Origin of the sequence: Streptomyces sp. NPDC002730 (genome assembly GCF_042888805.1) — a bacterium.
Lineage (GTDB): Bacteria > Actinomycetota > Actinomycetes > Streptomycetales > Streptomycetaceae > Streptomyces.
This window is the reverse complement of sequence record NZ_JBIAQG010000005.1, coordinates 1-111,420: the sequence shown is the minus strand read 5'-3', so window position 1 is coordinate 111,420 and position 111,420 is coordinate 1. Positions and strand designations below refer to the sequence as shown.

The window sequence follows — 111,420 nt, the reverse complement described above, 5'->3', positions numbered from 1 at the left end:
ACGTCATGGGTGAAGGCGAGCCGCTGCTCTGCCTGCCGGGTGGACCGATGCGCGCGTCCGCTTACTTCGGAGAACTCGGTGGACTGTCGAGGCGGCGGCAGCTGGTCATGCTCGACCTGCGTGGCACCGGCGACTCTGGCATCCCCGGGGATCCGGCCACATACCGCTGTGACCGGCAGGTCGACGACGTCGAGGCCCTTCGAGATCACTTTGGGTGGGACAGTGTCGATGTTCTCGCGCACTCGGCGAGCGGCGATCTAGCCATCCTCTACGCGGCCCGATACCCGCAGCGCATCCGTACCCTCAGCTTGATCACAGCCCGCGCTCGCGCCCTCGGTGTCGACTTCACCGAAGAGCACCGGCGGGAGGTAGTCGCGTTGCGCGCGGGCGAGTCGTGGTTCGAGGCGGCCCGCGATGCCTATGAAGCCGTCTGGTTCGGATCCCCTACCGACGCCGACTTTGACGCTGCCGCCCCGTTCTTCTACGGCCGTTGGGACGCCGCGGCCCAGGCGCATGCCGCTGCCGACGTCGAGCAGACCAACGAGCTGGCAGCGGACGTCTACGCATCGTCCGGCGCCTTCGACCCCGCCGTAGCCCTCGCTGCCATCGCCTGCTTGGACGCGCCGGTGCTGGTACTCGCAGGTGAACTGGACAGCGGCCCGCGCCCCCGTGTCGCCGCTGACATCGCGAAGTTGTTTCCCCATGCTGAACTGGCCGTCCAGCCGGGTGCCGGCCACTTCCCATGGCTTGACGACCCAGTCTGCTTCACCCAGACCGTCGCGACCTTCCTCACCTGAGCCGCCGTCCGACAAGTCCGTGCCCGCCGCGGTGTACGCGGACGGTACGTGGCTGCCCAAGGACGGCGACCGGATCGGCCCGCGCGCCCGCATCAGTGCACACGACCGAGCCTTTCTGCGCCGAACTGCGCGAACTCGTGCGCGTCGTGCGACGAGAAGATCCGGATCAGTCTCGGGTCCGCACGCCGCAGCTCCCGCAGCCGCTCCAGTTGCGTCAGCCGCTCGGCGTGGTTCTCCGCGACCAGCCGCTGATGCAGCGCCGTCGCGCGCGGGCAGCGAGGCCGGCGCTGGTCGATCTCGCCGTGGAAGAAGTACGCGTCGCCCGCGTGCAGCAGCCACCGCGCCGGCTCCTGCACGGCCACCGCGCAGTGCCCCCGGGTGTGCCCCGGCAGCGGCACCATCAGGATGTCCGGCGAGCGCAGCACCCGTGCCGCGGCGAAGCCGTGCCAGTTGGAGTCCGCCGTGTCGTGGACGACCCACTGCGGACCGTGCGCCCACTGGGCCGGGACATAGCGACTGGAGTCGAGACGTGTCTCGCGGCGCATCGCCGCCCGGTACTCGTCGGCCATCACATGGACCCGCGCGTCGGGGAAGTCCGCGAGACCTCCGGCGTGGTCCTGGTCGAGATGGGTGATGACGATGTCCTGTACGTCGTACGGGTCGTAGCCCAGCGCCCGGATCTGGTGGACCGCCGTACGCGACAGATCAAGCGTCGGCCGCATGGTCCGCCGGAAGAACGGCCCGAGCCGCCGCGGGTCCGAGACATCCGCGGCGCCCAGACCCGTGTCGACCAGCACGAGGCCGCTGCCCGTCACCACCAGCAGGCAGTGGGCGACCAGTGGGGCGCCGCCGACCGGGTGCATCGGGGCGCAGTCGAGGTGGTGGACGATGGGCTGAGACATGCGAGGCTCCGGCTACGCGGGGAGGGGAAGGGTCGTCGCGAGGCCGAGCTGGGTGAGGATCGTCGCGGTGTCGAAGCAGACGCGCTCGCAGACCAGTTGCTCGTCCTCGAAGAGGGACATCGCCGGTATCCGTCAGCGTAAGGCGCGTCCGGCGGGCGGGAAGCCGTACAGCTCGCCGTTGTGCCCGTCGAAGAACTGGCCGGTGGCGAGGATCGCGTACCGCGGATGACTGAAGGTCCTCAGCGTGTCGCCGAACTCGTGCCGGTTCTCGCTCTCCCTGTGCTCGAGGACGAGAGCCTCACGCGCTTCCTTCGTCATCTTGCGGGCGCCCCCCAGGCCGGATATCCCGTACTTACGCCGTAAGTACGGGACCGAGCGAAGCACTTACGCTGTAAGTCGTCAAGGAGTACGGCAAGAGTCCGCGAAACCCACTCAGGAGCCCCCCGATGTCTGACGGAAGAACCCGTCAACAACCCACGGAGCGCGGCACATCGGCCCACCGGCCGTCATCCCGCGAGCCGTTGTCCCGCGAACGGATCGTCAGCGCCGCGCTCCGGATCATCGACAACGAGGGTGTGGACGCGCTCTCCATGCGCCGGATCGCCGCCACCCTCGGCGTCCAGGCGATGTCGCTCTACAACCATGTGGGCGGCAAGGCGGACGTACTCGACGGGGTCACGGAGTTCATCACCACGGACATGCAGCTGTCCCGGCGGTCCCCCGGCGGCTGGGAGGAAGGCATCCGCTCGGTCGCGTACGCCTTCCGTCGCTCGTCACTGCGTCACCCGCGCGCCTGCGAGCTGGTTCTCACCCGCCAGCTCTCCTCCCCCGGAGCGCTCCCGACGATCAACTGCGCGCTCTCCGTCCTGCTCGACCACGGCTTCGACGAGGCAGCCGCCGTGCATGCCCTGCGGCTGCTCATCGCCTTCCAGGTCGGCTCGCTGCTGCGGGAGTTCCATTCGCCCGGCTTCAAGGGGGAGGAGGAGTCGGACGTACGGGAGCGCGCGGCGTATCTCGAGGGCTCGGGCTTCGCGGCGGTGGCGAAGCTCGCGCCGAAGCTGGCGGTGATCGACCACGAGGCGGAGTTCACCTTCGGGCTCGAGCTGCTGATCAACGCGCTGCGCCAGTACGCCCCCGAGCAGCCCAGGAAGCTCGAGCAGCCCAGGAAGCTCGAGCAGTCCAGGAAGTCCGAGCAGTCCAGGAAGTCGGAGCGACCCGAGGTCCCCAGGTGACTTGCGGCGAATCGCCGCGACAGCCGCAACAAAGTCGCCGAGACTGACGTCCTTGATGAGTGGAGTGACTCGACCGTCGGAACATCCCGCGCCCGGAGGCCGGTTTGGACAGCGCCATCTCGACGGCGGCTCCGGCCGCCGAGCCGGACGCCCCCTTCCGCCCCTCCGGCGCACGGCGCGCCGCCGCGTGGCTGGCGGCCCTGCTGCTGATCGTTCCGAGCGCGGTGGCCGGCTGCCGCGTCGCGGACACCGACGGCATCACCCCGGTGCCGCAGCTGCTCGCCTTCCTGCCCTGGCTGCTGCTGCCGGCCGGGGCCGCCCTGCTGCTGGCCCTCCTCGCGCGGTGGCGCACCGGCATGGTCTGGGCGGCCGCGGTGCTCGCCGTCACCGGCTGGTTCGTCAGGCCGTACGACACCGGGCTGACCGACGATCCGCCGGGGCCCGTCGTCGCCCGCCTCGAAGTGCTCACGTCCAACGTCGAGTTCGGCAACGCCACCGAGGGACTGCTGGCCGCCGTCCGCCGCGAGCGGCCCGACCTGGTGTTCGTCCAGGAATGCGATCCCAGCTGCACGGACGCGCTCGCGGCGAGGGTCTCCCGCGGCGACTATCCGTACCGCAAGGTCGTCGAGGGCTACGCGGCCAGTGGCTCGGCCATCCTCAGCAAGCTCCCGCTGCGCGCCGCTCCGGGCGTCGACGGCACGCTCGCCATGCCCGGTGCGGTCGCCGTCGTCGGCGACCGCACCGTGAACCTCCAGCTCGCCCACCCGCTGCCGCCCATCCCCAGCGGCGTCGCCGACTGGCAGCGGGAGCTCGGCCTGCTGCGTACGTACGCCGCCGGGGTGAAGGGACGGCCGGCCCTCGTCGCCGGTGACTTCAACGCCACCCAGGACCACGCCACCTTCCGCCGGATCCTCGACGCCGGAGATCTGCGCGACAGCGCCACCCTCGTGGGCGCGGCCCGCACCCCGTCCTGGCCGTCCGCCGTCCGCCGGCCGCTGGGCGCCCAGATCGACCATGTGCTGATCAGCGAGGACTTCTCGGTGGGCAAGGCCCGCTTCCTGGACCTGGCCGACACCGACCACCGGTCGCTGCTCGTCCAGCTCGAACTGCACGACGTGCGCTGATCGGCCGCCCGGGTGAGAGTGGGGACGTGGTGATACCGGGGGGCCGTCCATCAGGAGGCGTTCCCGATGCGCGCTGTCGCCGTCAAGGCGTTCAAGGCCGAGCCCGAACTGATCCAGATTCCCAAGCCGGAGCCCGGCGTGGGCGAGGTGCTGGTGAAGGTCGAGTACGCGGCGCTCAACCCGTACGACTGGCAGGCCGCCGACGGAATGCTTCAGGGCCGGGCACAGCATGTGTTCCCGCTGGTCATGGGCGTGGACTTCGCGGGCAAGGTGGATGTCGTGGGCCCCGGCGACAGTCGTTTCCGGGTGGGCGACGCCGTCTTCGGGCAGGCCGCGCGCCCGCCCGTCGGGACCGGGACGTACGCGGAGTACGTGACCATGCCGCAGGACGCCCCCATCGCCTTCGTACCGGACGGACTGCCGATGAAGACCGCGGCGCTGCTGCCCACCTCCGGGATGACCGCCGCGCAGATCCTTGAGGCGGTGGGCGTAGGGGTCGGGCAGAGCCTCCTGGTCGTCGGCGCGGCGGGCGGCGTCGGCAGCTATCTGACGCAATTGGCCGCGGCGTGTGGCGTACGGGTGCTGGCGGCTGTGCGCGGCGACGAACAGCGGCGGATGAGCGCGCTCGGTGCCACCGTCACCGTCGACACCACCGCGCACGATCTGGCGGCCGCGGTACGGGACGCGTGCCCGGACGGCGTCGACGCCCTGGTCGACCTGGGCTCCGGCGACCCGGCCTCCTTCGCCGCGAACGCCGCCTTCGTACGTCCCGGAGGCCGGGCCCTCACCACTCGTTTCGCCGCCGGACCCGCGCGGCTCCCGGCCGGTGTCGAGGGCGCCGACTTCCGGCTGAACGCCTCGGCGGCGCTGCTCGACATCCTCGCCGCGGCAGTCGCCGACGGTTCACTGAAGGCGCCGGTCGACGCCGAATTCCCGCTCGAGAAGGCTCCGGAAGCGCTCGCGCAGAGTCGGGCGGGCGGCGCGCGCGGCAAGACCGTCTTCGTCCTCTGAGACTCGTCCTCCGAGAGCAGGTGTCATGGACAACGACCAGATACTCGGCAGCATCGCCGCACTCGTCGCGGAGGAACGCTCCCTGCGCGAGCGCTCCGGCCGGCAGCTCGGTCTCGACGCCGACGAACAGGCCAGGCTGCACGCCATCGAGGTCAAGCTCGACCAGTGCTGGGACCTGTTGCGCCGGCGCCGCGCCAAATCGGAGTTCGGCGACGACCCGGACACGGCCAGGGTCCGGCCCGCCGACGAGGTGGAGGACTACCGCGGCTGACCGCCCGGCCCGGCCGCCGTGCAGAGGCCCGGCCATCGTGCGGAAGAGTTGCGCCGGACGGCCTCTTCGGGGTCTTTTGATGACCATGGGCGAAGACAAGGGCGGGCCAGGGACGCGGGCGGGTCGGCTGACGCCGCCCGACTGGCTGCTGAAGGGCCTGCTGCCGCAGACCGCGCCCATACCCTGGGCCGCCGTCGCCCGCGCCGCCGTCGCGCTGTCCGCGCCGCTCGCGGTCGGGCTCGCCGCCGGGCAGCCCATGTACGGCGCGCTGGTGTCGATGGGCGCACTCTCGGGCGTCATCGGCGACACCGCCGACTCCTACCGGATGCGCATCTTCAACATCGCCGTCCCGCAGCTCTTCGGCGCGGTCGGCGTCACCCTCGGCACCCTCGTGTACGGAGAGGGCTGGCTCGCGGTTGTCGCGCTGACCTTCGTCGCGCTGGTCTCCGGGATGATCTCGTCGATCGGCGCGGTGGCGTCCGTGTCCGGGCTGCTGCTTCTGCTCAACGCGGTGGTGGGCGCCGGGCTGCCGATGCCGGAGCCGTGGTGGAAGCCCCCGCTGCTGCTGAGCCTCGGCGGGCTCTTCGTCCTTGTACTGACGCTGCTGGCCTGGCCGTTGCGCGGCCGGGAGCCGGAACGGGCCGCGGTCGCCGCGGCCTACGAAAGCGTCGCCGAACTCTTCGCGACGGCGGGCACCGCGGCGTACGACGAAAAGCGCCAGGCCGTCACCCAGTCACTCAACGCCTCCTACGACCTGATCCTTGCCCGCCGGGCCCGGGACCACGGGCGCAGCAGCCCGATGGTTCGGCTGCTCGCCCAGCTCAATGCGCTCATCCCGCTGGTCGAGGGCGGCGCGGCGGCGCATCGGTACGGCCGGGCCTCCCGGCGGCCCGAAATCGCCGCCGCCGTAAGGGATTTGGCGGACGCGGTCGCCGAGGGCCGCAGCGAGGCCCCGGAGCTGGTGCTGCCCGAGCCGGAGGGCCCGGCCGACCGCGCTGTCGACGCCGCGCTGCGGTACGCGGCCGCCGTCGTGCACAAGACCGACGCCGACCCGTACAACGTGGACGACCGGCTGGGCCGGCCCGCGGCGCTGCGCGTCCGGGCCCGGCGTGCGGCCCGCAATGTGCTGCTCTCCGAGCCGTCCTGGCGGTACGGGCTGCGGCTCGCGCTCTGCATCGGGCTGGCCCAGTCCCTGGTGTCCCTGGTGCCCGTGTCCCGCTCGTACTGGGTCGGGCTCACCGTCACCTTCGTCCTCAAGCCGGACTTCGGCTCGGTCTTCTCCCGCGCGGTGCTGCGCGCGCTCGGCACGGCGGCGGGCCTGGTCACCGCGGCGGCGGTGCTCTCACAGGTGCCGCGCGGCTGGTGGGACGTACCGGTGATGATGGTGCTCGCGGCGCTCATCCCCGCGTTCTCCGCGAAGGGGTACGCCTTCCAGACGGCAGCCATCACACCCGTGATCCTGCTGCTCTCCGACGTCCTCAACCACCAGGGCTTCAACCTCGTCGTGCCGCGCCTGGTGGACAGCCTCATCGGCTGCGCGATCGCGCTGGTGGCGGGCTATCTCCTCTGGCCGGAGAGCTGGCACACCCGGATCGGCGACCGGCTGGCGACGGCGGTGGAGGACACCGCGCGCTATGTGGGGCGCGCGTTCGGGGCGGACGAGGATCAGGGGGAGAGGGTGCGCAGGCGCCGCCGGATCTATCGCGATCTGTCGTCCGTACGGTCGGAGTTCCAGCGGGCCCTGACCGAACCGCCGCCGGTGGGGGCGCGGGCGGCGGCGTGGTGGCCGCTGGTCGTCGCGGTCGAACGGATCGTGGACGCGACGACGGCGGCGCGGGTCCGGGTCGACCACGGGGCGGAGCCGCCGACGCCGGTCGAGGTGGCGGCCATCGAGCATCAGCTGCAGGAGCTGTCGGAGGGGCTGCGGTCGAACGTGGTCCTGGTGGAGGTGCGGGCGGAACTGGAGGGCGACGAGCAGGGGGTGCTGGCGCCGCTGCGTCAGGAGGTGAAGGCGGCGAGGGCGATCGCCTCACCCGAGCGGCCCGCCTGACCCGAGGCCAAGGCCTGGGGCCGGCACCTTGAGCGTCGCCGACACCCTCTTGCCGGGTCCGGTCCGTGCGGCGGACCCAGCCGTCTGCCAACGCGGCGATCGGAGCCGGCCCATGCCCGGTCTCCTCGTGGAGCGCGGCGGCCCAACACGACGACGGCATTCCCGCTGCGGACGACATCATCCTGCTCGGCAGTCCCGGCACCGGCGCCGACAAGCCCGGCGCCGACAAGCCCGGCGCCGGGCGCGCGATCAGAGGGCTGCCAGCACCTCGTCGGCCGCCCGCTCGCCCGAGCGCACGGCCCCCTCCATCAGCCCGTGCATCAGCGTTGCCGTCTCCGTGCTCGCCCAGTGGATCCGGCCCACCGGCCGGCGCAGTGCCGGGCCGTAGTTGGTCAGTACGCCCGTGGGGAAGTAGCCCACCATCCCGCCCAGCGACCACGGCTCGGCGGACCAGTCGGTTTCCAAGTAGCCACTGGGGGTGTGAGCCTGCGGGCCGAACCGCTCGGCGAGCGCGTTCAGCCACACGTCCCGCCGCTCCTTGGGCTCCAGGCGGCCCAACTGCACGGCGCCGGGTCCGAACGCGTAGCTGCTGAGCACCCCCGGCCGGCCCGAGCGCGGCGTCTGGTCGATGGTGACCGCGACCGGTGACTGGGGTGCCAGCGTCTGTCCCGACAGGTGCTGCTCCCGCCAGAACGGCTCCGGGTATGTGGTGAGCACCCGGATGATCGCGCCGGGCGCCAGCCGCTGCCGCAGATGGCTGTGGTCGGGGGGCAGCGGCGGGTCGAAGGCGATCCGGCCGGCCAGCACGGGCGGGGTCGCCACGATCACCCGCCGCGCCCGCACGGTGAGCGCGTCGGAGTGGACCTGCACATCGGTGCCGTTGTACGTGATCTGCCGCACCGGGGACGACAGGTGCACCGCCTCACCCAGCCGCTCGGCGATCCGCCGGGCCAGCTCCGGCGCCCCGCCGTCCACCAGGTGGGTCTCGGTCTTCCGGCTGTCGGTGTAGTAGTTGAAGCTGCCGCCGCCACGGGCCAGGACCAGCGCCCCCAGCAGCGAAACTTCCGCCGGATCGGCGCAGAACAGCAGGTTCATCGATGACGTGAGAAGGATGCGGGCCTTGTCCGACGGCACGTTGTGCGGCTGGGAGATCCACTCCCCGAGCGTGCGGGCGTCCAGCCTGCGGGCGCCCCGGGCCTGCCAGGGCGCGTCGGCCGGAAGCCGCCGCGCCATCTGGTTCAGGCGCATGAACGCGAGGCCCAAGGAGGCGACCGCCACCGGTCCGATCTTGGGGATCAACCCCCGGTAGCGGTGGTTGACGCCGTTCAGGCGCAGGACCTGATCCCCCTGCTCGTACTGGGGGTACACCTCCATGCCCAGCTCCCGGCAGAGCTGGAACATCCGGTCCTGGCCCTTGCCCAGCCAGGTGCCGCCCGCCGAGACGACCGTGCCGTCCGGCATCTCCCGGTTCCACACTCGCCCACCGACCCGGTCCCGGGCCTCGAGCACCACCACGTCGCGGCCGGCGTGTGCCAGTTCCCGCGCGGCGGCCAGACCCGCGAAACCCGCACCTACCACGCACACGTCCGCTTCCAGGCGTTCCATGGCTCACCTCCAGCCTGCAGTTTTCCCGCCCGCGGCTTGTCGCGCCCGGCGTGGACACCCATCCGAGGACCCTGGCGGGCCCGATGGGCTCAGGCCGCTCGTGCCACTCGTGCCGCCCGTGCCGCTCGGGCGGGGCGGCGGCGGTCCGCCAGCCAGGCCGCCAGCGCCAGCGCGAGCCCGGCCGCCAGGACCCACCACGCCGCCGTGCGCAGCGTCGCCGTCAGCGCGTCGTACACCGCGGCCGCCGCCGGGCGGTCCACATCCGGCGGCAGATCGTCGAGGGCGAGCCCGCGCCAGACCGAGACCGCGATGCGCAGCAGCACCGCGCCCGCCGCGAGCGCGAGGCCGAGTCCGACGAGGGCGCGCATTCTGCGTACGGCGAGAAGCACCCCGCCCGCTGCGATCAGCACCGTCGCCAACGGCAGCCACAGCCCGGCGATCCGCAGCCCGTGGAAGACGTCGCGCACCGTGCCGAGTTTGCCCGACTCCAGGATCGTGATCCGGGTGTGCTCGACGGGGATCTGGTCCACGAACGGCACGTTCTCGTCGGCGAGCTGTTGCTTCACCCGCTCGGTGACGGGCGCCAGATCGATGCTGACCGCACTGTCGCCGCCCTCGGCCAGAGCGTCTTCGACGGCGGTGTGGGCGGCGCGGTTGACGGTGTTCCAGACGGTCTTGAAGGCGGCGGTGCCGGCGAAGGAGAGCACGGCGTCCCGCACCAGGCTCTCGACGCTCTCCTGGAACGGGTAGGCGTCGATCCTCTTCTTGACCTCGTCGGTGATCCGGACGGCGACGGCGTTCTGCACACGGGAGTCCGAGGCGAGAGGCTCCATCGTGGCGACGTAGCTGTCGGTGTCGCCGATCTCCCGGTCGACCCAGACGGCGAGCGCGCTCAGCGGAGTCAGGACGGCGACGAGGACGATCAGCAGCGCTGACGCCGTTGAGAGGAAGCTCCGCACTCCTCAAGGGAACGCGGGCGGCGGCGCGGGCGCGAGCGGTGCGCCGCCGACCGGGGGCCGGAGGTTCAGCGCCTTCCGGCCCGGTCCGCCGAATGGGCCCGCCGACCCGGTCCGCCGAATCCGGGGCGGTCTTCCGACTTGCCAGGCGGCAGGTGCGGGTGTGCTCTGAGAGGAGGACGCGGGGGACGAGAGGGAAGGAGCTCTCATGGCCGCACATGCAGCGGTGCCCGCACGGCACCACGGTTCTCTCGGCTGGGCGATGCCCGCCACCCTGGGCGTGGTCTACGGCTTCTACGCGGCGTTCGTCCAGCGCAACGGCGGGGCCATCACGGGCGGTGACGTCGTACTCGGCGTGGTCGCCGGCGTGGCCTTCGCGGCGCTCGCGTACACGCTGGGCAGGTTCCAGCAGTCGCTCCCGCGCGAACTGCGCGCAGCCGCGTACGGGGCGCTGTGCGCCGTATCCATGGGCTACCTGATCAGCCTCGCCGGGGGGAGTGTGCTCAGGTCGTCGGCCATCGCGCTGGCGATCGGCGCGGGGGTGGCCATCACCGCCTTCTACATCTTCTACGAGCGGGAGTAGGACCGGCAGAACCCCAGTCCTCTTACCTCCTATCCCGTCCTTGCTGCGCGCCGCGCGGCCGTCGGCTCAGATCCGGCGGCCGCGCGGCGCGTGTGTGCTGTCTACCGTGAGCCTCTGCCTTGACCTTCTCCCTCGGGGAAGCCCCAGCATCGGTGGGGCCGGGCGAAGTGCCTGGTACGAGGAGGAAAGCATGGGATTGCTGACGATCGGGGCGTTCGCCCGCGCTTCCCGGCTGTCCGCGAAGGCGCTGCGCCGTTATGACGAGCTGGGGCTGCTGCCGCCGGCCCGCGTCGACTCGTTCACCGGATACCGGTACTACGACGAGACGCAGCTGGAGCGGGCCCGGCTGGTGGCGTGGCTGCGGCGGATCGGGATGCCGCTGGCCCGAGTCCGGGACGTCTGCGACCTGTGCGCGTCGGACACGGCCGCGGCCGCCCGGGACATCCGGGCGTACTGGGCACAGGTGGAGGCGGAGACCTCCGCGCGGCGTGATCTGGCGGCCTTCCTCGTCGACCAGCTGTCAGGGAAGGACACCGACACGATGTCTCAGCTCAGCACGCCTCTGGGGATCCGCTACGCCGCACGGTCGGACCGCGGCCTCGTCCGGGAGACCAACCAGGATGCCGCGTACGCCGGTTCCCGGGTGTTTGCCGTCGCCGACGGCTTCGGGGACGAGGGCGCGCCCGCCAGTGCGGCGGCGATCGATGCGCTCAAGCCCCTGGAGTCCGGGGGGCCGGAGGCCGGGGGGCCCGCGTCCTCCCGGGTCGGAGATCTGCTCAACGCCCTTGAGGACGCCGTCCATCGGGCCAACGCCGCCGTGAACGGCTTCGCCGACTCCGGTACGACGCTGACCGCGATGGTGTGGACCGGCTCGCAGCTGGCGCTCGTCCATATCGGCGACACTCGCGCCTATCTGCTGCGCGACGGTGAGTTCTTCCAGATCACGCACGACCACACCGTCGTGCAGTCGATGGTCGATGAGGGCGGCCTCAGCCCCGAGGAGGCGGCATCCCACCCTCAGCGGGCGATGCTGCTGCGGGCGCTGGACGGGAGTGAAGGGCTCGCCCGTCCCGATCTGAAGCTGCACGAGGCGCGCGCCGGCGATCGTTATCTCCTCTGCTCCGACGGCCTGTTCACGGCGGTGCGGGACGAGGATGTGCGGCGGACCGTCGGCGTGATCGCCGACCCGGACGAGGCCGTCCGCGAACTGGTGGCGCTCGCCCACGGCGCGGGCGGCCCCGACAACGTCGCCTGTGTCGTCGCCGATGTGGTGGCGCTGTGACGGCGGTCGCCGCCGCCCTCCATCTCACTCTGAACCAGCTGCGGGCCCGGCGGTTCGAGGGTGAGGCGGCGGCGCACTGTCTCGCCCGTGCGGCTCGCGGTCCTCGTCGGAGCGGTCGTCGAAGCCGCCGGTCGACCGGACGAGAGGGGCGGTAGCGCGAGGCCCGGACTCCGGCCCGTGCCGCGGCTCCCCGGCCTCAGTCCGTCCCGGAGTCCGGCTCGCCCCGCACCACGACCACCGAGCACGGCGCGTGCTGGGTGACGTGCAGGCCGACCGAGCCGAGCAGCGTCGCCTTGAAGCCGCTGTAGCCGCGGTGGCCGACCACCAGCAGCGAGGCGCCGTCGGCCTGTTCGATCAGGGCCTGTGCGGCGTTCCCGATCATGACCTTCTGGGTGATGGCGGCGGCCCTCTCCGCGCCGAGGGTCTCCTTCAGCGAGTCGGCGAGGATCTGGGTCGCCAGTGCCTCCGGGTCGAAATCCGGGGACACGCCGGGCACCATCGACGCCCAGCCCGCCGCCGGGTACTCCCAGCTGATCACGGCCTCGACCGGGTCGCCGGTCAGCTCGGACTGCCGTACGGCCCAGCGCAGCGCCCTGATCGACGGCGCGGAGCCGTCCACGCCCACGACGATCCTGCCCGCGTCTGCCATACCTGCCACCTCCGGTACGTAGCCCTGTGTAAAGCCTACGCAAAATCAGACAAACTGTGTCAGCGATGAGGGGCCGTTCGGCGCACGGGCGGGCACTCCGACAGCTGCGCCGGCAGGCGCACCCGCGGTCATCAGTCCGGCGAGCTCGCGCCCCCCGCCCTCTATTCCGGGTGCTCGTACCCTGGTACGGGGACCACTCGAGGTACCGACCGGCTGGAGGACTGCGGTGAGCGAGAGCGAGAGCGAAAGCTGGAAGGAGCGGGGCGTCGCTCTGCGTGTCTTCGTCTATGTCTTCGCCACTCACCTCTTCGCCGGCTTCGTGTGGATCCTCTTCTACGTGGGGGAGCACGCGCAGAAGTGAGCCGGGGTGACGGCGAGCAGCACCCCGTGCCTGGGCTTTCTGTTCGTGGTCGGCACCGTGCGGCTGCCGGGCAGTCCGGCTCGGCTCGGCTCAGCTCCGCCCCGTCGCGCTCGTGAACAGCTGCTGGAAGGCGTCCGCCGAGTCCTGGCCCGACCGCCCGAACGGAGCGTCGAAGTCCCAGACCAGGAAGAGGAGAAACGCGATCAGGGCGCTGAACAGCCCGGCGAGCAGCAGTTCCCGCGGTGTGCCGCCGATCTGCAGCGCGAAGATCAGGCCGACCGTGACCAGCGCCCCCGTGATCAGGCCGAACCACACGACGCCCGGCAGTGTCTCCCCGGCGTTCTGCGCGCGGGCGTTGCGCGCGTCGTCGGCAATGGCGATCTGATCGATGAGCGGCTGGTACGCCTGCGCCTCCAGCTCATTGGCCGGCTTCCGCTCGGCGATGTCCGCGCGTACGACGCCGAGCAGCTCCGCGCCCCGGCCGGAGAGCTCGTTGTTGTCGATCATCCGCGGCCATTCCTGGTCGACGACATGGGAGACGTAACGGTCGATGTCGCTGCGGAGCTTGTCCTGCACGCCGGCCGGATAGACCTGCGCCCGCTGAGTGATCTCGTGCAGCGCCTGTGCCTCGCGGCGTACGTCGTCCTGCGCGGCGCCGCGCGCCTCCCAGACGCCCGCGATGGCCAGACCGAGCACGATCGCGTACACGACGCCGACCATCATCGTCATGTACTCGAGGACGTCGGGGGTTTCGGCGGGATCGTTCTCCTCCGTGTCCTCGGCCTTGCTGAGCCTGCGCTGCCTGAGCACCGTGATGACAAGGACGACGGCGCAGGCGGCGGCCATCGCGCCGGTCAGGACCAGCCATTCCGACATGAGGGTTCTCCGATCGGGTGGGGGGCGAGGGCGAAGGCGGTGCGTGGTCAGGCGCGGCCGCTCCGGGACGCGGCGGACCGTGAGCGGGGCCGTAGCACCGCTGCCGCGAGCACGGCCGGAGTGGTGATCACCAGAATCAGGATCACCAGCGGCGTCTTGGTGGCGGCCCGTTTTCCGGCCGCCCGGCGGTGGTTGCGTACGGCGAGGGCGCGCGGCCGCTCGGGCCCCCTACCGGCGACGGGAGCGCGCGGGGGTGCGGAAGACGTCTTGGGTGCGGGCTCCGGGGGCTGCGGCGCCGGAGGCAGTGCCGCGGTCGGCGCCGGAGGGGGCGGTGGCGTCGAGGGCGGCGGGGGCACGACCGGACGCGTCACGGTCGGGCCGGGCGCGGGCGGCTCCGGTTCGGGCGGCGGCGGTGTACTGGTCGGTGGAGTGCCGGGCGGTGAGGGTGCCGGCGGCACGGGCGGTGAGGGTGCCGGCGGCACGGGTGGTGGGGGTGTCGGCGGAACGGTCGGAGTCGGTGTCGGGGCCGGCGTGCAGTCGTCGAAGTAGATCGACACCGATACGGACACCGATATCGATACGGACACCGACACATCGGTCACACCCGGCACCTGGTCGGCGATCCCGGCCCCGACCCCGACCCCGATCCCCTGCGAGCCGAGAATCGCTGCGATCCCCAGTGCGCTCAACTGTCCATATCCCGCCACAGGGGCACGTTATGTCCGCGAAGCCCGGACCGGCGCCCAGTTTCACCCGTACGACTGATCAGCACATTTGTCGGACCGTCAGGACAAAGGACGACCCGCCGGTCGGGCCGGTCCGCTGGGCGGCAGCCTGTGCAACACCGGCAGAAACCCTTTTGCACTTTGTTGCATAATCGCTCGCGGCCCGCTAGAACTGGGCTGACGAACCCTGCGCGAGGAGGCGCCCCGATGAGCCCGACCCCGAGCCCGCTGAGCCCGTACCCCCATCTGCTGAGCCCGCTCGACCTCGGGTTCACGACGCTGCCCAACCGGGTCCTCATGGGCTCGATGCATGTCGGCCTCGAGGAGGCCGAGCGCGGCTTCGAGCGGATGGCCGCCTTCTACGCCGCCCGTGCCCGCGGCGGCGTCGGCCTCATCGTCACGGGCGGCATCGCCCCGAACGACCGGGGCCGTCCGTACGAGGGCGGCGCCAAGCTCACCAACGAGGCCGAGGCGGAGCAGCACCGGGCCGTCACCGCCGCCGTGCACGCGGAGGGCGGCAGGATCGCGATGCAGATCCTGCACTTCGGCCGGTACGCGTACCACGCGGACCTGGTCGCGCCGAGCGCCATCCAGGCCCCCATCAGCCCGTTCGTCCCGCACGCCCTGACCGACGCCGAGGTCGAGGAGACCATCGAGGACTTCGTACGGACGGCAGAGCTGGCGAAGTCCGCCGGGTACGACGGCGTCGAGATCATGGGCTCCGAGGGCTACTTCATCAACGAGTTCATCGCGAGCGCCACCAACCACCGCACCGACCGCTGGGGCGGCTCGTACGAGAACCGGATACGGCTCCCGCTGGAGATCGTCCGCCGCACCCGTGAGCGCGTCGGCCCGGACTTCATCCTGATCTACCGGCTCTCCATGCTGGACCTGGTGCCCGGCGGCTCCTCGCTGCAGGAGGTGATCACGCTCGCCAAGGAGATCGAGGCGGCCGGTGTGACGATCATCAACACCGGGATCGGCTGGCACGAGGCCCGTATCCCGACCATCGCGACCTCGGTGCCGCGCGGCGCCTATACCTGGGTGACCAAGAAGCTGATGGGGTCCGTCTCCGTCCCGCTGATCACCAGCAACCGCATCAACACCCCGGAGGTCGCGGAGCAGTTGCTCGCCGAGGGGCGCGCGGACATGGTGTCGCTGGCCCGGCCGTTCCTCGCCGACCCCGAATTCGTCGCCAAGGCGAAGGCGGACCGCGCGGAGGCCATCAACACCTGCATCGGCTGCAACCAGGCCTGCCTGGACCACACCTTCAGCGGGAAGATCACCTCCTGCCTGGTCAACCCGCGCGCCTGCCACGAGACCGAACTCGTCCTCTCGCCGACCCGGCTGCGCAAGCGCGTCGCCGTGATCGGCGCCGGCCCCGCCGGGCTCGCCTGCGCCGTCTCGACGGCCGAGCGCGGACACGAGGTGACCCTCTTCGACGCGGCGGACGAGATCGGCGGCCAGCTGAACATCGCCAAGCGGATCCCGGGCAAGGAAGAGTTCAACGAGACGCTGCGGTACTTCCGTACGCAGCTCGAACTGCACGGCGTGGAGATCCGGTTGGGCACCCGCGTCACCGCGGACGACCTCGCGTCGGCCGCGTACGACGAGATCGTCGTCGCCACCGGAGTCACGCCCAGGACCCCCGAGATCCCGGGCGTCGACCACCCGAGCGTCCTCAGCTACCTCGACGTCCTGCGCGACGGCGCGCCCGTCGGCGAGCGCGTCGCGGTCATCGGTGCGGGCGGTATCGGCTTCGACGTGGCGGAGTTCCTCACCGACGGTGGGGAGGGCGCGAGCCTGGACGCCGGTACGTACTTCCGCCAGTGGGGCGTGGACACCGACTACAGCGCGCCGGGCGGCCTGACCGCCCCCGAGCGGCCCGCGCCGCCGCGCTCCGTCCACCTCCTCCAGCGCAAGGCCAGCAAGGTCGGCGCGGGTCTCGGCAAGACGACGGGCTGGATCCACCGCACGGAGCTCAAGCACCGCGGGGTCCAGATGACCGCCGGGGCGACGTACGAGCGGATCGACGACGAGGGCCTGCATGTGAGCGTCGACGGCGCGGCCAGGGTCCTCCCCGTGGACACGGTTGTGCTGTGCACGGGACAGGAGCCGCAGCGCGCGCTGTACGAGGAGCTGAGCGCCGCGGGCCACTCCGTGCACCTCATCGGCGGGGCGGATGTGGCGGCCGAGCTCGACGCGAAGCGCGCCATCGACCAGGGCACACGGCTCGCGGCCACGCTCTGAGGCGCCGGCGCCGCGTACCTAGGATCGAGCCATGTCCCTCCCGCACGCGATCCTCACGGCCCTGCTCGAAAAGCCCTCGTCGGGGCTGGAGCTGACCCGCCGCTTCGACAAGTCGATCGGCTACTTCTGGTCGGCCACGCACCAGCAGATCTACCGCGAGCTGGGAAAACTGGAGCAGGCGGGCCATATCCGCGCACTGCCGTCGGCGCAGCCGACCCGCGGGCAGAAGAAGGAGTACGAGGTCCTGCCCGCGGGCCGCGAGGAATTGACGGCGTGGGTCGCCAGGTCCGAGGACCCGAAGCCCGCCCGCGACCCGCTGCTGCTCCGGCTGCGTGCGGCGGGCGTGGTCGGCAGCGAGGGGCTCGAGGCGGAGCTGGAACGTCATCTCGCCATGCACCGGCGGCAGTTGGAGGAGTACTCGGCGATCGAGGAGCGCGACTTTCCGCCGGAGCGGCAGTCGAGTGAGCAGGACAGGCTGCGGCATGTGGTGCTGCGCGGGGGCATCGAGCTGGAGACGTTCTGGACGAAGTGGCTCACCGATGCGCTGAAGGAGTTCGGGCAGCGGCCGTGACGGTCGCTGACGAGCGCCGTGCCGGAGGCCGTTACGTTCGCTGTGACGGTCGCCGTGGCGGCCGCTGTGACGTTCGCCGTGACGTTCGCCGTGACGAGCGCCGCCTCACCGGACCGGCCGATCGCCGAAATGCGACATCTGACGACCCGTGAGATTGTCGCAAGATGATCGACTCCTTGATCGCCGCCTTCTGTGCGGCCGCGCTCGCCCTGCTCGTGACCTCTGTCCTCGGCCTCTCCCGAGCCGGCGGCGGCGACCCGTCGGCCGAGGCGCGCTCCGTGACGCTCGCGCTGTACGGCGCCGTCGTCGCCTTGGTGACACTCGGCCTGTTCATCGCCCTGACGTGAGGTGACGGCAGACGTCCGAAGCGAGCGGCCGTTGTCAGTCGCTGATGAGAAGCTCGGTGTCATGACCGACCCCACTGCTGCGATCACCGACTACTGGGACGCCGCCGCGCCTGGCTTCGACGACGAACCGGACCACGGACTCCGCGCCGGACTGACGCGTGCCGCATGGGACCGGCTGCTGCGCTCCTGGCTGCCGTCAGACCCGGTGGACGTTCTCGATGCCGGCTGCGGCACCGGCTCCCTGTCCCTGCTGCTCGCCGAGGCCGGACACCGGGTGACCGGCGTCGACCTGGCGCCACGCATGGTCGACCAGGCGCGTGCGAAGCTCGCGGCCGCCGGCCTTACGGCCCGTTTCCTGGTCGGGGACGCGGCGATACCGCCGACGGGCGACCGGCGCTTCGACGTCCTCCTCTCCCGGCACCTGGTGTGGACGCTGCCCGACCCCGAGGCCGCGTTGCGCGAGTGGGTCAGCCGCTTGCGACCCGGCGGCCGGCTGGTGCTGGTCGAGGGCCGGTGGCGGGAGGCCGGGCAGAAGGGAGTGCCCTACGTACCGGAAGCCGCGTCGCTGCCGTGGAACGGTGGAATCGGTGCGGCGGAACTGGCCGCCGCCGTACGCCCACTCGTGACGGAGGTGCGCGTCGAACCGCTCAGCGGTGACCCGCAGTTGTGGGGCGGCCCGGTGACCGACGAACGGTACGCGCTGATCGCCGAGGTCTGACGGGCACGTACCGCGGTTCGTCAGTCGTGGCGGTCGCCGCGGTCGTCCTGGTCGGTGAGGCCGCTGAGGTCGGTGAGGTCGCTGAGGTCGAGCCGGCGGAGGCGCTCGGGGTCGGCGAGGATGTCGATTTCCACGATCTTCCCGTGCGTGAGCGTGAAGCCCATGACCGAGAACAGCTGTCCCTCGGGAGCCGCGACGATACCCGCGGCTCCGTTGACCAGAGCCGGCTGTGCGTACTGGGCGAACCGCGAGAACGTGATCGCCTGCTCGACCACGGCCAGCGCACCGCGAACCACCTTCGACACGCCCACAGCCGCCGCACCACTGTCGGCCCGGAGCACCACATCCGGGTCCAGCAGCGTGAGGAGCGCCTCGAAGTCACCGCCGCGCGAGGCGGCGAGGAAGGCGTCGACCACCTCTCGCTGACGGGCGAGATCGGTGTCGGCAACCGGCGCCGCGCCCTGCACCCGGCGGCGGGCGCGGCTGGCGAGCTGCCTCGTCGCGGCCGGAGTGCGTTCCACGATGGAGGCGATCTCGTCGAAGGAAACGGCGAACATGTCGTGCAGGACGAAGGCGAGCCGCTCGGCCGGGGCCAGCGTGTCGAGGACCACGAGCAGGGCGAGACCGACCGAGTCGGCCTGCAGCGCCTCGTGTTCGGGGTCGACCGTGTCCGCGCGGCCGACGACCGGGTCGGGCACATACACGTCCAGCGGGTCCTCGCGCCGTGATGTGCGCATACGCAGCATGTCAAGGCACACCCGTCCCACGACCGTTGTCAGCCATCCGGAGAGGTTGCCGATGTCGCCGGTGTCGGAGCGGCTGAGCCGTAACCAGGCTTCCTGGACCGCGTCTTCCGCCTCGCTGAGCGATCCGAGCATCCGGTAGGCAACCGCCCGCAGACGGGGCCGCTCGGCTTCGAATCTCTCCGCCAGAAAATCTTTCTCGTCCATCGGTCACATTCTTCCGTCGAGATCCGTCAGAGGAGTGAAGAACGAAACCAGGCGGATACGAGGAGAGCAATCATGGAAGCACGTATGAGCAACCCCGCGGTGGTCATTCCCGAGGCCATGCCGGCCATCCTGAACGTGCTCAAGGCCACGAGGAAGGGCGGCGTGCCGGAGACGACGCTCGAGCTGGTGCACCTGCGCGCCAGCCAGATAAACGGCTGCGGCGTCTGCGTCGACGGGGGCGTGCGCAGCGCCAGGAAGGCGGGCGAAACGGACGAGCGGCTGTTCGCGGTGGCGGCCTGGCGCGAGACGCCGTACTTCACCGACGCCGAACGCGCCGCTCTCGCGCTCACCGAGGCCGCCACCCGGCTCAGCGACCGCTCCGACCCGGTACCGGACGCCATCTGGGACGACGCCGCCGACCACTACGACGAGCAGCAGCTCGCCGCGCTGATCCTGATGATCGGCGTCACCAATCTCTTCAACCGCCTCAACGCGACCACCAAGCAGGTCGCGGGCGCATCCTGGTAGCAGAGCCGCACGCCGTCACGCCGGGGGCATGCTCCGTCAGCAGGAGTATTGCCCCCTATGACGGTCGGTCAGAGCCTGTCGAGTGCCTGACGAACCAGGAGCGGGCGAGGTCCGCGACCTGGTCCAGGGCCCCGGGTTCCTCGAAGAGATGCGTGGCGCCGGGGACGATCTCGAGCCGGTTCTCGCAGCGCAGCTCCGCCTGCGCGTGCCGGTTGAGATCGAGCACCAATGTGTCGTGGCCGCCCACGATGAGCAGGGTGGGCGCCCGTACGTCCGCGAGGTGCGGTCCGGCGAGGTCGGGCCGGCCGCCGCGGGAGACCACGGCACCGATGTCCGAGTCGGCCGAAGCGGCGGCCCGCAGTGCCGCCGCGGCTCCGGTGCTCGCCCCGAAGTAGCCGATCGGGAGAGACTCGCGGCTCCGCAGCCAGTGGGTCGCGTCCGCCAGCCGCTGGGCGAGGGTTTCGATGTCGAAGACGTTTGCCCGGTCGGCTTCTTCCGCCGGTGTGAGCAGGTCGAAGAGCAAGGTGCCCAGACCCGCCCGGTTCAGGGCCGTCGCCACATGCCGGTTGCGCGGGCTGTGGCGGCTGCTGCCCGAGCCGTGGGCGAACATCACCACCGTTTGTGCACCGTCCGGAAGGGTGAGGTCCCCGGCCAGCCGGACCCCGCCGGCGTCCACTTCGACCCCGGTGACCTCGGCTTCCGTGGTCCCGACGTCCGCGGCCTGCGCGAGCAGCGAGACGACTTCTTCGTCGGGGGTCTGGGAGAAGTCCTGGTACCACTCGCCGACGGCGGAGAACATGGCCGGCGTGGAGAGGCACACCACTTCGTCCGCCTTGGTGCGCAGCCAGGCGGCGGCGTCCGGTGGCGCCACCGGAACGGCCAGCACCACACGGCCCGCGCCCTGCGCCCGCACGACCTCGCAGGCGGCCGCCGCCGTGGCACCGGTCGCGATCCCGTCGTCCACGATGATCGCCGTCCGGCCGTCGAGTGCCACGCGCGGCCGGTCCTCGCGGAACCGCCGCGCCTGCCGCACGAGTTCCGCCTCCTCGGCGTGCTCGACCGATGCGAGCTCCTCGCGCCGGAGCCTGCCGCGGCGGACGATGTCGTCGCTGATGACCCGCACTCCGCCTTCGCCGATGGCGCCGAACGCCAGCTCCCGGTGGTACGGGACGCCGAGCTTGCGGACCACGATCACATCGAGCGGGGCGCCGAGCGCCCGCGCCACTTGGAAGGCCACCGGGACTCCGCCCCGGGGCAGTCCCAGGACGACGGGTTTCTCCTCCTGAAGGTGACGTAGCGCTTCGGCCAGGCGCCGTCCCGCGTCCGTGCGATCGGTGAACAGCACAGTGGTTCACCCCCAACCCAGGGGAGACAGGAACCACTCCCGCACCTCTTTCAAAATAACCCCATTTGCCACTGTTGAGGAGGTTGGCGTGGTCCGGGGGCTACGGTCGTCCGTATGGAACGAATCGGCGCGGCCCTGATCGATATCGACGGCGTGCTCACCGTGTCCTGGAAGCCGCTGCCCGGCGCCGTAGCGGCCATGAAACGCCTCCGAGCCGCGGGACTCCCCCTGGCGCTGGTCACCAACAACACCTCACGGACCCGCGCCGCGATCGCCGCGAAGCTGTCCGGTGCGGGCTTTCCGGTCGGTGTCGACGACATCCTCACAGCACCCGCCGTCACCGCCGCGTACCTGCGCGAGCACTATCCGGAAGCCCGCTGCCTGTTGATCAACACCGGTGACGTACGGGACGATCTCGCGGGCGTGACGCTCGTCGAGGAAGGTGATGGCGCAGCCCCTGACGTGGTGGTCTTCGGCGGTGCGGGCGACGAATTCACCTATCCGGTCCTCAACCGTGCCTTCCGTGAGCTGCAGCGCGGTGCGCCGCTCGTCGCGATGCACCGGAATCTGTACTGGCGTACGTCGGGCGGGCTCGAGCTCGACACCGGGGCGTTCCTCCTGGGGCTGGAACGGGCCGCCCGCGTCGAGGCGGAGATCACCGGCAAGCCGGCCGAGGCGTTCTTCGCCACCGCCCTGGCCCACCTCGGCGCCGACGCGTCGGAGACGGTGATGGTGGGCGACGACATCGAATCCGATGTACTGGCGGCCCAGCGCTGCGCAATCACCGGCGTGCTGGTGAAGACCGGCAAGTACCTGCCCGAGACGCACGCGGCGGCCGACGGCACACCGCACCACGTTCTCGACTCCTTCGCCGACCTGCCTGACCTGCTGAAACTCTGAAACGCCCGGCCTGCGCTCACGCCGAACCGCGCCCGCTCCTGTTCCCGCGCCCGCTCCTGTTCTCGTTCCCGCTGCCGTCGGAGACCAGTGCCGCGATCTCCGCGGCCGTCCACTGTCCCTCGGCCCCCGGGCAGCCCGCCAGATACTCGGCAGCCCGCAGCGCACTCCATCCGTGTGCCGCGACGACCCCCGCCACGAGATGCCGCAGATAGGCCGCAGCGGGTGGTTTCACCGCGACGTCTCCGACGCCCCACGGGGCCGTGAACGTCAGCACCGGACAACCGTCCAGCAGACCGGCGCACACCAGCGTCTCGTACCGCCCGGGGCCCGTCTCCGCGCGCCCCCGGCCGAGAACCTCCGTCAGATCGAGGTCCGGTCCCGGCTCCCGGTACATCTCCTGCGCTGCGATGTCGGAGAACTGTGCGGCTGTCAGCAAGTAGGCACGGGCGGGAAGTTCGCCGCCGCCTTCGGGGTCGTAGAACGCTCTGCCGCCGGTCCACACCAGCGACTCGGTGGCGAAGTACAGCAGCCCCGGCAGCATGACCGCCACCGAACGCGCGGGCGGGCGGGAGTCCCGGCAACCGGCGAGGTAGTCGTTCAGCCGGTCAAGATCCATGTTGGAGCCGTATGCCGCGTACCAGACGCGAAGGACGTTCTCGCCGTACCCGTCGAGGGTTTCGGGCCGCCGGGCTCTGATCACGTGCTCACTCCGCAGGGACGTTGTATGCCGTGGTCTTCCACTATCCGCTCGGCCGTCGCCGGGGCGGGCCGCTGCTCGCGTACGACCCTGGTACGGCCGCGTTGGTCGGGCCGCCGCTGTTCGTACGTACGGAACGCGGCCCAGCACACCAGCAGCGCCGCCGCGAACACCGGCAGCCAGGCGATCCTGGCGAGCACCCGGCCGGGGCCGTCGGGCACGGTGTGCAGGCCGGGCAGCGCCGTGCCCGCGAGCAGGCCGGTCGCGGTGACCGCCATCATCGCGGTCTGGTGCCACAGGAAGACCGTCATCGCGGAGAGGTGCCTCATCAAGGAGTTCGCGGCCCTTCCCGTATCCGCCCCGCCACGACGGGAAGTCGACGGCATAACCGCGCGGGAACACGAGGTGCTGACCCTCGTCGGAAGCGGCATGTCCAACGCCGAGATCGCCGACCGGCTCTGCATAAGCATCGCCACTGCCAAGACATATGTGACGCGGCTGCTCTCCAAGCTCGACGCCCGCGACCGGGTCCAGCTCGTGATCATCGCCTACGAGACGGGCCTGGTGGCACCGCCCCGATGAGCGGCCAGGGCCGCCCATGCCCGTTGCCCGGACGTAGCACCGACGTTGCCCGGACGTGCGCGAGCTCTCGCGGCGCCGGTCCGCCGGCGCCGGGCTGTGCGACGAGCCCGGCGCCACCACGTCGGAGGAGGGCGGCGGATGCCGCGCCGCTCCGACCCCTCAGGTGCAGGTGAGCCTGGGTGCCGTCCAGTCGGCGTGGTCGTAGTTGATGCCGTCGCCGCTGTCGGCGACCACCAGCCTGAGTTCCAGGCCGCCGGTGAGAGACGTGGTGAGGTCTCTGGACGCGTCGGCGCCGGTGAGCCTGCCGCTGTCGGCGACCTTTGTGCCGTCCCGGTAGATCTGGAAGACCACCGACCCGTTCGCGCCCCCCGACTCGTCGTCGACGCCGACGCCGGTGGTCAGCGTCGTACAGCTGCCGCCGAGGTAGTACGTGATCGTGGAGCCCGCGTGGGTGCCGAGGCCCTTGGCGTAGGTGGTGCCGTTGACGGTGAGGGTTCTGCCGTCGCCTGCGGCCTGTTCGCCGTTGCTGCGGTCGCGTTCGACCGGGCCCCAGCCGTTGACCGCCGATGTCCACGACAGGTCGCTGAGTGCGTGCGTACCGGCCGCGGGGCCGTTGCCGCAGGTCAGCTTGGCGTCGGCCCAGTCGGCGTGGTCGTAGTTGATGCCGTCGCCGCCGTCGGTGACGACCAGCCTCAGTTGCGTACCGCCTGCGAGGTCGGCACTCAGTCGGCGGGGCGGGTCGGCGGCTGTGCGCGGCCCGCTGTCGGCGATCAGCGCGGTGTCGCGATAGATCCTGAACACCGCCGAACCGCCCGCTGTCGACTCGTCGTCCACGCCGACATCGACGCTCAACGACCGGCAGCTGCCGCCCAGGTGGTACGTGATGTCGCTCGCCGCGTGGGTGCCGAGGCCCTTGGCGTAGGTGGTGCCGTTGACGGTGAGGGTTCTGCCGTCGCCTGCGGCCTGTTCGCCGTTGCTGCGGTCGCGTTCGACCGGGCCCCAGCCGTTGACCGCCGATGTCCACGGCAGGTCGCTGAGCTGGTTGACCCCGGCCGGCGGCGGCACCGGAGCGCCCGGCGTCACGCGGTACATCACCGTGCCGTGGGCGGGCACCGAAGCGCTGATGGTGCCCGTGGTGGTGCTGGTCTGCTGGGACCAGAGATCCTTGAGGGTGTACGAGGACGCGCCGCCGATCCCGATCGCCTCGACGGTCGTCGAGATCGTCCTCGTGGAGGTGGTCTCATTCGTGAGAGTCACCGAACGGCCGCCGTCCGCCAGGGGTTTGGACATCACCACCAGACCGCCGGAGCTTGCCACCACCGTGCCCTGCTTGCCCAGGCTGTCCTGGTCGACCGCGATGACGTCGGTGTTCTTCAGGATCGCGAGGGTCGCGGGGGAGGCGCTGCGCAGATCACTGCCGATCAGCAGCGGGGCGGCCATCTGCGCCCAGAGGCTGAAGTGGGTGCGGTACTCGGTGTCGGTCATCCCGCCGTTGCCGACCTCGAGCATGTCCGGGTCGTTCCAGGCGCCGGGCTTCGCGTACGGCGCCAGCCCCTGGTTCTGGTGCGCGATGCCGATCATGCTGGACCAGGAATCGCTGATGTCCCCGGTGGTGCGCCAGGAGTTGCCGAGGTCCGGCGCCCAGTTCCAGGGCTGGTTCTCGCCCCACTCGCAGATGCTGTAGAGGATCGGCCGGCCGGTCGCCTTCAGTGCGTTGGCCATCGCCGTGTAGCGCTGCTTGGCGTCGGCGCCGGTGTTGTTGCAGTTGTCGTACTTGAGGTAGTCCACGCCCCAGGACGCCCACAGGTTGGCATCCTGCTGCTCGTGGCCGAGACCGCCGGGAAACCCCTGTACGTCACAGGTCTTGGTGCCGGCACTGGAGTAGATCCCGAACTTCAGTCCCTTGGAGTGCACATAGTCGGCGACTGCCTTGATGCCGCCCGGGAAGCGCACCGGGTCGGGGACCAGATTTCCCGCGGTGTCGCGCGAGGGGAGTGCCCAGCAGTCGTCGATATTGACGTAGGTGTACCCGGCATTCTTGAGGCCCTGCGAGACGAAGGTGTCGGCGATGCCTTTGACCATCGCCTCGTTGAACTCGGCCCGGCAGTGGGTGGAGTTCCAGTTGTTGAAGCCCATCTGGGGCGTACGCGCCAGGCCGTTGTCGGCGGCCGGCGCCGTGACAGCCGTGACAGCTCTCGCGTCCGTGGCGGCCGCGGCCGCGGCAGCCGGGACGGCGATGAGCGCCCCGCCGCCGGTGAGCAGCGTGAGCGCGGCGGCTACGACGGCCAGGCGCTCTCTGATGGTGTGTCGTTCGGTGTGCATGTTCGGCTCCGGAGGGGGGTGAATGGCGCACAAACAAACGGGGGCGAACGAAAGCGACCACATCTCAGCGCCGAGTCAGGCACATGTCAATAGAACGGGCGTCAACTGCCCGTCCGGGAACCGAGGGAAGCCGGGGGAGCCGGGGGAGCCGGGGGAAGCCGGGGGAGTCAGAGCCAGCCGTTGCGGCGGAAGCTGCGGTGGACGACGAAGCAGGCGACGGCCATGACGCCGAGGACGAGCGGGTAGCCGTAGGTCCAGCGCAACTCCGGCATGTGGTCGAAGTTCATGCCGTACACCCCGCAGACCATGGTCGGCACCGCGATGATCGCCGCCCATGCGGTGATCTTGCGCATGTCCTCGTTCTGGGCGACGGTCACCTGCGCGAGGTGGGCCTGGAGGATCGAGTCGAGCAGTCCGTCGAACGACGAGATCTGCTCGGTGACGCGCGACAGATGGTCGGCGACATCACGGAAGTACGGCTGGATGTCCGGGCCGACCAGCGGCAGCGGCTGGGTGGCCAGGGCGTGCACCGGCCGGTCCAGCGGCGCCACCGCGCGCTTGAGCTCCAGCAGCTCGCGCTTCAGCTGGTAGATCCGGCCCGCGTCGCCATGGCCTGCCTGCTCGCTGAAGACGGCGGTCTCGACGGCGTCGATGTCGTTCTGCACGGCGTCCGCGACGGCGAGATAGTCGTCGACCACCTGGTCGGCTATGGCGTGCAGTACGGCGGCGGGCCCCTTGGCCAGCTGCTCCGGCGTGGCTTCCAGGGCCTCCCGGAGCGGGCCGAGCGAACCATGCCTGCCGTGCCGGACGGTGATCACGAAGTCGGTACCGGTGAAGATCATGAGCTCCCCGGTGTCCACCACCTCGCTGGTGGCGGTGAGTTCCTCGTGCTCGACGTAGCGGCAGGTCTTGAAGACGGCGAACAGTGACTCCTCGTACCGCTCCACCTTGGGCCGCTGATGCGCGTCCACCGCGTCCTCGACGGCCAGCGGATGCAGTCCGAACAGCTCGGCGACACCGGCGAACTCCGCATCGGAGGGCTCGTGCAGCCCGATCCACACAAAGCCGCGGCCGGTCTTGCGCACCCGCCGTACGGCCTCGTCGACCGGGTAGTTCTCGGGCTGCCGTACGCCGTCCTCGTAGATCACGCAGTTGACGACCGTGCTGCCGAGCGGGGAGCGGGCCGGATGGCTCAGGTCCACGGTCTTGCGGGTGGCGCGGCGCACCGCACGGCGGAGATTGCGGATCATCGGCACGGCGAACTCCTTCGGGCAACAACCGCCAGTGTGCCACCGGCCGCCGCCGGTCCGGCTGCGGCCCTCGCCCAGGCCAGTACCGGTCCTTGCTCAGGCCGGCTGCGGCCCTGCTCAGGCCGGTATCGGCTCCGCTCCGTAGAGGGTCACGTTGACCCTGATCGTCAGCGGGTCGCAGACTGTTCGAACGATGGCAACCGATCAGATCGTGACCCTGCGGGGCGAGCAGGAACTGGTGCGCCGGGCAGGGCACCTGTTCACCGGAGCGCGGCAGGAGTTCCTGTGCGCGGCCGCGGACCTGCTGACCTGGTCGTCCGGAGTGAACGCCGCCTTCGCCGGGGGCAAGCGGCCGCCTCTGACACCGGGCGGTCTGTCGATGCGCAAGCTGTACACCACGCAGGCGCTGGCTGATGCCGAATCCGAGCGTCGTCTGGTGAGGATCGCCGAGTCGGGCGCTCAGATACGGATCTGCGCGGGGCCGCTCGCCCGCGAGGCGATTGTCATCGACCGGCAGGTCGCGATCCTCGCCGGAACACCGGTCCGCGGGGTACGGACCTACACGGTGGTCCGGTCACCGGACGTCGTCGACGGTGTCAGATCGCTGATCCACGCGAACTGGGAGACCGCCGCCGACCTGGCCGACGTCCGGCGCACTCGACCTCCCGTACTCAACGATCAGGCTCGCGAGATCCTGCGGATGCTCAGCGCCGGACACACCGACGAGACGGCATCACGCCACCTCGGCATGTCGCTGCGCACCTACCGCAGACGCGTCGCCGAGCTCATGACGACGCTGGGCGCCACGTCGCGTTTCCAAGCCGGCATCCGCGCCAGGGAATTCGGCGTCGGGGTCTGACTCCGCGGGCCGGCCGATCCGCAGGCCGGCTTCGGGCGAGACGGTGTCAGCCGTCGGGCCCTGCGGGGCGGAGCGCTGTCAGTGGGTGGTGGTATCCATGGGCCGCATGGACATCGATCACTCCCGCGCGGAAGACCTTGAGGTACTGCGCGCAGCATTCGATCCGGAGCTGTGTGAGCCGCCGTTGGGCTGGGACGCGCTCCGTGCCTTCGAGGCGGAACACGGAATCGTCCTGCCGGAGCCGTACCGGACGTTCGTGGCCGAGATCGGCGACGGATGCACCGACGCGCCGACGGAGTACGGGCTGATACCCCTGGCCGACATGCCTTCGGACTGGGGAGACGACCGCCCGCGGCGCGACCTCGCGAAGCCGTTTCCGCTGACAGAACAGTGGCTGTGGGAGGAGGACCCGCGGCCGGAGGAGGAGATCGACGCACTCCTCGACCCGGTCTTCGACCACGGCTCGATCGTGCTCGGCACCGACGGCTGCGGCATGTACTGGCACCTGATCGTCACCGGAGAACACCGTGGACACATCTACCTGATCACCGGCGAGGGCGCCGGCCCATTCGGGGCACCGTTCGGGTTCACCACGGCCGAACCCGGGTTCGCCGGATGGGTCAAGCACTGGGCTTCCGGCAAGTCCTGGTTCGACGCCGATTGAGCGCACGTCGAACGCGCCGCGGCGCACGTTCTGGCTGCGGGCATCCGACCGGCACCGACCGGCACCGACCGGCACCGACCGGTACCGACAGGTACCGGTCAGCGGCTTGTCGCGGCTTTTCGATCAGCCGTAGCCGGATTCCTGTCACATCTGCTCGGGTTTCGTGGGTCACTCATACGACACGTGGCGACGAAGGAATGTGACCGATGGACGAGAACGAGGTTCTGGCGGAGCGCTTCGAGGAGCACCGGGCCCACCTGCGGGCGGTGGCCTACCGGATGCTCGGCTCGTCGGCCGAGGCGGACGATGCCGTCCAGGAAGCCTGGCTACGGCTCAGCCGTTCCGACACCGGCGACGTCGAGAACCTGGGCGGATGGCTGACGACGGTCGTCGCGCGGGTCTCGCTCAACATGCTGCGCTCACGCAAGACCCGGCGCGAGGACCCCTGGGACGCACACCTGCCCGAACCCGCCGTGGGCCACGAGGACACCGCCGACCCCGAGCACCAGGCGCTGCTCGCCGACTCGGTCGGCCTGGCGCTGCTCGTCGTACTCGACACGCTGGCGCCCGCCGAGCGGCTCGCATTCGTCCTGCACGACATGTTCGCGGTGCCCTTCGACGAGATCGCCCCGATCGTGGAGCGCACTCCGGCCGCGACCCGGCAGCTCGCCAGCCGCGCCCGCCGACGGGTGCAAGGAACGCCCGGGGTTCCCGAAACCGATGTCACCCGCCAGCGAGAAGTCGTCGACGCCTTCCTCGCCGCCTCACGCGGCGGCGACTTCGACGCGCTGCTCGCACTGCTCGACCCGGACGTCGTACTCCGTACGGACACCGCGGCCGCACTGTCGGGTGCGGGCGCGGCGCGCGGTGCGGCTGCCGTGGCCGACACCTTCGCGGGCCGCGCCAAGGCCGCACAGCCGGCGCTCATCAACGGCTCCGCAGGACTCGTCTGGGCCCCGGGCGGACGGCCGCGCGTCGTCTTCGGCTTCACGATCACGCACGGAAGGATCACCGCGATCGACATCCTCGCCGACGCCGAACGGCTCAGCGGGCTCGACCTGGAGGTCCTGGGCGACTGAGAAGCCGGCGCCTGCGGCTCCCCGGCCCGCCGCCCCCGTGGCCGACCGGTCAAGGCAGGTCAGGCCGCCTGGATGAGTCCGATGGCGTTGCCGTCGGAGTCCTTCACGATGGCGGTCAGCTTGCCGCCACCGACATCCTGAATGTCCTGCACCGCTTCCGCACCCGCACCGAGGAGGGCGCTGACAGCACTCCGGATGTCGTCGACGTGCCAGAAGCCGACCGGGCCGGTCATTCCCTTGCCGTGGCCATGGGGGTCCAGACCGATGTCCTGGCCGCCGGCCCTGAAGCCGACGTAGTAGGCCTCGTCCATGACGGGCTCCACACCCAGCAGCTCGCTGTACAGGGTCTTGGCCCGGGCGAGGTCCTTGACGGGGTAGATGATCGTCTTCATGCCTTCAGTCATGGCGTACTCCTCATGTCGCGGGTCTCATCAGCTTTGACGGAGTCCGGTCCGTCACTGGGCTGACCCGCCGCGCCGGAGGAATGTGACCGCTGGGAGGCACAAGAATTTCCGTCCGCCCGGCGCAGCGCGACCGGGACCCGCGACACGGCTCAGCGGCGATGCTTTTCTAGTCTTCCCGGTGAAACATGCGGGCGACATGCCCGCGATACGCGACCGAACGAGCCTCAGCGGAACGGCCCTTGCCCAGCTCAACAAGGGAGAGCGCCCCCTCGCCGTGTCAGGCCTACTGCGGCGGGTCGTACACGAAGTGCGGGATCACCAGTACGCGCTGGGTCAAAGTCACCCGGCCCTATTCGCCGATACGCACCACCGCGAACGTGATGTTGTCAGGCCCGCCCGCCTCGATGGCGGCCTTCCACAACTCGTAGGCGGCCCTGCCGTCGTCGTGCACCCGCAGCAGGCTCTCGATCGCATCGTCCGGCACCGGGTCGGTCAGCCCGTCGGTGCAGATCAAGTAGCGATCGCCCGTGGACACCGGGGCGGCAGTTATGTGCGCCGTGATGGCGCTGAACGCGGGGCTGCCACCGAGCGTCTGTGTGACGGCTGACGTGGTGCGCCGCCCAGGTGCCGGCGGCGGGCTGTCGTCCACGCTCACCTGGCGAAGTCCGTCCTCAGTAGTCACGTGGAACACTTTGCTGTCGCCGACATTGAACGTCAGCAGCGAATCCGCCAGCACGACGACGCCCGCGACCGTGGTTCCCATGGTGACCCGCTCAGGAACCCCGTCGGCCGCCGCATACACCGAGCGATTGCAGAGGTCCAGAACGTCACGGACTGCTTGCTCGCCGTCCAAGGTAGGACCGAGCGAGGCGAGTTGGCGGACGACCAGTGAACTCGCCACTTCGCCGGCCGGCTGCCCGCCGAGCCCGTCGGCGACCGCGACGACGAGCGGTGTGCCTGCGGGGAACAGCAGCGTCTGGGGACTCTCGGTCACGGTGCCGCACAGCGTCCACGGTCCGACGACGAGGCTGTCCTCGTTGTGATCCCGGATCAGCCCGTCATGGCTCAAAGCGGTCACAGCTATGTACGGCACCGGCATTTCCCGCCCTTCCGCAACGGCAGGTGTGTCCCTCACCACCATTGTGACGCCGCGAGAGTGCCGTCCGCAGTGCCCGGGCCCCGCGGAAGCGGTTCAGGGCGCCGTGAAGAGTGTCGGGAAGCGGGGAGCGAGCCAGGGCTTGCGGCCCCAGGTGAGGACGCGGCCCCGGGCGATTGCGCCCCACGGCCCGCAGCGGCCGAGCGCCATGAGCAGGAAGGTGACCGGCTCGGTGAGGATGGTGCAGTCCGGCCGGCTCGGCGGCTGCGCGCTCACGGCCACGGCGCCGTTGGTGATGGTGACGCCGAAGCGGGCGCCGCCCCAGAGGCGGATCGTGTAGCGGGCGGTCAGCCCGGCGGTGGTGGCGGTGTCGACCACTCGTGGCATGGCCGTGATCAGGAAGGGCAGGGTCAGCTCGACCCGGGCGCGGTCGATCATGTGCGGGCGGCCCAGCGCGCGGGCGAGGTCGTAGCCGTGCCCGAGCATGTGCGCCAGCAGGTACGAGCCCAGTTCGGCATGGCTCATCGGGCCCAGCGGGGTGAACACAGTCCCCTCCACCGTGCGCCGGTCCACCGCCTCGATGAACGCGGCAGCATGCTCCACGATCATCCCGGCCAGCGGATCGGCCGCGCGCTCGTCGAACTCGGCGAGCGCGCGCTCGTTGGCCTCGGCCAGGCTCTGCGCGGTGCCGTCCCCGTAGCTGCGCTCGTGCCCTGCCGCGATATCGGCCATCAGCTCATTGGCCTGGGCCAGATGCGCTGCGGCCGCCCCGACGCTCCACTCCGACCCGGGCACCGGAACACCTGTGTCGGCAACCCCGCGCAGCAGCGCGGCGATCTCCTCGGCGGTGTCGCGTATCGCGTCACCGAGTCCCTCAGGCAGAGTGCCCCGTACTTCCTGCCCAGCCACTGGCGCCACGACTCTCCCATCGTCACCCTCGTACCCACAGCGGATACGCAGCCCGTCGGCGAACTGTTCGAGATCGCCCGCGGTAGACAACCAGGCAAAGAGAGCTGCGACAAGAGCTTGGGCACCAGACCGGACGGATCCGGTCCGGGGCCATGCCGGCGGCCCCGGCCGAGGCGCCTTGCTAACGCGAAGCGCCGGGCGCAATCTGGGGGTATGGGTGCTCAAGAGGGCCCAACGCTCATCACTTCCGTGCAGCGAGCCTTCCGCTTGATGGAAGCCGTGGGGGAACACGAGGGCGGCGTACCGGCGAAACAGCTGGCGCGTGAGGTAGGGCTGCCCCTGGCCACCACGTACCACCTGCTCCGGACGATGGTCAACGACGGGTATCTACGGAAGCTGGACGACGGCGGGTTCGTCATCGGGGACAAGCTGCACATGCTGCATTCCGGAAGCCGTGGGCAGTCGCTGCTCACGCGCATCCGTCCCACGCTCGCCGCTCTGCGGGACGAGATTTCGGCAGCCGCCTATCTGACCTTCTACGAGGACGGCGAGATCCGGGTCGCCGAGATCGTCGACAGCCCCCGGGCACCACGGGCCGACCTCTGGGTGGGATTCGAGGACGCCGGGCACGCCACGGCGCTGGGCAAGTGCGTTCTGCGTGAGCTGGACGACGACTCCCGCGGCGACTACCTCTCCCGGCACCCTCTCGCCGATCTCACGCCACGGACGATCACCCACCGTTCCGAACTGCTCCGACGACTCGATTCTTCACCCGCCACCCCGGCCGTCCTGGACCTTGAGGAGTACTCCCTCGGTACGGTCTGCGTCGCCGTGCCCGTATACAGCGGGCAGACACTCGGCTCGCTCGGTGTCTCCGTCCGGGCGGACCGGCTCTCCCGAATCGATCAAGTCCTCGCGCAGCTGATCCCGGCAGCGAATCGCGTGACCAGGGGCCTTTCGCTCACTATCTGAAATCCTGCCCTTGTGACTCACCCGCTCATACCTGTTTCCTGGACAAACCGGGCGATTCAGGCCTTACCAACGAATCAGGGAGTTGCGGACGCGAACATGAGTCAGACCCGAGACGATCAGCGCGACCGCCCACGGATCTGGAAGCTCACAAAGCGGACGGCCGGCACCGTTGCGCCGGCCAAGCCGGACGACAGCCCGGGGGAAATCCTGGCCTCGGGGGCAACGAAGCTGGACCAGCCGCGCACCGCCGCCCTCCTCGCCGGCGCGCCCGCGCTGATCGTCTTTGCGGTTGCGCTCCTCGCCCTCATCAGCGGAGCCGGGGCGACCTGGTTGCCGCTGCTCGCCGTCGGACCCACGCTGGCCGCCGCCACCAGCAGGCCGTCGGGAGTCCTCCGTATCGGCTTCATCGCCGTGGCACTGGGCGCGGTGTTCGGCGTACGCGGCGGTGCGCCGGGCCGTGAGCAGGCAATCGTCCTGTCCGCACTGGTCGCCGTAACCCTCGCGGGCAGCCTGGCCAGCGCGCTGCGCGGGCGTCGCGAACGGGTGCTGGAAGCCGTCCGCTCAGTCGCCGAGGCTGCCCAGCACGCCCTCCTCAAGCCCGTGCCTGCCACGGTCGGGCAGTTCCAGGTGGCTGTCCGCTACAGCGCCGCCGCGGCGGAGGCCAGAATCGGTGGGGACCTCTACGCGCTCGTGCCCACCCCTCACGGGATCAGGCTGATCGTCGGTGATGTGCGCGGCAAAGGGCTGCCCGCGGTGAGCACCGCTGCGCTGGTGCTCGGTGTCTTCCGCGAGGCCGCCTATGACGAGCCGGATCTCCTGGATGTCGTCGGCAGGATCGAGCGGAGCCTGGCGCGCAACCTTGGTCCCGACGACTTCGTCACCGCCGTTGTCGCCGGGTACGCCGGGGCCGGGCGCATGGAGATAGTCAACTGCGGACACGCCCCTCCGCTGCTGGTTCGCGGATCCGACGTCAGGGCTGTCGAACCGACCCATCCGGCTCCGCCTCTCGGGCTGAACGCCCTCACCGGTGAGACCCCCAGCCTTCAGGTGCTGACTTTCACCGACGGAGACCAGTTGCTTCTCTACACCGATGGGGTGACCGAGGCCCGCAACCACAGTCGTGAGTTCTACCCGCTCATCGACCGGGTGGCACGGCATGTGTCGGACGAGCCGTCCCGTACCGTCGCCGCGCTGCACAACGAGCTGCTGGCGCACGTGGGCGGCCGCCTCCACGACGACGCGGCACTGCTTCTGCTCCGTAAACCGGCTGTTGACCGAATTCCGGTCGGCTCGTGTGCGGCGGTTCAGGGCGCGTCCACAGAAGCGATGACGCGTCAGGCGCCGGGTGCGCGGTAGTCCACCTTCTGGCGGACCGCCTCGTCGATCTCCTCGGGCGTCAGCAGCACGACCATGCTGGTGCGCACGCCGCCGGCCGCCGACACAACGAGACCCAAGGCCGCGGCGGAGGCGTTGTTCGGCAGGTCCACCGTGACATAGATGTCCTCCTCGCCGAATGCCCAGTACATCGATTCGAGCTGACCCCCCAGGCTCTGGACCATGCGTTCGACGACCTCACGGCGCGCCGTACCGCCTTCCTTGAGCAGGCCCTTCAGCCCATCCACGGTCAACCTGGCTCTGACAAGGTATTTCGACATCGGCCTCCGCCTTTCACAGGGTGCGTCCATCGTCGCCCTGCCTCAGCGCGGCTGCATCCCGACAGGCCGCCGGGGTGGCCGTCCCCGCGCGTCCTCCGCCCGATCAGCCCCGCCCGTCCTCCGCCGCCGCGGATTCCGCTGCGGCAGCGGCCGACTCGGCGGCATCCACGAGTGCCTTCATGTCGGTGACCTCTGCGGGGCTTGTGGTCACGGGGCCGTCGGGCGTTCCGCCGACTTTGTCGTCGCTGTTCTGCCCGCAGCCGGTGAGGGCCGTGAGGAACAGGAGGGTGGCCGCGACGGCGGTGGCGGTGCGTCGGCGGGACATCACTTCTCGCTCCCGTTGTTGTTCGCCTCGCACCAGGTCTTGACGGCGGTCAGGTCCTTCCTGCGCTTCTCGAGGGTGGGAACGAGGGAGCGGCGGAAGGTGAGCTTGTCGTTGAGGTAGGTCTCGATCTCGGTGTGACCGGCTGCCTTGGCGTTCTCGACCCGCTTCGCCAGCCGCGCGATGGAGCCGCGCTGCGTCGCGTTCCCGTCGAGGCGGGCCAGGGCTCGATCGAGACGCTTCTCGATCTTCGGGACCCGCTTGCAGAGAGCCTGGGCGCCGTCGCCGGTGGGTGCGGCGTCCGGCGACGGTGTCCCTCCGCCGGCGGAGGCCGTGCCTGCCGCGGCGAGCAGCGCGGCGACGGTGGTGAGAGCCAGGGCAGCGGTCTTGACGGTCCTCATGGCGGTTACTCCTCCGGAACAGGGCGAGGCCCATCTGCCTGCGCCTGCCGAGAAGTTAGGAGCCGTCCTTGTGGAAACCCTGTGGGTGCTCGGCAGTTCCGGTCAGCCAGTCCCGCTCGGCCGGCAGGAGGATCTCGGTCTGCCTGCTCTCCCGCACCGGGAGCCGCACCTCGATCCGCGTGCCACCGACGCCAGGGCGGTCCTGGACCTGGACGCGGCCGCCGTGCAGGGCGGTCTGCTGCGCGACCAGGGTCAGGCCGAGCCCGGAGCCGGGGCTGTCCGGTCTGCGCTCGAAGCGATGGAACACCGCATCGCGGCGTGGCGGTGGGATGCCGGGCCCGTGGTCGTCCACCGTCAGTACGGCGACCGAGCCCGTGGGGTGTCCGCCCGCTCGAAGGCCCAGCTCGATCCGGGCCCGTCCGTCGCTGCCCCGACCGTGAGTCAGGGCGTTGGCCAGGAGGTTGTCGACGATTGTCCGTACTCCGGGTTCCCATGCGTGCACGCTGAGGCGCGGCATCACCGGCACGGTGATCTCCGCTGTGGGATGCCTGCGCCTGGCGTCGGCGACGGAGGCGTCGATCACTTCGGTGAGGTCCACCGGACCGAAGGCATCGGCCTCGACCAGGTCGCCCCGTCCGAGTTCCCTGAGCATCACCAGCAGGCTCAGCAGCCGGGCGTGCTCGGCCCGGAGATCCCTCAGGACCTCGTCCCGGTCAGCCGATGCGAGGTCGGGATGCTCGGCGAGGATCTCCAGGTTCGTCTGCATGCTCATCAGCGGGGTGCGCAGTTCATGCGCCGCGGCGGAAGCGAACGACCGGGCTGTGGTCAGGGCACCCGTGGTCCGCGCGGCCTGTTCGTCATAGCGGGCCAGTACGGTCTGCAGCGTACGGGCGAGGTCGTCGACCTCGGTGACCCCGGTCCGCCTGTGGTCGAGCCTTGCCGCATCCACCCTCGGGTCGAGGCCGCTGGTGCGCTGTTGCAGCCGTCGCAGCGGGCGGCCGGCCCGCGAGGCGACAGCCAGAGCCAGCAGCCCGGACAACGGCGCGGCCAGCAGCGCCACGGTCACCACGCGTCGACGTACGAGAGCCAGTTGGTCCTCGCTCGCGGTATCGGGGGAGAACAGCCACAGCGTGCCGTCGACACCGGGGCGCGAGCCCTGCACACGCACTGACAGCACCCGCCAGCTCCTGGACCCTTCCTCGATGGTGACCGGCGTCCGAGCGCTCTGCGGAAGTGGTACGGAAGCATCGGGCTGCGGGCCGCCCGAGACGGTGCCCCGCGGCCCGGTCAGCCGGATACCGACATCCAGGCCGGAGGCGTACAACTGCCGCTCACGGGCCTGCTCGACCGCCGCGGGACGGTCGGCGGCGGTGGCCCGCAACAATCGGCGGGCGTCCCCCGCGGCCACTGCCGCACGCTCCCGCAGATGCGCGTCCTGCTCCGCATGCAGATCACGGGCGACCAGCCGGAGCAGCAACCATCCCGCCGCCAGCACCAGAACCGGCACGGTGACGCCGATGGCGAGTGCGATACGCGTCGACAGCTTCACGCGCTCCGGCCCCCGTCGTCCGGGCGCAGGACGAAACCGACGCCCCGTACGGTATGGATGATCCGTGCCCGGCCGCCGCTCTCCAGCTTGCGCCGCAGATAGCTGACGAAGGTGTCGACGGCATCCGTGCGCACCTCGAAGTCGTACCCCCAGACCCGCTCCAGCAACTGGTCCCTGGTGAGCACGATCCCCGCGTTGCGCGCCAGGACCTCCAACAGCTCGAACTCCCGCCGGGTCAGCACCAGCAACTCGCCGTCCAGCCTCGCCTCGCGGGCCGCCGGATCCAGCACCAGAAGGCCGATGCGGACCATGTCCGTGTCCCTCGGCGGCCGTCGGCGCAGCAGCGCCTCCAGCCGCAGCACCAGCTCCTGCAACGCGAACGGCTTGACCAGGTAGTCGTCGCCACCCGCCTGCAGCCCCGCGATGCGGTCCGCCGTCTCGTCCAGCGCGGACAGCATCAGTACGGGCAGGTCGTTGCCGTCGTCGCGCAGCGCCCGGCACACCTGGATTCCGTCGAGATCAGGCATCGAAATATCGAGCACGACCACATCGGTCGGCTCCCGGCGCACATGGACCAGGGCGGGCCGCCCTCCCTCGGCCAGCGACACCGCGAAACCGGCCAACCGCAGTCCCCGCTCCAGCGAACGCCGGATCGCCGGATCGTCGTCCACCACCAGCACCCGTCCCCGACCGACGTCACCACCCATCCGCGCCTCCCGCCCTCTCAGCTCCCTGTGCACCAGCCGGCGCCCACCCCATCGTGTACCAGCAAACAGCCGGATCTGCGCCCGCCAGGAACCGGTCGGCTGCGGATGTGGGAGGCCAAAGGCCGTGGGGTCGGCCGCTGCGTTACGAAATGGTGGCGTACGGTGCCCGCCGCGGCCCGGGCTCCTGTGAACCGGTAGCAACCAGACCCTTACTCCCGGGAAACCACGCCGGGCACCCCGGTTCGTAACGTCGTCGGATGTGATGCGCATCCAACGACGCCTGTTACAGCAACCGCCCACTCTGCCCGGCTGGGGCACGATCCGCGGCCGTGTGGCCATCGTGCTCGCCGTCCCCACCTGTCTGCTGCTGGTCGTGACCGGCCTCGGCGTCGCCGACCGGGCTGCCGACTTCTCCGCGGCGCGCGAGACCTCCGGCCGAGTCGAGCTCCTCCTCAAGGCCCAGGACCTCGTGCGTGAGCTGCAGCGCGAACGTGGCCTCACCAATGGCCTGCTGGGCGGCGCCGCGAAGTACCGCGACGACGTCGATGTCCAGCGCGCACGCACCGAAACCGCCCGTGCCGGATTCGACGCCCTGCTCGGGGCGGGGGCCGCGGGAGCGGACACCGCCGACGCCCTACGGGAGGCGCTCACCCCGGTCGCGGCACTGGCCACCGTACGCCGCCAGGTTGACGGCGGCACTGGTCAGCGCGCCCCAACCCTGGCCGCGTACACCAAGGCGATCGATGGACTGATCGGCGCCGCAGCCGCGGAACCGGCTCGCGGTGACCGCGGCCTCGCCGAGGCGATGGGCGCCTGGCAGGCTCTCGTCCGAGCCACCGAGGCCGTCGCTCTTGAGCGCGGTTCCCTCAACGGGGTCTTCGCGGCAGGGCGTTTCAAGCGGAGCGAGTTCCTCGACTTCACCGAGGTGCGGGCGGCCCGGCTGGCCTTCCTGGCCCAGTACGCCGAACTCGCCACCCCCGCCCAGCAGTCCGCGCTCGACGCCGCTTTCGCCACCGGGGGCGCCCGGCGGGCCATCGGCTACGAGAAGCGGGCCGAGGGCGGAGCCGATGGCAGCCGGCTCGCCGTGGACCCCGGCACATGGTGGTCGTCGATGACCGCACTCGTCGACCAACTCCATGGCGTTCAGCGGCAGATCGGCGCCGAGGTCCGGGTTCGCGCGGACCGGATCGGGGACGACGCCACCGGCCAGCTGGGCGGCTTCATCGGCCTCGGTGTGCTGATCCTCGCGGTCGCGGCCGCACTCGCCGTGCTCTCCGCCCGCTCGATCACCCGGCCGCTCGTCGCACTCGCCGATGAGGCCGACTCGGTCGCCCGTACCGGGCTGCCCGCCGCCGTTGCCCGGATCCAGGAGGCCGAGGCGGACGACGAACTCGTCTCCGGACCGTCCCGCAGGGTGCCTGACAGCGCCCGCGAGATCACCCGGCTCGCCACCGCCCTGCACAATGTCGAGCACACTGCGATAGGTCTTGCGACCGAGCAGGCCGTGCTGCGCCGCAACAGCTCCGAGTCGCTCGCCTCCCTCGGCCGCCGCAATCAGGCACTGCTCTCCCGCCAGCTCGGCCTGATCACCGCGCTGGAGAGTCAGGAGATCGACCCGGACGCACTCGGCGAGCTCTTCGAACTCGACCACCTGGCCACTCGCATGCGCCGCAATGCCGAGTCGCTGCTCGTGCTCGCGGGGGAGGAGCTGCCGCCGCGCACCTGGTCGGGACTGGTGTCGGCGGCCGAGGTGGTGCAGTCGGCGATCGCCGAGGTGGAGCAGTACCAGCGCGTCGCCGTGGTCGACGTACAGGAGGGCCGGATCCGCGGCCGGGCCGTCGCCGAGCTCTCCCATCTGCTCGCCGAACTCATCGAGAACGCCCTGCTCTTCTCACCGCCTACGCGTCCGGTCGAGATCTACGGCTGGCGCGACGGCGGCGAGTACTGCCTCGCGGTCGTCGACCGCGGCTCCGGGATGACCGCCGAGGAACTGACCCGCTCCAACGCCCGGCTCGCGGGCCGGGAGTCCTTCCTGGTCGCCCCCACCCGCTACCTCGGCCACTTCGTCGTCGGGACCCTCGCAGCCCGGCTCGGCGCCCAGGTCGAACTGCGCCCCACCCAGGGGCAGGAGGGAGTCTGCGGAGTCACGGCGTACCTTGCCCTGCCGACCGCTCTCGTCGATGTGCCGCAGACGCAGCCGGCGACGGCCGGCTGATCGTGTCTGCCTTGCCACGGTCGGTCCGGGGCCATGTCTTCAGTGGCCCCGGAGGCAGGGGGGAGTGCGGCGGCGGTGGGCGCCGCGGCGGTCTCAGGCGGAACCGACGCCGAGCTCGCGGCCGCGGTAGAAGCCTTCGCGCTCCTCTACGACGTACGGGGCCATGGCCGCACGCCGCTGTGTCTCCGCCTCGGAGGCCCGCCAGGAGTCGCACGCCTCTCTGGTGTCCCAGAACGACACCCCGGTGATCTCCTGTCCGTCCTCGGACCAGTACGCATAGGCGCGGCGCAGGCCTTGCGGGTGCGGAGCAGGGCGCCAGACCCTCTCGAACTCCTCCAACGCGCCCGGCTTGATGCGGCGCGTCGTCACCCAGACGAAATGCTCCTCCATCGCAGCCTCCTCTGGAACGCCGGTTCGACTCGACGGTCATCTCATCGTAGGTCCGTGGCGCCGCTTCCGCCCGCCGCCAGGGCCGACGGCGTACGGCTCACTGTCCGGCCCAACGCGGCCGCTGCCCGGCCGAATTTCGCGGCGTCCACGACCGCCGCACCGCCCAGGTCGTTGTTGAAGTACACATACACATCGTCCTCGTCCGGCCAGGCGTCGGAGAGGCGTCGGGCCCAGGACTTCAGCGCTTGGCGGCCGTAGCGCGGCGGGGGCTCGGCGATGCCGCCGTGCAACCGCACGTACCCCCACGAGGCTGTACGCCACAGCGGTGTCACCGGGCGGGACCCCCGATCCGCCCAGCACAGCGCGCTGCTGTGCCGTTCCAGCACCGGCCGAAGCTCCCGCTCGGCCTCCCACCAGGAGGTGTGGCGGAATTCGACGGCCACCCGGACCGTGCCGGGAAAGCAGCTCAGACAGGCGTCCAGAGCCCCGACGTCCTCCCGGAAGTTGGGCGGCAGTTGCAGCAGTACGGGCCCCAGCCGGTCGCCCAGGCCCTCGGTCCGGTCCATCAGCCGGTGCACCGGCTCCTCCGGGTCGTGCAGCCGTTTCACATGGGTCAGATAGCGACTGGCCTTGACCGCCATGACGAAGCCCTCCGGCGTCCGCTCCCGCCAGGAGGCGAAGATCTCCGTGGTGGGAAGCCGGTAGAAGGCGTTGTTGTTCTCCACAGTGGCGAAATGCCGGGCGTACTCCTCCAGCCACAGCCGCTGCGGTTGCTCGGGCGGATAGAGAACGCCGCGCCAGTCCTTGTACTGCCACCCTGAGGTTCCGACGAGCATGGGCATGGTCAGATCCCTGCCCATGAGGCAGCGGAATGTCGCCGATCAGCACTGCAACGGCCCTGCATGGTGAGTCACCTGGGAACGAAGGCGACCCGGAACATCTTGGGCCACCATTTGCCGGTGAGCAGGAACTGATGGGTCCCGGGAATGGCCGCGATACCGTTCAGGACGTTCGCGTGCCGCCTCTCGGCTGCGCCGAGCAGTGCCGGAACATCAATGTCGCCGGTCACCGTGCCGGTGTTGGCGTCGATACGCACAATCCGATCGGCCGACCAGACGTTTGCGTACACGATGTCACCGACGCATTCCAGCTCATTCAGCAGGCTCACGGGCCGCCCATGAGCGGTGACGGCAACCTCCCCTGTCTTCACGAGTGTTCCGGGGTCCCGGAAAGTGAGCCGGGAGGAGCCGTTGCTCGTCACCAGCCGGTCGCGGTGCCGCTGGTGACACACTCCCCAGCCTTCGTCCCGGTAGGGGACCCGGCGCAACTCGGCCAGCGTCCTCGCGTCCCGTTCGACCGCGACACCGTCCTGCCAGGTGAGCTGCCACAGAGTCGGCCCCACAACGGTGATTCCCTCGCCGAACAGCGGCAGGGGCAAATCGGCGCGGACCGCGGGAGGCTTGCCGAGCGGCCCCGCCCGAACCGACGACTGTCCGGCCACGCCTGTGCTCTCGTACAGCATGCCGCCGGTCATCTCCAGCCCCTGGGTGAAGGCCTTCGGGTCATGGGGCAGGACCTCGACGACCTCGACCTTCAACCGCTCGACCCCTGCCGCGGCCCGCCCGTGCATGCCCGGGCCGCGGCCCTCGGCTCCGCCACCCGTCCCGCACGACGGGACGAGCATCCCACTGACCAGGGCCACGACCACGACAGGGACCGCCGGCGCAAGACGCATGACGCCTCACACCGGCACGGTGGCCGACAGGAGCAACCGTGCCCCGTCCGACCGGCTCACGGACGCTCGCTCCCGAGGCGTAGTTGTCCCGGCGTCGGCTCGCCGCCGGTGGGGGGCGAGGGGACGACCGAAGGGGACAGGCCGTCCACGAACACCGGCCGGGTCACCTGGTTCTGCGGTCGTGTCTTGGCCGAAGCCGGCGCCCCGTGCCCCTTGGCAGCGGGTCCTCGGCCGGGGACCACTGCCGCGAAGCGCGACGACACGAGCGCGGTAAGCCGGTCTGTCGCGTTCTGCTTCGGCCGGTACTTGTACGCATAGCCGTATGCCTCGCCCTCCCCGCGTGCCGGAGCGCCATTCATGACGGCCCCCAGCACAGGGACGTTGACGCGTTCGAGGATGCGCAAGGCGTCGACGACCTGGCTCCTGCTTGTCCGCCCGGCGCGCGCCACGAGCAGGTAGCCGTCGATGGAGGGTGCCATCGCTGCCGTGTCGGCGAAGGGGAGCACCGGAGGGGTGTCCACCACGACATGGTCGAATTGCTCGGCAAGAGAGTGCAGCAATGAGGCGAACTGGGTGCTTCCGAGGAGCTGGGTCGGGTTGGGCGGAATCACCCCACTGGTGAGCACGGAGAAGAACCCGGCCGACTGCAGTACCTGATGCAGCTCGGCCTGGCCCACCAGAGCTGTGGTGAGCCCGGCGTCCCTGACCAGGCCAAGGGCTGGAGCAATCGATGGGCGGCGCAGGTCGCAGTCGATCAGGCACACCCTCGCGCCCTCTTCGGCCAGTGTGGCGGCCAGGTTGACCGACACGCTGCTCTTGCCCTCACGGGGCAGCGGGCTGGTGACGGCGATCACCTTCGGCCGCTGGTCCACTTCCGCGAACTGCAGGTTGACCCGAAGCTTCCGGAAGCCCTCCGCACGAGGACCGTGCCTGTCGTCGCGCAAGGAGATCGGCTGCCGTACGGCTCGCGGGTCCTGCACGATGCTGGACAGCACGGGAGGCCCACCGGCCCCTGCCAGGCACTCGGCGAGGGCTTTGGAATCACGCATCGACGTGTCCACTGTCTCCAGTGCGACACCCAGACCCAGCCCGAGAACCAGGCCCACCGCCAGACCGAGCGCGACATTGAGAGTGGTGTTCGGCGACGAAGGCGCGGACGGCACGGTGGCAGGCTGGGTGACGGTGAGTCGCACCGGGGAAGTGGACTTGCTCTTCTCCGGACGTTCCAGCTCTCTGATCACCTGTGCGAAGCGAGCAGCGACCGCGTTGCTCATCCGGGCAGCTCGCGCCGCCTGGGTGTCGGTGACGGTCAGACGGACCAGCACCGTGTTGAGCGGCGCCTCGGCCGAGATCCGCTCAGCCAGCTGAGACGGCGTCAGATCGAGCTGGAGGGATTTCACGACCGGCTTGGTCACCTCCGGGCTGGCCGCCACATCGGCGTAGGACTGGACTCTCGCCTGGGTGAACGAGTTCCCCTGATTCAGCTGGGACGTGTCGGCAGCACCACCCTGGAGGGAAGCGAACAGCGTGGTCGTTGCCCGGTACTCGGGAGTGGCCAAGGCACTTGTCAGGATGCCCGCCCCCGTCCCCAGCAAAGCCACAAGGGTGATGACGTGCCATCGGCGGGAAAGGACTCGTAGGTATTCGCGCAAATCCAAGGCCATCCCCGATCGGAGTGAGTGAGTGGACAGTCACGCTAGGACCACGCTGAGGGATTTGGGGCACATGGCATGCACGCTCGCGCTTTAGTACCCCAACGGAGTGCATGGGCGTCCCCTCGGCGGCGCCCCCATGTCATTCAGCGTGGTCTCCACGAAACTCGGGTCGGGGACGCCGTCCTTCAGGGAGCGGGCACCGTGATGACGCAGACATTGATGCCGCCGACACGGTGAGACTCCTATCTCCTTGCCAATCAGAATGTTTCGGAGGAATATGCCTGCCACTCGCTCGACGCGGTTCCCGTCCATCTCTTGAGTGACACTCGTCAGGCGAATGGAGCCATGCCGGCCGTCAAGGGGGGCACGAACGGGCTAATTGCGGGTTCTATTCATTCTATTTGCGTTATCCCCGGTTATCGTTGCCATGCGTCGCCGGTGCACATGCCCCCGGCAACGCCCCACCCGCAAACCTGGAGTGACGGCGTGATGGATCGTCCGAAGTACCTGGTCACCGGAGGAGCCGGCTTCATCGGTTCCCATCTCGTCGATGCACTGCTGGCACGTGGTGAGCCGGTCGTCGCACTCGATGACCTCAGCACCGGACGCCTGGAGAACCTTGCGCATGCGCGCGAGCAGGGTAACTTCCAATTCATCAACGGCTCCGTACTGGATGCGCCGCTCGTAGACGATTTGGTGCGTGCATGTGATTGTGTAGTGCACCTGGCGGCAGCCGTAGGCGTGAAACTCATCGTCGAACAGCCGCTGAATTCCTTCACCATCAACACCAAGGGCACCGAAACCGTCATCGGGTCCGCACACCGCTATGGCCGAAGGGTAATCCTCGCCAGTACATCGGAGATCTACGGCAAGAACTCCTCCGGGCCACTGAGCGAGACCTCCGACCGCGTCCTGGGCAGTCCCTCTGTCCCACGGTGGTCCTACAGCACCGCCAAGGCGGTCGACGAGATCCTTGCCGAGCTGTACCGCCGGGAGTACGGACTGCGTTCCACCATCGTGCGGTTCTTCAACACCGTCGGTCCCCGGCAGAGCCCCGCCTACGGCATGGTCATCCCGAGATTCGCCCGTCAGTCGGTCCGAGGAGAACACCTCACCGTCTACGGCACCGGGCAGCAGAGCCGCTGTTTCCTCCATGTCGCGGATGTGGTCGAAGCGCTTCTGTCGCTGATCGACCTTCCGGATTCCGTAGGTGAGACCTTCAATGTCGGCAGCGACGAGGAGATCAGCATTCTGGATCTCGCGGAGCGGATCATCGCCTGCGCCGAGAGCACTTCGTCCGTGCACCGTCTCTCGTACAGCGAGGCCTACGGACCGGGGTTCGAAGACATGGAGCGTCGCGTCCCCGACACCACGAAACTCAGGGCCTTCACCGGCTGGCAGCCGCAACGGAACCTCGACGATGTACTCGCGGACGCCGTCGCGGATGCCCGAAGCGAGGTGAGGCGGCAGGTACTCGGGCTTGTCGCCGACGGCCAGGCCAAGGGGGACACAGGCAATTCCACCGGCCAGACCGTGCTGGCGGGTCCATGTCCGGTCTGAGCCCCTGGTTGGTGTCGGCAGTCGCGGGGCTGGGGGCTCTACTCATCGCTGCCCTGCTGACCGAGCCACTGCGGCGGCTGGCCCTGCGGCGGGGATACACCGACCAGCCGAATGCACGCAGAGTCCATGTCCACCCCACGCCTTATCTCGGCGGCATCGCGGTCGCGTGTGCCACCCTGTGCTCCGCGAGTGTGGCGACACTCGCCGCGAAGGAGCACGACACCACGGTTGGCGTCGTGCTCACATGCGCTGCGCTCGTCGCCGTTCTCGGCCTCGCCGACGACCTGCGTCCGCTCAGTATCCGTGTTCGTGTCTGCATCGAGGCGGCGGCAGCCCTGGTGGTGGTTCTGTGGTGCGGCCATCCCGTGCTCTTCGGTACATGGCTCGACGTGGTCGTCGCGGTCGCGTGGATCCTCTTCACCACCAACGCGTTCAACCTGCTGGACAACATGGACGGCGTGGTCTCCACCGTGACCGTGGTGACCGCGGGATTCCTCTGCTGCGCCGCTCTCTCCGGCGGTCTGGTGGGCACTGCCTCGGTCATGGCCGCCCTGGCCGGGGCGTGCGCAGGCTTCCTCTTCCACAACTGGCATCCGGCACGGATCTTTCTGGGTGACGCGGGCTCGCTTTTCGTGGGCTTTCTGGTGTCGTCCGCCACGGTGTCTCTGCACAGGGACAACGGCGCCCTGTCCGGGTACACCAGTCTGTTCCTCATCACCTTGGTCGTCACCGCGGACACCGGACTGGTCATGGTCGCGCGACGCAGGGAGGGCAGACCTGTGCTGCAGGGCGGTAGGGATCACATCGCCCACCGACTCCGCCGCTTGGGACTGACGGTTCGTCAAGTAGCCGTTGTCATCGGGGGCTTCGCAGCCATGACATGCCTGACAGCGGTGCTCGTCATGTTCAAGGTCCTCCCGCAGAACGCCGTGCTGGTCACGGTTGTCTCGATCACCCTGGTGGCCTGGGGGCTGCTTCTGAGGGTCCCTGTGTACGCCGTGAGCGGGGACGCACAGAGCTGAGGGGAGCCACGGTGCGTCGCCGTGGCTCCCCTCAACTCTGTCGTCAGCCCACTTCCACCGTGAGGGACTTGGCCGGTGGCAGCTCGGCGTACTCGGGCAGGGTACGGAACCAGCGCACCGTCTCGGCCAGTCCACGCGGCAGCGACACTTGGGCGACATCGGGGAAGAGCTCGCGCAGCAGTCCATCCGCGGCCTGGGAGTGGCGGACGTCTCCCGCCCTCGCCGCCTCGTGCCGGATGTCGGCCGGCGACCCGACGATTTCCGCGAGCTGCTGGGCGATGTCGATGAGGGGCACCCGGGTACCGAAGGCCAGGTTCACCGGACCGGGGTACGAGACCTTGCGCAGGACCGCATCGGCCAGCACCCTGACGACGGTTCCGACATACGTGAAGTCCCGCGTCTGCAGTCCGTCGCCGAAAACCCTCGCGGGCGTGCCGCGCAGCATGGCATCGATGAAGGCCGGGATCACGGCGGCATAGGCATGGCCGGCCGGCTGCAACGGCCCGTAGACGTTGAAGAACCGAAACGCCAGAACCCGGAGGCCGAACGAGGCGCCGTAGGCGAGGGCATAGGACTCGGTGGCGAGTTTGCTCGCGGCGTAGGGGCTCATGGGCTGGGTCGGCAGCTCCTCGTGTTTTGGAAGCACGGGAACGGCACCGTAGACCGAGGAGGACGAGGCGGCGACCACCGGCAGGCCTGCGCGTCGGCAGGCCTCGAGGACGTACACCGTCCCGGTCGCATTGACGTGATGACTGGCGACCGGGTCCGCCAGCGAGCGCGGCACGGACGGGCGGGCCGCGAGGTGGACGACAGCGTCCATTCCGGCGACAACGCTGTCGAGGAGGTCGGGGTCGAGAATGCTGCCCTCGATCAGCTCCGCGTCGACTCCCACCAGGTTGGCTGCGAAACCTGTGCTCAGGTCGTCCAGAGCGATGACCTTGCCCACGTTCGGGCGCGATGCAAGCTCTCGGCAAAGGTTGGCGCCGATGAAGCCGGCGCCTCCCGTAACAAGGACGTTCAACAGTGCTCACCTTTCGAACGGGGATGCGGTCCACCAGCCTCGAGCGACGGCGATGGAGGTGTAGAGAGCCTGTGTGTCGGCCACCAGACGTTCCTCGCTGAAGCGCCGGCTGGTGAACGCACGCGCTCGTGCCCCCATCTCCTGGCGCAGTTCCCCGTCGCGCAGCAGAGTCACGGTGTGGCGAGCGAGTTCACCGGACGACAGCCCGGCCAGGAGCCCCGTCGTTCCGTCCTGTACGACCTCCGCGACGCTGCCGACGTTTGTGGCCACCGCCGGCAGCCCCGCCAGGCCGGCCTCGATCAGGCTGACGGGCATGCCTTCGTTGTCCGAGGTCAGCAACACCAGGTCGGCCGCCGCGTATACGGTCTCCACGTCTGCGCGCCAGCCCAGCAGGTGGAGTGAGTCACCGAGGTCGGTGACCGCTTCCGGATCCGGCTGGAAGTCGCCCGATCCACACACCACGAAATGTGCTGCGGGTACGGTGCGGCGCACCTCGCGGGCTACGGCGAGAAAGCGGTCGGGTCGCTTGATTCCGGTAATTCGTCCCACATAGGCAACCACGGGACAGCCCTGCGGGAGTCCGAGCAGTCGCCGGGCTTCCGAGGGCTCTGGTGCGGTTGCGAGTCTGGTGCCGGGCGGTACGACCGTGAATTGGTTCGCCTTTCCGATACCGGCGGCGACGAGGTCGTCCCGCACCCGGCTGCCCACGGCAACCAACCGATCGCTGAGGGCTGCCAGCCTGCGCTCGGTCTGCACCAGGACGCGAGTCTTCGTCGGGGAGAAATAGCCATGCAGGAGATGGCCGTGAAATGTGTGCACCCTTGAGGGGACACGCGCCAGCACGGCAGCCGCCCGCCCCAGTGCGCCCGCCTTTGCTGTGTGCGTGTGGACGATATGGGGCCGGAATCGGCGCATGGCTGCCGTCAGTTCGAGCAGGCAGCGCGCATCGTCCGTGGGCCGCACAGTCCGGCCCAGGCCATTGAGCCGATGGACCGGCAGGTCGGGTGCCCGCTGCTCCAGATAGTCCGCCTCACCCATACCCACAAGTCCGGCAATCAGCTGATGGTCGAATCGCTCGGTATCCAGCCCCCGCATGAGGGCCGAGACCTGGACGGCCGGACCGCCGATATTCATTCTCGTGATGACTCTCATCACGCGTAGGCGTGGGATGCCGAAACCCGTGCTTTGGTGCGTGGCAGTCGACATGTGCCAGATATTAAGCCGAGCACACTCCGGTATCTGTCAAGGGCGCGAAGTATGTGTCCACGGCTTTGGCCAACCCTGTCGGAATTATTTCGAGAGGCCGTGGAAGGCGCACCGAGAGCCCGGTATTCGGTTGATTCTTGTGCCCATCACCGCAGCGCTGAGCCCCTTTTCGGCCGACGTCTGATATACCCGCGTCAGTACGCACGTTACCCCGTTACGCACGTTTGCCGGGAATCCGCGGTACATGTTCCCAGGAGGAAGGAGACCATGAGGTGATCGACTGCTCCAGCGAGGTAGAGCAAGGCAAGCGCTTTGCCTTCGGCCGTAACTGGCAGAAGTTCAGCAGGCTGGTCGACGAGGACCGTATCGCTGTCGCTCGGGAGTCCCTCGTAGCGGCCCTGGGGACCGGCGACCTTGAAGGGCGCACGTTCTTGGACATCGGCTGTGGCAGCGGGCTGTTCTCGCTGGCCGCACTCCAACTCGGTGCGAAGGTGCACTCCTTCGACTACGACCCCGACGCCGTGGCGACCACCAGGCAGCTGCGTAACCGGTACGCCCCCGACAGCGACTGGCGGGTGGAGCAGGGTTCGGTGCTGGATTCCTCCCTGACCTCCCGCCTCGGACAGTTCGACATCGTCTACTCCTGGGGAGTGCTGCACCACACGGGCGCCCTGTGGGAGGCCTTGGACGCCGCCTGCAGACTGGTCGCCCCCGGCGGGCTGCTGTATGTGTCGATCTACAACGACCAGGGCCTGCGCAGCCGGGGGTGGACACGTGTCAAGCGCACGTACAACTCCTCCGGCCCGGTGGCGCGGCGCTTGCTGGTCGCCGGGAGTGGGGTGTACCTGAACGCCCCCCGACGAGCGGTCACCCTGCTGAAGTTGGCCATCACGGGGCGTCGTCCCGCCGGCGGCCAGGTCCGACGGGCCCGCGGCATGTCCGCCCGATACGACCTGATCGACTGGGTCGGAGGTTATCCCTTCGAAGTTGCCGCTCCGGAAGAGGTGTTCCGGGTGGGCCGGCGCCATGGGCTGGAGCTGCGTCATCTCAAGACCTGCGGAGGAGGCCTGGGCTGCAACGAGTACGTCTTCGCCTCGTTCGCCGACGAGGACACCGCGCAGACGTCATCCGAGGCGCGCAGCGCGACCGCGGTGGCCTGACCTGCGTTACGAGCCGCGGTGCCCGCGCTCGTCCCGTGCGGCAGCCCGGTCGGCGCCGCCGACGTCAGCGGACGGGCGCCGACCCGCCGTTCCGGGCGTAGCGCAGTAGCAGCACCGGTCAGACTCCCCCGCCTACTTGGCGGATCTGCGACGTACCAGCAGTTCCCGGTACAGGCTGACGTGGCGCTCCACCATGGTGTCCGCGTTCAGGTTCTCGTGTGCCCACTGCCGGGCTGCGTTCCCGAGTCGCGTGGCGGCTGCGCGGTCGGTGAGCATCCATTGCAGGCCCTGCGCAAGAGCTTCCGCGTCGGCGGGCGGCACCAGCACACCTCGATCGCACAGCAGTTCAGGCGTTCCACCGACCGCGGTGGCGACCATGGGCCGGCCGACAGCCATGGCCTCCATGACCGCGTTGCTCAGGCCCTCTTCCAGGGAAGGCAGGACGACGACGTCCGCCCGAGCCAGAAAAGCGGGCACATCGGTGCGATGGCCCAGCAAGCGTACGTCGATCCCCAGCCGGTCGGCCTGTCGCTGCAGATGGGGACGCTCTGGACCCTCACCGATCAACACCAGGGTGCAGGGCAGCCCGCGCTGTTGCATCCGGCCGACGGCGTCGAGCAGGTACTGGTGGCCCTTGTAGGTACGCAGGTTCGCCACGCACAGCACTACCGGCAGATCCGTGGTCAGATCAGCGGGAGCCGCCGTCCGGAAGTCCCGCGCCTCCATCCCGTTGTGAATGACGGCGATCTTGTCCTGCGGCAGGCCTTCCTGGCGCCGGGCATCCTCGGCGACCGCTTGAGCGTTCGCCACGACGAAGTCGGTCATGCCGGTCGCGACCCGCTCCACGGCCAGCAGCCCACGGCGCCCTTCCTTGAACGTGCCCAGGCTGCGCCGCCCGGCCACGCACACCGGAACCCGTGCAAGGTGGGCAGCGGGAGCTGCGAGGACGTAACAGTGGAACAGGTAGGCGTGGAAGACCTGCGGCCGTGTGCGTCGCAGGTGTGCCATGAGTCGAGCGAACGCCCTCACGCCGACCGCGGTGTTCTTCACGGCGCCTCGGAGATCGACCCATGGCCGGATTCCCCGGCAACCCAGGCTGATCACCGTCACCCCCGAATCCGCAAGTTCCGCCTCACGCGGCCCTCGTTTTGCGGACAGCAGCACCAACGTGGTCTCAATGCCTCGCGCAGCCAGGCCGCGAGCGAGCAGCACGACCTGCTTCTCCGCACCGCCCAGCCCTAATTGACCGATCATCAGGCACACCCGGGACGGTCCCACAACGTCGCCGACAGCCCCGGCGATCGGCATAGCCCTGGCGTCGAGGCTCCCAGCCACTGATACCAGCTCCATTCAGCCAGTGGATTCGGGTACTGCACAGCGCGCTTTCCTTCTCGTCCAGCCTCTCAGCCCTTCCTGTTCCGCCATCAACCGCGACCCGCCGTCGTCCGGGTGATGGACCGCAGTAGTGACGGTCACCAGACCACCAACGGTTATCCGGCCGGCGGCAATGGCGAGGCTTGCCTTTGCGGCAAACAGCGACGCACCGCCGCAAGGAGCGCCAGCACGTCTGCAGTGGCAGGGAGCAGGTTCCGGACCTCGATACCGGCCTCCCTGGCGAACAGCCGCGCCTGGCAGGCCGCCAGCAGGGCGTATCCCAGCGAGGAGGCGATCGCGGCTCCGGCAGCGCCCCACACGGGAATCAGCAGCAGGTTCAGTGCGATGTTGACTGCGAGGGCGATCACAGACGGCACGACGACCAGCCGCGCACGGCGCAAGCGCAGCAGGTAGGCGCTCGGGAGCCGGGTCGCCCCCAGAATCATCACGCCAGGGGCCAGCAGCATCACGAGCGGCACCGCATCCGCATACGCCGCACCGTACACAGCGGAAACCAGCACGGGGGCGGTCAGCGTCAGAGCGAGGGCCGAAGCGAGGGCCAGGAGGACTGCGTACCGCGAAATCCGCACGGTGACGACGGCGGATTCGGCGGCGCTGGATTCGAACTGGCGGTTCAGCATGACCTGCGAGGTTACATCGGCCAAAAGGCGGCTGTAGCCGACCAGGGTGACTGCCAGGGTGTAGATACCGACTTCCCGGGCGTTGGTGAACGCACCCAGAAGAAAGACGTCCGCGTACAGCAAGAGGAAGACTGAAGCGGGGCCGAGGTGGTACCGGGCGCCGGTGACCACAGTCGTGCGTACGAGTCTCAAGTTTGGGCGGCGCACCGCAGTACCGCCCATGATGGTGAACACCAACAATTGAACTGCCTCGGCGACGACCCAGACGAAGACCACTGACGCGGGCGTCAACCCGGCTGTCACAGCCAGCGCCAACAGCGCCAGGCACTGAACGAGCGAACGAGTCAGCGCGGCCCGGTTCGCCACCTGCGACCGGCCCCGCAGCAGCACAATGTTGTTGGCGTAGTTGACTGCGACGCCCAACGGTACGCCCAGGCAGGCCATTGCCACGATGGACAGCCCCGGCAGGTGGAGCACGTCAGGACCCAGCGCCGCCACACACGCTGTGCCGGCAAGCCCGCCCAGCGTTCCGAGTACGAGAGCGAGCGACACGCTGTTGCCTGCGAGTGTTTCCCGGCGCTCCGGGTCGGTCCACAAAGCGCTCTGTGCCTGTTCGACGGACAGGTGTCCCAGAATGGTGGCTGTAGTGGCGACGGTGATTGCCATGGAGTAGACGCCCCGGCCTTCGGGCTGCAGCGACCGGGCAATGACGGCGCTCGTGACAGCGGCCAGCACGAGGCATGCCGCCTGGCAGCCCACCATGCCGAGTGCCTGCCGCGTGCTGTCAGCCACGGCACCCAGGGGCGCCCTCGGGTACGGCGGCCGCTGTGACACGCGGCCGGTCCGCGCAGGTGCGGTGCCACAGCTCGAACTGCAACAGCGACCAAATCCGACTGGACTGGTCGCGCCCATTGAGGTGCTCGCGCAGCAGTCGCTGCACTTCCTCCGGCCGGAAGAGACCGCGGGAGCGGGCGGTGTGGTCGGTCAGCAGGTCGAAGGCCATCGGACGCAGTTCCCCACGTAGCCAGTCCGCCAGCGGCACCCCGAATCCGGCCTTCGGCCGGGCGAGCAACTCGGGTGGCAGCCACGGAGTCATCGCCTTCTTCAGCAGCGTCTTGGTCACCTGACCGTCGACTTTCCACCGCCCGGGAAGGCCTGCGGCCCACTCCATCAGATGGTGGTCCAGGAAGGGGGAGCGAGCCTCGAGCGAGTGAGCCATGGTGGTCATGTCCACCTTGGCGAGCAGATCCCCCGGCAAATAGGTGTTGACGTCGACGTCCATAAACCGATTGACGTCCTCGTCGGCACAGGAAGCGTCGAACGTCTGTCTGATGAGGTCGTAGCTGTCGACGCCGGCCACCTGCTCGTGCATCGCCTCGGTGTACAGGGCGTCCTTGCCTTCGCTGGTGAACTGAGACATGAGGCTGGCGTAGCGGCGCTGTGGCGTCTCACTCAGCAGCCGCAACCCACGGCCGACCCTGCGCAGCCGGGGAGCGATGTCTGCCTGCGCCAGCGCGGAACCGATCTGGTTCAGTGCGCCGCGCAGAGCGATCGGGGGCTGCATCCGCCCCACTCTCTTCATGAACGCATAGCGCCGGTAGCCTCCGAAGCATTCGTCTCCCCCGTCGCCGTTGAGTACTACCGTCACGTGCCGGCGGCTCAGTTCGGCCACGAAGAAGCAGGGAATGGCCGAGGAGTCGGCGAACGGCTCGTCGAAATGCCGGGCCAGAGTGGGCAGAATCTCCAGCGCGGACGACCCGGCCACCACAAACTCGTGGTGGTCGGTTCCGTAGCGGCGGGCCACGGACGCCGCGTAGGACCGCTCGTCGTAGCGCTGATCGTCGAATCCGATACAGAACGTCTTCACTGGCTGATCACTGAGCCGCGCCATGGCGGCCACCACCGCGGAGGAGTCGATACCGCCGGACAGAAACGCCCCCCGCGGGCGCTCGCTGACCATGCGGACCCGAGTGGCGTCCAGCAGCAACTCCCGTGCCTGCTCTGCCGCCTCCTGCTCGCTGCCCACGGGTCGCGGGGTGAAATCCAGCTTCCAGTAGCGTCGCAGGCGCGCCTCGCCCTCCTGCCATACCAGCAGGTGCCCGGGAGGCAGCTTGTGAATGCCGCGATAGATCGACCATGGGGCCGGTACGTACTGGTAGGCCAGATAGTGGTGCAGAGCCACCGGGTCCAGCTCACGGGGTACCGACGGATCGGCCACAAGAGCTTTCAGCTCCGACGCGAACGCCAGCGAGGTTCCGGCCTGCCGGTAGTACAGCGGCTTCTTGCCCACCCGGTCCCGTGCGAGCAGCAGCCGGCCTCGCGCCGCGTCCCAGATCGCGAAGGCGAACATGCCCCGCAGATGTCCGACCAGGTCCTCGCCGTGGTCCTCGTACAGATGGACCAGCACCTCGGTGTCGCTGTCGGTGGCGAATCGGTGCCCGCGCGCGGCCAGCTGCTCCCGCAGCTCCATGAAGTTGTAGATCTCGCCGTTGAAGACCGCCGCGACGGTGCCGTCCTCGTTGTAGACCGGCTGTGCTCCGCCGGCCACGTCGATGATGGCGAGCCGGCGCATCCCCAGGGCGGCGTGGGCGTCGCTGTGGTAGCCCTCTCCGTCCGGCCCCCGGTGGACGATGAGGCGGCACATCTCGCGTACCTGTTCGGGGTCGGGAGGGCTCGTTGACACGATTCCAGCTACACCGCACATAAATACTCCCAGCATGATGCGCCGTCGGATAATTGGTCCGTCGCCATCGCGGGCCCCTGCTTGCCGGTGCACCGCCTCCAAAGCCTGATACTTACCACACGTATATGGGCATTTCTCTGAGCCTTGCTCGCGCAACGGCCGCTTCTCCTTTTCGGGAAACATCACCGTGTGCTCTGATCCGGTGACCTCTTCCGTCCGGCACCGTCAACATCGCGGTCAGCCCCGAACGGCGGGTTATGGTCGCCGAGCCCTGACCGGTGAATGCGTGTGGGAGCTGACATGGCGATCGACGCCCCTGAAATTCTTGGGACTCAGGCAATGACTTCGGCATGCCAAGCCATCTTGGCCTGCCGCGGTGGGCTTGCCCGGGGTGACCGCGTGCTGGACTTCGGATGCGGTTCGGGCCGGCATGTCCGCGAGTTCGCTGCCGCAGGCTACGAGGTGACAGGCGTGGACAGGCCTGTGGAGCAATTGGCCGCACAGTGGTCAGAACTGTCGACGGACGGCAGGGAATGCCTCCACTTCTCCGACGAGGAGGGGAAGTTCCCATTCCCCTCCGATTCCTTCGACTTCTGCTACTCAACCTCCGTGTTCGAACATGTGATGAGCTACGACAAGCCGATCGGTGAAATCGCTCGGGTCCTTAAACCCGGCGCCTGGACCCTGCACATCTTCCCTGCTCGCTGGCGGCCGGTGGAGCCGCACATCTTCACCCCCTTCGGTGGGCGGTTCCAGCATCCGGCGCTCGTTTCCCTGTGGGCGCGGCTCGGCATCCGCAATTCCTTCCAGCGGTGCCTCACTGCTGCCGAGACTGCGGCACGCAACGTTGAATACAGCAGAAGCGGTATCAACTACCCAACAAAACGCGAAATTTCTCAAGCCTTCGGTCGTCACTTCTCGCAAGTCGAGTTCGTGGAGCGCGATTTCGTCATGGCGACACGGAACGTCAGCCGGGCCTCCGGACTTCTCGCTCCTGTAATCTCGTGGCCTGTGGTCGAGTCCCTGTACCGGGGTTTTCATACTCGGGTCGTGCTTGCCCGCAAGGGGTAGGCCGTAGTCCCAGTGGCCGGTATGCGCCACGCGCACAGATTCGGAAGAGGCCGGTTTCACCATGCGCGCAGAGACTGTGCTCAGGACGCCTGCCGGCGCTCACTCTTCCACCCCTGACAGTCCACGTAGGTCGCTCTGGGGTGCGCTCGCGGTATTCACAGTCGCGGCAGTTCTGCACTTGGGCGTTGTCCTGGTCGTCCACTCGCAGACGAACGGATACGCGCTCTTTCCCGATGCTCGGGGATACGACTCCGTCAGCGATGCGATCGCCGAGGCCTGGCGCAGCGGGAGCCGGTTGGATACGCGAGATCTGTCAGGGCTGGTCGGTTCGGCGGTGTGGGGCTACCCAGCGATCATGGCGCTGTGCAAAGTCATGACCGGCGGCGGGTGGCTTGCCGCCAAGGCAGTGCTCGCTCTGCTCGCGGCCACCGGCGCGGTCGCAGCGTACGGATTGGCCATGGCATCCGGGCGGGGGCACAAGCGAGCCGCCGCCGTTGGGCTGATGGTGGGCACGAGTCCGTCCCTCATGCTGTGGGATGCCTGGGGTCTGAAGGACGGGCTGATCACCAGCCTCGTCCTGTGGTCGTTGCTTGCGCAGACCCGGGCACGCTTCTCGCTTGCTTGTGTCAGCACGATGCTGAGCATCTGCGCATGCCTGTACCTGAGACCTGCCGCAGCGCTCTTTCTCGCGGTCGCCTTGCTCGCTCGGGTGAAATTCCGCCGCGAGTACCTGGTGGGCTCCTTGATCGTCGCAGGGGCCGCCGCCCTCTTCATTCTTCCTCGCATGATGACGCTCTTCGGTCTCGTGGACAGTCTGGAGGTCCACGACGGGACCCGTCTCGGCTTCACCGGTGGATACGGCTCGCAGAACCTGCTGAATCATCCTCAGTACCTGGTGACCTTGCTGTTCGGGCCGTTCCCTTGGGAGTACGGGGCGGGGACCGCGGTCCCGGAACGCTGGCTCTATCCGGGCACCGTCATCTGGATCGCCTCCCTTGCCCTTGCTCCCACTGCGTTGCGAAGGGCATGGGCGGACGCCACAGGGGTCGGTCGTGCCGCGGTCCTGGGATCGGCGGCGTACGCCGCTGTGTACATGGTGACTTTCGGCGGATCCTTTTACCGGCAGCGGTCCCTGCTCGAATGCGTGCTGATCATTCTGGTCGTGCTTTACCTCCCTCTCTCTCCGGTCGTGGCCATGACGCGGATCCATGTGTGGCTTGCTCTCGTTGCCGGCGTGGCCGTCGTACACAGCCCGCATCTCACGCCCACGATATGGAGCAAGTGGCTGGCTGTGTGCGTCATTGGTCTGGCTGTCTTGCTGACATTCATGTGCGGCGTCCGGCAGGGAGCGGCACGTCGATTTCGTGACCGCCGAACGTAGAAACGCCTCCTGAAAGGATTGCTCGATGCTGGATTCCTCATCGAATCCCTGTCCTCTCTGCGGTGCGTCATCCGCGGCTACGCTGTCTCAGGTCCACCTCTCCGACGTCTGGCAGGCATACGCGGAGCAGTGGGCCACGGCATTCTCGGACGATGTCATCGCGAAGTACGGGGACGGTCCCGTCGCCCTCCGCCGTTGCGGCCGTTGCGAGCTGGACTGGTTCGACCCGGCGCTGGAGGGCGATTCCGGCTTCTACTCCCAGCTCTTCACCGGCGGGATCGCATACGAGACATGGCGCTGGGAGTTCGATCAGGCCGCGCAGCGTATCGTCGACGGTGCACGGGTGGTCGAAGTGGGCTCGGGCGAAGGTGCCTTCCTCCGTTCCGTACTCCGACGCTGCAGTTCCGTCGAGGCGCTCGAGAAGAACCCTGACGCCGCGGACCTGCTGCGTGCGGCCGGCATCAAGGTGAGCGAGGACGACGTCCGCGCCGACGCCCTGGTCCGTCCCGCCCGGGCTGACGTCGTCTGCGCTTTCCAGGTCCTGGAACACGTGGCAGACGTACGCGGCTTTCTCTCCGCGCTGGCGACGATTGTGGTGCCGGGCGGTGAGATCCTCCTCTCCGTGCCGAACCGTGAGCGGTTGTTCCGCCAGGATCTGGAACCGAACGACTGCCCACCGCACCACCTCTCCCGGTGGAGCCCCCGGCAGTTCACCGCCGTGGCCGAGGTCCTCGGTATGGACCTCGTCCTCGTCGAGTGCCAGCCGCCTTCTCTGTACTACACCCGGGCAGCACGTCAACGACCCGTCCGGATGGCGCTGCGTCCCGTGACCGGTGCGTGGATGGCGCAGTTGGCGGGCCGTGCCACCGCCCGGGTGCGCATGCCGGAACGTCGCCATGCGCGCTTGGTCGCCGAAGGCCGCTTCGCGTCCCGGGGCGAGTACGGACACACCATGTTTGCGGTGCTCCGCCGTCGTGGGTGATGCCGTGATCGACTGCTCCACCGTGCGTGAACCGTTCCGTGTGCTCGTCGTCTGCACCGGAAACTTGCATCGCTCGCCACTGGCAGAACGTCTGCTGACCTCCCGACTGGCTTCGGCATCGGGCAAGTTCCGGGTGTCGAGCGCGGGTACCGCCGCGGTGAACGGCACACCGATGGACCCGGTCGCCGCCGCCCTGCTCACCGAGATGGGCGGGGATCCCGCCGGAGCCACCGCCCGAAGGCTCACCGCAGCCACCGTGAGCGCCGCGGCACTGGTTCTGGGTGCCGCCACAGAACACCGCGAGGCAGCGGTACGGCTCCGTCCGGTGCATGGACTCGGACGCGCCTTCACGCTGCGGGAGTTCGCCCGGCTGCTTCACGAGGACGACGCGGCTGGTCTGACCGACCCGGCCGAACGGGCCGCAGCCCTGACCAGAGGGGCCGCGGCCCGGCGGGGAGTGAGCGGCGGGGGACGGTGGGACGACGACCTGGTCGACCCCTACGGTGCTTCCGAAGGAGAGGCAAGGGCGTGCGCCGCCCGTATCACAGAAGCAGTGGAACGGATCGCCGCAGCAGTGCTGGGCTGACCGGCAGGGTCCCCCGCTCAGTCTCCGTAGCAGCCCGAGGACGGGTGCACGGTGGCCCGCAGCGGGCGCGTCAGTCGCTGGTGGAAGACGGTGGGCGCACGGTCGGCCGGAGGCTCCAGCAGGTGCAGCGTCACCGTGCGGCTGCCGCCCGCGGGCACCTCGACGTCGAACCTGTACACCGGATGTCCGCGCTCGACGCCCGGTGACGTGAAAGCCGTCCGCCCGTCAACGGTCGCCTTGATCAGACTCGCCCCGGCGGTCGCGTAGTAGGAGACGAGCAGGCGATTGTCACCCGCATGCGTCGCATAGGTCGGCTTGTCCAGACGGGCGGTGACGTATGCCGGAAGTCCTGAGGGCGGTGCATGGTTGGTGAGAACCGCCTTGACCGTGACCTCGCGGCCGGTGGTGGTGCAGTGGCCGGGATACCAGTCCAGCGTGCGGTCGAGGTAGTAGTCCAGCTTGGTGCCGGCGGCGTTGTTGACCACCAGCCCGGCGTAGGGCTCCGGGCTCCGCGGCAAGGAGCCGCCGACCGGGCGTGATTCCAGCTCCCGCTGCTCGTCCGGGTGGGCGCTCCAGGCGGTCATCTGCCCGTTGCGCAGCACCTCATACAGCCCGAGGAGCAGCGCGGGCCGCAGTTGGGGATCCTCGGCGGCGGTCATCAACCGCCCGGCAGCGGCGCGGGCCACGTCCAGCAGGAAAGCCTTGCGCTTGAGCGGGTCCGGGTACGTCATGTAATTGGTGCGCTCGCTGATGTCCACCACGTTGTCCGCGCTGACGACTGTGCCGTCGGTCGTGCGCGCCTGCCCGGAAGCAGCGAGCAGCCGGGCCAGCGCGCCCGGATCCAGTGCGAGTACGCCATCGACACGCTCGCCGCTCTTGTCGAGCCAGCCGGCCGACCAGATGCGCGCAGCGTAGGGGAAGTGCGGGCTCATATTGGAGTTGGGCCACGTGTTCATCGCGTCGTTGTGTCCGTACATGGTGGCGAACTCGGCACCGAGGTCCACCTTGGGGCGAGCGCTCATCATCGCGGAGTCGTGCCCGAACTGCGTCAGCGCGAGCATGCCCTTGTCGGCTGTCAGCGTGGCATAGGCACCAGGCATTCCACCGGTTCCACGCGCCTCTGCGGGGTTCTGGAACACCACGAAGTAACGCCGCGGACCGTCCGCCCCCAGCATCAGCGGCAGGAGGCGGGCGCCGGTGGCGGCGTTCTCCACAGCGGGCGCCATCCGGTCCAGCCGGCTGACGAGTTGGTCCCGGATCCGGTCCACGGCGGGCAGCCAGGTGTGGCGGGGCAATCTGCGGGCCTCCGTACGCGTTGCCGCCACCTGTCGTGAGGCCTGCTCGAGAGCTGGGGCGGCACTGCGCAGTTCGGCGAGGTTCAGGTGCCCGCCACCGGCCCCTGCGCCGTTGGTGATGTTGCCGGCGGCGCTCACGACGGCCGGCAGCACCTCGCCGGCCAGCCGGTCGACGGCCTTGGCCGTACCACGGACGGTCGCGAGAGGGCCTCCGAGGCCGGGCAGGTGCGCGGCCAGGGACCACGCGGGTCCGCTGGTGAGCCGGTGCGCCCGGGCCGCGTGCGCCGCAGCGGAACGGCCCGCTGCTTCGGCGCGCGCCCTACGGCCCGTGGCGCCACTCGCCGTCGAGACCGGCGAGGGGGACGCCGTCACCGTGTTCCGCAGCGTCTCCAGGTCGAGTCGGGCCGCGAGCAGCTCGCTACGGGCGTACAGGCCCGTGACGAGCACCCAGCCCGAACCGGCGAGAAGAAAGCCTGCCGCCACCCACATCACCGGCCTGATGCGACGGTGATTCCGTCGCACCAGGCCGGTGACATAAGACAGAACGGCGCTGGCCGAGAGTCTTTGGGTGGTCCACGGCATCGTTGGTCTCAGCCGCGTTCAGCGTCAGTGCGCCGACGCCTGGCGATCACCAGTGTCCCGCCACCGAGAAGCAACAGACCACCTGCCGCGGTGAGCAGAGCCACCGGTGCATCCGAGGAACCGGTGTCCGCAAGCCCGGAGGTTTTGTTGCCATGACCGGAGGAGCCGTTGTCGTGACCTGAGTTGGAGGAGCCCCCATTCTCGTCACCGTGCCCGTCGTCGTTGCCGCCGCCGTGCCCGTCACCGCGCCCGTCGCCGTCACCGTCGCCGTCGCCGTCGCCGTGCCCGTCACCGGGTCGTCCGTGCCCGTCGCCGTCGCCGTCCCCGTCACCGGGTCGTCCGTGCCCGTCACCGTCGCCGGGCGGATGGCTCCCGCCGCCGTCGCCGGGCGGATGAGTCCCGCCGCCGCCGGGCGGCTGGCTCCCGCCACCGTTACCGGGGGCAGCGGACACGGTCACCGTCGCGGACAGCGTGAGTCCGGATGTCTGGCCGACGAGCTGGAAGAGGTAGGTGCCCGCTCGGACGCGCGGGGGGATGGTGACCGTTCCCGTCACAATGCCGTTGGCGTCGGCGGTGAAGGTGCCGAGCACCACGCCTCCTCCGCCGCCCCCTCCTCCTCCGCCGCCCCCGCTTCCTCCGCCATCGCCGTTCGGTGTGGGCGACGCAAGGGGCCGTACGGACGCGGGCGATGCCCTCAGTGCGGCCCTGGCTGCGGCTCCGGGTGCGGGGACGAGGCCGGCGACAACCTGCTCAAGGGGTTGGAAGCCGGTCGCGGTGTGGTTGATCGGATCGCCGGGGACCACGGTGTTGTCGTCGATCACAACACCGGGAGCTGGTGGGTACTGTGCGAACGCCGGATCGGCGGCCACCAGTGAAGCGGCGGCAATCAGGCTTGTGGTGGTGGCGGCCAGGGCGACACGCCATCCAGAACGTCTGGGCATCGGGTCGGGGCTCCTTCGGAAGGCGCTTGATGAGTGATCGTCCGTTGTTGTCGGCGTGGGGAGAGTCGAGCGATCAATGCCGGACAGGCTGTGGGAAGTTTCTGTTTCAGGCCGTGGCCCCGCGGCCGGCTATGCGGACGCAGAAGCCCCACCGCGTTTGTCGAGCAGCTCGGTGCGGACGGCCATCCGGACCGGCCCCAGTGTGAAATCGACTCGGTACGTGTTCGCGCACTCCAGGGGCGCACCATGGCGTGGGTGAACAGGTCCGCCGTCTGCACCACCTCCACCGACATCGCGCTGATCACTCCCTTGCCTCAATCGGCACTGCCGCAGGTCTTCTGCCATCGCCGACTGCCCGATTCGGACGACTTCCGGGCCATGACTCATCGGCAGCAAGGCCATCGACCGAGATCAAGCAACAGGATCCATAGACGTGGGCGGCTCCGGCAAAACAGGCTCACCCGGGGCTCCACAGGACGGCGCAGTGGATGCACTCATGTGGCCCTCAGCGCTCGCGGCCGCGGCCTGACTCTGGTGGGGCCTGTCGCGAAGCGGGAGACCTTGGACTGAGGCGTGCCCGTGCCTGCCCCCGGCGACATCGGCGCACGGCGTGGCAGGACGAGCGCGATCAGAGTCCTCGTACGGCAGCTGCGCGTCCGGTTCACGGGCGTCGTGCCGACTGAAACCACAGTGAAACCGCGGTGAAGCTCACCGCTCGCACGCTCTGCGGCATGACTTCGAACCAACGCCTCACCCCAACCCGACCGGCCATCGAGGCCACCGGGCTGCGCAAGTCGTACGGCGACAAGGTCGTGCTCGACGGCATCGATCTGAACGTCGCCAAGGGAACGATCTTCTCGCTGCTCGGTCCCAACGGCGCCGGCAAGACCACCGCGGTCCAGATCCTGTCCACACTGATCACCGCCGACAGCGGTCGGCTGAGCGTTGCCGGGCACGATCCGGCCACCGACCCCCAAGCGGTACGCGCCGCGATCGGTGTCACCGGCCAGTTCTCCGCGGTCGACAACATGATCACCGGCGAGGAGAACATGACCCTCATGGCGGACCTGCACCACCTGGGCCGCCGCGAGGGCCGCCGGCGCACTGCCGAGCTGCTGGAGCGCTTCGATCTGGTCGACGCGGCCAAGGAGCCGGCCTCCACCTACTCCGGCGGTATGCGACGCCGGCTCGACATCGCGATGACCCTGGTCGGCGGCCCGAGCGTGATCTTTCTCGACGAGCCGACCACCGGGCTCGACCCGCGCAGCCGCCACAACATGTGGGAGATCATCCGCGACTTGGTGGCCGGCGGCGTCACGGTCTTCCTGACGACGCAGTACCTGGAGGAGGCCGACCAGCTCGCGGACCGGATCGCGGTACTCAACCAGGGAAAGCTCGTCGCTCAGGGCACTCCGGAGGAGCTCAAGCGCCTTGTCCCCGGCGGTCACGTCCGGCTGACGTTCGGCGACGGCAGCGCATTCGAGGCGGCCGCCCGTGCCTTTGGCCTGGGTCTGCGGGACGCCGACGCGCTCACGCTCAACGTCCCGAACGACGGCAGCGTACGCGGACTGCGCGCCGTTCTCGACGTACTCGACGCCGCGTCGATCGAGGTCGACGAACTGTCCGTGCACACCCCCGATCTCGACGACGTGTTCTTCGCGGTCACCGGCCGCCCCGACAACGAGAAGGTGCAAGCCCGATGAGTTCCACGATGAGTTCGACGTCGTACGCCCTGCGCGACTCCGCCACCATGCTGCGGCGCAATCTGCTGCACGCCAGGCGCTACCCCTCCATGACGATCGGCGTCGTGGCCATGCCGATCATCATGCTGCTCCTCTTCGTGTACGTCTTCGGCAGCGCGCTGAGCAATGGGCTCGGCGGCGGCGGGGACCGCGCCGCGTACATCGCCTATGTCGTACCGGGAATCCTGCTGATCACCGTGGGCTCGGGGTCGACACCGACAGCGGTGGCCGTCTGCACCGACATGGCCGAAGGGATCGTCGCCCGCTTCCGCACCATGGCGATCTCCCGCGCCTCCGTCCTGATCGGCCATGTGGTCGGCAGCGTGATCCAGACCGTGGTCAGCCTGACCCTGGTGGTCGGTGTCGCTCTCGCGATCGGATTCCGGTCCAGCGCGACGCCCGTCGAGTGGCTGGCCGCGGCCGGGATCCTGACCCTGATCGCCTTCGCGCTCACCTGGGTTGCGGTCGGCCTCGGCCTGAAGAGCCCGAACCCCGAGGCGGCGAGCAACGCCGTGCTTCCGCTCTCGTTCCTGCTGCCCTTCATCAGCAGCGCCTTCGTACCGGTGGACTCGATGCCGTCCTGGATCCGCTGGTTCGCCGAGTACCAGCCGTTCACCACCGTCATCGAGACCCTGCGCGGACTGCTGACGGGGACTGAGATCGGCAACAACGGGCTGATCGCCGTCGCCTGGTGCCTCGGTATCACCGTGGCCGGTTACCTCTGGTCGAAGAAGATCTTCAACCGTGACCCCCGCTGACCCGAAACCCCAACTCCCCTGCAGCTCCGACCCCTCCGAAGCTCCGACCCCTCCGCCCGGAAAGGCGCATCATGTCCGAGAACACAGTCCATCTGACGCCCGAGCTCGTCGAGGACCCGGTCCGGGGATACGCGAACCTCCGTACGCAGGCCGAGCTCCCCCATGTGGTGCTTCCGGGGCTCCGGACACCGGTCCGGCTCATCACCCGCTACGCCGACGTGAAGGCCGCCCTGACCGAGCCCCGGCTGATCCGGGACCGCTCCAAGGTGCCCGGCGGGGCCGAAGGTTCCGACCCCCAGGCCGAACTGTTGGAGGCCGCGTTCGAGGGCTTCCCGCCCGAGTACGCGAAGTATGTGACCGACCATCTGTCGCTGTTCGACGGCGAGGAGCACGCCCGGCGCCGCGCCCCGCTCACCCGGGCGTTCACCGCCCGGCGCATCGCCGCCCTCCGGTCGTTCGTGGAGCGAGCCGCCGGGGATCTGATCCGCGAGCTCGCCGCGAAGGGCGAGGCCGATCTGCTGGGCGAGTTCGCCTACCCGCTGACCACGGTCGTCATCTGCGAGCTCGTCGGCGTCGACGAGGCGGACCGGTCGCAGGTGTGCGAGTGGATACGCGACTTCGCGTACGGCGACGGAAGCCGGATGGCCGACGGGCTCATCGGCATCGTGGAGTACGTCAAGGAGCTCGTCGCGCGGCGGCGGGCCGAGCCCACCGAGGACCTCATCTCCGCGCTGGTCTCGAGCGCCCGCGGCGACGAAGAACCTCCCCCAGCCTCCGGCTGGGGGGACCCCCATCTCGCTCCGCTCGCCGACGACGAGCTGGTCTCGGTCGTCTTCCTCCTGATCGGCACCGGCATCACCCCGCCCGCCCTCTTCCTCGCCCACGCGGTACTCGCCCTGTTCGACCACCCGGACCAGCTGGCCCGGCTCCGTGCCGAGCCGGAGCTGCTGGAGCGGGCCGTACCCGAACTGCTCCGCCATGTCACCCTCGTACGGATCGGCGCCTCGATGTATGCCACCGAGGATTTCGAGTTCGCCGGGACCGCGCTGAAGAAGGGCGAGACGGTGACGGTGGCCCTGCTCGCCGCGAACCATGACCCGCAGGAGTACGGGGACGCACCGGAACGGCTCGACATCACACGGGAGTTCGGCCGCGGTGACGGTCATCTCGCCTTCGGCCACGGCGCCCACTACTGCCTGGGCGCAGCCCTCGGCCGCCTGGTCACCTCGGTGGTCTTCGACCAGTTGCTCGTCCAGCGGCCGGACACCGCGCTCGCCGTGGGCCGGGACGAGCTGGAGTTCGGGCACTGGCCGGCGGACGGCTTCCACCTGATCCGGTTGCCGGTACGTCTCCAGGGGGTGTCGGGTTCCTAGGGGGTGTCCCGTTCCTCCAGCGCCGTCAGCGCGGCGGCCCGCAGTCCGTCCCCGTCCAGGGCGGCGTACTCCGACACGGCGTCGGCGTACGCGGCCCTGTCGGCCTGTTCGGCCGCCCGCCGCGCCCGGGCGGAGGACATGGTGGGCTGGAAGTTGCGAAGATGACGGAAGCGATCTGCCAGGGCGAGAAACCGCGCCCCCGACCTCGTACGGCCGTGGTCGAGGTCGACCGCGCCGAGCGCGAGCAGCAGCGCACCGCAGACCGGGGAGGTCACCAGGGTCGGCAGGCCGTCACGGCGCGTCAGCAGCGCCCCGAGCCTGTCCTCCACAGCGCCGCTGATCTCCTCCACGAGGTCGAGCCGGCCGTGCCACGCATGAGCGGTCAAAGCGACGGCCTGGACCTCCAGAAGCCAGGGTTCCAGGTCCCGTTCGGCGCCGAACACCGGGCCCGCGCTGTTCTTCACCTGATCGACGGCCCGGCGCCACAGACGCAGACCCGCTTCGGTCTCGCCACGCGCGAGCGCGATCTCCGCGCGTGCCCCGAGGCCGGGCGTGAGCACGTCCGAGGTCTCCCGCGGCTGGTTGAGCATCATCTGCTCGAGCCAGCGCTCCGCCTCGTCGACCGCGCCGGTCTGCAGACTGGCGAGCACCATTCCCCAGCGGATCCCGAGCGAGTCCGTCGCCACCCCGAGCTTCTCGAGGACGTGCAGGGCCGACTTCATGTGGGGCAGTGCCGCTTCTCCCCGCTCGGCCTGCAGACACAGTTCGGCCATCCGGCAAGGGGCCATGACCTGCACCCACGGGATGTGCCGGTCCTCGAAGGCCTTGAGCATCCGGTCGGCCGCCGTCAGCGCGCGATCCAGGTCGTACTCGCTCTCCCACACATAGCCGGCGACACAGTTGGCGACGCCGGCGAGCAGGGGCTCGTCGCTGTCGCACAGCGCGTTCAGCGCCGAGTGCTCCGGGCCCAGGAGCTCGGGTGCGGCGCACAGCACGATCGAGAGGGCGCCGATCAGGGTGTCCGGCGAGGCCGGCGGCAGCCGGCGCAGGGTGACGAGGGGACGTATCGCCCCGGGACCGACGCCCAGGAACAGATTGGCGGTGCACATGACCGCGGCGGTCCGGGTGGCCTCGACGAGGCCGGGCCCGGGCCGGAAGTGGGAGAGCAGTGGTCCGGTGTCCTGGGTGAGCGGGACGAGGCGGGCGTAGTTGGCCTCGGTGGTCCACAGACTCCCGAGCACCGCGGTGGTCGCCGCGACCGTGGCGCCGTCACCCCGGGCGAGGCCGAGGCGCAGCGCCTGGACGAGGTTGTCCTGCTCGGCCCTGATCAGCTCCCAGGACGCGAAGGGGGCGGGCCCGAACAGCGCATCGTGGTGGGCCGCCCCGAAGTCGCCTGCCCACGCCATGAATTGCCCGGTCACATGGCCGTCCTCGCCGGCCTCCGCCCGACGGGCCGTACTGAATTCACGTACGGTCTCCAGCATTCCGAAGCGTGTGCCGGACACGGTGTCGGTGACCTTGAGCAGGGACTGGTCGACCAGGTCCTCAAGCACCTGGGGGACGTCACTTCCGCCGGGCGTGCCGTCGAACAGCTCATCGGCACCGAACAGCTCGTCGGCACCGAGCAGTTGCTCGGCCGCGTCCGACGTGAAGCCGCTGGGAAAGACCGACAGCGCGCGCAGCGCCGCCCGCCCGGCCGGGTCCAGGAGGTTCCAGCTCCAGTCGACGACGGCGTGCAGAGTGCGGTGGCGCTGTGGTGAGTCCCGTGCCCCGCCGCGCAGCAGGGCGAACCGGTCCTCGAGTTTACGGGCGATGTCGCCGACCGACATGACCCGTACCCGCGCCGCCGCCAGCTCCGCGGCCAGTGGCAGCCCGTCCAGCTGGCGGCAGAGCTCGGCCACCGTCTCGGCGGGCAACTCGACACCGGGGCGGGCGGCCCGCGCTCGCTGCTCGAACAGCTCGACGGTCGTCGGCAGGTTCAACTCCGGCAGCAGATACACCGATTCGGAGGAGATGCCGAGTGGGGCCCGGCTGGTGGTGAGCACCCGCAGATCGCGGGTCATCGACACCAGGGCCTGCACCAGCTCTGCCACGCCGCGGATGACATGCTCACAGTTGTCGAGAACCAGGAGCGCGGGACCGGGACCGAGGGCGCCCACGATGCCGGTGAGGACATCTGTCGGGATGGCGAAGTGGCTCGCCGGAGTGCGCAGCGACTCACCGACGCCGAGGACGGAAGCGACCTCACCGGCCACGTCGTCGTCGCTGGTGAGACCGGCGAGCGCGACGAGATGCACCTCCCGCTGCTCCGCCTCGCGGCTCACCACATGCGCGAGCCGGGTCTTGCCCAGGCCGCCCGCCCCGACGATCGAGGTGACCCGGGACGTGCGCAGCAGCTCGGCCACCGCGGCGATGTCGGCGTCGCGGCCGAGCAGCGGGTTGGGCTCGTGCGGCACCCCACGGCGGACCGCCGGCGCCTCACCCTGCAACAGCTCCTGGTGCACGGCCTGCAGCGCGGGCCCCGGGTCGGTGCCGAGCTCGTCGCGCAGCGTTCGGCGATAGCCGTCGTACGTCGCCAGAGCGGCGGACGGCCCCGCGGTGGCCGCCTCGCAGCGCAACAGCTCGAGCAGCACCTCCTCGTCCCGCGGCAGCTCCCGGACCAGGCCGGTGAGCGGCTCCACCGCCTCGGCCCGGCGGCCGAGCCGCGCGAGGGCCAGGGCGCGGACCCGCATGAGCGACCGATACGTAGGGGCCCGCTCCGCACGCAGCGCGGACACCGGGTCGTCGGGTATGGCGTCCTCATGGAACACGCCACCGCCACCGCCGTCCCACAGCGCAAGCCCCGCCTCGGCGTGCGCGAGCGCCGCCGCATGGTCCCCGGCCCGGGAGCGCTCCGCGCCCGCGGCGGCGCGGCGAAGGACGGCGGAACTGTCCACCTGGTCCTCGCCCAGCGCGAGGCGGTAGCCGGTGGGGGTACTGGCGATCATGTCGGAGCCGAGGCGTGCCCGGGCGCGCGAGACAAGGATCTGCAGCGCCTTGGTCGGATTCTCCGGTTGCCCGTCCGGCCAGAGCCCGTCCACCAGGAGCGCGGTGCTGCATCCTGTGCGCAGCTCGCCCGCGAGGAGGGCGAGCAGGCCGCGCAGCCTGGGCGCGGTGATCTCCTGGTCGCGGCAGGAGACCCGCGACAGCAGGGTCAACTCGGTGGTCATCAGAGAAGGTTAGCCAGCTGTCCGACGGCGCGGCTGTGCCCCGTCGCAGAGTGACTGCGACACCGGCACGCTCAGTAGCCATTGCTCTTCGGCGGGGTCGTGTTCACGGGCGCATCGGTACCACCCACGGTGATCTGCGTCTTCATGCCCAGGTCCTTGTGCCCGTCGACGGGGCAGTAGATCTCGTAGGTGCCGGACTTCAAGGTCACCTCGAGCGTCTCGGAAGCTCCGGGAGTGAGGGTCTTGGTGCGGTGCTCTCCGGCGGGGCCTTCGATCTCCAGGGCGTGGTCGTGATGGCCGCTGTTCTTGGCGACGAAGGCGTAGGCGCCCGGCTTGAACGTCTTCTGTGACAGTGCGATGTGGAAGTCGGTCAGGTCCGCTTTCACCTGCGTCACTGCTGGTTCGACGCTCTTCTTCGGGGGTGTGGAAGTCGTCGAGCCGCCTCCGTTCCCACTTCCGTTTCCACTTCCGCAGCCCGCGAGCACGCCCGCCAGCGCTCCGGCTGCCATCCCCAGCACCACACGGTTCCGGGTGAGTGTCCTTGTCATGGCTCGGCCCTCGCTGGAAGTTCCGTCGTGCAGGGTGTTACGGATGAACCGCGCCGAGGGATTGGCGGTCGGACCACGGACGCCTTGGGCGAACGGAGGAGGAGAATAGGAGGGTGATTTCCCGCGGAGACGGAGCAATCCCTTCGGGGAGGCCGACCGTATCCCCTGGTATGAGGAGAATGGGCCTCCCTCTCGACCACGCGTCGGACGAGGCACTGCTGTCCGGACTGGCGACGGGCGATCCGGAGATCGCCGTTGCGTTCGTGCGCCGCTTCCAGCGCACGGTCTTCGGCGTCGCCATCGTGGTTGTCGGCGATCTCCAGCTTGCCGAGGACATCGCGCAGCAGACGTTCGAGCGGGCGTGGCGGCACGCCCAGATCTACGACTCCCGCCGCGGGTCCGTGAAGACCTGGCTGACGACGATCGCGCACAATCTGGCGATCGACACGGTGCGGGCGCGCAGAGCCAGTCCTGTCGCGCCCGAAGACCTGGACGCGCTTGTCGACATCGTGACCGACACCCCTGAGCAGCGGGCGCTCGCCGACGAGACGTCCGCCCGGCTACGGACCGCGGTGGCGGCTCTGCCACGGGATCAGGCCCGCGCCCTGGTGATGGCGGGGATCTACGGGATGACCGGCCAGCAGATCGCCGAATTCGAGCGGATTCCGCTGGGCACGGCCAAGACCCGGATCAGAACGGCGATGGGCAAGCTGCGGGTGACCCTGGAGGCTGAGGGGAGCCGATCATGAGCTGCATGACCTGCGATCGGCTGGAGGAGCTCGCCCCCGAGCTGGCGCTGGGCGTTCTGCCGGCCCGGGAGCGGGCCGAGGCGGTCGCGCACCTGGACCGCTGTCCCGGCTGTCGGGAACAAATCGAGCAGCTGACCCTCGTCGGGGACGGCCTGCTCGGTCTGCTTCCGGGCAGTGAGCCGCCGGTCGGCTTCGAGACCCGCGTCGCGAACCGGCTGAACCCGTCACGGCCTGCGGCGTGCCGGCGCCTGTGGTCGCGCCTGCGTGTCGCAGCCGCCGCGGCTGCCCTGGCGATCGCCGTCGGCTTCGGCGGCTGGGCCATCGGCACGGCCGTCGACCACTCCGTCGCCCCCGCCTCGGAAACGGTCCAGGTGAACCAGGCTCTCCTGCAGGCGTCCCTCGTCGCGGACGACCACGAAGTGGGCCGGATATTCGCCTATCCGGGTTCGCCGGGCTGGGTGTACATGTCCGTCGACCTGGAGGGTGGCGTCGGAACGGTCAACTGCCGGCTCGTACTCTCCGACGGCCACACGGTTCCGATCGGCTCGTTCGCACTCAAGGACGGCTACGGCTACTGGGGCGCCCCGGCCGCCGTGGACCCCGCGACGGTGTCCGGCGCCCGGCTGACGGCCCCCGACGGTTCCGTCGTCGCCACCGCACACTTCCCGCCGCAGAACCGCTAGGTCACGGGGACCGACGCCGGTCGGTCCCGGCCCCCTGTCCCGCCGCGTTCCCGGCGGCGGCGAGCAGGCCGAGTCCGATCTTGTCGGTGCGGCCGGGCGATCCGCCGAGCCGGTGGACGAGCACCCAGTTCCCCGTCTGCGGGAGCACTCCGGTGAAGGCCGAGGCATCGCGGGTCGCCCCGTTGTGCCACAACAGTGGCCCCGCCGACTGCCAGGACGGCGCCGGTTCGCCCAGAGAGCGCTCGAGCAGCAGTCGGGTGACCACGGTCGCCAGCGCTCGAGGCGTGGCCCACAACCCGCCTGCGGGCAGGATCGGCCCGTCCATGGTCCACCGGGCGCGTTCCCTGCCGAACAGGTTCCGCGCGCTCAGCAGTCGGTCGGCGGGCGGATGCGCGGTGACCTCGTGCACCCCCAGCGGCGTGAGCACATGCTCCCGCACCAATTCCTCGTACGGCCGCCCGGCCGCGGACACCAGGGCCGCACCGAGCACGGCGTAACCGAGGTTGGAGTACTCCTCCTCCTGTCCCGGTTGCCTCACGGCGATCTCCCCGAGTCGGCCGAGGACGGTCCGGAGCGCGTTCTCGTCGAAGGCCGCGTAGGGATCGCGGCCGTTCAGGCCGGGTGGCAGCCGTGGCAGGCCCGACGTGTGGTCTGCCAACTTCCCGAGCGTGATTCCCGATCCGGGCGGTGTCGGGAGCCATTGCTCCACCGCGTCGTCGAGGCCGAGCAGGCCGGCCCGGACCATCCGTATCAGCAGGGTGCCGGTGAGAACCTTGGTCAGGGATCCGATCTCGACGAAGGCGGCCGGATCGTGCCCGTGCCGGGCCAGCGGCGGGGCCGAGCCGCTGAGCACGCAGACAGGAACGGGCCGCAGTGACAGGCCCGCCATCAGGACTGCGCCCACTGCTGGAGAACAGCCTCGCGTTCGGCGGGGCGCACCGACTCGCCGGGTGGTGCACCGAGGTGGATCGCATCCTCGGTGACCCAGAACAGCCCGACCATTGCCACAGTTGATTCCACCGTTCGCGTATTGCCATGGGTTCGGCTGAAAGGCGTTCTCAGGGAGCCCGTCTGACGATCAGCCAACATTTTCCACGGCGCCCATGGCGCCCGCCTTACCGGCGTGCTCATGGAGGGCGGCACCGCAGCCGGGGCCGCTCCATGAGCGGAATCCGTCGGCAGGGGCGAGAGTGGCATTGGTGCACCCCCGCGGATCGGAGGCCTCCATGAGCAGCCGGGACACCCGGAGCCCGCACTGTCTGGTGACAGGCGCGACGGGGTACATCGGAGGCCGGCTGGTGCCCGAATTGCTGGATGCCGGGTACCGCGTACGGTGCATGGCCCGGTCTCCGGACAAGCTGCGCGACCACCCCTGGGCAGGACGGGCCGAGGTGGTACGCGGGGATGTGACCGATCCGGATTCGGTCGGCGACGCGCTGCGCGGTATCGATGTCGCCTATTACCTCGTGCACGCCCTGCGGGCCGGAGACGACTTCGAGGAGACCGACCGGAAGGCCGCCCGGGTGTTCGCCGAGCGTGCCCGCGCCGCGGGCGTACGGCGCATCGTCTACCTGGGCGGACTGACCCCGGCCGATGTGCCGGAGCGCGAACTGTCACCCCATCTGCGCTCCCGCGCCGAGGTCGGCGAGATCTTCCTCCGCTCGGCTGTGCCGGCGACCGTGCTCCGCGCCGCGGTGATCATCGGCTCCGGTTCGGCGTCCTTCGAGATGCTGCGCTACCTCACCGAGCGGCTGCCGGTCATGGTCACACCGAGTTGGGTCAGCACCCGCATCCAGCCGATCGCCGTCCGGGATGTGCTGCGGTATCTGGTGGGTAGTGCCCGGATGCCCGACGAGGTGAACCGCGTGTTCGACATCGGCGGGCCCGACGTCGTGACATACGAGCAGATGATGCGGCGGTACGCGGTGGTGGCCCGCCTGCCCCGCCGCTTCATCCTGCGCGTACCGATGCTGACACCCCGTCTCTCCGGCCTGTGGATCGGCCTGGTCACTCCCGTTCCCGCCTCCCTCGCCCGGCCGCTGACCGAGTCGCTGCGGCACGAGGTCGTCTGCCGCGAACATGAGATCGCCCAGCACGTGCCCGATCCGCCTGGTGCACCGATCGGCTTCGACCAGGCCCTCACCCTGGCCCTGCAGCGCGTACGCGACGCTCAGGTCACCACCCGCTGGTCCTCCGCCTCGCTGCCCGGCGCTCCGAGCGACCCCCTGCCCTCGGACCCGGACTGGGCCGGGGGCAGCCTCTACATCGACCGACGCGCGCTCGCCGTCGATGCCTCACCGAAGGCACTGTGGCAGGTCATCGAGGGGATCGGCGGTGACAACGGCTGGTACTCCTTCCCGCTCGCCTGGGCGGTACGAGGCTGGCTCGACCGGCTGGTCGGAGGCGCCGGACTCCGCCGTGGCCGCCGGGACGCCGCAAGGCTGCGGGTGGGGGACTCGCTGGACTTCTGGCGTGTGGAGGAGATCGAACCGGGCCGGCTGCTGCGGTTGCGTGCCGAGATGCGGCTGCCGGGGCTCGCCTGGCTGGAGATGTACTCCGACCGGGACGAGCAGGGCCGGGCCCGCTACCGGCAGCGGGCGCTGTTCCATCCGCACGGTCTGCTCGGGCATGTCTACTGGTGGAGCGTGTCGCCGTTCCACGCGGTCGTGTTCGGCGGCATGGCCCGCAACATCGCGCAGGCCGCGCTTCAAGCGGACGCCGCGCATGACGGCGAGGGCGCGAACCCGGGCTGACGCCGTGCGTCCGCATCTGCGCCGCCAGGGCGACGGCGGGATGTTCGACAGGTTCGCGGAACACGCCGAGGAACTGTGGAGCCGGGCGGTGCCCGTCCCGTCCTGAAGGGGGGAGGGACACCCGGCCGGTCGCCTGGGAGCCCACACACCGTGTGTAGTTCGCGACACGCTGCTCCGCGGGCATGTGTCGGCAGCGCTCGCCCGCGCAGCCGCGGGTGGGACGAGGCGCGTTTCCGTCAGCGCGAGTTGATGTCGGCGGTGATGGTCACCGAGCGATCAGCCGATGCACAGAACGATCAGACACACCTGCGTCGGTGACGCCGGATTGCCCGGCGACGTCGACGGCGGAAGGGTCGCAGCCGGTGTGTCTGCGCCGGGGCGTTCGGTGGACGCCGGCGCGGGCGGCGCTGTCGTCTCCGGGGCTGGGGCGCCGCCGTTGCCCACGTGCGTCGCCCTCTTGGCCGAATCGGCTGTGATGTGCGGCGTTGCGCTCGGAGCGGCGAGGGGTCGGGCCGTGGCGGCGGAGCTCTGCTGCCGGCTTGTCGTCGCCGTGGAAGGCGTGGCGACGGCGGTGCTGTGCTGCCGGTTGGTCGTCGTGGGTGGGCGAGTGCTTGGATGCCGCGGAGCCGGGGTGTCCGGTTGCTCCAATGACGAGTCGGCGGTCGCTGTCCGCATGTCCGCGGTCACCGGCTCCGGCGGTGAGGCCGCGTGTGTGTGGCTGGTGGAAGGCCTGGTGGTCGGCAGCGCGGCTACGGTCAGGCCGCCACCGACAAGGGCAACGGCCGTTGCGGCCACGGCCCGACGCCGGTTCTTCTTCCAACGTGCCAGCTGCCGACGCCGAGCCGCCCGGCCCTGCCCGGTGGAGGCCGCGCCGTCGAAGCCGCCGGATGAATCAGTGCCCGACGCATCCGCCACCGCGTCTTCGGATGCGTTGCTGCCGATCGGTGCGGCTTCCGAGTGATGAGTGCCGGGGTAGGACCCCGGAGCGGGGACCTCCTCCGCGCGCCATGCCTGCCTCGTCGTTGCGGTAGGGGCGACCGCGCTGTGGAGGCGATGGGTAGGCGGGGCAATGTCCGGAGCGTATGCGCCGCACCCTGGGCACACGAGTGCCCCATTGAGAGTGCGGCGGCATGCGGAGCAGTAGTCCATCTGCGATCTTTCTGTGCTGACTGCGCCGCCAGGGACGCCGGCGACCTGTTTTTCAGTTCGCACGCGGGATCGAGAGGCCAGTAACGCTACTGGCACCCGTCGAAGGTGGCGCGCAGCCCTTGTGATGCTGCTGCAAAGATTTACTGCCGGTTGTGTCTCGTACTCCCGGACATGTCGTTACGAATGCCGGGATGAGAGGCGTGCCGTTCATGGTGAGGTCCGCGTCGTCCTGCATGGTTTGATCGCGGACCTCATGACATACATGTCGCGCTCGACCCGAATTCGGTCAGAGGCGGCGTATCCGTGCAGCGATCCCATGGCCGAGTAGAAGGTAAATAACGGCGGGCAGGCCGTAATTGAGGAAAACCCGCAGACCTTCGGTCTCCATGGTGAAGATGTCCTGGGACCAGCCGGCGAGCCAGTCCGCCATGTCGTGCACAAAGCCGACGAAGACATTCCCTTGGTTGGCGTCGAGCAGGTACAGCAGAATCCACAGGCCCAGAAAGCCTGCAGCTATGTCCGCGATCGTGTGGATGACCAAGGCTGCCCGGTTTGCTCCGGCGCCGTCCCGACTGCGCCCATAGGCGTCCCGGTTACGGTCATAGGGGTTGTAGGTGTCATTTACGGGCACGGGTTCATGGGGATTGCTCATGCCCTCCCTGCTTGCCTTGCCGGAGTGCGCGAAACCTTGCTCAAACCTGCGATTTCATAACGGCTTTCGGCTCTCGAGAGTCATTCAGGTCTGTGGCGCCAACACCGCTGTCCCACAATTCGATGCGGGGAGCCCGGACTTGGGCCGGACTGATCATCGATCCCGCCCATCCAACGGCTACGGCACGGGCACCCAAGTCACCCGAAGGTCTGCGGGCCGACGGCGCAGAGCAGTGCCAGGGCCTGGTGGTCGGGTGTGCCCGGCGCGGCGGTGTAGATGACCAGGCGGAGTGCCGAATCCGTTGCCTCCAGCACATCGCAGTTGAGCGTCAGCCGCCCTACTTCGGGGTGCTCGACTCTCTTGAGCTGCGAGGTGCTCGCGGCGACGTCGGTCCGTGCCCAGAGTTCCGTGAAGCGCGGGCTGGCCGACTGCAGTTCGTCGATGAGCCCGAGCAGGTACGGGTCGGCGGGGAACCGCCCGAGGCTCGCGCGCAGGTCGGCGACGGCGTACGCCTCGAAGTCCGCGGCTTCGGCGGGTGTACGGATCACCCGCGAGGGCCGCCCGGTGAAGTGCCGGCGCAGGATGTTGCGCTCACCGTCCGCACCTGTCGCGTCGTCGCCGAGGAGTGTGATCGCCAGCGGGTTGGCCAGGACGACCCTCCAGGCGCGGTCGACCGCCACCACCGCGGCATCGTTCAGCCGGTCGATGATCCGCTGCAGCCCCGGCGTGATGTGCGCGGACGCGATCCCGGGCGCGGGCGACGAGTGTCCGGCCAGCCGGTAGAGGTGGTCGCGTTCCTCCTCGGTCAGCCGCAGGGCACGTGCCAGGGGCCCGAGAACGGAGGTTGAGGGCCGTCCTGCGCGGCCCTGTTCGAGCCGGGCCAGGTACTCGACCGAGAGCCCGGCCAGGGTGGCGAGCTCCTGGCGGCGCAGCCCGGGCGCGCGCCGGCGCGGGCCGGCCGGCAGGCCGACTTCGGCGGGTGGCAGGCGGTCGCGCCAGGCGCGCAGGCAGCTGCCCAGGTCGGCGTCGCTCATGACTTCATTCTGGCGGCTGGGGGTTCGCGGAGGGTCGCCCAGCGAGTACCAGGATCATTCCGGCCTCCCCGGCCTGGACGGCGCTCCCGCGATGGGCTCTGGGCACCCCGCCGGCTCCGAACCCCGGCAGCTACTGGCGGAAGACCAAGGAGAACAATAGATTCAGTTGAATAGAGATGTAGAAACAACTGATTTCGCGGATCAGTGGCGTAAGCTATGCGATATCGGTAGCGTGCGGTCTTCGAGGGTGACCGTCCTCAGGTATGCCGATGCGTGGCCCCCGGGAGGGATCCGTGCCCGCACGCCGACAGCGCCGGATGACGTTCCCCGCCGGGTCGGCCGTTCGTCTCGTCCGGCCCGGCCCACGTCGGTACGCGGCTTGCCCACCGCCCACCGCCACCGCTCACCGCGCGCCAAAGGCCCCCGTTCAAGGGTTACTTGGAAGAGGTCACGTGAACCAGAGCCCACTGCCGCCCACACTGCCCGCGAACGACCGCACCCGTCACCGCCGACTGCGGGAGCAGGCAAGTCTCGACCGCGCAGCCCTCAACGCAATCCTGGACGCCGGCTTCATGTGCCACTTCGGTGTGGTTGTCGACGGACATCCCATGGTCGTCCCGACCGTCTATGGAACCGACGGGCGGAACCTGTACTTCCATGGCTCGGTGGCCAGCCGGAGCCTTGTCGCCGCGCCGAACGCCGAGGTGTGCGTCACGGTCACGCATGTGGATGGCCTCGTCCTCGCCCGGTCGGTGTTCGAGCACGGCGTCAACTACCGCAGCGCGATGATCTACGGCACGCCCCGCCTCGTCACCGACCCCGAGACGAAACTCGCCGGTCTGCGCTGCCTGACCCAGCACGCCACCCCCGGCCAGTGGGAGTACGCACGTCAGCCCAACCGTAAGGAGCTGGCGGCCACCGCGCTTCTCGCCCTGTCGCTGGAGGAAGCCTCCGTCAAGATCCGCACCGGCGGCCCCGACGACGGTGACGGACCCGACGCCGAACTCGGGATATGGGCCGGCGTCCTGCCCATGGTGACCTCCTTCGGTGAGCCGGAACCTGATCCGGCGCTCAAGGAGGGCATCACTCCGCCGCCCCACATCACCGCCCGCAGCGGCACCCGGGCGGGGTGACCACGGGCGGGCCCGCCACCCGAACGGACCCGAACGGACCCGAACGGACCCGAACGGACCCGAACGGATCCGGACGGGACTGCATACGCCTTCGCGTACGACACCCAACTGCGCCTGACGCAGCGGTCATCAACACGCAGGGACTGGCCCGGTCATACGCATACGACGAGGCGGGCCGTCCGATCGCGGAGACCGACTTCAACGGTCGGACGCCGGTAGACACGCATGACGCCATGGGCAGCCGGCGCCCGGCTAGTAGCGGCGGGTGCGATCGGTCCCAGGCGGCCGGCCGGGGCCTGCGGTGCCCGCTTCACATGCTCGATCGCCGCTCTAGTTCCCTTGCCCGGGCGGCGGTCCGGCGACCGCCGGGTCCAGGTAGGCGGGTCCGGCCAGGCCTTTGCGACGCATGGCGATCCCGGTCAGCGCCTCGAAGATGGCTCGGCGGGCGTTCATTGTGGTGGTGTAGCCGGGATCCAGGTGGGGCGCGACCTCGACGATGTCCATGCCCACGACCGGCGTCTCGTGACAGATCCGGCGGATGGCCGGCAGCAGTTCGCGGTTGGTCAGGCCGGGTGGCTCCGGCGTGCCGGTGCCGGGCGCGAAGGCCGGGTCCAGCACGTCGATGTCCAGCGACACGAACAGAAACTCCGGCCCGTCCAGGGCCTCGTCGATGGCTTGCTGGAGGACCACATCGAATCCGCGGCGGTCGATTTCGGCCATGAAGTGCGCGCGCAGTCCGCGCTCGCGCATCCAGTCGAGCAGTTCGTCGTCGGGCGCGATCGCACTGCGCAGCCCGATCTGGATGAAGTTGCGTCCGGGGACGTGTTCGTCCTCGATCAACCGGCGGATCGGTGTGGCGTGCGAGACGGGATGACCGAACAGGTCGTGGGAGCAGTCCGGATGCGCATCGAAGTGGATCACACCGACCTTGCCCGGACCATACACATCGGCCACGGCGGCGGCATCCGGCCACAGGATCGAGTGGTCCCCGCCGAGGACGATGGGGATCGCGCCCGTTTCGGCGATCTCGCGCACCAGAGCGCGGATCGGTTCCATGGAGTTGTCGATGCTGAACGGGTCGACCGCGGCGTCGCCGTAGTCGACCACCGTCAGCTCCTCGAACGGCTTGATGCGGGTGCTGGGATTGACCAGCATTTGCGGGGTGTTGGGCAGGATCCGCTCGTCGGACCGGATCGCGCGGGGCCCGTAGGCCGCCCCTCGGTGCCCGGTCGACATGTCCACCGGCGCCCCAAGGACTGCCACATCGACGTGGCCGGCACGAAGGTCGTCCGGATTGAGGCACAGCGGCAGCCCGAAGAATGTGGCGATCCCGCCGTAGGCCGGTACGAACGCATACCGCTGCAGGTTGATCGGTCCTGGCTCGCGCCTCGGGTCGGACGTGCGGTCGAGTTCCCATTTCCAGGCGTCTGGGGGTGCCCCTTCCACGATCAGCTCCTCTCGACCCCGTCCCGACAGTCAGCCGGCGCGGATGGCGCCCGGACGACCACACTGTGATCACTGAATCCGACCTGCGGCGATTGCGGCGGATGCCAGGGCGCGACAGGCCGCGGGAGTCAGTCGTTCGGACTGGTGATCAGGAGGCAGGCAAGCGGCACGGCAGGGGCACCTGCAAAGGGGCATGGGTCTGCCGCATGCGTTCCTGCCACCTTCTGCGCCCATGGGCCGGTACGCAGCGCAGGGCGGTGGTCCGGTGCGCGGTGGTCGTACTTCCGCCGACCGGTGCTACTGGTCGTTCGTCCCGGAGCCCACCAGACCCGCTTCGTAGGCAATGACGACCGCCTGGGTGCGGTTGGTGGCGCTCAGCTTGGTCAGCACGTTACCCACGTGCGTCTTGACGGTCTCCAGGCTCACCCGCAGCTGCGTGGCCGCCTCTTGGTTGGACCGGCCCTTCGCCATGAGCCGCAGGACCTCGATCTCGCGGCCGGTGAGCAGGGCGGCCCCGCCGGTGGTGGTATCCCGCCGTACGGGTCGGCCGGCGGCGAGTCGGCGGACTGCGTCCGGGAACAGCACGGAGTCACCGCTGGCTACCAGCCGGATGGCGTGCGCGATCTGCTGGGACGGCGCCCGCTTGCGGATGAACCCGCTGGCACCGGCCCGCAGGGCGTCGTAGACGTGTTCGTCGTTCTCGAAGGTCGTGATCACGATGACCTTCGGCGGGTCGGGCAGCACGGACCGCAGTCGCCGAGTCGCCTCGATGCCGTCCACATCAGGCATCCGCACGTCCATCAGTACTACGTCGGGGCGTAGCCGTTCGACCATGGGAAGCACCTCGGCGCCGTCGGCGGCCTCGCCGACGACGTCGAGGTCGGGCTTGGCCGACAGCAGGGCCCGCAGTCCGGTACGCGTGAGCTCCTCGTCGTCGACAACGAGGACCGTAACCAGCGGGTCGGGGAGCCTGGTTGGGCCGCTGTGCGCGTTCATGGCGCCGACCGTAGCGGTATCCGTGCCGCCAGCCGCCAGTGCGTTGCGGGCTCGCCCGTACGCCCCGCCGACACCTCGCCGCGCAGCAGCCGCACCCGCTCGGCGACCCCGGTCAGTCCATGGCCCCGCTCCCTGCCCGGGCGGAAGGGCACCGCTGCGTCGACCCGATTAATGATCTCCACCTCCAGCCAGCCCTCCCGCGCGGCGATCCGCAGGCTGATTCCGGCCGTCTCACCGTGCCGTAAGGCGTTGGTCAGGCCCTCTTGAACGATCCGGTACGTCTCCCGCGACACGGTCGCCGGTACCTGAGCGAGGTTTCCGGCGGTCTCCACGCGCAGCCCGGCCCCGGCCTGCCGGACCCGCTCGGTCAAGGGGCCGAGGTCGGCGAGGGTGTGCTGCGGTGTGGTGGGCGACCGACCTTCGCGGAGGACGCCGAGGACGTGGTCGAGGTCGTCCATCGCGGCGCGGGATGTCTCCTCGATGCTGCTGAGGGCGCGTCGGGCCGCTTCGGGATCGCTGTCCATCAGTTCCCCGGCGACGGCGGCCTGGATGGTGGATGCCGTCAGGGTGTGCCCTATTGAGTCGTGCAGCTCCTGGGCCAGCCGGTTGCGCTGGGCCAGTAGATCCCGCTGCTCCTCCACGGCGGCCAGCCGCTCGGCGGGCCGGTGGCCGAGGAGGAACGCGGCGAGCAGGCGCATGGCAGCCGCGCCGCCGACGGTGACGTACCCGGCGAGCGCCAGACATCCCGCGCAGACGACCACCGTCCACAGGCCCTGCCACCCGTGCTCCACGTGGATGGTCCACCCGAAACTCGCCACCGGACCACCACCGCTCAGCCAGACCAGGAGGAACACGACGGCTGCGAAGACCGACAGGCAGGCCACCGCGGTCACCGCCCCACCGACCGCCAAGTGTGCGGCCAGATACGCCGACGTCCAGAGCCGGTTCACCCACAGGGACGTCGACGATTCCAACGGGGCGGGAAGACCCGTGCCAAGGAGCCCGTTGGCCAGCCGAACGCACCCCCGGCGCGCCGCTCGCGGAGCGCCCATGGCCACGAGCACCGCGCACAGCACGAGGCTGAATCCCAGGGCACGAAGCGCCGCCGGCCACTGCGACGGCGCAGCGAAGAGTGCCACGACCAGCGGCGGCAGGCTCATGGCCGCGCCGAGAAACGCGTATATCCAACCCCGGTACGTGGCCCTGCTGAAGAGCGGCCGAATCATTGTCCTCACGGCCCGCACAGTACCTACCTGCCCGGCGGTGTACCTCCCCCGAAAGAGCCAGTAACGGGATCCCGCAGCAGGGGGATTCCGTTTTCCCCCGTCGCAGCGATGCGGAGGCTCACCGTCGACTGCGAACGTTGTGCGAACGAAAATGACTCAATTCGGGGCCCGAAAGGCAGTCGTGAAATCGAAACCCGTGTCGCACGCCGAAAACCGCAGCTCCGTGGCCGCAAGGATCGGGGCAGCGGCATGGATCGTCGCCACCGTGCAGTTCCTCGTCGTCCAACTGGTCGTGCAGTCCGCCTGGCGCATGCCCTACAGCTGGGCGGACAACAACATCAGTGACCTCGGCAACGTCGAATGCCAGATATGGGACGTCTCCCGACCGCGGTATGTGTGCTCACCGCTGCACGACGCCATGAACGCCTCGTTCGTCGTCCACGGCGTACTGCTGCTCGTCGGCACGCTGCTGACCGGTGCCTGCTGGGGCCGTGGCCGAATATCGGGAAGTGCCCGGATTCTCTTTGTCATCAATGCCGGTGGGTGGGTCCTGGTCGGCTTTGTTCCTGCGGACGTCAACGAGGACCTGCATGTATTGGGGGCGCTCCTCATCATGGCGCTGGGAAATATCGGGCTCATCTGCACCGGATTCGCCCCGCGGGCTTCCCTGTTCGGCGGACTGCGCCCCATAACCCTCTCCATAGCCGCCGCGGCAGTGGTTGCTGCGTGGATGTTCTTCGGTCAGCACGATCCCGGCATCGGACTCGGCGGCCTGGAACGGATCGCGGCCTTCGCAATGGATGCGTGGGCTCTCGTCATGGCCCTCGCCATAGTCCGCACGCACCGGAAGGAAAACGCGAGCCTGTGGCAGCGCTCAGTGCCACCGAGTAGCCCGGCTCATGGCAGCAGCCGAGCGGCACGCACCTGACTGTCCGCATCTTCGGCGCCCGTATCGCGGGCAGCCCGGCCGGCTCGGCTGCCGGGCCACGTGCGGCTGGACGCAAGGCTGCCGGCGATCGGCGTGACGGCCGTTCCACCTTGGTCACGAGGGTGGAACGGCGGCAGTTTCCCCGAGTTTCCCGGGGAGTCCACTGGCGGCCGTTGCGGAAGGCGTTCAGTTGTTCACAGAGCGCCGCTGCGCACACCAGCAGCCCCAAAACGCCGGCCCGCGCGGTCGGCTCTAGAGGCTCAGCACGATGGCGGCGCCAATCCCTCCGAGACACAGTGCGAAGGCGGCTTCACGCCAGCCGCCCTTCCCCCAGCGGAAGGGCCGGTCGAGGGCGAGCCGGCCGGGGCCGATGGCGGCGATGGCGAGAGCGACGACCGCGATGCACACGCCGTACTCCACGCCGCCGTTCGCGTCCCACAGACCGTGTGCCGCGCTAACGGTCACCATGGCGTTGATCATCACGCCGATCAGGGCAGCCGCCGCCAGCGGGGTGAACAGCCCCAGAGCCAGTCCGAGGCCTCCGAGGAACTCCGAGCCACCGCCGATGGCGGCGTAGACCTTTCCGGGGCTGTAGCCCAGTGCGGCGAACCCCTTCCCCGTTGCGGTGAGGCCTTCGCCACCGAATATCCCGAAAAGCTTTTGACAGCCGTGTCCTGCCATCAGCAGGCCGAACGTGATCCTTATAAGAAGCAGACCGGCGTCACCGGCGGACACCGACCGCCGTGCTGTGACCTCGGCCGCAGGCCCCGGCGAGGCCCGCAGTTGGTCAGCGATCTTCATCATGGGGGACTCTCTTCTGCCCCGGGGTCCCCGGGCGGTGCCGACTGACCGCTCAAGGAACCGGCAGAGCGGGTTGTGCAAGTCGCCATGGCGTTCTCAAGCGCATGCGATGCGCGGAAGACCCGCGACCCTGCCGGGACGCAGCCGGCACGGGAAACCTGCGGAACCATCGCCACCGTTCCGGTCAGGCCGACGATCAGCGCGAGGTAGGGGGCCAGCGCCCTGCCGAGCTTGGTCGACATGTCGAGGTTGATGGCCGTACGGCCGGTGACCGAGACCGTGGCCCCCGAGGGGGCGGGCAGGTCGCGGATGGCGGAGACGAGCCTGCCGGTGGCCGTGCTGTCCGGGGCGGTGCTGGGGATCACGGTCAACAGGGCTGTGTCCGCGGCCTGGTTGAGGACGGCGGGAGTCACTGCGGCGACGCCGCTCAGCGGGGTGAGTCGTTCGGCGGTCCGCTGGGCCGGGCCCTCGGCGCTCCCGGTCCCCTTGGTGTCGACGACGACGAGCAGCGGCCCGTTGTGGCCGGAGCCGAATCCCTTGGTGACGAGGTCGTAGGCCCTGCGCTGGGTGGTGGCGGGGGCGGCGCTGCCGTCGTCGGGCATGCCGAGGCGCAGGTCCAGGGCGGGGATGGCGAGTGCGGCCAGCGCGACGGTGGCGGTCAGCAGGACGGTGAGCGGTCGACGGGTGACCAGACGGGCCCAGCGGTGGCCGGCAGAGGCGTCGAGGCTGTCGGCACGCCGTCGGGGTTGGAGCCGCTGTCCGGTGAAGCCGAGACATGCGGGCAGCAGGGTGAGGGCGATCAGGACGGCGAGAGCGACGGTGGCCGCGGCGGCGAGCCCCATCTGGGTGAGGATCGGCAGGCCGGCGACGGAGAGTCCGGCGAGTGCGATCACCACGGTCAGCCCGGCGAAGACGACGGCCGATCCGGCGGTGCCGACCGCCAGCCCTGCCGCCTCTTGGGGTGAGCGGCCGGCCGCGAGTTCCTCGCGGTGGCGGGAGACGATCAGCAGCGCGTAGTCGATGGCGACGGCCAGGCCCAGCATCGTGGCCAGTACCGAGGTGTTGGAGCTCAGCTCGACGAAACCGGTGGTGACGGTAATGGCGGACACGCCGATTCCGACGCCTATCAGGGCGGTCACCAGCGGCAGTCCAGCCGCGAGGACCGAACCGAAGGTGATGACGAGTACGAGGGCGGCCACCGCGAGGCCGATGACCTCGCCGGTGCCGGACGCGGATGGCTCCTGGAGGGCGTCGCCTCCGCTCTCCACGGTGAGGCCTGCGGAGCGGCCTATCGAGGCGGCGGATTCCAAGGTCGCTCGGGCGCCCTTGGGGATGTCGCCCATCGGCACCTTGTAGGTGACCTGTGCCAGTGCGTAGCGGCCGTCCGGGGATACGGCCATCGCGTCGAAGGGGTCGAGGACGTCGGCGACCTCGGCGTCGCGGCGGAGCTGGTCGAGCGACTGGCGTACGGCGGCGGTCGCGTCGGGTTCGGCCAGCGTGCGGCCATCGGGTGCGGCGAAGACGACCACGGCGGTGGCGCCGCCCGCGTGGGTGTCCGGGAAGCGCTGCTCCATGAGGTCCATGGCCTTCTGGGCCTGGGTGCCCGGGATGGTGAACGAGTTGGAGGTCGGCCCGGACAGGGCCGCGCCGCCTACGCCGACGGCGATCAGCAGTGCGACCCAGAGGGCGGTGATCGTCCACCGCCGACGGAAGCAGAACCGGCCGAGCCGGTAGAGGAGTGCGGCCATGGTGGATGGCTCCTGTCAGAGAGAGTTCAACAAGGCGAACGTTATAATAACGAACGTGATGTTAATTGCGAGGGGGTTGGATCCAGGCCCCCGCCACCCTTTGGAGGAGCTCATGACGCTCGCCCCGTTCGTCGAACCGGCTCCCGCCGCACGCCCTCACCCCCGCCGCTGGGCAGGGCTGGCGGTGCTCTCCGCGAGCCCGCTGCTGGAGATTCGGCTGTTCCGCAGCCGGCCCTTCACTGCCGGCGCCGTCGTGGCTGTCACCACCGCTATGGCGAGGCCGCGATGATGCTCCTGATCGCGCAGTGGATACAGCTGGTCGAAGGCTTCTCGCCGCTCCAGGCCGGCTTGCGGCTGCTGCCCGCCGCGCTCGGCGCCGGCGTGGTCTCGCCGCTTGCTCCGCGGCTGGCCGCGTGTTGGGGGCCCGCCCGGTGCTGGCCGGCGGCCTGGCGGTCCCCGGCGGGGGGTTGCTGCTGATCGCGCTCGCCCCGACGACCTACCCGTGGGTGGCGCTGTCCCTGCTGCTGATCTGAGCGGGTATGGGATCGCCGGCGATCGCCTCCGCAGTGATCATGGCCGGCGCGCCGGCAGGGAGTCCGGAAGTGCCGCCGCGATCGAGGAGACCGGCTATGAGCTGGGCAGCGTGCTGGGGGTGGCCGTGCTCGGGAACATCGCATCCGCCACCTACCGGGGCGGCCTGTCGCTCACCGACCTGGCCGCCGACGGGGTCACCGGCGCGGCGGCGCAGACGGTGCGTGAGTCACTCGCCGGGGCGCTCGCCTTCGCCCAGCACGCCGGTCCGGCCGCAGGGGAGCCGGCCCGCCGCGCTCAGCAGTCCTTCACCGACTCGCTCGGCGTGGTCGGCCTCAGCGGCGCGGGCCTGATGCTCCTTGCCGCCCTCGCCGTATGGGCGCACCCCGAAACATCTCGACATCTCCGAAGGGCAACACTGACCGCAGCCGTGGTCAGCGCGGCACAGCCGGTACGCCCACCTGATCCGCGATCAGGTGGGCCGCCGCGCGGGTGCGCTCGTGATCGCCGGTCGCGAGCAGGTCCAGCGCCAACCCGGCCAGCGCCGCAGCCGCAACAGAGGCGCGCACGCGGGCCGTGCCCGGCTCCTCGCCGCGCTCCGTGAGAGCTTCCGTCAGCGCTTCCACCCACGCGGTGACCAGGCCGGAGCGGACCGTGGCCGGGATCGGCTGGCTCTCTGCAGGCAGCGCGGCGACTTCCAGCACCAGCCGCACCTGGGCGAGGTTTTCGGGCTCCTCCAGCCATGCCCAGTACTCGCGCACCGCCTGCACCGGATCGCCGGTGAACCAGGTCGTGGTCAGCCGGTGCTGCTCGGCCTCGATGTGCTGGACCACCTCGCTGATCAGCTGCTCCCGGGAGCCGAAGTGGTAGGTGAGTGTGTAAGTGCTGACGCCGAGCGCGGTGGCCAGCGGACGGAGCGACAGATCGCCGACGCCTGTGCGGACGAGCTGCTGCACGATCTCCGCCAGCAGCTCGGGCTTACGGTCAGGATTCGGCTTACGGCCCATGAGTCGTCACTCTACTGAGTCGGCAAGGACGGTTCGTCGCCGATCCGTCGCCGAAGCTCTCTGTCATCGCAGTGCAGCGCAGACCCCGCCCAGACCCCACAAGGGTCCGAGCGAGGCGCCCTCTCCAATTTTTACATAACGAATGTTATTTTTATGGCATGACCGACACTCACGCGCACGCTCCGACTGCCGCTGCCCGCATGGGAACTCAAGCCTTGCTCGACGCCATCGCCGCTGTGGCGCGGTTACCGCTCGCCCGGGCGACGGCCTTGCCGCCCGAGGCGTACTGGTCACCAGAGCTCTACGAACTGGAAGTCGAACGCATCTTCCGCAGGGACTGGATGTGCGTCGCACGCGAAGAGCAGATCCCCGAGGCCGGTGACTGGCTCGCCGTCGACCTCGTCGGTGAAGCCCTGGTCGTCACCCGTGACGAGCAGGGACGGCTGAACGCCCTCTCCAGGGTGTGCCGGCACCGCTCGATGGATCTCCTGAACGACGCCGAATCCCGGTGCGGAACCACCAAACGCCTCATGTGCCCCTATCACCTGTGGACTTACCGGCTCGACGGGGGACTGGCGGGCGCACCTCTGATGCACGAGGCAGAGGGCTTCGACAAGAAAGACGTGTCACTACCGCGGTTCCGGATCGAGACCTGGCACGGCTTCGTCTTCGTCAACCTCGACCCCCAGGCGGAGCCCCTGGCACCGCGCATGGGTGCGGTGGAAGCCGCCCTCGCGCCGCTCGACCTCGGCACCTGGCGGCTGGCCGCTTCCCTCCCCTGGGGGCAGCAGCCCGTGAACTGGAAGATCGCCGTGGAGAACGGCTCGGAGGCGTACCACCACATGGGCACGCACCGGGAGACCCTCCAGCCGCTGTGGCCCACGTCGACGATCGTCCCTGACGGGGCGCACGAGGACGACTGTTTCAGCTACCCGATGGTGATCAACAAGGAAGCCGCGGCGGGGGTCGGCCCCGACGGGCAGCCCATCATGCCGACCCTCTTCCCGGTTCCCGAAGGGGCGACCAGGCTGCAGCGCTCGTCCAGTCTTGTCACCGGCGTCTTCCCGATGTTCTTCTTCTCTGCCTCGCCCGACATGGCCACATGGTTCGACTGGCGCCCCACCGGGCCGGAGAGCCACGAACTCGATGTGCACATTCTGGTGCCGCCAGAGGCGTTCGAACTGGCCGACTTCCGGGACAGGGTCGAGCTCGTCACCAGGACACTCAATGTCGTACAGGCTGAGGACGCCCACGCCAACAAGGGCGTCATGCGGGGTCTGCGCTCCGCGCAAGCCACCCCCGGACGGCTGTCCCACCTCGAACGCCCGCTGTGGCAGTTCCACCGATACGTTGCCGACCGGCTCGGACTGCTCGAATCGCCTTGAACTCCGTACTCAGGCAGGGCGGCGACGTTGTGCCCTCCCAGTGCTCCGTCCGAGGGCTCGGAGGGCGCGAACGGCCATTCGCTGGGCGGTGAGTTGGCCTGGACAGCAAACCTGGACAACAAAGAGGTGGCTCCGCCCACGGCTGCAACACGCGGGGAGTGTTGCAGCCGTCGGTAACCGGACAGCCAGGACAGGCGCGCCTTGAGCTGTCCGGGTCGTTTCCGCAGGTCGTGTGCTTAACCGGACAGTCGGACAGCTGGGACATGCGTGGAGAGAGTGTCCGGGGCTTGGTTGGGTCTAGGCGCTCTTCGGCTTTCGGCCGGCGGTCTTCTTCGCAGGTGTCTTCTTGGCCGCGGTCTTCTTGGCGGCCGCCGTGCTCTTCTTGGCCGCGGTCGTCTTCGCGGTGCGTTTCTTCGGCATCTCGTGCACGGTGGCGTGCTCGCCGCTCTCGCCGCGCGCTTCTTTCGCCGCCTGGACGGAGGCGTTCAGCGCGGCCATCAGGTCGACGACCTGTCCGGCCGGTTCCTGCTCGCCCTCCGCCTTGGGCGGAGTCTTGCCTGCGGCCTTGGCGGCGATGACTTCTTCGAGGGCTTCGCGGTAGTGGTCGGTGTAGCCGGAGATGTCGTCGGCCGCCATGGTTTCCATGAGCTGGATCGCGGCGTCGACTTCCTCGTCGTCCAGCTCGATCGGCTTCGGGGTCAGCTCGGCCGGGTCGCGGATCTCGTCGGGCCAGCGCATCGCGTGCAGGACGATCGCGTCCTCCTTGATCCGCAGGAGACCGAGGCGCTCTCGGTTGTGCCAGGCGAACTTGGCGACGGCTACCTTCGCGCTGCGCTCCAGAGCTTGGCGGAGTAGCACGTAGGGCTTGGCGGCAACGGCCCCGTCGGCGGCCAGGTAGTACGAGTCACCGATGCGCACCGGGTCGATGCTGTCGGCCGGCACGAACGCGACGATCTCGATCGCCTTCGCCGTCGGCAGCGGCATGCTGTCCAGGTCCTCATCAGTGACCTCGACGATGGTGTCCTTGGAGACCTCGTAACCCCGGCCGATCTCGTCGCCGCGCAGCTGCTCGCCATCGATCTCGCACACCTTGCGGGTACGGATCCGGCCGCCGTCCTCCACATGGAACTGGTGGAAGCTGATCGAGCGGTTCTCGGTGGCGGGCAGCACCTTGATAGGGATCGTGACCAGGCCAAACGAGATAGCGCCGCTCCATACGGGCCTCGGCATGAGCGCCTCCTCCGGCCGCCGGGATACCAGCCTAGAGCGCCACATGAGCCACAGCATGCGCAGCAGAATCAGCGGGCTCGTCAGCCGATCCGGCAGAAGCGCCGGCGCCGCCCGCTCCGGCTGATCACTCCGGCCTGTTCCATCCGGCGGAGCTGCTACGCCACCGACGAGGTGCTCGACAGGCCGACACACTGACCGATCTCCCGGACGGACGGGGCCTCCCCCGTGCTCAGCGAATCCAATCCGTGATGCACCGGCCCAGCGCCCAGCGCCCGGCGACGGGGCCCGACTGCCCCTCTGCCAGAATCGCCACTGGTCCTGGTACACGTCACCGACCGCACCGAGGCGCTGCGCCAGATGGTCCAGGCGCTGCGGCCCGGCGGCTGGCTGCTCCTGGAGGACGCCGACCCGGGGTTGCAGCCGCTGTTGTGTCCGGACGAGTCGGGTCCCGAACAGCAACTCGCCAACCGGTTGCGATCCGGCTTCCGCACCTTGATGGCAGCACGCGGCGCGGACCTCGCGTACGGGCGAACCCTGCCCAGGCTGCTGCGTGAGGCCGGTCTGGACGACGTTCAGGCCGACGCGTACTTCCCGATCACTTCGCCGGCATGTGCCGTCCTTGAGGCCGCGACCGTACGGCAGATCCGCCGCCGTCTGGTGGCGGAAGGACTCGCCACCGACGAGGAGATCGACCGCCACCTGGCGAACGTCGCCACCGGACGCCTCGACCTGGCCACCGCCCCGATGATCTCCGCGTGGGGACGCCGCCCGTAACCTCCCCCGATTGCCCGCCTCCTCTGTTCGCCCCTCACGAAGATCCGTCGCCACCAGTACGGCTTCGACCTCCGCAGGAGGGAAGGACGGCCGCCGCTCTCGGCAGTGGACGTGAACGTCGGCGTGGTGGTCCCTGCTGCAGTGCGGGAGGGGAGACACAGGTCACAGGCGCTCATGTCACATCCTGCCGAGCTGTGTCGTCGTAAGTGTGTAAGCACCGACAACGGCAGAGGAGATCGCCATGAGTGCCCGTTTGGACGCCTTCAGCAGCCCGACCGTAGGCAAGGTCTTCAAGCACATCATTGCGGCAGGCAAGGTGCTCGAGGACTCGACGCTGCCGGCCGCGACGCAGGAGCTGGTGAAGCTCCGCGCCAGTCAGATCAACGGGTGCGGTTTCTGCACCGACATGCACAGCAAGGACGCCGCCGCCGCCGGTGAGACCTCGGTACGTCTCAACCTGGTCGCGGCGTGGCGGGAGGCCACGGTCTTCACCGAGGCCGAGCGGGCCGCGCTGGAGCTGGCGGAGCAGGGCACCCGCATCGCGGATGCGGCCGGTGGGGTCACGGACGAGGCATGGGCGAACGCCGCCAAGCACTACGACGAGGAGCAGTTGGCCGCCCTGGTGTGCGGGATCGCCCTCATCAACGCCTTCAACCGGGCGAACGTCATCATCCAGCAGCCCGCCGGCGACTACCAGCCCGGCCAGTTCGCATAACCAGGAATGCCTGGCCGGAACTGCTGGCGCCCCCGCGGCTGCAGCATCACACGCCCCGGGCGCCCCTCGCCGGGACCCGGGGCGTTGTTCTGGTCCGCGCGGGGGCCGAGGAGCAGCGAGTCGGCTTGGCCGGCACAGTTCAACCGCTACCCCTCACTCAAGCTTCGACGGCGCACGCTCAACATTCGATGGCACAGGACACCCGTCTCAGCGAGCGTTGACTGGAGCGAGTGTCCCGTCTCCAAGGATCTTGTCCCCGTTTCAGGTGATCTGGCCCGATTCGCTTACGGTCTCAGGTGACCTGGGTGTCCCTTGGCGACGAACCTCGAGCGTGGCCTCCGCAAGCTGAGCAACGTGAAAAGTCTGCCAGCCTCCTAGATTGATGCCAGAACACGGTCAAGCGCCGCCCGGCCCGCGGGTCCCCATGTCGGCTTGCCGCCTGGCAGGCCCCGCTCCCCGGCCCGGCCCATGAGGATGAGGAAGAGGCTCTTCGCGGCAGCCAACCCTCGTGCGCGCCGGATCATCGCCTCGTCCGCGTGTGCGTACGCGTCGAAGAACCGTGCAGCCGCCCCCGCGGGAAGGAGCACCCAGGCAGCCGCGAGATCGATCGCCGGATCGCCGGCGCACATGTCACCGAAGTCGATCACGCCCGAGAGTGTCCTGTCCGAGACGACGACATTCGCCGGATGAAGGTCGCCGTGCAGCCATACAGGCGGGCTCTCCCAATCGGGAGCCGCAACGGCCTCGTCCCAGACGTCCCGGACATTCCGGAGGTCAGCGGCATCGCCTCCGGAGGCGACTTCCTCGAGTCCCTTTTCGAAACCGTCCGAGAGCGTTTTGAGGGAAACGCCGCGATCCTGACTGACCGGTGCATCTGCGGGCGCCTTCACATGGAGTGCCTTGAGGAAGCCCGCCAAAGTGTCGGCCGCGCTGTCGTGGCTGATGGGGGCGCGGTCGGCTGGTTCGCCGGGAACCCATGTCGCGATGGTCCATGGCCGCGGGAAGCGTGCGGACGGTTCACCGATCCGCATGGGGGTCGGGACCGGAAGTGGTAGACGCGGGGCCAGGGCGGGCAGCCACCGGTGCTCTTTGCGCAGGAGGGACGGCGCACGCTCCGTGCGCGGCATGCGCACGGCCAACTCGTCTCCGAGACGCCACAGTTGGTTGTCCCAACCGCCGACCACCTCACGCAGGTCCAGTCCTGCAAGGTCAGGATGCTGCTCACGCACCAGAGAGCGCACCAAGTTCTCATCGATCTCGAAGCTGTCCATGATCTCACTCAACCATCGATGGCACGGAGCCGACTATCGATGGCACGGGACGCTGATTCGCTGACGTGTTTGAAACGGGCTGTCGCTCGTTGGGGTGACGCCTTCCGCGTCCGGGGCACGGGGCTCCGCGGGGTGTTCCACGCTCGCAGTGCAGGGCTGAGGGCGGCGGGGAGGTGCTCGTGGGTGAGCCTGCGGAGACGGCACCCGCCTGGGAGTTCGCGGCTGACGTCCAGGTGGGCTTCGTCGGTGCCGATGGTGCGCGGCGGCTCGGGCCACTGGCCCGTTACTGGGGTGAGCCCTTTGAACTTGGCTCACCGGCGCGGAAGTTCGCCGCGTTCAAGGGGCAGAAGAACTTCACGGGCGACTATTGGGCGGTGACGTCGCGTTCTCTGGTGGGCTACGAGTCGTGGGTGGAGCGCGATGCGGCGATGGCCCTGGACTTCGATCCCGCCGTCGTGGCTCTGGCCTCCCAGCCGTTCCGCCTGGTCTGGCCTGACGACGAGCGGGATCGCGAGCACACCCCGGACTACTTCGCTCGGCTGGCCGACGGGACTGGCGTGGTCGTCGATGTCCGGCCGCAGAGCCTGGTCGACGAGGAGGCCGCCGAGGTCTTCGCGTTCACCGCGCGGATCTGTGATGTCCCCTCTCCGTCGATATGGTCTGCGTCTCAAGTGGTCTGGTCCGATTCGCCTCTTGTCTCAGGTGATCTGGTACGACGCGCGGGAAGCGGTCATGCACACAACGTGGATCAGCACGCGAGGGAACGCGCGATGCGGAATCCCACGTCGTCACCGTGGGCTGAGCCGGCCCAGGGGCACCCCTGGGCCGGAGGGCGTCCCCTCCTTGCGCCGGAGGGAACCTCCTTGCGCCGGAGGGAACCCCCTTGCGCCGGAGGGAACTCCCTTGTGTCAGAAGCCGTCTCCCTTTGCATCGCCTTGTATCGAGCGTTTGACACAAGATCCCGACCAGGGCATCTTGTACCCACCGCTTGATACAAGATGATCTGGGGGGATCTCCATATGCTCGACACCGTCCCGCTCCAGTCCCGGTTCCTCGACCACGCCGACCACTACGCCCGCTGGTCCGGTCTGGCCATCGGCATCGTGGCCGCACAGCAGTTGGTCACGATGGAGAGCGGCGACATCACGATGCCCCTCGTGTTCGCCATCACCGCTTTCGGCCTGTGCGCGGTGGGCGGTGTCCTGCTCGGCGACGCCCTGACCCTGCGTCCCCAGGAAACGGTACGCACCGCGAGTCTCGCCCCGCGCCTGCTCCGAGCCCACGTGCCGCCCCGTATGGCGCCCCTGCTTCTTCTGCAGGCGGCGTCCCTCGTCACCCTGCTGGTGATCGGTGCGGTCACGGCCTCCTCCGACCCCGACCGGATAGGCAGAGCGGGGCGTGTCATGACCGTCACCTGCGAAGGGATGCGCGCTTCCCTCGGTCCCTGGCCGGGCCTGTACTACAGCGGCCCGATGTTCGCCGCCCTCGCGGTCGGAACCCCCGCCTGCGTCTGGGCCCTGCGCCGTATCGCCCACGGCCCGGGCGACGACCAGCAGCGCCGCGACCGCGCGTGGGCGATTACCGGAGCCTGGGGGCTGATGGTGTCGAGCCAGGTGCTGCTCGTCGTTCTGATGATCTTCGTCGCGCTCACGGAGAAGGCCTGCGCCGGCCCGCTGGGCGCCGCCACCATCGTGGTGATCTGTCCCCTGGGCCTGCTGAGCCTGTTCACCTTCGGATGGTCCCTGATCACCGTGGTGGCCCCCCGGGCGGTCGACGACGAGGCAGCCGACGATGGGACCTTCGACGATGAGTGACCCCGCCGTCCGCGTCGACACCACCAGCCAGGTACCGCCGTACGAGCAGATCCGCGCCCAGCTGGCCGCGCTGATCCGCACCTGTCGGCTGGCCGAGGGCGAGCGCCTGCCGACTGTGCGCCAGCTCGCCGCCGACCTCGGTCTGGCGCCGGGCACCGTGGCCCGCGCCTACCGCGAGCTGGAGGCCGCCGAGCTGATCCGCACCCGCCGTGGCGCGGGCACCCGGGTCGCGGCGCTCCCGTCCGAGCCGCACGCGCACGATGCCGACCAACTCACCACTCTGGCCCGGCACTTCACCTCTTCCGCCCGAGCACTCGGCGCCGACACCGAGGACATCCTGACCGCCGTCCGCGACGCCCTGGACCCGGGGCCCGCCTCCTCTTCGGCCACCGCCGACAGCGGAGCGGGTGGCCCCAAGACGGCCGAGGCGTCGGCGCAAGTCACAGGCGTGAGGCTTGAGCAGCAGGCGTAAGCAACAGACGAGGCAGAGGTACCGGTGAGCCACTGTTACGCCACGGCGCACTGAAACGTTCCGTTCCTACGGTCCTGGCGCAGCCGGAGAACCTCCATCCCGCATCGGCCGGAGGAACCGCCGGCCTGGGGCTTTCATATGGAGTGGGTGACGGGAATCGAACCCGCGCTCCGAGCTTGGGAATCAACCAGCACTTGATCGCCAGACATGTTCCTGACCAGCGGAAACGCTGCACAGGTGTGCGGCTGGGTAGCGGCCGGACGGTGCCCGTAGTGACCCCTGCTTACCCTACGAATCGCACGTAGTGGCACGTGGGGTGCGTCGGGTTCGGCTGCAGGGCCGGCCGCGAGCGGCTGCGATGAGGCCGCACCGACCGAACCCGGGTTTCTATGGCCCGAGGCTTCATCTGCCAGCTTCCTCCGTACCGGAGGTTTCCACGACTAGCCTCCGCAGCATGCTGCGTATCGCCGACGCCCGCACCGGCCACCTCGTGGAGATTCCCTCCGCGCACCGCCACCTCCTGCGCATCTGTGTCCACCTACCAGTCATCGACAACGGGATCGGCGCGGTGCACCTGCGCGTGCTGCTGCTCGGCGACGTACTCGCGCGCACCGCTGAGCTGCACGGCCTGCAGACCCTGACGGTGCTCACCGCACCGGACCTGCCGCAGGAGCAAGTTCAGGCGCTCGACCGGGTCATGGCCGTACTCGGCATCCACCCGCCCGCCACGGTGCGTGCTCACGATCCGAGTCGGACACCGAGCGCTCTCGCCGACGTGCACGTGTTCGCGCTCGGCACCGACCAGCAAGACAGCGTCGACGGGGTACGGATCGACGTGGGCCAGGTCGGCACAGCACCCCCGGGCGAGGGTGGCCCAGGCTCCCCGGACGCAGCCGCCGCAGAGGGAACCGATCCGCTGGCTGTCAGGATGCTGTTGCTCGGCCATGCCTACCGCACGCCCGTCATGGTCACCGGTGCCGCGCTCGTCGAGGCCCGGCGGACACTGCGGCACTGGCGGCAACTGGTGGCCGACTGGGCGCAGGAGCCATCCAGGCCGATCCCTGCCGACCTGATGCGACAGGCTCATGCCGCGCTCGCAGACGATCTCGGCGTCCCCGCCGTCCTGGACATGCTGCGCAGCGTGGAGAGGGACGCGGAAGTGCCGGCCGGTGCCAAGTTCGAGACGTTCGCCCATCTCGACCGCGTCCTCGGGCTGGACCTCGCGCGCGAGGTCGGCCACCAGCACCAGGAGACGCCGTGAGCGCAGGCGACTCCCGGCGCCTGGTCGTGCTGCGGCACGTCAAATCCGCCTGGCCCGACGACGTGGCCGACCACGAGCGGCCTCTCGCCCCGCGCGGCTGCCGCGACGCCCCGGCGCCGGCCGCTGGCTGCGCGAGGCCGACTGCGTTCCCGACCTCGTCGTGTGCTCCACCGCCCGGCGCACCCGCCAGACAAGGGAGGCTTGTTGCGCGTGCAAGTGGTGGCGTACAGGGTGATGTGCAGAGCTGCGTCCAGGGTTTGGCGCTCGGTGAGCCGGTTCATGGACCGGTTCGACGCCACAGCCAGTCCCGGGGGCGGCGGCCCGGCCGCTGCTGTGCGGTACGTGAGCTGGTGCCTGAGCGGGCTTCGACCGTCAGGTGCCTGGATCTCGCCGCGCTTTCATCCGAGGACGCCGTCCCCGGCAGGGTGGAACCCTGCCGGGGACGGGCGCGTCAGGCGTCGGATCGCTCAGCGGTAGCGGGCGGCTTGGCGGCGCCGTGAGGGCTCCGTCACGTCGGGTACCACCCCGGCACCCGCGCCCGGAGTTTCGTCCCAGGCCCGGATCTTGGCCGCGACCCGCTGCAGACGTGCGTCCCCCGGACGCACGGTGAGGTAGAACAGGCCCTCGTAGGGGCGGCGGTCGTCGCCGCCCCAGCGGGCGACGCCTTCGGTGTCGGCGATGATGTCGCGGATGATCAGCTGCTGTCCCGTGGTGAAGCCGCCCCGCACGCCGGGCGGATAGGAGTCCGGCCGGATCACGACGGCGGTGCCGGACGCCTGGTTCGACTCCGGGAGCCGGCTGTCGCGGACCGCCGACGGTGTCACCCAGCCCTCGACCGGGTTCGGTTCGCCGTGCAGGCCGAGGGCGTCGACCTCGTAGTGGAAGCGGCGGATCACATACACCAGAACCGTGTCCACATCGCCTTTTCGCACTGCGATGCTCAGGCCAGTGCCGGACACAGGACGCGTCACGATGTCCCCTTCCGGGTCGACAGCCTTCTGCATCTCCCACCGGTTGGCGGAGGGGCGTCCCGTATGGAGGCGACGGCGTCGGGCTTCGAGGCGGCGCAGTGCCTCCTTCAGCTTGTCGTTCTTGAGAGGTTGGGGCGCTGCGGTGGCCGGGGTGGCAAGAAGACCTGTGGTGGCAAGGCTTGCGGCGGCTGTGATGCCAGCCGTTGTGGTGAGGACGTGTCTGCGGGTTATGCCGGTGCGGCTCAACTGGGGCGTTCCTTTCTCTGAGATAGCGAGTTGCACTGTTTGCGGTGGAGGACGACCGAGGCGATTCCGGCCGCCACAGCAGTTAACAGAAGGGCGGCGATGGACGGGTTGATGTAATCGGGGATGACGATGGAGTGGCTGCGTCCGTCTGACATGTGACAGATGAGTCGAAGCGGGATGAAGTCACCCGCAGCTTCGTTCAATTTGACGCCATTTTCCAAGTCGCTCAATGTGAAGCAATCTTCTCCTCCCTCCTTCCCGTAGAGAAAGAAGATGTGGAGACATCCCCAGACGTAGAGGGCGAGTGACACAGTGGTGAACAGGATGGAAATGTCGCGCCATCGAGTCGCCGGGGTGTACGCGCGACGGCGACGTTGAGTGACCGCTGAGCCCAGATAGACGGCAAGAGCGGCCACGGCAACGATTCCCCCGAATATGAGGGAGACCAGTACCAGTCCATTGTGGCCTGTATAGGGTCCGGACGCCGTGATCACGATGCGTCAGGACCCGCGGATGATGTTGTTGTACTTCTCGAATATCGCATAAAGCGGCATGCGCAACTTAGCGTCCTTTTCGGCCACGGGGCCTGATCCCTGGTACCGACGGAGGATCTCGAACGTCTCCGTGTCGGTGTAGTCGAGTGCGGGACGGCGGATCGGGGTCTCGGCATGGTCACCCGCCTTTCCGTCGGCCGCCCAGATGTGCAGGTGCGGGACGGTACTCACATTGAACACGTTGTCCTGGTTCACCTTCTGCCACATCGCCCACCTGTCGCCGTCGGCGGTCGAGTCGAGGATCTCACCCTCCAGGAGCCCCGCACGGATCGAGCTGTTCCGCGACAGAATGCACGTACGTCCCGAGACCTTGGCGACGCCGGTGCTGGAGTCGACCAGCCTGCTGACGCCCGGCAGATCCTTGCCCCAGTCCGGAATGACGCCGGTGTGGTAGAGGACCACGCCCGCGTCCTCCGTCACGTCCTTGTAGCTGTAGTGGCAGAACTCCCAGAAGGCCGACGTTTGGATGAGGGCCTTGCGCATGCGGTACCGGCGGGCCGCCGACGTGATGGCTGCGTCGAGGGTCATGATTGTTTCTAGACACTGTTTCCTGGTGTAAACATAACCATTGCCCGTTTCGCCGCCGCTCGTCGGTCTGCCTATGGATTCCATATAGCCTTCGGCTTCCTTCAGCAATGCCTCCCAGTAGGAGAGGCTGAAACCGATGTCGAGCTTCTGGGGTGCAGCGGGGTGGAAGTCGCCCTGGCCGGTGTCGCGTCCGGAGGCGATGTTGTTGTCGATCTCGATCCGGCCGTCACCGGAGCTGACCACCTTGGTGACGATCTGGTCGAAGGCCCAGTTCTCCGGCATCGCGTAGCCGAGGTTTCCGGAGAAGCCGGACGACATGTCGGACACGAAACTGGTGTCCGCGTAGCCTTCCGCGGAGATCCGGGAGCACGCGTTGCGCGGGCCGTAGACCCCGATCTTGTAGGGGCTGCCCAGCCGGTCCATCTGCTCCTTGACGCTCCGGAAGTACGGCAGGATGTGCGAGGTGACCTCGTCGTTCACCGCGTCGTAGTCGACCGCGAAGTAGATGCGTGACCCCGGCTTGAATCCGTGCTCCTCCGCCTTGAACGCGGCGTTCATACAGTCCGCGACGCCCTGCGAGACGCTGTAATAGTCGACCGAGCGCGCCCATGTCTGGTAGATCGGGAAGCAGCGCAGCCCGTACTGCTTGATGGTCGCAAGCTCGCCCGGCTGGATCTCCTTCTCCGGCAGGCTGGTGGTGGAGGGGTTGTACAGGTAGCGGCCGATGTACTTGTAGCCAGCGCTCTTCAGGGCTTGCGCGCGGGCGGGGGTGATCTTCGTGATGCCGTCACACGCCTCGCCCTGACGGGTCTGGTCGCCGTAGGAGACCAGCAGGGAGGACCATGTCCCGAAGTCGCCCTGTCCGTTGACGGCGAGCTTCATGAACGCCTGGAACACGCTGACGCTGTCGGCCAGTGAGGAGGTGAACGAGGTCGAGAAGGACACGGGGCGCTTGTTGAGCACCATGGCGGCGGTGAAGAGCTGCACCCACACCCCGGAGGAGCCGGTGGACAGCGTGTGACTCTTCAGGCCGGCCTGCGTGCCGGGGCCGAACGCTCCGTTCGCGACACCATCGGCCATGCCCAGTTCGTACTGGACGGCCAGGAGCATCGACTTGGCGACGTCACGGGAGTGGTGACCGTCGCAGGGGATGACGTAGTAGTCCTTGCGGAGTACGTACCGGCCGTTCAGCCACTGCTGGATGGAGCGGATGGTCTCCGAGCCGCTGTTGACGGTGACGTAGGCGTCCATGTTGAGCAGGCCCTTGACGACCTTCGGCCACAGGGAGCTGCCCGGGTAGGTGCCGTCCACGCCCATGTTCTGGTTCAGCTTCAGCACCGCGGCCTTGACGCGGGAGTTGTACTTGCCGTCGATGTCACCGCCGTCGTAGCCCTTGCAGTACAGGGCGGACTGGATGATCCGGCAGAAGTTCGCCGACGGGATCGTGGTCTCGTCGAGCTTGCCGTACTTCTCCTGGAGCGCTGAAAGGGTGCCCGGACCGAAGCTGTCGGACAGCGCGGTGATGCCCATCTCGTACTGTAAGGCGCGAGTGAGCGCGTACATGACGGTCCAGCTGGTCTGGCCGTTCTCGTCCAGCTTGGATATGCCGAGGGTGGCACCATTCCCGTACGTGGTGTTGATGAATCGTTGGGCGCGACGCACCATTTCGTCAGCCATCGAGCTTCCTTTCGTGCGGGCACGAGATCGGGACGGGGCACAAGTGCCCGGAAAATTAGGGTGATCTGAGCATCGGAGCGCGGCCGAGAGCGCGGTCCGGACATGCGTCGGCCCGGGTGGTCTGCGGATCGGTACGGCCCTGTCGGGAATCCGGCGGGGAGTGGCCGGTCGAACGGCGTGAGAGACGAGGAGTACGGGGCACCGGGCGCCCGGCCCGCGAAGACCGCGGCCGAGGCGGCCGCGACGCGGATTCAGGCAAGCTCAGGCCGGGCGAACATCCCGGGTGGTGGAATTGGCGCTCCGGGGGCACTCTCCGGCGCGCCGGTCGAATAGGGCGCCGGTCTTAGGGCATCCGCGAGAGGGGTGAGAGACCCGAGGCCGCGCCTGGCACAGTGGTATCACCCACGTGAACGAATTGCTTGCCACTGATGGCCTGCATAAGTGAAATCCCCCCTGGAGTCCAGCAATTGCCCACCCCGCGAGCGCCCCTCCCCGGGCCCTTCGCGACAACTAAGAACCTAAGTCAGCCGGGGTGGCGGCGAGAAGGCTTTTGAGCGCGGCAAGGCCATGCGGGGCAGTCGGCCGGTGTCACCAAGGGTGATCGGGGCGCCGGAATACTTGGCTTATGTACGGGAATTGCACCGCTTCTGCCGCTTCTGCTGCTTCTCCACGGATGTCAGCGGCGAGACTCGGCCACTCGATCATGTGTTCGCGTACTGGTCTGCACCTTCGGCATGGCCGACTCGGCCCCCGTACCCCAAGGTGATCGATGGGCTTTCAGGATCATCAACGAGCGGCCCGCCGGGAGGGATTGTCGGCCAGGCTGCTCAACGGTGTTGTCGTGGATAGTGGTTCGCGGACGGGCGAGCAAAGAGTGACCAGCAGTGCGCGTGTGTCGTTGATCACAGCCTGAGGCGCCGGGCGTCCATCTCCGGCCGGATCGCGAGGACCGCGAACGCTCCGGTGAGCAGCATCACGCGGCCGTGACGAGAAAGCCCGTCGTGTAGTCGGAGGCCGTGCTTGAGCGCCCAGGACACCCCGAAGGCACTGGAGATGCCGCCGAGGACCGTGCCGGTCGACAGGAGCCGGTGGTAGGGAATGCGCTCGGTACGGGCCGGTCCGGCTTTCGCCCTGGCGCGCGGTGCACGGTCACTTCCCGGCGTACGAGGGCCTTTCGAGGGCGATGCTCTTCACGCGACTCCGTCCGGTAGAAGCGTTCCGCGTAGGTGCCGGTGCCGGCCAGGAGGTCGGCGAAGGTGGTCCAGGCGTGCCGGATCGGGCGGTACATCTTCCGGGCCGGGTGCATCTGCGAGCCGTGCATCCGCAGGACGGTGACCTTGTCGAGGATCACGTCGGTGATGTCGACAAGCTCGGAGGTGAGGGCGGGGCCGGTTCGAGCACGGAAGAGGTGGCGGTCGCAGTCGGCGAGCGTGCGGCTGAGTTCTTCCAGCCATCGACCGATCACTAACGGTGCAACCGTGATCACTGTGAGTGGATGTATCCACCACGGCAGAGGGTGGTTGCGTCCGTTTCCAGCCTCAACGTGCAGAAGGTATCCGGCGCGCTCAGGAAGTGGACGTCGAGCTTCGCTCGTCGTCGCGCGCTGAGGCAGAGGGGAATTTAGGGTCAAATCCACATGTAGGGCGTCGGCTTGGCTAGCGAGAACGTTTTCGACGCGTGGCGGGGGTGGTGCCAGGAAGCCCCTTGATGGGCATGTGATGCAGGACATGTCCCGTTGCTTCGTGTGGCTCCAGGTGACGCTCGGCGGCCTAAATGCCGCGTATAGCTAGAGCGCCGGTGTGCTACGTAGCTCTCCGTAGCTGCAATTGCCGCGAGGGAGGCGATGGCCGGTCTAGACCCCTTGGGGACGGCACGAGCGCCTCCTAGGCTCTCGTCTGGTCGTGAGAGGGCGCACGCGGACTGGGGGTCTGGGAAGTCCGGGCAACCTTCAATGGCCTCTTGCCGATCCGGTCAAGATCATTCGTTTGCACTTGGTGCATTCATGAGGGGGACCTACATGCTGGCCATAGCCAGATCCACCACTCGCTTAGCGGTTGCCGCCGCCACCACCGTCGCTGCCCTGGCTGTCGCTGCGCCTCAGGCGTCCGCCGCTGAGGATCCCACTGGCACCGACGTGAAGGTGTCCGTCGAGGTGTCCACGGAGACTCGCGAGTTCGCCGTGGCCAACCCGGGTGAAGTCGCGGCTGCAGCGAACGCGTGTGGCTCGGGGTACACATTGACCAAAGCCATACCGCTGCCGGTGGGTACTGACCCCAGGCTGCGCCTTGCAACTGTGTTCACCTACAACAGTCAGGCAGGCGGGTGCCTCATCTTCGACAACAACACGGGCAGAGCCCAGAGTATGACGGCGAAGGTTTGCGACGGGTACCCGGGCACCAAGTGCGACTCCGACACTGGCACGTTCAGCCAGTACGCCGGTCCCGTCTACACCAAGTACCCCGTGTGCGCCACCGTCACCGCAAGGATGTCGAACTTCATCAACTACACCTCCCAATATGCCTTCTCGTGCAACTAGGCGGCGGCCCGCGCCGCGCCGCCGGACTGTCGCCTGGGGCGGAGCCCTGGTGCTGACAGCGGCAATAGCAGCTGGAACGGTCTTTGTTCTCACCGGAGGGGACGGGGGGAGCGACAGAACGGCCGGCGGCCCGCCCGGTTCATTTACGCCCAGTGGACCCCCGTCTGTCGGTCGATCGGCAGAGTCAGCGACAGGGGCGGAGCCGCCTTCAAAATCCACCGAGGCGACGCCTGCACCCACACCGTCGTCATCTCAGCCTGCGGCGCAGGATCGCATCAGCGCCGAGATCGACGAGCGGCGGGCAGCGGCTGCCAGCGGCGACCCCATCACCCGCAGCACACCGACCGGCACGGCTCAAGGCAATGAGGAGTTCGGACAGCCAGCCCTTGTGAGCGGCGATGTCACGGTCTTCAAGCCCCGTCGTGACAGGGGATCGTTGACGGTGCCGCTGAGCATCACCAACAGCGGCAAGGAGCGAGCCTTCTACCAAGTCGAGGTACGCATCACCGGGCCGGGCGGATTCGACGCGACGGTACGAGTCGACACCGAGGCGGTCGCCCTTTACCCCGGCACGTCGTGGCCCACTGAACTCACCGTGAAGGATCCCGGCAAGCCTCTGCCGGACAACCCGGTCGTGTCGATCGTGAAGAACTACAAGCGAGAGCTGCAGAGCTGACCAGCAGCAGGCGGCCCCCGCAGGTTCCTGTGGGGGCCGCCTGCCTGATCCACTGCCCGGCTACGACCGTGAACTTCTCAAGGCGAACCCCGGCCGGGACGCCGAGGCGGACGCGGAGCCGTCGAAAGCCCTCGACGAGGTCAACCCAGGGTGTCTCCCTCACCCCAGGCGACGTGCTGATCGCCGACAGCTTCCGCACCAGGCGCACGCGCGGGCGCCGTTCACGCCGCGCCGGGACGGCCAGGACCGGCGGCTGCACCGTGTGTACATCCGCAGCGACTCCTACGGCCAAACTGCCGACCGGGAGGAGCGGGCGGGCGACGTGGTGGCCTGCACGCTCCGCCGATAGACCCCGGCATTCCGTCAACGCGCCGTCGCGGCGTACATCGCCAAGAACGCCACCAAAGGCGCAGAGGCAGCGACCGGCACCCTGGACCGGCCCATCAAATTCCTTGCCGAGCTCGCCCATGCGCGCATCACGGACCACGCCCGACAGATGATCCGAACGGCCTGGCTGCTCGGCGCGCGCAGGGATCTGGCTGAGCTGCGGCTGAGGGCCTGGGCTCACATGCGCGGCTTCCGCGGCCACTTCTCGACCAAGACGCGCCGCTACTCGACCACCCTCGGCGCGCTGCGTAATGCCCGAGCGGAATGGAGGCGCGCTCAAGCGCTCGCGGCTCTGTCCGAGGAGTTCCGTTCGGTCGAGGTCGACCAGGACGACGAGACGACATACGTCGTCGCCCACTGGGCGTTCGCCGGCATCGGCCTGACCCGCGGCGAGGAATGGCTATCCGCCTCGCTCGCCCCCGCCCTCGGCACGGAAGGAGAACCCACCCATGGCTGAGCGGCTTCTGACCGTCGCGCAGGCTGCCGACCGGCTGGGCACGAGCGAGCGCTTCCCCCGTCGCCTGATTGCCGAACGGCGCGTGACCTTCGTCAAGGTCGGTCGGCATGTCCGCATCCCGGAGAGCGCGCTGGCGGCCTTCATCGACGCCAACACCATCCAGCCGGTCCGCCGCCGCCGTTCCCGCTACGGGAGGGCCGCCTGATGGCCAACAAAAAGGGCAGGCGGCGCACGTTTGGTGCGGTACGGAAGCTGCCATCCGGCCGCCCGTGAGGCCGAGGATGGCCAGGTAGTTGCAGGGGTGGTGTTCGTAGCGGTGGTTGAGTCGGCGGTATCCGGTCGCCAGGACCGGGTGCGCTCGATGACCCACCTGCGGCGGCCGAGTCGATGACTGGGCGGGAGCTACGAGGGTTCAGGCCAACGCGCGGCAGCGCGCGGCCTTGCCGTCCTCGACAGGGCCGCGCGCCGGGTCGGAGTATCACCGGCTCAAGTGAACCGACCAGGTGTTCAGTTGGAGTAGGTGTGGGTGTTGACCCAGATGGTCGCGTGGCCCTTCCGCTCCAGGTATCCGCGAATGGTGATTGTCTTGTTCTCGCGGAGGTCGAAGTTGCATCGCGTCGTCTTGCCCACACCGGATGCCTTGCACCAGCGGTACTTGCCGCTGCCGTCGGAGACCCGGACCCCCATGGTGTAGCCGTCGGCCGTCATGTCCTTGATCGAGACGGTGTCGCCGTTCGGGCACCAGGTAACGTCCCCGACGATGTCGTCCGCCTTGTTGACGTAATACCCGCCCCAGCAGCTGGCCTTCGCCTGGCTGGTCTGGGCGGCCACGGCAGGCGAGGCAGCGGCGGTGCCGAGGGCCACTCCGGTGGCCGCCAGAGCGGCCACAGCGGTCATGCGCAACTTACGCTTCATGTACGTTCCAGTGAGCTTGTCGGTGCGTATACGCAAGGTGTGTGCCTTTCAGGTTGGAATGTGCGCCCCGCCCGGTGCTTGATGATCAACGTAGTTCGGGGCGCACCTGTGTTGTCAGGCGTCCGGGTGCCCGGTCCTAGCCCCAGGGGTCCTTGATGCACGCGCGGGGGACCCAGCCCTCATTTCCCCGGTACTCCAGGTGGCTCCACTGGTTGTCTTTCTTGCCGCAGAGGTTGTAGGCCTGGCCGGACAAGCTGGATCCGTCGTTCCTGCACTCGCGGCCGTGCTTGCCCTTGGGGAGCAGACCGACGGCCGTGGAGTTCAGCTTCTTCGTCTTGCGGATCTTTACGCTCTCCCTCGCAGTGAGTGGGAAAAACCCGGGGATGCGGAGCCGCTGGCTGCAGTGGCTCGCGCGGTGGCGGCCGTCTCGGCCGAGCTGGGCGTGTCGGCCGTGGCGATCCCGCCGGGCAGGGTGGCGATCAGCGCGGCGCTGGCGATGCCGACCCCCGCCAACTTGCTCATCTTCATGCGTGGTTCCCCGTTCCCCGTCATGGGCACGGTCGAAGGACTGACGCCCTTGTTCCGTGAACGCGCGCACTGGTCCGTGCACGTAGAGCCCGTCATCACGCCGCCCAGGTTGGCCATCCGTGGAGCAGAGCAAGAGCACCGCTTTGAGCGACGGATGTCCCTCCAGGATGCTCGGATATGGCGGGAAGGTCATGAGCGCTGGGTACACAGTCCTGTTAGCAATGAGTCCACTCCTCCTCGGGGTTGTGGAGGGCCAGGTGCCGGTAGCCCTTGGGTGTCGTGCCGTAGGCGGTGCGGTGGGCGCGGCTGAAGTCGGCGGCGCGAGGAAAGCCCCACCGTGCGGCAATGGCATGAATGGGTGTACCGCACAGGGCGGGGTCGGCGAGATCACGGCGAGCGGCCTCCATACGTTGGCGGCGTAGCCGGGCGGCGACGGTGGCGACGCACGGCCAGGGACCGCCGTGCCCGCCATGGGCAACAACCCTGATGGGCAGCCACATACCTGCGCACGGCCGCCGCATTCCCCTCACGCCCCTGCCTCTACCCTTGAGGACTTCGGATTGATGGTTCACGAACAACCACGGAACGGAGCGTGCGGTGACCGCGGGGGAAGCGCATGGCGGAGAGCTGACGGGCAAGGTACTCGGCGGGCGTTACCGGGTGACCTCCATGATCGGGCGCGGCGGCATGGGAGTGGTCGCCCGGGCGGTGGACGAACTCCTGAACCGAGAGGTCGCCGTCAAGGTCCTGCGGGCTTTCACCGACACCTCCGCAGCCGAACTGGCCGACGTGCGGACCCGGATGCAGCGGGAGGCGCAGGCCGCCGCCCGCATCCGGCACAGCGGCGTGGTCACCGTGCACGACGTGACCGAGGAGCAGGGCCTCCCGGTCATCGTCATGGAACTCGTCGACGGGCCCTCGCTCGACGACGTGCTGACGGAGCGCGGCACACTGGAGCCGCACGAAGCCGCCGCGATCGGCGCCAAGCTGATGGACGCGCTCGACGCCGCGCACCGGGCCGGCGTACTCCACCGGGACGTCAAGCCGGGAAACGTGCTGATCGAGCACGGCGGCAGGGTCGTGCTCACCGATTTCGGCATCGCCAGCATGGAAGCCTCCGGCGACGACGCCATGGCCAAGCTGACCCAGAGCGGTCAACTCGTCGGTTCCCTCGACTATTTGCCGCCGGAGCGCGCGCAGGGCAGGGAGCCCGGTCCCGCGTCGGACATCTGGTCGCTCGGTATGACGCTCTACGCGGCCGTGGAGGGCACTTCGCCGTTCCGCCGCACGTCCGCGTGGTCCACCCTTTCGGCGATCGTCACCGAGCCCCTGCCGGAGCCCCGCCGGGCGGGACCGCTCACCCCGGTGCTCCAGGCGCTGATGGCGAAGGAGCCGGAGAACCGGCCCACCGCGGAACAGGCGCGCGGCATGCTGGAGCGCGTCGCCTCGGGCGGGACGGTGCACCTCGCATCCGCCGCTCCGACGCCGACACCCGCTCCCGCTCCCACGGTGGGTCCCGGGGCTGCGGCCGCCGCCGCACCGCCCCCCGGGTTCGGTCCCCCGCTGTTCCCCCAGCCCGCCCCGCAGCCTGAGCCTCCGCACGCCGGCTACGCGCAGCCCGACCTGCCGCCGACGCTGCCGCAGCACGGCGCGCCGGTCGCGGGCCACGCCGGAGTCCCCGCTCCCGAGACGAGCCGGACGTCAGCCCGTCGCGCACGGAGCCGCAGCAACCGCACCGTCGTCGCGGCAGCGGCCGCCGTCGTGCTCCTCGCCGCAGGCGGCGGCATCACCTACGCCCTGACTGCCCGACAGGGCGGCACGACCACGGACGGCGCACAGGCGACGCCGCCCGGCGTCGGCTCCCCCACGGACAGCCCCTGGCCGACCGGGGGCAGCACCCCGTCGTCCGCCGGTTCTCCCGGCACGTCCTCGAAGCCGCCGACCTCGGAGGAGCCGGACGGTCACGAGGACGAGGAGCTGGGCCCCACGAAGAAGCCCGGCGTCGAAGGCGACAAGCCGACCGAGAGCCCGTCGGCCTCTCCAGAGACCAAGCCCAGCCCGACGGTGAAGGAGCCCACCCCGGTGTCGACGGCCTGCACCGGCTGGGGCCACGAGAACCGCAGCGACGGCTACGGCTACCTGGCCGAGACGTCCCACCTCTACACCGGGCCGTACTCGGAATGCCAGTACGTGACCGCGGTCAAGACCGGTGTGAAGCTCTACTACCACTGCTACATCACCAACGCCTACGGCAACAAGTGGATCTACGCCCGTATCGATGGGACGAACACCGAAGGCTGGGCCCACAGCGCCAAACTCACCAAGGAGAGCGGCACCCTGCCCCGCTGCTAGGCGTTCCCAACCAGTGCTGTTACTAGGGGCGCAAGCCGCCACCGTGGTAGCCCCGCGACGGCCCGGGACCGCTTCAGAGGCGGTCTTTGGCGGCCCGCACCAGCTGGCTGGACGGGGACGTTTGCTGCAGTTGCGGTACTGCGCTGCTGTAGCCGCGTGCTCAGTGCAGTCGCTCCGCCTGGTCGCCCTCGTAGGGCCCCGAGACTGCCCGACGATGCCGCATCCCCGTGGCTGGCATGATCCCCCTGGAGGGGCGGATGTGGACGTTGTGGAACTGATGGGGTGGCTAGCCGAGCGAGGGTGCTCGGTGGTCTTCAAGGCTGACGGTGAGAGATCACGGGGGCATCGCTGGATGGTGATCGTCTCCGGTGGTGTCTTGGGCGCGGAGTCGTTCTTCAGGTCAGATGAGGCGTCCGCCGACGCGTGCCTTGAGGCAACTCTCGCGCACTTGGAAGGCTTGGGGATTTCGCCGTTCGCCTGAGGCCTGAGCTTGGGAATCACCGCGCATTGGGGCCTCGGCTGCGGCCTGACCTGCGTACACGGGTGCCAGGGCTAACCTTAGGGCTCTTCCTGGCACCCGCTGTTGACCATGGTTTACCGACCCGTCGGGAACGGAGCGGGCACGAGCTGTGAGCACCGCTCTAGGAGTTCGATCGCTGTCCCTCTGTTGCGCGTAGGCCTGGGCCTCCGACTGCTGTACTGGGTCGTCCAAGGATGCGGCTGTGCGCCGTCGTTGATGTCAGCAGTAGATGTCCAGGACTGGAAGAGCTGGGGATGCAGGCAGGGCTTCAGAGGGTCGTCCGGGCGGTCCGCCCACTTCCACCAAACGTGTCGGCCGGAGCACTGCCACAGCGTGCGGCGGCGGCCCTGATCTATCAGCACTCGGACGTGGAGCGTCAGCAGGAGGTCGCGAGCGGGCTGGGCCAGCTGGTGCGGGCGGCCCGGCAGAAGGGCAAGGAGAAGCCTTCTGGTGCGGATCTGGTGCAAGGTGTTTAGCGCGGCCTAGACAACAAAGAAGCCCCGGGCCGCTGGCCTGGGGCTTTCATATGGAGCGGGTGACGGGAATCGAACCCGCGCTCTGAGCTTGGGAATCCAGAGAATGACGTTGCCGCTTCATACGCTGACCTGTATGAACCCTCGTAGCTCAGGGCTGAGCCAAGCGCGCGATGTCACCGCAGTTGACCGTGACTGTCCGTCCTGAGTGGTGCGAAGTGGTGCGCGATTCGACAGCGGAACCGCCTGCGGCGCCTGCGGCCCATTGAGGTCAGCTTTGCCGACGGGCTGCAACATTCGAGGATGTTGCAGCCATCTGTAACCGGACACCCCGAACAACCTCTGATTCGAGTGTCCGGGTGGTTCTCCCAGGTCAGAGTTTTAACCGGACAGTCGGACAGCCCGGAAACCCCTCGATCGTCGCTTCGGATCACGCTGGGTCGGGAGTGACGGTCATTCACTGGCCGCCGCCAGCCCGGATTGCCCCCGACCGAAGCACCTGGCCGGGTCTTTTCTGTGGACCTACCTGCGGAGGGTGTGGGATTTGAACCACGGTGACATCGCTGACCACGGGGGCGAGGCATTGGTCAGATGGTGGGCGGCCAGGGTTGCTGGGCGAGGTGGCGTTGCAGGTCGAGGTGGCGGAACTGGTACACCGCCCCAACCTGCCGCAGCACACCACGATGCTCGTGCGCATCCCGGAGCAACGTCATCAGATCCCGAGGGACTTTGTGCCGCACGGCCATGTACGACCTGGCTACTACCAAGCCTGTCCATGCTGTCAGCGCGATCCCGAACGCGATCCCGAACGCGAGCCCGAACGCGATCCCGCCCGCGATCCCGACCGCGAGCCCGAACGCGATCCCGACCGCGAGCCCGAAAGCGAGCCCGTACACGAGCCCGCCCGCGAGCCCGATCGTGAGGAAGACGCGGCGGTCCTGGTTGAGCAGCGCTGCGGGTCCGACCATGGTGGTCAGGTCAGATTTTTCTGCCGCGATCCCGCCCGGGAGCCAGACCGTGAGCCCGGCCAGGAGCCCAAACGCGAGCCCCGCTGTGCGCCCGACCGTGAGTGCGCTCGCGAGCCCGCCCGCGAGCCCGAACGCGAGCGAGCCTATGAGCGGGCCGGATGTCCAGCGCGGTCGTGCACTTGGTGCACTTGCGGGTGGGAACACGAGTCCAAAGACGAGCCCGAGCGTGAGCCCGCATACAAGCCCGATCGCGTATCCGATCGCATGTCCGAATATGTGCCCAAATGCGAGTCCAGACGTCAGTCCAAACAAAAGCCCGAACGTGAGTCCGGCCGCGAGGCGGTGGACATACGCGGGAACGGCGTGGCGGAGTTCCCACCAGGCCAGGTCAGGGCTACCGCCGCGATTGGTCTCTAGGTGCCGGGCGAGGAGGACAAAGGTGCGGTAGGCCTGGGCCCCGGACCAGCGAGACGGGGGGGTGTGGTGGGCGGTGTATGCGGCGGGGATGAAGGCGTTGAATAGGTGGGTGTTGAGGGCGTCCCGGGTGGGGAAGGCAGTGGAATCGCACAGCTCATCTGGATGCGGAACGGGTCTAGGGATGGCCGGGGTGTGTGGGCGAGGGTTGTAGATGGTGCGGGTCAAGAACAGGCCCAAAGGGGTGCTCAGCGCCTCCCCGACGGGTGTATCGGTGCCCAGGTGGGCGGCCACGGTGGTCCAGCGGTCGGCGGCTGCGGTGTGCTCGCCGCCAGCGTCATGGCTCAGGTAGGCGGCTGCCTGGTCGGGGGTGAGCGGCAGCAGGTGGATACCGGCAGCGCCGTTGAGCCGAACCAGGGCGCCGGACCGTTGCACAGCGGTGCGGTAGGCGGTGGCACGGCTGGCTAGGACCAAGGACTGTTTCGCGGGTAGGGCTAGGTTAAGCGCATCAAGCGCATAGGCGTGCAGGGCAGGAGGCAGTTCGTCAAAGCCGTCGAGGAGCGGCAGGATACGCCGGGCATCCAACAGGGCTTGGGCTAAGTCGACCGGGTCCGCCCCAACCATGGGCTGCGGGGCGGCGGTGCGCAGGCCGGGGTAGCTACGGCGCAGTTGGTCGGCGAGCCAGCCCTGCAGGGGCTGGCGGGGATCCCAGGAGGCGAGGGAGATTAGCACTGGCACCAGGCCTCCGTCCGGCCGCTGTGCGATGAGGTCTTGCAGCAGACGGATCAGCAGCACGGTCTTCCCCGCGCCGGGCTCACCCAAGACCACCAAGCGGCGGGTGGGTACCCGCTGGGTGAACACCTCACCGATCTGCGCAGCAGCGCCCGTCAGCCCTGCGGCGTCCCCTGGCCACCGGGCAGGATCCCCTGGCGGGCCACCGGGCCAGGCGCGCGCCACCTCGGCCAACAGGGGCCAGGGCTCGACCAGATCAGGCTCAGCAGGACGCCAGGCGACCGACAACGGATACGGGTCATTGACCCGGCGGATAGCGGCCTCGTGGTCCCACTGCTTCTGTACCGCCTGGGCCAGCTGATCCGCGACCGTCTCTAGGTCCACGACAGCGGCTTCGATTCGGTCGTGATAGAAGGCCTTCCATGCCAGATATGCTGGCGCCACGGTAGGCATTAGGGCGACCGCCGTCGCTTCCGTGCCCAACCCGAAGTGCCGGGCCAGTGCCAGCGCCGCGACAGCCGCTAGCAACAACAAAAGCAAGTACCACACACCCACGCGCTTCGGCCGCCGGCCGTGCCCCCCGCCACTCATAGCGAGCATCCTGCCGTGTCTCGTCCCTGCCGGGGCACCGTTTCACAGGAGAAACCAGAACCATTCCTGACAAGGCGCCGCCTGAGCCAGCCACCCAAGAGGAAGACGCCTCCGGCTCCTGTGACCTACAGGGGGCGGCTTCGCCGACGGGCTGCAACACCCGAGGGGTACAGCCCGTCTGTAGGTCGCCTTCCGAATCGGCTGTCATCGCCTACTGGCGGGAGCTCAGATCACCCGGAGGCGTCGCTCTTGGGCAACAAAGGTCGTGTTCCTGGACGGGTCCGAGAACCCAGCGATCGAGGCGATCTCCTCCCGGGTGAGCCCCTTGCTGGCCATGGCTTCGCCAATTGACTGGGCCAAGGCAGGTACCTCGGGGATCAGTTCGTTGCTCAGGGGCTCTTGCGTGCGCCAACCCTTGTTGCTGAGAGCTTTATAGAGGTTGGTCCGCTTGTCGGAGCTGATCACGTTGAGGTCGCGAGCCCGCTCAATGAGTGCCTGCATCGACGTGCCCCATTCGCGCTTGAGGTCATGGAGGCGCCCCAGCGTGAGGTTCCTGAGTTGGGGGCGAATGACCTCCTCCGGCATCAAGAACTCCGCAGCGAACCGTGTCGCGTCCTCCTCCATCGTGAGGGTGACCTCGGATGAGTGCAGGCATAGGTGGCCAAGCTCGTGCCCCAGAGTCAATCTCAGGCGATCAACGGGCGCAGTTTGGTTGATCAAGACGACCGGATGGTCGTCCACCCATTGCGACAGGCGGGCCCGCGGGCAGGCAGACGGCATTCTGCACGTCACCGGACGCGACGTGAACGAAGCCGAATACGCGCTCCAGTTCCAAGACGCCTCCGGAGCCTGGCACCTGCTCGACGGCCCCGCCACCGACCACACCGTCGGCGACACCCGCGCCGCGATCCTGCGCTACGTACGAGCGAACCCGGGAGCCCGGCCCAAGGACATCGCCGAAGCGTTCCCGGACGCCGACGCGGACACCGTGCGCCGAACCTGCTCCCGCATGGCCGCTGACGGCCAGCTCGCCAAGGACGGCAGTGGCCAGTACTACCCGGACACCGAGACCCGGACACAGGCCACCCAAGAGGTGTCCCAGCTGTCCGACTGTCCGGTTACCCCACCTGACCAGCACGAACGACCCGGACAGCCAGAACTGGAGCTGTCCGGGCTGTCCGACTCTGGTCCTGAAGAGACGGGAGAGCGTCGTGCTTGAACCCCATCTGTCGGTGCGCGAGGCAGCCGAGTTCCTTGGCGGTGAGCGCTTTGTGCGACGCCTCATCGCCGAGCGGCGCATCACTTACGTCAAGGATCAGCGTCGTGTGCTCATCCCCGAGAGCGCCGTGATCGAGTTCCTGGCTGCTCGCACGGTTCCGGCGCTTGTGTCCCGCACGCGTCGTCGGAGGGCGGCCTAAGACGTCATCTCATTTGGTGAGTCTGCGGTAGCAGATGAGGGTGCAGGCGATGCTGGTGAAGGCGAGGAAGTGGTCGGCTTTGCGTTCG

The 111,420-nt window shown here is 69.1% G+C and carries 105 protein-coding genes and 7 pseudogenes (1 of these 112 only partly in view); 57 read left to right on the top strand and 55 right to left on the bottom strand.

Annotated features, from left to right (window positions below; translation table 11 throughout):
- On the top strand, positions 1–797 hold the 3' portion of the coding sequence (locus tag ACFYXH_RS14150; RefSeq protein ID WP_389562438.1) for an alpha/beta fold hydrolase. The gene continues 43 nt to the left of window position 1, outside the view; the window shows 797 of its 840 coding nt (coding positions 44–840); the start codon falls outside the window, past its left edge; the stop codon is at positions 795–797.
- A 92-nt stretch (positions 798–889) separates the two neighbouring features.
- Here the strand turns inward: ACFYXH_RS14150 and ACFYXH_RS14145 are convergent, their stop codons facing one another.
- Together ACFYXH_RS14145 and ACFYXH_RS14140 are read right to left on the bottom strand one after the other, a co-directional pair.
- Positions 890–1,699 carry an MBL fold metallo-hydrolase gene (locus ACFYXH_RS14145; protein ID WP_389562436.1) on the bottom strand — a complete coding sequence of 270 codons (810 nt, stop codon included), beginning with the start codon at positions 1,697–1,699 and terminating at the stop codon, positions 890–892.
- A 132-nt stretch (positions 1,700–1,831) separates the two neighbouring features.
- Entirely contained in the window at positions 1,832–2,017 is a 186-nt protein-coding gene (locus ACFYXH_RS14140; RefSeq protein ID WP_389562434.1) for a hypothetical protein, read from the bottom strand.
- Between the two features lie 128 nt (positions 2,018–2,145).
- Between ACFYXH_RS14140 and ACFYXH_RS14135 the strand changes: the two genes are divergently transcribed.
- The 5 genes from ACFYXH_RS14135 to ACFYXH_RS14115 all read left to right on the top strand — a co-directional run bounded on the left by ACFYXH_RS14135 (position 2,146) and on the right by ACFYXH_RS14115 (position 7,387).
- Positions 2,146–2,931, top strand: coding sequence for a TetR/AcrR family transcriptional regulator C-terminal domain-containing protein (locus ACFYXH_RS14135; protein ID WP_389562433.1), 786 nt, complete (start codon positions 2,146–2,148; stop codon positions 2,929–2,931).
- Between the two features lie 104 nt (positions 2,932–3,035).
- Positions 3,036–4,055: an endonuclease/exonuclease/phosphatase family protein gene (locus tag ACFYXH_RS14130; RefSeq protein ID WP_389562431.1), complete on the top strand. Its 1,020-nt coding sequence runs from the start codon at positions 3,036–3,038 to the stop codon at positions 4,053–4,055.
- Positions 4,056–4,121: 66 nt separating this feature from the next.
- On the top strand, positions 4,122–5,066 hold the full coding sequence (locus ACFYXH_RS14125; RefSeq protein WP_389562429.1) for an NADP-dependent oxidoreductase: 945 nt from the start codon (positions 4,122–4,124) through the stop codon (positions 5,064–5,066).
- Between the two features lie 25 nt (positions 5,067–5,091).
- On the top strand, positions 5,092–5,337 hold the full coding sequence (locus ACFYXH_RS14120) for a DUF2630 family protein (protein WP_389562427.1): 246 nt from the start codon (positions 5,092–5,094) through the stop codon (positions 5,335–5,337).
- A gap of 79 nt (positions 5,338–5,416) precedes the next feature.
- Positions 5,417–7,387, top strand: a complete 1,971-nt coding sequence (locus ACFYXH_RS14115) for an FUSC family protein (RefSeq protein WP_389562425.1) — start codon at positions 5,417–5,419, stop codon at positions 7,385–7,387.
- A gap of 249 nt (positions 7,388–7,636) precedes the next feature.
- Here the strand turns inward: ACFYXH_RS14115 and ACFYXH_RS14110 are convergent, their stop codons facing one another.
- Positions 7,637–8,992, bottom strand: coding sequence for a flavin monoamine oxidase family protein (locus ACFYXH_RS14110; protein WP_389562424.1), 1,356 nt, complete (start codon positions 8,990–8,992; stop codon positions 7,637–7,639).
- 89 nt (positions 8,993–9,081) lie between these two features.
- Positions 9,082–9,951: a hypothetical protein gene (locus tag ACFYXH_RS14105; RefSeq protein ID WP_389562422.1), complete on the bottom strand. Its 870-nt coding sequence runs from the start codon at positions 9,949–9,951 to the stop codon at positions 9,082–9,084.
- 205 nt (positions 9,952–10,156) lie between these two features.
- Between ACFYXH_RS14105 and ACFYXH_RS14100 the strand changes: the two genes are divergently transcribed.
- Together ACFYXH_RS14100 and ACFYXH_RS14095 are read left to right on the top strand one after the other, a co-directional pair.
- Positions 10,157–10,531 (top strand): hypothetical protein, encoded by a 375-nt coding sequence (locus ACFYXH_RS14100; RefSeq protein ID WP_389562420.1) that lies wholly within the window; start codon positions 10,157–10,159, stop codon positions 10,529–10,531.
- 190 nt (positions 10,532–10,721) lie between these two features.
- Complete coding sequence (locus ACFYXH_RS14095) at positions 10,722–11,813, top strand: MerR family transcriptional regulator (RefSeq protein ID WP_389562419.1); 1,092 nt, start codon at positions 10,722–10,724, stop codon at positions 11,811–11,813.
- A gap of 196 nt (positions 11,814–12,009) precedes the next feature.
- Here ACFYXH_RS14095 and ACFYXH_RS14090 read toward each other — a convergent pair whose 3' ends face one another.
- Positions 12,010–12,462, bottom strand: a complete 453-nt coding sequence (locus tag ACFYXH_RS14090; RefSeq protein WP_389562417.1) for a universal stress protein — start codon at positions 12,460–12,462, stop codon at positions 12,010–12,012.
- 226 nt (positions 12,463–12,688) lie between these two features.
- Between ACFYXH_RS14090 and ACFYXH_RS14085 the strand changes: the two genes are divergently transcribed.
- Entirely contained in the window at positions 12,689–12,823 is a 135-nt protein-coding gene (locus ACFYXH_RS14085; RefSeq protein WP_362677602.1) for a DUF6126 family protein, read from the top strand.
- 90 nt (positions 12,824–12,913) lie between these two features.
- Here the strand turns inward: ACFYXH_RS14085 and ACFYXH_RS14080 are convergent, their stop codons facing one another.
- Both ACFYXH_RS14080 and ACFYXH_RS14075 read right to left on the bottom strand, forming a co-directional pair.
- Positions 12,914–13,699, bottom strand: coding sequence for a hypothetical protein (locus ACFYXH_RS14080; protein WP_389562415.1), 786 nt, complete (start codon positions 13,697–13,699; stop codon positions 12,914–12,916).
- Between the two features lie 47 nt (positions 13,700–13,746).
- Entirely contained in the window at positions 13,747–14,406 is a 660-nt protein-coding gene (locus tag ACFYXH_RS14075) for a hypothetical protein (RefSeq protein WP_389562414.1), read from the bottom strand.
- A 225-nt stretch (positions 14,407–14,631) separates the two neighbouring features.
- On the opposite strand from ACFYXH_RS14075, the gene ACFYXH_RS14070 reads away from it, so the two are divergent.
- From ACFYXH_RS14070 to ACFYXH_RS14055, 4 genes are all read left to right on the top strand, one after another.
- Positions 14,632–16,674 (top strand): FAD-dependent oxidoreductase, encoded by a 2,043-nt coding sequence (locus ACFYXH_RS14070; protein WP_389562412.1) that lies wholly within the window; start codon positions 14,632–14,634, stop codon positions 16,672–16,674.
- A gap of 31 nt (positions 16,675–16,705) precedes the next feature.
- Positions 16,706–17,245, top strand: coding sequence for a PadR family transcriptional regulator (locus ACFYXH_RS14065; RefSeq protein ID WP_389562410.1), 540 nt, complete (start codon positions 16,706–16,708; stop codon positions 17,243–17,245).
- 164 nt (positions 17,246–17,409) lie between these two features.
- The gene (locus tag ACFYXH_RS14060) at positions 17,410–17,592 is read left to right on the top strand and encodes a hypothetical protein (RefSeq protein WP_327324939.1); all 183 of its coding nucleotides are present in this window, start codon (positions 17,410–17,412) and stop codon (positions 17,590–17,592) included.
- Positions 17,593–17,653: 61 nt separating this feature from the next.
- Positions 17,654–18,310 (top strand): class I SAM-dependent methyltransferase, encoded by a 657-nt coding sequence (locus tag ACFYXH_RS14055; RefSeq protein WP_389562408.1) that lies wholly within the window; start codon positions 17,654–17,656, stop codon positions 18,308–18,310.
- A gap of 20 nt (positions 18,311–18,330) precedes the next feature.
- Here the strand turns inward: ACFYXH_RS14055 and sigJ are convergent, their stop codons facing one another.
- Positions 18,331–19,260, bottom strand: coding sequence for an RNA polymerase sigma factor SigJ (gene sigJ, locus ACFYXH_RS14050; protein ID WP_389562407.1), 930 nt, complete (start codon positions 19,258–19,260; stop codon positions 18,331–18,333).
- Positions 19,261–19,332: 72 nt separating this feature from the next.
- Here sigJ and ACFYXH_RS14045 point away from each other — a divergent pair, with 72 nt between their 5' ends.
- Positions 19,333–19,788: a carboxymuconolactone decarboxylase family protein gene (locus ACFYXH_RS14045; protein ID WP_327324942.1), complete on the top strand. Its 456-nt coding sequence runs from the start codon at positions 19,333–19,335 to the stop codon at positions 19,786–19,788.
- 55 nt (positions 19,789–19,843) lie between these two features.
- On the opposite strand, the gene ACFYXH_RS14040 is transcribed toward ACFYXH_RS14045, so the two are convergent.
- Positions 19,844–21,133, bottom strand: coding sequence for an alpha/beta family hydrolase (locus ACFYXH_RS14040; RefSeq protein ID WP_389562405.1), 1,290 nt, complete (start codon positions 21,131–21,133; stop codon positions 19,844–19,846).
- Between the two features lie 114 nt (positions 21,134–21,247).
- Here ACFYXH_RS14040 and ACFYXH_RS14035 point away from each other — a divergent pair, with 114 nt between their 5' ends.
- A complete protein-coding gene (locus tag ACFYXH_RS14035; RefSeq protein WP_389562403.1) occupies positions 21,248–22,033 on the top strand; it encodes an HAD-IIA family hydrolase in 786 nt (261 codons plus the stop codon).
- Between the two features lie 16 nt (positions 22,034–22,049).
- Here the strand turns inward: ACFYXH_RS14035 and ACFYXH_RS14030 are convergent, their stop codons facing one another.
- Entirely contained in the window at positions 22,050–22,733 is a 684-nt protein-coding gene (locus ACFYXH_RS14030; RefSeq protein ID WP_389562401.1) for a histone deacetylase, read from the bottom strand.
- Positions 22,730–23,053 (bottom strand): annotated as a pseudogene (locus tag ACFYXH_RS14025) (hypothetical protein); the annotation flags it as partial. The gene ACFYXH_RS14030 and the pseudogene ACFYXH_RS14025, both read right to left, overlap by 4 nt.
- Here ACFYXH_RS14025 and ACFYXH_RS14020 point away from each other — a divergent pair.
- Positions 23,049–23,312, top strand: a pseudogene (locus ACFYXH_RS14020) (response regulator transcription factor); the annotation flags it as partial. The pseudogenes ACFYXH_RS14025 and ACFYXH_RS14020 overlap by 5 nt on opposite strands.
- A 159-nt stretch (positions 23,313–23,471) precedes the next feature.
- On the opposite strand, the gene ACFYXH_RS14015 reads toward ACFYXH_RS14020, so the two are convergent.
- Both ACFYXH_RS14015 and corA read right to left on the bottom strand, forming a co-directional pair.
- On the bottom strand, positions 23,472–25,634 hold the full coding sequence (locus ACFYXH_RS14015) for an NPCBM/NEW2 domain-containing protein (protein WP_389562399.1): 2,163 nt from the start codon (positions 25,632–25,634) through the stop codon (positions 23,472–23,474).
- A gap of 167 nt (positions 25,635–25,801) precedes the next feature.
- Positions 25,802–26,884, bottom strand: coding sequence for a magnesium/cobalt transporter CorA (gene corA / locus ACFYXH_RS14010; protein ID WP_389562397.1), 1,083 nt, complete (start codon positions 26,882–26,884; stop codon positions 25,802–25,804).
- Between the two features lie 193 nt (positions 26,885–27,077).
- Here corA and ACFYXH_RS14005 point away from each other — a divergent pair, with 193 nt between their 5' ends.
- The 3 genes from ACFYXH_RS14005 (at position 27,078) to ACFYXH_RS13995 (ending at position 29,486) form a co-directional block, all read left to right on the top strand.
- A complete protein-coding gene (locus ACFYXH_RS14005) occupies positions 27,078–27,743 on the top strand; it encodes a DNA-binding response regulator (RefSeq protein ID WP_389562395.1) in 666 nt (221 codons plus the stop codon).
- Between the two features lie 106 nt (positions 27,744–27,849).
- Positions 27,850–28,407: an SMI1/KNR4 family protein gene (locus ACFYXH_RS14000; protein ID WP_389562394.1), complete on the top strand. Its 558-nt coding sequence runs from the start codon at positions 27,850–27,852 to the stop codon at positions 28,405–28,407.
- Positions 28,408–28,613: 206 nt separating this feature from the next.
- Positions 28,614–29,486, top strand: a complete 873-nt coding sequence (locus ACFYXH_RS13995) for a sigma-70 family RNA polymerase sigma factor (protein WP_389562392.1) — start codon at positions 28,614–28,616, stop codon at positions 29,484–29,486.
- 59 nt (positions 29,487–29,545) lie between these two features.
- Here the strand turns inward: ACFYXH_RS13995 and ACFYXH_RS13990 are convergent, their stop codons facing one another.
- From ACFYXH_RS13990 to ACFYXH_RS13980, 3 genes are all read right to left on the bottom strand, one after another.
- Positions 29,546–29,890: a VOC family protein gene (locus ACFYXH_RS13990; RefSeq protein ID WP_389562390.1), complete on the bottom strand. Its 345-nt coding sequence runs from the start codon at positions 29,888–29,890 to the stop codon at positions 29,546–29,548.
- 349 nt (positions 29,891–30,239) lie between these two features.
- Positions 30,240–30,983: a PP2C family protein-serine/threonine phosphatase gene (locus tag ACFYXH_RS13985; RefSeq protein WP_389562388.1), complete on the bottom strand. Its 744-nt coding sequence runs from the start codon at positions 30,981–30,983 to the stop codon at positions 30,240–30,242.
- A 99-nt stretch (positions 30,984–31,082) separates the two neighbouring features.
- Positions 31,083–31,895 carry a maleylpyruvate isomerase family mycothiol-dependent enzyme gene (locus ACFYXH_RS13980; RefSeq protein ID WP_389562989.1) on the bottom strand — a complete coding sequence of 271 codons (813 nt, stop codon included), beginning with the start codon at positions 31,893–31,895 and terminating at the stop codon, positions 31,083–31,085.
- A gap of 213 nt (positions 31,896–32,108) precedes the next feature.
- Between ACFYXH_RS13980 and ACFYXH_RS13975 the strand changes: the two genes are divergently transcribed.
- Together ACFYXH_RS13975 and ACFYXH_RS13970 are read left to right on the top strand one after the other, a co-directional pair.
- The gene (locus tag ACFYXH_RS13975) at positions 32,109–32,867 is read left to right on the top strand and encodes an IclR family transcriptional regulator (RefSeq protein ID WP_389562387.1); all 759 of its coding nucleotides are present in this window, start codon (positions 32,109–32,111) and stop codon (positions 32,865–32,867) included.
- Positions 32,868–32,963: 96 nt separating this feature from the next.
- The gene (locus tag ACFYXH_RS13970; protein ID WP_389562386.1) at positions 32,964–34,223 is read left to right on the top strand and encodes a PP2C family protein-serine/threonine phosphatase; all 1,260 of its coding nucleotides are present in this window, start codon (positions 32,964–32,966) and stop codon (positions 34,221–34,223) included.
- Here ACFYXH_RS13970 and ACFYXH_RS13965 read toward each other — a convergent pair.
- From ACFYXH_RS13965 to ACFYXH_RS13945, 5 genes are all read right to left on the bottom strand, one after another.
- Entirely contained in the window at positions 34,202–34,522 is a 321-nt protein-coding gene (locus ACFYXH_RS13965; RefSeq protein ID WP_389562384.1) for a GYD domain-containing protein, read from the bottom strand. The genes ACFYXH_RS13970 and ACFYXH_RS13965 overlap by 22 nt on opposite strands.
- Before the next feature lie 103 nt (positions 34,523–34,625).
- A complete protein-coding gene (locus tag ACFYXH_RS13960) occupies positions 34,626–34,847 on the bottom strand; it encodes a hypothetical protein (RefSeq protein WP_389562382.1) in 222 nt (73 codons plus the stop codon).
- On the bottom strand, positions 34,847–35,245 hold the full coding sequence (locus tag ACFYXH_RS13955) for a hypothetical protein (protein WP_389562380.1): 399 nt from the start codon (positions 35,243–35,245) through the stop codon (positions 34,847–34,849). The genes ACFYXH_RS13960 and ACFYXH_RS13955 overlap by 1 nt, the downstream gene beginning before the upstream one ends.
- Positions 35,246–35,300: 55 nt before the next feature.
- Positions 35,301–36,794, bottom strand: coding sequence for a sensor histidine kinase (locus tag ACFYXH_RS13950; protein ID WP_389562378.1), 1,494 nt, complete (start codon positions 36,792–36,794; stop codon positions 35,301–35,303).
- On the bottom strand, positions 36,791–37,501 hold the full coding sequence (locus ACFYXH_RS13945) for a response regulator transcription factor (RefSeq protein WP_389562376.1): 711 nt from the start codon (positions 37,499–37,501) through the stop codon (positions 36,791–36,793). Before ACFYXH_RS13945 ends, ACFYXH_RS13950 begins: the two co-directional genes overlap by 4 nt.
- Before the next feature lie 331 nt (positions 37,502–37,832).
- On the opposite strand from ACFYXH_RS13945, the gene ACFYXH_RS13940 reads away from it, so the two are divergent.
- Positions 37,833–39,716, top strand: a complete 1,884-nt coding sequence (locus ACFYXH_RS13940; RefSeq protein WP_389562375.1) for a nitrate- and nitrite sensing domain-containing protein — start codon at positions 37,833–37,835, stop codon at positions 39,714–39,716.
- Positions 39,717–39,809: 93 nt separating this feature from the next.
- Here the strand turns inward: ACFYXH_RS13940 and ACFYXH_RS13935 are convergent, their stop codons facing one another.
- From ACFYXH_RS13935 to ACFYXH_RS13920, 4 genes are all read right to left on the bottom strand, one after another.
- Positions 39,810–40,106 (bottom strand): antibiotic biosynthesis monooxygenase, encoded by a 297-nt coding sequence (locus ACFYXH_RS13935; RefSeq protein ID WP_389562373.1) that lies wholly within the window; start codon positions 40,104–40,106, stop codon positions 39,810–39,812.
- Between the two features lie 41 nt (positions 40,107–40,147).
- Positions 40,148–40,948 (bottom strand): DUF72 domain-containing protein, encoded by an 801-nt coding sequence (locus ACFYXH_RS13930; protein WP_389562371.1) that lies wholly within the window; start codon positions 40,946–40,948, stop codon positions 40,148–40,150.
- 68 nt (positions 40,949–41,016) lie between these two features.
- On the bottom strand, positions 41,017–41,841 hold the full coding sequence (locus ACFYXH_RS13925; RefSeq protein WP_389562369.1) for a glutaminyl-peptide cyclotransferase: 825 nt from the start codon (positions 41,839–41,841) through the stop codon (positions 41,017–41,019).
- Positions 41,842–41,897: 56 nt separating this feature from the next.
- Positions 41,898–43,505, bottom strand: coding sequence for a polysaccharide biosynthesis tyrosine autokinase (locus ACFYXH_RS13920; protein ID WP_389562367.1), 1,608 nt, complete (start codon positions 43,503–43,505; stop codon positions 41,898–41,900).
- A 336-nt stretch (positions 43,506–43,841) separates the two neighbouring features.
- Here ACFYXH_RS13920 and ACFYXH_RS13915 point away from each other — a divergent pair, with 336 nt between their 5' ends.
- Positions 43,842–45,056 carry an NAD-dependent epimerase/dehydratase family protein gene (locus tag ACFYXH_RS13915; RefSeq protein WP_389562365.1) on the top strand — a complete coding sequence of 405 codons (1,215 nt, stop codon included), beginning with the start codon at positions 43,842–43,844 and terminating at the stop codon, positions 45,054–45,056.
- Complete coding sequence (locus ACFYXH_RS13910) at positions 45,044–46,078, top strand: MraY family glycosyltransferase (protein ID WP_389562364.1); 1,035 nt, start codon at positions 45,044–45,046, stop codon at positions 46,076–46,078. Before ACFYXH_RS13915 ends, ACFYXH_RS13910 begins: the two co-directional genes overlap by 13 nt.
- Before the next feature lie 43 nt (positions 46,079–46,121).
- Here the strand turns inward: ACFYXH_RS13910 and ACFYXH_RS13905 are convergent, their stop codons facing one another.
- The gene (locus tag ACFYXH_RS13905) at positions 46,122–47,099 is read right to left on the bottom strand and encodes an NAD-dependent epimerase/dehydratase family protein (protein ID WP_389562362.1); all 978 of its coding nucleotides are present in this window, start codon (positions 47,097–47,099) and stop codon (positions 46,122–46,124) included.
- A gap of 6 nt (positions 47,100–47,105) precedes the next feature.
- Complete coding sequence (locus tag ACFYXH_RS13900) at positions 47,106–48,233, bottom strand: glycosyltransferase (RefSeq protein WP_389562360.1); 1,128 nt, start codon at positions 48,231–48,233, stop codon at positions 47,106–47,108.
- Between the two features lie 344 nt (positions 48,234–48,577).
- Here ACFYXH_RS13900 and ACFYXH_RS13895 point away from each other — a divergent pair, with 344 nt between their 5' ends.
- Complete coding sequence (locus ACFYXH_RS13895) at positions 48,578–49,465, top strand: class I SAM-dependent methyltransferase (RefSeq protein WP_389562358.1); 888 nt, start codon at positions 48,578–48,580, stop codon at positions 49,463–49,465.
- Between the two features lie 132 nt (positions 49,466–49,597).
- On the opposite strand, the gene ACFYXH_RS13890 is transcribed toward ACFYXH_RS13895, so the two are convergent.
- The 3 genes from ACFYXH_RS13890 to asnB form a co-directional block, all read right to left on the bottom strand.
- Positions 49,598–50,719 (bottom strand): glycosyltransferase, encoded by a 1,122-nt coding sequence (locus ACFYXH_RS13890; RefSeq protein WP_389562356.1) that lies wholly within the window; start codon positions 50,717–50,719, stop codon positions 49,598–49,600.
- A 236-nt stretch (positions 50,720–50,955) separates the two neighbouring features.
- Complete coding sequence (locus ACFYXH_RS13885) at positions 50,956–52,272, bottom strand: lipopolysaccharide biosynthesis protein (protein WP_389562355.1); 1,317 nt, start codon at positions 52,270–52,272, stop codon at positions 50,956–50,958.
- The gene (gene asnB, locus ACFYXH_RS13880) at positions 52,265–54,184 is read right to left on the bottom strand and encodes an asparagine synthase (glutamine-hydrolyzing) (protein WP_389562353.1); all 1,920 of its coding nucleotides are present in this window, start codon (positions 54,182–54,184) and stop codon (positions 52,265–52,267) included. The genes ACFYXH_RS13885 and asnB overlap by 8 nt, the downstream gene beginning before the upstream one ends.
- Before the next feature lie 279 nt (positions 54,185–54,463).
- On the opposite strand from asnB, the gene ACFYXH_RS13875 reads away from it, so the two are divergent.
- The 4 genes from ACFYXH_RS13875 (at position 54,464) to ACFYXH_RS13860 (ending at position 58,183) form a co-directional block, all read left to right on the top strand.
- Positions 54,464–55,234 (top strand): class I SAM-dependent methyltransferase, encoded by a 771-nt coding sequence (locus tag ACFYXH_RS13875; RefSeq protein ID WP_389562352.1) that lies wholly within the window; start codon positions 54,464–54,466, stop codon positions 55,232–55,234.
- A gap of 178 nt (positions 55,235–55,412) precedes the next feature.
- A complete protein-coding gene (locus ACFYXH_RS13870) occupies positions 55,413–56,615 on the top strand; it encodes a hypothetical protein (RefSeq protein ID WP_389562350.1) in 1,203 nt (400 codons plus the stop codon).
- A gap of 25 nt (positions 56,616–56,640) precedes the next feature.
- Complete coding sequence (locus ACFYXH_RS13865) at positions 56,641–57,597, top strand: class I SAM-dependent methyltransferase (RefSeq protein ID WP_389562348.1); 957 nt, start codon at positions 56,641–56,643, stop codon at positions 57,595–57,597.
- Positions 57,590–58,183 (top strand): low molecular weight phosphatase family protein, encoded by a 594-nt coding sequence (locus tag ACFYXH_RS13860; RefSeq protein ID WP_389562346.1) that lies wholly within the window; start codon positions 57,590–57,592, stop codon positions 58,181–58,183. Before ACFYXH_RS13865 ends, ACFYXH_RS13860 begins: the two co-directional genes overlap by 8 nt.
- Before the next feature lie 17 nt (positions 58,184–58,200).
- Here the strand turns inward: ACFYXH_RS13860 and ACFYXH_RS13855 are convergent, their stop codons facing one another.
- Positions 58,201–60,000 (bottom strand): DUF4012 domain-containing protein, encoded by a 1,800-nt coding sequence (locus ACFYXH_RS13855; protein WP_389562344.1) that lies wholly within the window; start codon positions 59,998–60,000, stop codon positions 58,201–58,203.
- Between the two features lie 68 nt (positions 60,001–60,068).
- Entirely contained in the window at positions 60,069–61,001 is a 933-nt protein-coding gene (locus tag ACFYXH_RS13850) for a hypothetical protein (protein ID WP_389562342.1), read from the bottom strand.
- 731 nt (positions 61,002–61,732) lie between these two features.
- Between ACFYXH_RS13850 and ACFYXH_RS13845 the strand changes: the two genes are divergently transcribed.
- The 3 genes from ACFYXH_RS13845 (at position 61,733) to ACFYXH_RS13835 (ending at position 64,874) form a co-directional block, all read left to right on the top strand.
- On the top strand, positions 61,733–62,704 hold the full coding sequence (locus ACFYXH_RS13845; RefSeq protein ID WP_389562340.1) for an ATP-binding cassette domain-containing protein: 972 nt from the start codon (positions 61,733–61,735) through the stop codon (positions 62,702–62,704).
- A gap of 8 nt (positions 62,705–62,712) precedes the next feature.
- Positions 62,713–63,501 carry an ABC transporter permease gene (locus ACFYXH_RS13840; RefSeq protein WP_389562988.1) on the top strand — a complete coding sequence of 263 codons (789 nt, stop codon included), beginning with the start codon at positions 62,713–62,715 and terminating at the stop codon, positions 63,499–63,501.
- A 71-nt stretch (positions 63,502–63,572) separates the two neighbouring features.
- Entirely contained in the window at positions 63,573–64,874 is a 1,302-nt protein-coding gene (locus ACFYXH_RS13835) for a cytochrome P450 (RefSeq protein ID WP_389562339.1), read from the top strand.
- On the opposite strand, the gene ACFYXH_RS13830 is transcribed toward ACFYXH_RS13835, so the two are convergent.
- Both ACFYXH_RS13830 and ACFYXH_RS13825 read right to left on the bottom strand, forming a co-directional pair.
- Positions 64,871–68,083 carry an ATP-binding protein gene (locus ACFYXH_RS13830; protein ID WP_389562337.1) on the bottom strand — a complete coding sequence of 1,071 codons (3,213 nt, stop codon included), beginning with the start codon at positions 68,081–68,083 and terminating at the stop codon, positions 64,871–64,873. The genes ACFYXH_RS13835 and ACFYXH_RS13830 overlap by 4 nt on opposite strands.
- 71 nt (positions 68,084–68,154) lie before the next feature.
- A complete protein-coding gene (locus ACFYXH_RS13825) occupies positions 68,155–68,631 on the bottom strand; it encodes a copper-binding protein (RefSeq protein WP_389562335.1) in 477 nt (158 codons plus the stop codon).
- A 170-nt stretch (positions 68,632–68,801) separates the two neighbouring features.
- Here ACFYXH_RS13825 and ACFYXH_RS13820 point away from each other — a divergent pair, with 170 nt between their 5' ends.
- Together ACFYXH_RS13820 and ACFYXH_RS13815 are read left to right on the top strand one after the other, a co-directional pair.
- The gene (locus ACFYXH_RS13820; protein WP_389562333.1) at positions 68,802–69,380 is read left to right on the top strand and encodes an RNA polymerase sigma factor; all 579 of its coding nucleotides are present in this window, start codon (positions 68,802–68,804) and stop codon (positions 69,378–69,380) included.
- On the top strand, positions 69,377–70,063 hold the full coding sequence (locus tag ACFYXH_RS13815; RefSeq protein WP_389562332.1) for a zf-HC2 domain-containing protein: 687 nt from the start codon (positions 69,377–69,379) through the stop codon (positions 70,061–70,063). Before ACFYXH_RS13820 ends, ACFYXH_RS13815 begins: the two co-directional genes overlap by 4 nt.
- 1 nt (position 70,064) lies before the next feature.
- Here ACFYXH_RS13815 and ACFYXH_RS13810 read toward each other — a convergent pair whose 3' ends face one another.
- The gene (locus ACFYXH_RS13810; protein ID WP_389562330.1) at positions 70,065–70,967 is read right to left on the bottom strand and encodes a serine hydrolase domain-containing protein; all 903 of its coding nucleotides are present in this window, start codon (positions 70,965–70,967) and stop codon (positions 70,065–70,067) included.
- A gap of 322 nt (positions 70,968–71,289) precedes the next feature.
- Between ACFYXH_RS13810 and ACFYXH_RS13805 the strand changes: the two genes are divergently transcribed.
- Together ACFYXH_RS13805 and ACFYXH_RS13800 are read left to right on the top strand one after the other, a co-directional pair.
- On the top strand, positions 71,290–72,816 hold the full coding sequence (locus tag ACFYXH_RS13805) for an SDR family oxidoreductase (RefSeq protein WP_389562329.1): 1,527 nt from the start codon (positions 71,290–71,292) through the stop codon (positions 72,814–72,816).
- Positions 72,817–72,829: 13 nt separating this feature from the next.
- Positions 72,830–72,922: pseudogene (locus ACFYXH_RS13800) on the top strand (XRE family transcriptional regulator); the annotation flags it as partial.
- A 1,329-nt stretch (positions 72,923–74,251) separates the two neighbouring features.
- Here the strand turns inward: ACFYXH_RS13800 and ACFYXH_RS13795 are convergent.
- Both ACFYXH_RS13795 and ACFYXH_RS13790 read right to left on the bottom strand, forming a co-directional pair.
- A complete protein-coding gene (locus ACFYXH_RS13795) occupies positions 74,252–74,617 on the bottom strand; it encodes a hypothetical protein (protein ID WP_389562327.1) in 366 nt (121 codons plus the stop codon).
- Positions 74,618–74,814: 197 nt separating this feature from the next.
- The gene (locus ACFYXH_RS13790) at positions 74,815–75,651 is read right to left on the bottom strand and encodes a helix-turn-helix transcriptional regulator (RefSeq protein WP_389562325.1); all 837 of its coding nucleotides are present in this window, start codon (positions 75,649–75,651) and stop codon (positions 74,815–74,817) included.
- A gap of 452 nt (positions 75,652–76,103) precedes the next feature.
- Between ACFYXH_RS13790 and ACFYXH_RS13785 the strand changes: the two genes are divergently transcribed.
- Positions 76,104–76,784, top strand: coding sequence for a pyridoxamine 5'-phosphate oxidase family protein (locus tag ACFYXH_RS13785; protein ID WP_389562323.1), 681 nt, complete (start codon positions 76,104–76,106; stop codon positions 76,782–76,784).
- A pseudogene (locus ACFYXH_RS13780) lies at positions 76,781–76,954 on the top strand (hypothetical protein); the annotation flags it as partial. The gene ACFYXH_RS13785 and the pseudogene ACFYXH_RS13780, both read left to right, overlap by 4 nt.
- Before the next feature lie 160 nt (positions 76,955–77,114).
- Here the strand turns inward: ACFYXH_RS13780 and ACFYXH_RS13775 are convergent.
- The 3 genes from ACFYXH_RS13775 to ACFYXH_RS13765 all read right to left on the bottom strand — a co-directional run bounded on the left by ACFYXH_RS13775 (position 77,115) and on the right by ACFYXH_RS13765 (position 80,452).
- Complete coding sequence (locus ACFYXH_RS13775) at positions 77,115–78,230, bottom strand: agmatinase family protein (RefSeq protein WP_389562321.1); 1,116 nt, start codon at positions 78,228–78,230, stop codon at positions 77,115–77,117.
- A gap of 297 nt (positions 78,231–78,527) precedes the next feature.
- Positions 78,528–79,226 carry a response regulator gene (locus tag ACFYXH_RS13770; protein ID WP_389562319.1) on the bottom strand — a complete coding sequence of 233 codons (699 nt, stop codon included), beginning with the start codon at positions 79,224–79,226 and terminating at the stop codon, positions 78,528–78,530.
- On the bottom strand, positions 79,223–80,452 hold the full coding sequence (locus tag ACFYXH_RS13765; protein ID WP_389562986.1) for a sensor histidine kinase: 1,230 nt from the start codon (positions 80,450–80,452) through the stop codon (positions 79,223–79,225). The genes ACFYXH_RS13770 and ACFYXH_RS13765 overlap by 4 nt, the downstream gene beginning before the upstream one ends.
- 196 nt (positions 80,453–80,648) lie before the next feature.
- On the opposite strand from ACFYXH_RS13765, the gene ACFYXH_RS13760 reads away from it, so the two are divergent.
- The gene (locus ACFYXH_RS13760; protein ID WP_389562317.1) at positions 80,649–81,380 is read left to right on the top strand and encodes a DUF998 domain-containing protein; all 732 of its coding nucleotides are present in this window, start codon (positions 80,649–80,651) and stop codon (positions 81,378–81,380) included.
- A gap of 252 nt (positions 81,381–81,632) precedes the next feature.
- Here ACFYXH_RS13760 and ACFYXH_RS13755 read toward each other — a convergent pair whose 3' ends face one another.
- Both ACFYXH_RS13755 and ACFYXH_RS13750 read right to left on the bottom strand, forming a co-directional pair.
- Positions 81,633–82,181: a DoxX family protein gene (locus ACFYXH_RS13755; protein WP_389562984.1), complete on the bottom strand. Its 549-nt coding sequence runs from the start codon at positions 82,179–82,181 to the stop codon at positions 81,633–81,635.
- A complete protein-coding gene (locus ACFYXH_RS13750) occupies positions 82,181–83,929 on the bottom strand; it encodes an MMPL family transporter (protein WP_389562315.1) in 1,749 nt (582 codons plus the stop codon). Before ACFYXH_RS13750 ends, ACFYXH_RS13755 begins: the two co-directional genes overlap by 1 nt.
- 112 nt (positions 83,930–84,041) lie before the next feature.
- Here ACFYXH_RS13750 and ACFYXH_RS13745 point away from each other — a divergent pair, with 112 nt between their 5' ends.
- Complete coding sequence (locus ACFYXH_RS13745) at positions 84,042–84,218, top strand: hypothetical protein (RefSeq protein WP_389562314.1); 177 nt, start codon at positions 84,042–84,044, stop codon at positions 84,216–84,218.
- Between the two features lie 471 nt (positions 84,219–84,689).
- Here the strand turns inward: ACFYXH_RS13745 and ACFYXH_RS13740 are convergent, their stop codons facing one another.
- Together ACFYXH_RS13740 and ACFYXH_RS13735 are read right to left on the bottom strand one after the other, a co-directional pair.
- Positions 84,690–84,863, bottom strand: coding sequence for a hypothetical protein (locus tag ACFYXH_RS13740; RefSeq protein ID WP_389562312.1), 174 nt, complete (start codon positions 84,861–84,863; stop codon positions 84,690–84,692).
- A gap of 31 nt (positions 84,864–84,894) precedes the next feature.
- The gene (locus ACFYXH_RS13735) at positions 84,895–85,467 is read right to left on the bottom strand and encodes a TetR/AcrR family transcriptional regulator (RefSeq protein ID WP_389562310.1); all 573 of its coding nucleotides are present in this window, start codon (positions 85,465–85,467) and stop codon (positions 84,895–84,897) included.
- Positions 85,468–85,625: 158 nt separating this feature from the next.
- Here ACFYXH_RS13735 and ACFYXH_RS13730 point away from each other — a divergent pair, with 158 nt between their 5' ends.
- Complete coding sequence (locus tag ACFYXH_RS13730; RefSeq protein WP_389562308.1) at positions 85,626–86,852, top strand: aromatic ring-hydroxylating dioxygenase subunit alpha; 1,227 nt, start codon at positions 85,626–85,628, stop codon at positions 86,850–86,852.
- A gap of 297 nt (positions 86,853–87,149) precedes the next feature.
- Here ACFYXH_RS13730 and ACFYXH_RS13725 read toward each other — a convergent pair whose 3' ends face one another.
- Positions 87,150–88,082, bottom strand: a complete 933-nt coding sequence (locus ACFYXH_RS13725) for a Ku protein (protein WP_389562307.1) — start codon at positions 88,080–88,082, stop codon at positions 87,150–87,152.
- 297 nt (positions 88,083–88,379) lie between these two features.
- On the opposite strand from ACFYXH_RS13725, the pseudogene ACFYXH_RS13720 reads away from it, so the two are divergent.
- A pseudogene (locus ACFYXH_RS13720) lies at positions 88,380–88,856 on the top strand (SAM-dependent methyltransferase); the annotation flags it as partial.
- Between the two features lie 241 nt (positions 88,857–89,097).
- Positions 89,098–89,571 carry a carboxymuconolactone decarboxylase family protein gene (locus ACFYXH_RS13715; protein WP_389562305.1) on the top strand — a complete coding sequence of 158 codons (474 nt, stop codon included), beginning with the start codon at positions 89,098–89,100 and terminating at the stop codon, positions 89,569–89,571.
- 374 nt (positions 89,572–89,945) lie between these two features.
- Here the strand turns inward: ACFYXH_RS13715 and ACFYXH_RS13710 are convergent, their stop codons facing one another.
- Entirely contained in the window at positions 89,946–90,842 is an 897-nt protein-coding gene (locus ACFYXH_RS13710; RefSeq protein WP_389562304.1) for an aminoglycoside phosphotransferase family protein, read from the bottom strand.
- 179 nt (positions 90,843–91,021) lie between these two features.
- On the opposite strand from ACFYXH_RS13710, the gene ACFYXH_RS13705 reads away from it, so the two are divergent.
- The 5 genes and pseudogenes from ACFYXH_RS13705 to ACFYXH_RS13685 all read left to right on the top strand — a co-directional run.
- Entirely contained in the window at positions 91,022–91,834 is an 813-nt protein-coding gene (locus ACFYXH_RS13705; RefSeq protein WP_389562302.1) for a TnsA-like heteromeric transposase endonuclease subunit, read from the top strand.
- A 27-nt stretch (positions 91,835–91,861) separates the two neighbouring features.
- Positions 91,862–92,656, top strand: a complete 795-nt coding sequence (locus ACFYXH_RS13700; RefSeq protein ID WP_389562301.1) for a hypothetical protein — start codon at positions 91,862–91,864, stop codon at positions 92,654–92,656.
- On the top strand, positions 92,649–93,128 hold the full coding sequence (locus ACFYXH_RS13695) for a GntR family transcriptional regulator (protein ID WP_389562299.1): 480 nt from the start codon (positions 92,649–92,651) through the stop codon (positions 93,126–93,128). Before ACFYXH_RS13700 ends, ACFYXH_RS13695 begins: the two co-directional genes overlap by 8 nt.
- 454 nt (positions 93,129–93,582) lie before the next feature.
- A complete protein-coding gene (locus ACFYXH_RS13690; protein WP_389562297.1) occupies positions 93,583–94,389 on the top strand; it encodes a hypothetical protein in 807 nt (268 codons plus the stop codon).
- Positions 94,386–94,600: pseudogene (locus tag ACFYXH_RS13685) on the top strand (SixA phosphatase family protein); the annotation flags it as partial. The gene ACFYXH_RS13690 and the pseudogene ACFYXH_RS13685, both read left to right, overlap by 4 nt.
- Positions 94,601–94,856: 256 nt before the next feature.
- Here ACFYXH_RS13685 and ACFYXH_RS13680 read toward each other — a convergent pair.
- From ACFYXH_RS13680 to ACFYXH_RS13665, 4 genes are all read right to left on the bottom strand, one after another.
- Positions 94,857–95,606 (bottom strand): hypothetical protein, encoded by a 750-nt coding sequence (locus ACFYXH_RS13680; protein ID WP_389562295.1) that lies wholly within the window; start codon positions 95,604–95,606, stop codon positions 94,857–94,859.
- Positions 95,603–96,022, bottom strand: coding sequence for a hypothetical protein (locus ACFYXH_RS13675; protein WP_389562293.1), 420 nt, complete (start codon positions 96,020–96,022; stop codon positions 95,603–95,605). Before ACFYXH_RS13675 ends, ACFYXH_RS13680 begins: the two co-directional genes overlap by 4 nt.
- Before the next feature lie 84 nt (positions 96,023–96,106).
- Complete coding sequence (locus tag ACFYXH_RS13670) at positions 96,107–98,365, bottom strand: glycoside hydrolase domain-containing protein (RefSeq protein WP_389562291.1); 2,259 nt, start codon at positions 98,363–98,365, stop codon at positions 96,107–96,109.
- A gap of 973 nt (positions 98,366–99,338) precedes the next feature.
- Positions 99,339–99,830: a hypothetical protein gene (locus tag ACFYXH_RS13665; protein WP_389562289.1), complete on the bottom strand. Its 492-nt coding sequence runs from the start codon at positions 99,828–99,830 to the stop codon at positions 99,339–99,341.
- A gap of 552 nt (positions 99,831–100,382) precedes the next feature.
- Here ACFYXH_RS13665 and ACFYXH_RS13660 point away from each other — a divergent pair.
- The 4 genes and pseudogenes from ACFYXH_RS13660 (at position 100,383) to ACFYXH_RS13645 (ending at position 102,626) form a co-directional block, all read left to right on the top strand.
- Positions 100,383–100,901 (top strand): hypothetical protein, encoded by a 519-nt coding sequence (locus tag ACFYXH_RS13660; protein WP_389562288.1) that lies wholly within the window; start codon positions 100,383–100,385, stop codon positions 100,899–100,901.
- A 388-nt stretch (positions 100,902–101,289) separates the two neighbouring features.
- Entirely contained in the window at positions 101,290–101,577 is a 288-nt protein-coding gene (locus ACFYXH_RS13655; protein WP_389562286.1) for a hypothetical protein, read from the top strand.
- A 364-nt stretch (positions 101,578–101,941) separates the two neighbouring features.
- A pseudogene (locus ACFYXH_RS13650) lies at positions 101,942–102,421 on the top strand (replication initiator); the annotation flags it as partial.
- The gene (locus ACFYXH_RS13645) at positions 102,414–102,626 is read left to right on the top strand and encodes an excisionase family DNA-binding protein (RefSeq protein WP_389562284.1); all 213 of its coding nucleotides are present in this window, start codon (positions 102,414–102,416) and stop codon (positions 102,624–102,626) included. The pseudogene ACFYXH_RS13650 and the gene ACFYXH_RS13645, both read left to right, overlap by 8 nt.
- A 302-nt stretch (positions 102,627–102,928) precedes the next feature.
- On the opposite strand, the gene ACFYXH_RS13640 is transcribed toward ACFYXH_RS13645, so the two are convergent.
- From ACFYXH_RS13640 to ACFYXH_RS13630, 3 genes are all read right to left on the bottom strand, one after another.
- Complete coding sequence (locus ACFYXH_RS13640) at positions 102,929–103,336, bottom strand: hypothetical protein (RefSeq protein WP_389562282.1); 408 nt, start codon at positions 103,334–103,336, stop codon at positions 102,929–102,931.
- Positions 103,337–103,681: 345 nt separating this feature from the next.
- Positions 103,682–103,864: a hypothetical protein gene (locus ACFYXH_RS13635; protein ID WP_389562280.1), complete on the bottom strand. Its 183-nt coding sequence runs from the start codon at positions 103,862–103,864 to the stop codon at positions 103,682–103,684.
- Between the two features lie 215 nt (positions 103,865–104,079).
- Positions 104,080–104,364 (bottom strand): helix-turn-helix domain-containing protein, encoded by a 285-nt coding sequence (locus tag ACFYXH_RS13630; RefSeq protein WP_389562279.1) that lies wholly within the window; start codon positions 104,362–104,364, stop codon positions 104,080–104,082.
- 97 nt (positions 104,365–104,461) lie between these two features.
- Here ACFYXH_RS13630 and ACFYXH_RS13625 point away from each other — a divergent pair, with 97 nt between their 5' ends.
- The 3 genes from ACFYXH_RS13625 (at position 104,462) to ACFYXH_RS13615 (ending at position 107,212) form a co-directional block, all read left to right on the top strand.
- Entirely contained in the window at positions 104,462–106,216 is a 1,755-nt protein-coding gene (locus tag ACFYXH_RS13625) for a serine/threonine-protein kinase (protein WP_389562277.1), read from the top strand.
- A gap of 259 nt (positions 106,217–106,475) precedes the next feature.
- Positions 106,476–106,697, top strand: a complete 222-nt coding sequence (locus tag ACFYXH_RS13620; RefSeq protein ID WP_389562276.1) for a hypothetical protein — start codon at positions 106,476–106,478, stop codon at positions 106,695–106,697.
- 347 nt (positions 106,698–107,044) lie between these two features.
- Positions 107,045–107,212: a hypothetical protein gene (locus tag ACFYXH_RS13615; RefSeq protein WP_389562274.1), complete on the top strand. Its 168-nt coding sequence runs from the start codon at positions 107,045–107,047 to the stop codon at positions 107,210–107,212.
- Positions 107,213–107,796: 584 nt separating this feature from the next.
- Here the strand turns inward: ACFYXH_RS13615 and ACFYXH_RS13610 are convergent.
- Both ACFYXH_RS13610 and ACFYXH_RS13605 read right to left on the bottom strand, forming a co-directional pair.
- Positions 107,797–109,767: an NACHT domain-containing protein gene (locus ACFYXH_RS13610; protein ID WP_389562272.1), complete on the bottom strand. Its 1,971-nt coding sequence runs from the start codon at positions 109,765–109,767 to the stop codon at positions 107,797–107,799.
- Positions 109,768–110,139: 372 nt separating this feature from the next.
- Positions 110,140–110,694, bottom strand: coding sequence for an ImmA/IrrE family metallo-endopeptidase (locus tag ACFYXH_RS13605; RefSeq protein ID WP_389562271.1), 555 nt, complete (start codon positions 110,692–110,694; stop codon positions 110,140–110,142).
- A 22-nt stretch (positions 110,695–110,716) separates the two neighbouring features.
- On the opposite strand from ACFYXH_RS13605, the gene ACFYXH_RS13600 reads away from it, so the two are divergent.
- Entirely contained in the window at positions 110,717–111,133 is a 417-nt protein-coding gene (locus ACFYXH_RS13600; RefSeq protein ID WP_389562269.1) for a hypothetical protein, read from the top strand.
- A complete protein-coding gene (locus ACFYXH_RS13595; RefSeq protein ID WP_389562268.1) occupies positions 111,126–111,332 on the top strand; it encodes a helix-turn-helix domain-containing protein in 207 nt (68 codons plus the stop codon). Before ACFYXH_RS13600 ends, ACFYXH_RS13595 begins: the two co-directional genes overlap by 8 nt.
- The last annotated feature ends 88 nt before the right edge of the window (positions 111,333–111,420 follow it).

Coding starts and splice junctions, on each gene's coding strand:
- ACFYXH_RS13910 (WP_389562364.1), top strand. CDS start 45,044: ATGTCCGGTCTGAGCCCCTGGTTGGTGTCGGCAGTCGCGGGGCTGGGG.
- ACFYXH_RS13975 (WP_389562387.1), top strand. CDS start 32,109: ATGGGTGCTCAAGAGGGCCCAACGCTCATCACTTCCGTGCAGCGAGCC.
- ACFYXH_RS14015 (WP_389562399.1), bottom strand. CDS start 25,634: ATGCACACCGAACGACACACCATCAGAGAGCGCCTGGCCGTCGTAGCC.
- ACFYXH_RS13670 (WP_389562291.1), bottom strand. CDS start 98,365: ATGGCTGACGAAATGGTGCGTCGCGCCCAACGATTCATCAACACCACG.
- ACFYXH_RS13765 (WP_389562986.1), bottom strand. CDS start 80,452: ATGATTCGGCCGCTCTTCAGCAGGGCCACGTACCGGGGTTGGATATAC.
- ACFYXH_RS13900 (WP_389562360.1), bottom strand. CDS start 48,233: ATGAATATCGGCGGTCCGGCCGTCCAGGTCTCGGCCCTCATGCGGGGG.
- ACFYXH_RS14115 (WP_389562425.1), top strand. CDS start 5,417: ATGACCATGGGCGAAGACAAGGGCGGGCCAGGGACGCGGGCGGGTCGG.
- ACFYXH_RS14065 (WP_389562410.1), top strand. CDS start 16,706: ATGTCCCTCCCGCACGCGATCCTCACGGCCCTGCTCGAAAAGCCCTCG.
- ACFYXH_RS13970 (WP_389562386.1), top strand. CDS start 32,964: ATGAGTCAGACCCGAGACGATCAGCGCGACCGCCCACGGATCTGGAAG.
- ACFYXH_RS13875 (WP_389562352.1), top strand. CDS start 54,464: ATGGCGATCGACGCCCCTGAAATTCTTGGGACTCAGGCAATGACTTCG.
- ACFYXH_RS13795 (WP_389562327.1), bottom strand. CDS start 74,617: ATGAGCAATCCCCATGAACCCGTGCCCGTAAATGACACCTACAACCCC.
- ACFYXH_RS13840 (WP_389562988.1), top strand. CDS start 62,713: ATGAGTTCGACGTCGTACGCCCTGCGCGACTCCGCCACCATGCTGCGG.
- ACFYXH_RS13770 (WP_389562319.1), bottom strand. CDS start 79,226: ATGAACGCGCACAGCGGCCCAACCAGGCTCCCCGACCCGCTGGTTACG.
- ACFYXH_RS13930 (WP_389562371.1), bottom strand. CDS start 40,948: ATGCCCATGCTCGTCGGAACCTCAGGGTGGCAGTACAAGGACTGGCGC.
- ACFYXH_RS13755 (WP_389562984.1), bottom strand. CDS start 82,181: ATGAAGATCGCTGACCAACTGCGGGCCTCGCCGGGGCCTGCGGCCGAG.
- ACFYXH_RS13735 (WP_389562310.1), bottom strand. CDS start 85,467: ATGGGCCGTAAGCCGAATCCTGACCGTAAGCCCGAGCTGCTGGCGGAG.
- ACFYXH_RS14095 (WP_389562419.1), top strand. CDS start 10,722: ATGGGATTGCTGACGATCGGGGCGTTCGCCCGCGCTTCCCGGCTGTCC.
- ACFYXH_RS13890 (WP_389562356.1), bottom strand. CDS start 50,719: ATGATCGGTCAATTAGGGCTGGGCGGTGCGGAGAAGCAGGTCGTGCTG.
- ACFYXH_RS14045 (WP_327324942.1), top strand. CDS start 19,333: ATGGAAGCACGTATGAGCAACCCCGCGGTGGTCATTCCCGAGGCCATG.
- ACFYXH_RS13645 (WP_389562284.1), top strand. CDS start 102,414: ATGGCTGAGCGGCTTCTGACCGTCGCGCAGGCTGCCGACCGGCTGGGC.
- ACFYXH_RS13640 (WP_389562282.1), bottom strand. CDS start 103,336: ATGAAGCGTAAGTTGCGCATGACCGCTGTGGCCGCTCTGGCGGCCACC.
- ACFYXH_RS13635 (WP_389562280.1), bottom strand. CDS start 103,864: ATGAAGATGAGCAAGTTGGCGGGGGTCGGCATCGCCAGCGCCGCGCTG.
- ACFYXH_RS14135 (WP_389562433.1), top strand. CDS start 2,146: ATGTCTGACGGAAGAACCCGTCAACAACCCACGGAGCGCGGCACATCG.
- ACFYXH_RS14110 (WP_389562424.1), bottom strand. CDS start 8,992: ATGGAACGCCTGGAAGCGGACGTGTGCGTGGTAGGTGCGGGTTTCGCG.
- ACFYXH_RS14000 (WP_389562394.1), top strand. CDS start 27,850: ATGGACATCGATCACTCCCGCGCGGAAGACCTTGAGGTACTGCGCGCA.
- ACFYXH_RS13745 (WP_389562314.1), top strand. CDS start 84,042: ATGACGCTCGCCCCGTTCGTCGAACCGGCTCCCGCCGCACGCCCTCAC.
- corA (WP_389562397.1), bottom strand. CDS start 26,884: ATGATCCGCAATCTCCGCCGTGCGGTGCGCCGCGCCACCCGCAAGACC.
- ACFYXH_RS14100 (WP_389562420.1), top strand. CDS start 10,157: ATGGCCGCACATGCAGCGGTGCCCGCACGGCACCACGGTTCTCTCGGC.
- ACFYXH_RS14125 (WP_389562429.1), top strand. CDS start 4,122: ATGCGCGCTGTCGCCGTCAAGGCGTTCAAGGCCGAGCCCGAACTGATC.
- ACFYXH_RS13710 (WP_389562304.1), bottom strand. CDS start 90,842: ATGGACAGCTTCGAGATCGATGAGAACTTGGTGCGCTCTCTGGTGCGT.
- ACFYXH_RS13700 (WP_389562301.1), top strand. CDS start 91,862: ATGCTCGACACCGTCCCGCTCCAGTCCCGGTTCCTCGACCACGCCGAC.
- ACFYXH_RS13730 (WP_389562308.1), top strand. CDS start 85,626: ATGACCGACACTCACGCGCACGCTCCGACTGCCGCTGCCCGCATGGGA.
- ACFYXH_RS13915 (WP_389562365.1), top strand. CDS start 43,842: ATGCCGGCCGTCAAGGGGGGCACGAACGGGCTAATTGCGGGTTCTATT.
- ACFYXH_RS13715 (WP_389562305.1), top strand. CDS start 89,098: ATGAGTGCCCGTTTGGACGCCTTCAGCAGCCCGACCGTAGGCAAGGTC.
- ACFYXH_RS13605 (WP_389562271.1), bottom strand. CDS start 110,694: ATGCCGTCTGCCTGCCCGCGGGCCCGCCTGTCGCAATGGGTGGACGAC.
- ACFYXH_RS13695 (WP_389562299.1), top strand. CDS start 92,649: ATGAGTGACCCCGCCGTCCGCGTCGACACCACCAGCCAGGTACCGCCG.
- ACFYXH_RS13820 (WP_389562333.1), top strand. CDS start 68,802: ATGAGGAGAATGGGCCTCCCTCTCGACCACGCGTCGGACGAGGCACTG.
- ACFYXH_RS13920 (WP_389562367.1), bottom strand. CDS start 43,505: ATGGCCTTGGATTTGCGCGAATACCTACGAGTCCTTTCCCGCCGATGG.
- ACFYXH_RS13960 (WP_389562382.1), bottom strand. CDS start 34,847: ATGTCCCGCCGACGCACCGCCACCGCCGTCGCGGCCACCCTCCTGTTC.
- ACFYXH_RS13845 (WP_389562340.1), top strand. CDS start 61,733: ATGACTTCGAACCAACGCCTCACCCCAACCCGACCGGCCATCGAGGCC.
- ACFYXH_RS13925 (WP_389562369.1), bottom strand. CDS start 41,841: ATGCGTCTTGCGCCGGCGGTCCCTGTCGTGGTCGTGGCCCTGGTCAGT.
- ACFYXH_RS14005 (WP_389562395.1), top strand. CDS start 27,078: ATGGCAACCGATCAGATCGTGACCCTGCGGGGCGAGCAGGAACTGGTG.
- ACFYXH_RS13690 (WP_389562297.1), top strand. CDS start 93,583: ATGCTGCGTATCGCCGACGCCCGCACCGGCCACCTCGTGGAGATTCCC.
- ACFYXH_RS13630 (WP_389562279.1), bottom strand. CDS start 104,364: ATGTGGCTGCCCATCAGGGTTGTTGCCCATGGCGGGCACGGCGGTCCC.
- ACFYXH_RS14060 (WP_327324939.1), top strand. CDS start 17,410: ATGATCGACTCCTTGATCGCCGCCTTCTGTGCGGCCGCGCTCGCCCTG.
- ACFYXH_RS13835 (WP_389562339.1), top strand. CDS start 63,573: ATGTCCGAGAACACAGTCCATCTGACGCCCGAGCTCGTCGAGGACCCG.
- ACFYXH_RS14035 (WP_389562403.1), top strand. CDS start 21,248: ATGGAACGAATCGGCGCGGCCCTGATCGATATCGACGGCGTGCTCACC.
- ACFYXH_RS14090 (WP_389562417.1), bottom strand. CDS start 12,462: ATGGCAGACGCGGGCAGGATCGTCGTGGGCGTGGACGGCTCCGCGCCG.
- ACFYXH_RS13825 (WP_389562335.1), bottom strand. CDS start 68,631: ATGACAAGGACACTCACCCGGAACCGTGTGGTGCTGGGGATGGCAGCC.
- ACFYXH_RS13995 (WP_389562392.1), top strand. CDS start 28,614: ATGGACGAGAACGAGGTTCTGGCGGAGCGCTTCGAGGAGCACCGGGCC.
- ACFYXH_RS13740 (WP_389562312.1), bottom strand. CDS start 84,863: ATGTCGAGATGTTTCGGGGTGCGCCCATACGGCGAGGGCGGCAAGGAG.
- ACFYXH_RS14055 (WP_389562408.1), top strand. CDS start 17,654: ATGACCGACCCCACTGCTGCGATCACCGACTACTGGGACGCCGCCGCG.
- ACFYXH_RS13850 (WP_389562342.1), bottom strand. CDS start 61,001: ATGCCCAGACGTTCTGGATGGCGTGTCGCCCTGGCCGCCACCACCACA.
- ACFYXH_RS13965 (WP_389562384.1), bottom strand. CDS start 34,522: ATGTCGAAATACCTTGTCAGAGCCAGGTTGACCGTGGATGGGCTGAAG.
- sigJ (WP_389562407.1), bottom strand. CDS start 19,260: ATGGACGAGAAAGATTTTCTGGCGGAGAGATTCGAAGCCGAGCGGCCC.
- ACFYXH_RS14145 (WP_389562436.1), bottom strand. CDS start 1,699: ATGTCTCAGCCCATCGTCCACCACCTCGACTGCGCCCCGATGCACCCG.
- ACFYXH_RS13865 (WP_389562348.1), top strand. CDS start 56,641: ATGCTGGATTCCTCATCGAATCCCTGTCCTCTCTGCGGTGCGTCATCC.
- ACFYXH_RS14080 (WP_389562415.1), bottom strand. CDS start 13,699: ATGTCGGAATGGCTGGTCCTGACCGGCGCGATGGCCGCCGCCTGCGCC.
- ACFYXH_RS13750 (WP_389562315.1), bottom strand. CDS start 83,929: ATGGCCGCACTCCTCTACCGGCTCGGCCGGTTCTGCTTCCGTCGGCGG.
- ACFYXH_RS13935 (WP_389562373.1), bottom strand. CDS start 40,106: ATGGAGGAGCATTTCGTCTGGGTGACGACGCGCCGCATCAAGCCGGGC.
- ACFYXH_RS13725 (WP_389562307.1), bottom strand. CDS start 88,082: ATGCCGAGGCCCGTATGGAGCGGCGCTATCTCGTTTGGCCTGGTCACG.
- ACFYXH_RS14140 (WP_389562434.1), bottom strand. CDS start 2,017: ATGACGAAGGAAGCGCGTGAGGCTCTCGTCCTCGAGCACAGGGAGAGC.
- ACFYXH_RS13830 (WP_389562337.1), bottom strand. CDS start 68,083: ATGACCACCGAGTTGACCCTGCTGTCGCGGGTCTCCTGCCGCGACCAG.
- ACFYXH_RS13945 (WP_389562376.1), bottom strand. CDS start 37,501: ATGGGTGGTGACGTCGGTCGGGGACGGGTGCTGGTGGTGGACGACGAT.
- ACFYXH_RS13805 (WP_389562329.1), top strand. CDS start 71,290: ATGAGCAGCCGGGACACCCGGAGCCCGCACTGTCTGGTGACAGGCGCG.
- ACFYXH_RS13790 (WP_389562325.1), bottom strand. CDS start 75,651: ATGAGCGACGCCGACCTGGGCAGCTGCCTGCGCGCCTGGCGCGACCGC.
- ACFYXH_RS13955 (WP_389562380.1), bottom strand. CDS start 35,245: ATGAGGACCGTCAAGACCGCTGCCCTGGCTCTCACCACCGTCGCCGCG.
- ACFYXH_RS14070 (WP_389562412.1), top strand. CDS start 14,632: ATGAGCCCGACCCCGAGCCCGCTGAGCCCGTACCCCCATCTGCTGAGC.
- ACFYXH_RS13815 (WP_389562332.1), top strand. CDS start 69,377: ATGAGCTGCATGACCTGCGATCGGCTGGAGGAGCTCGCCCCCGAGCTG.
- asnB (WP_389562353.1), bottom strand. CDS start 54,184: ATGTGCGGTGTAGCTGGAATCGTGTCAACGAGCCCTCCCGACCCCGAA.
- ACFYXH_RS13990 (WP_389562390.1), bottom strand. CDS start 29,890: ATGACTGAAGGCATGAAGACGATCATCTACCCCGTCAAGGACCTCGCC.
- ACFYXH_RS14120 (WP_389562427.1), top strand. CDS start 5,092: ATGGACAACGACCAGATACTCGGCAGCATCGCCGCACTCGTCGCGGAG.
- ACFYXH_RS13660 (WP_389562288.1), top strand. CDS start 100,383: ATGCTGGCCATAGCCAGATCCACCACTCGCTTAGCGGTTGCCGCCGCC.